This is a genomic window from Rhodococcus sp. USK10 (assembly GCF_019378875.1).
GTDB classification, from domain to species: domain Bacteria; phylum Actinomycetota; class Actinomycetes; order Mycobacteriales; family Mycobacteriaceae; genus Rhodococcus_F; species Rhodococcus_F pseudokoreensis.
Genome location: NZ_CP076047.1, coordinates 510492 through 625834, shown reverse-complemented (window position 1 = coordinate 625834; position 115343 = coordinate 510492). Strand labels below are relative to the sequence as shown.

67 protein-coding genes, 16 pseudogenes and 1 other annotated feature (2 of these 84 cut by a window edge) are annotated in these 115343 nt (G+C 64.0%); of the genes and pseudogenes, 48 read left to right on the top strand and 35 right to left on the bottom strand.

Annotation, left to right across the window (positions count from 1 at the left end):
• The 6 genes from I1A62_RS03405 to I1A62_RS03380 all read left to right on the top strand — a co-directional run.
• Positions 1 to 647: the end of an MFS transporter gene (locus I1A62_RS03405; protein WP_219454112.1), read on the top strand. It extends 718 nt beyond the left edge of the window; only the last 647 of its 1365 coding nucleotides appear in the window; its start codon lies beyond the left edge, outside the window; the stop codon is at positions 645 to 647.
• Positions 648 to 707: 60 nt separating this feature from the next.
• The gene (locus I1A62_RS03400; protein ID WP_219454110.1) at positions 708 to 1238 is read left to right on the top strand and encodes a flavin reductase family protein; all 531 of its coding nucleotides are present in this window, start codon (positions 708 to 710) and stop codon (positions 1236 to 1238) included.
• 77 nt (positions 1239 to 1315) lie between these two features.
• Positions 1316 to 1612: a hypothetical protein gene (locus tag I1A62_RS03395; RefSeq protein ID WP_219454108.1), complete on the top strand. Its 297-nt coding sequence runs from the start codon at positions 1316 to 1318 to the stop codon at positions 1610 to 1612.
• Positions 1613 to 1647: 35 nt separating this feature from the next.
• Positions 1648 to 2892: a cytochrome P450 gene (locus I1A62_RS03390; RefSeq protein ID WP_219454105.1), complete on the top strand. Its 1245-nt coding sequence runs from the start codon at positions 1648 to 1650 to the stop codon at positions 2890 to 2892.
• Positions 2893 to 2939: 47 nt separating this feature from the next.
• Entirely contained in the window at positions 2940 to 4172 is a 1233-nt protein-coding gene (locus tag I1A62_RS03385) for an NAD(P)/FAD-dependent oxidoreductase (RefSeq protein ID WP_219454103.1), read from the top strand.
• A 10-nt stretch (positions 4173 to 4182) separates the two neighbouring features.
• Positions 4183 to 4506 (top strand): 2Fe-2S iron-sulfur cluster-binding protein, encoded by a 324-nt coding sequence (locus tag I1A62_RS03380; protein ID WP_219454101.1) that lies wholly within the window; start codon positions 4183 to 4185, stop codon positions 4504 to 4506.
• A gap of 46 nt (positions 4507 to 4552) precedes the next feature.
• Here I1A62_RS03380 and I1A62_RS03375 read toward each other — a convergent pair whose 3' ends face one another.
• Complete coding sequence (locus I1A62_RS03375; protein ID WP_219454099.1) at positions 4553 to 5203, bottom strand: TetR/AcrR family transcriptional regulator; 651 nt, start codon at positions 5201 to 5203, stop codon at positions 4553 to 4555.
• 1548 nt (positions 5204 to 6751) lie between these two features.
• On the opposite strand from I1A62_RS03375, the gene I1A62_RS03370 reads away from it, so the two are divergent.
• From I1A62_RS03370 to I1A62_RS03360, 3 genes are all read left to right on the top strand, one after another.
• Positions 6752 to 10147: a protein kinase gene (locus I1A62_RS03370; protein WP_219454097.1), complete on the top strand. Its 3396-nt coding sequence runs from the start codon at positions 6752 to 6754 to the stop codon at positions 10145 to 10147.
• A 282-nt stretch (positions 10148 to 10429) separates the two neighbouring features.
• The gene (locus I1A62_RS03365) at positions 10430 to 10864 is read left to right on the top strand and encodes a hypothetical protein (protein ID WP_219454095.1); all 435 of its coding nucleotides are present in this window, start codon (positions 10430 to 10432) and stop codon (positions 10862 to 10864) included.
• A complete protein-coding gene (locus I1A62_RS03360) occupies positions 10864 to 11340 on the top strand; it encodes a hypothetical protein (RefSeq protein ID WP_219454093.1) in 477 nt (158 codons plus the stop codon). The genes I1A62_RS03365 and I1A62_RS03360 overlap by 1 nt, the downstream gene beginning before the upstream one ends.
• Positions 11341 to 11645: 305 nt before the next feature.
• On the opposite strand, the pseudogene I1A62_RS03355 reads toward I1A62_RS03360, so the two are convergent.
• The 11 genes and pseudogenes from I1A62_RS03355 to I1A62_RS03305 form a co-directional block, all read right to left on the bottom strand.
• Positions 11646 to 12634 (bottom strand): annotated as a pseudogene (locus I1A62_RS03355) (tyrosine-type recombinase/integrase).
• Positions 12635 to 12720: 86 nt separating this feature from the next.
• A pseudogene (locus I1A62_RS03350) lies at positions 12721 to 13433 on the bottom strand (IS1380 family transposase); the annotation flags it as partial.
• An 807-nt stretch (positions 13434 to 14240) separates the two neighbouring features.
• The gene (locus I1A62_RS03345; RefSeq protein WP_219454092.1) at positions 14241 to 16136 is read right to left on the bottom strand and encodes an AMP-binding protein; all 1896 of its coding nucleotides are present in this window, start codon (positions 16134 to 16136) and stop codon (positions 14241 to 14243) included.
• Positions 16137 to 16172: 36 nt separating this feature from the next.
• Entirely contained in the window at positions 16173 to 17834 is a 1662-nt protein-coding gene (locus tag I1A62_RS03340) for a class I adenylate-forming enzyme family protein (protein ID WP_219454090.1), read from the bottom strand.
• Positions 17835 to 17855: 21 nt separating this feature from the next.
• Complete coding sequence (locus I1A62_RS03335) at positions 17856 to 19010, bottom strand: acyl-CoA dehydrogenase family protein (RefSeq protein WP_219454089.1); 1155 nt, start codon at positions 19008 to 19010, stop codon at positions 17856 to 17858.
• Positions 19011 to 19047: 37 nt separating this feature from the next.
• On the bottom strand, positions 19048 to 19845 hold the full coding sequence (locus tag I1A62_RS03330) for an enoyl-CoA hydratase/isomerase family protein (protein WP_257890401.1): 798 nt from the start codon (positions 19843 to 19845) through the stop codon (positions 19048 to 19050).
• A gap of 33 nt (positions 19846 to 19878) precedes the next feature.
• Positions 19879 to 21660, bottom strand: a complete 1782-nt coding sequence (locus tag I1A62_RS03325; RefSeq protein WP_219454085.1) for an acyclic terpene utilization AtuA family protein — start codon at positions 21658 to 21660, stop codon at positions 19879 to 19881.
• Entirely contained in the window at positions 21657 to 22466 is an 810-nt protein-coding gene (locus I1A62_RS03320) for a TIGR03084 family metal-binding protein (RefSeq protein ID WP_219454084.1), read from the bottom strand. The genes I1A62_RS03325 and I1A62_RS03320 overlap by 4 nt, the downstream gene beginning before the upstream one ends.
• A complete protein-coding gene (locus I1A62_RS03315; RefSeq protein ID WP_219454082.1) occupies positions 22466 to 23230 on the bottom strand; it encodes an enoyl-CoA hydratase/isomerase family protein in 765 nt (254 codons plus the stop codon). Before I1A62_RS03315 ends, I1A62_RS03320 begins: the two co-directional genes overlap by 1 nt.
• Positions 23227 to 25230, bottom strand: a complete 2004-nt coding sequence (locus I1A62_RS03310; RefSeq protein ID WP_219454080.1) for a biotin carboxylase N-terminal domain-containing protein — start codon at positions 25228 to 25230, stop codon at positions 23227 to 23229. The genes I1A62_RS03315 and I1A62_RS03310 overlap by 4 nt, the downstream gene beginning before the upstream one ends.
• An 8-nt stretch (positions 25231 to 25238) precedes the next feature.
• A complete protein-coding gene (locus tag I1A62_RS03305; protein ID WP_219454078.1) occupies positions 25239 to 26837 on the bottom strand; it encodes an acyl-CoA carboxylase subunit beta in 1599 nt (532 codons plus the stop codon).
• A gap of 645 nt (positions 26838 to 27482) precedes the next feature.
• Between I1A62_RS03305 and I1A62_RS03300 the strand changes: the two genes are divergently transcribed.
• The 7 genes from I1A62_RS03300 (at position 27483) to I1A62_RS45790 (ending at position 31941) form a co-directional block, all read left to right on the top strand.
• Positions 27483 to 28097, top strand: coding sequence for a TetR/AcrR family transcriptional regulator (locus I1A62_RS03300; RefSeq protein WP_257890400.1), 615 nt, complete (start codon positions 27483 to 27485; stop codon positions 28095 to 28097).
• A gap of 634 nt (positions 28098 to 28731) precedes the next feature.
• Positions 28732 to 29679 carry a DUF6431 domain-containing protein gene (locus I1A62_RS45800; protein WP_257890399.1) on the top strand — a complete coding sequence of 316 codons (948 nt, stop codon included), beginning with the start codon at positions 28732 to 28734 and terminating at the stop codon, positions 29677 to 29679.
• Between the two features lie 169 nt (positions 29680 to 29848).
• Positions 29849 to 30067 carry a transposase gene (locus I1A62_RS47020; RefSeq protein WP_219454074.1) on the top strand — a complete coding sequence of 73 codons (219 nt, stop codon included), beginning with the start codon at positions 29849 to 29851 and terminating at the stop codon, positions 30065 to 30067.
• A gap of 91 nt (positions 30068 to 30158) precedes the next feature.
• On the top strand, positions 30159 to 30620 hold the full coding sequence (locus I1A62_RS03285; protein WP_219454072.1) for a transposase: 462 nt from the start codon (positions 30159 to 30161) through the stop codon (positions 30618 to 30620).
• Positions 30574 to 31068, top strand: a complete 495-nt coding sequence (locus I1A62_RS03280) for a hypothetical protein (protein ID WP_257890398.1) — start codon at positions 30574 to 30576, stop codon at positions 31066 to 31068. Before I1A62_RS03285 ends, I1A62_RS03280 begins: the two co-directional genes overlap by 47 nt.
• 220 nt (positions 31069 to 31288) lie before the next feature.
• Positions 31289 to 31666: a hypothetical protein gene (locus I1A62_RS45795; protein WP_257890397.1), complete on the top strand. Its 378-nt coding sequence runs from the start codon at positions 31289 to 31291 to the stop codon at positions 31664 to 31666.
• Entirely contained in the window at positions 31657 to 31941 is a 285-nt protein-coding gene (locus I1A62_RS45790) for a hypothetical protein (protein ID WP_257890396.1), read from the top strand. Before I1A62_RS45795 ends, I1A62_RS45790 begins: the two co-directional genes overlap by 10 nt.
• A gap of 110 nt (positions 31942 to 32051) precedes the next feature.
• On the opposite strand, the pseudogene I1A62_RS03270 reads toward I1A62_RS45790, so the two are convergent.
• Positions 32052 to 32864, bottom strand: a pseudogene (locus tag I1A62_RS03270) (IS1380 family transposase); the annotation flags it as partial.
• Positions 32865 to 33143: 279 nt separating this feature from the next.
• Between I1A62_RS03270 and I1A62_RS03265 the strand changes: the two are divergent.
• Positions 33144 to 33527: a hypothetical protein gene (locus tag I1A62_RS03265; RefSeq protein ID WP_219454070.1), complete on the top strand. Its 384-nt coding sequence runs from the start codon at positions 33144 to 33146 to the stop codon at positions 33525 to 33527.
• Between the two features lie 285 nt (positions 33528 to 33812).
• Here the strand turns inward: I1A62_RS03265 and cofC are convergent.
• Positions 33813 to 34334, bottom strand: a pseudogene (gene cofC, locus I1A62_RS03260) (2-phospho-L-lactate guanylyltransferase); the annotation flags it as partial.
• A 51-nt stretch (positions 34335 to 34385) separates the two neighbouring features.
• On the opposite strand from cofC, the gene I1A62_RS03255 reads away from it, so the two are divergent.
• Complete coding sequence (locus I1A62_RS03255; RefSeq protein WP_219454068.1) at positions 34386 to 35492, top strand: IS630 family transposase; 1107 nt, start codon at positions 34386 to 34388, stop codon at positions 35490 to 35492.
• A 122-nt stretch (positions 35493 to 35614) separates the two neighbouring features.
• On the opposite strand, the pseudogene fgd reads toward I1A62_RS03255, so the two are convergent.
• The 5 genes and pseudogenes from fgd to I1A62_RS03230 all read right to left on the bottom strand — a co-directional run bounded on the left by fgd (position 35615) and on the right by I1A62_RS03230 (position 41540).
• A pseudogene (fgd, locus tag I1A62_RS03250) lies at positions 35615 to 36624 on the bottom strand (glucose-6-phosphate dehydrogenase (coenzyme-F420)).
• Between the two features lie 94 nt (positions 36625 to 36718).
• Entirely contained in the window at positions 36719 to 37771 is a 1053-nt protein-coding gene (locus I1A62_RS03245; protein ID WP_219454066.1) for an LLM class flavin-dependent oxidoreductase, read from the bottom strand.
• Between the two features lie 32 nt (positions 37772 to 37803).
• Complete coding sequence (locus I1A62_RS03240; RefSeq protein ID WP_219454064.1) at positions 37804 to 39453, bottom strand: cytosine permease; 1650 nt, start codon at positions 39451 to 39453, stop codon at positions 37804 to 37806.
• 93 nt (positions 39454 to 39546) lie between these two features.
• On the bottom strand, positions 39547 to 40518 hold the full coding sequence (locus I1A62_RS03235) for a nitrilase-related carbon-nitrogen hydrolase (protein ID WP_219454062.1): 972 nt from the start codon (positions 40516 to 40518) through the stop codon (positions 39547 to 39549).
• Positions 40518 to 41540 carry an SIS domain-containing protein gene (locus tag I1A62_RS03230; protein WP_219454060.1) on the bottom strand — a complete coding sequence of 341 codons (1023 nt, stop codon included), beginning with the start codon at positions 41538 to 41540 and terminating at the stop codon, positions 40518 to 40520. Before I1A62_RS03230 ends, I1A62_RS03235 begins: the two co-directional genes overlap by 1 nt.
• A gap of 63 nt (positions 41541 to 41603) precedes the next feature.
• On the opposite strand from I1A62_RS03230, the gene I1A62_RS03225 reads away from it, so the two are divergent.
• Positions 41604 to 43103, top strand: a complete 1500-nt coding sequence (locus I1A62_RS03225; RefSeq protein WP_219454058.1) for a PLP-dependent aminotransferase family protein — start codon at positions 41604 to 41606, stop codon at positions 43101 to 43103.
• Positions 43104 to 44018: 915 nt separating this feature from the next.
• On the opposite strand, the pseudogene I1A62_RS03220 reads toward I1A62_RS03225, so the two are convergent.
• From I1A62_RS03220 to I1A62_RS03205, 4 genes and pseudogenes are all read right to left on the bottom strand, one after another.
• A pseudogene (locus tag I1A62_RS03220) lies at positions 44019 to 45113 on the bottom strand (IS630 family transposase).
• A gap of 43 nt (positions 45114 to 45156) precedes the next feature.
• Positions 45157 to 47778, bottom strand: coding sequence for a bifunctional FO biosynthesis protein CofGH (locus tag I1A62_RS03215; RefSeq protein ID WP_219454056.1), 2622 nt, complete (start codon positions 47776 to 47778; stop codon positions 45157 to 45159).
• Positions 47779 to 47932: 154 nt separating this feature from the next.
• Positions 47933 to 49927, bottom strand: coding sequence for a hydantoinase B/oxoprolinase family protein (locus I1A62_RS03210; RefSeq protein ID WP_219454054.1), 1995 nt, complete (start codon positions 49925 to 49927; stop codon positions 47933 to 47935).
• Positions 49927 to 51957 (bottom strand): hydantoinase/oxoprolinase family protein, encoded by a 2031-nt coding sequence (locus I1A62_RS03205; protein ID WP_219454052.1) that lies wholly within the window; start codon positions 51955 to 51957, stop codon positions 49927 to 49929. Before I1A62_RS03205 ends, I1A62_RS03210 begins: the two co-directional genes overlap by 1 nt.
• Before the next feature lie 1157 nt (positions 51958 to 53114).
• On the opposite strand from I1A62_RS03205, the gene I1A62_RS03200 reads away from it, so the two are divergent.
• Both I1A62_RS03200 and I1A62_RS03195 read left to right on the top strand, forming a co-directional pair.
• Positions 53115 to 53822, top strand: coding sequence for an IS6 family transposase (locus I1A62_RS03200; RefSeq protein ID WP_374710696.1), 708 nt, complete (start codon positions 53115 to 53117; stop codon positions 53820 to 53822).
• A 252-nt stretch (positions 53823 to 54074) separates the two neighbouring features.
• On the top strand, positions 54075 to 55001 hold the full coding sequence (locus tag I1A62_RS03195; RefSeq protein ID WP_257890395.1) for a ScbA/BarX family gamma-butyrolactone biosynthesis protein: 927 nt from the start codon (positions 54075 to 54077) through the stop codon (positions 54999 to 55001).
• Between the two features lie 6 nt (positions 55002 to 55007).
• Here I1A62_RS03195 and I1A62_RS03190 read toward each other — a convergent pair whose 3' ends face one another.
• On the bottom strand, positions 55008 to 55682 hold the full coding sequence (locus I1A62_RS03190) for a ScbR family autoregulator-binding transcription factor (RefSeq protein WP_219454047.1): 675 nt from the start codon (positions 55680 to 55682) through the stop codon (positions 55008 to 55010).
• A 414-nt stretch (positions 55683 to 56096) separates the two neighbouring features.
• Positions 56097 to 56375: pseudogene (locus I1A62_RS45780) on the bottom strand (TetR family transcriptional regulator); the annotation flags it as partial.
• Between the two features lie 822 nt (positions 56376 to 57197).
• Here I1A62_RS45780 and I1A62_RS03180 point away from each other — a divergent pair.
• On the top strand, positions 57198 to 57683 hold the full coding sequence (locus I1A62_RS03180; protein ID WP_257890394.1) for a hypothetical protein: 486 nt from the start codon (positions 57198 to 57200) through the stop codon (positions 57681 to 57683).
• A 779-nt stretch (positions 57684 to 58462) separates the two neighbouring features.
• Here the strand turns inward: I1A62_RS03180 and I1A62_RS03175 are convergent.
• A pseudogene (locus I1A62_RS03175) lies at positions 58463 to 59136 on the bottom strand (dihydrodipicolinate synthase family protein); the annotation flags it as partial.
• Between the two features lie 147 nt (positions 59137 to 59283).
• On the opposite strand from I1A62_RS03175, the gene I1A62_RS03170 reads away from it, so the two are divergent.
• Positions 59284 to 59490 carry a hypothetical protein gene (locus tag I1A62_RS03170; RefSeq protein WP_219454044.1) on the top strand — a complete coding sequence of 69 codons (207 nt, stop codon included), beginning with the start codon at positions 59284 to 59286 and terminating at the stop codon, positions 59488 to 59490.
• 286 nt (positions 59491 to 59776) lie between these two features.
• On the opposite strand, the pseudogene I1A62_RS03165 reads toward I1A62_RS03170, so the two are convergent.
• From I1A62_RS03165 to I1A62_RS03145, 5 genes and pseudogenes are all read right to left on the bottom strand, one after another.
• Positions 59777 to 61209 (bottom strand): annotated as a pseudogene (locus I1A62_RS03165) (IS1380 family transposase).
• Between the two features lie 278 nt (positions 61210 to 61487).
• Entirely contained in the window at positions 61488 to 62450 is a 963-nt protein-coding gene (locus I1A62_RS03160) for an SDR family NAD(P)-dependent oxidoreductase (protein ID WP_219454042.1), read from the bottom strand.
• A gap of 216 nt (positions 62451 to 62666) precedes the next feature.
• Positions 62667 to 64097: pseudogene (locus I1A62_RS03155) on the bottom strand (glyceraldehyde-3-phosphate dehydrogenase).
• Between the two features lie 64 nt (positions 64098 to 64161).
• Complete coding sequence (locus I1A62_RS03150) at positions 64162 to 65184, bottom strand: NAD(P)-dependent alcohol dehydrogenase (protein ID WP_219454040.1); 1023 nt, start codon at positions 65182 to 65184, stop codon at positions 64162 to 64164.
• 225 nt (positions 65185 to 65409) lie between these two features.
• A complete protein-coding gene (locus I1A62_RS03145) occupies positions 65410 to 66054 on the bottom strand; it encodes a TetR family transcriptional regulator (protein WP_219454038.1) in 645 nt (214 codons plus the stop codon).
• A gap of 466 nt (positions 66055 to 66520) precedes the next feature.
• Between I1A62_RS03145 and I1A62_RS03140 the strand changes: the two genes are divergently transcribed.
• From I1A62_RS03140 to I1A62_RS03090, 11 genes are all read left to right on the top strand, one after another.
• Complete coding sequence (locus tag I1A62_RS03140) at positions 66521 to 67705, top strand: cytochrome P450 (protein WP_219454036.1); 1185 nt, start codon at positions 66521 to 66523, stop codon at positions 67703 to 67705.
• 19 nt (positions 67706 to 67724) lie between these two features.
• Positions 67725 to 67919: a ferredoxin gene (locus I1A62_RS03135; protein ID WP_219454034.1), complete on the top strand. Its 195-nt coding sequence runs from the start codon at positions 67725 to 67727 to the stop codon at positions 67917 to 67919.
• On the top strand, positions 67916 to 69166 hold the full coding sequence (locus I1A62_RS03130; RefSeq protein WP_219454032.1) for an NAD(P)/FAD-dependent oxidoreductase: 1251 nt from the start codon (positions 67916 to 67918) through the stop codon (positions 69164 to 69166). The genes I1A62_RS03135 and I1A62_RS03130 overlap by 4 nt, the downstream gene beginning before the upstream one ends.
• Positions 69167 to 69492: 326 nt before the next feature.
• On the top strand, positions 69493 to 70080 hold the full coding sequence (locus tag I1A62_RS03125) for a flavin reductase family protein (RefSeq protein WP_219454030.1): 588 nt from the start codon (positions 69493 to 69495) through the stop codon (positions 70078 to 70080).
• Positions 70081 to 70097: 17 nt separating this feature from the next.
• Positions 70098 to 71366 carry an LLM class flavin-dependent oxidoreductase gene (locus tag I1A62_RS03120; protein ID WP_219454028.1) on the top strand — a complete coding sequence of 423 codons (1269 nt, stop codon included), beginning with the start codon at positions 70098 to 70100 and terminating at the stop codon, positions 71364 to 71366.
• Positions 71363 to 72175: an alpha/beta fold hydrolase gene (locus tag I1A62_RS03115; RefSeq protein WP_219454026.1), complete on the top strand. Its 813-nt coding sequence runs from the start codon at positions 71363 to 71365 to the stop codon at positions 72173 to 72175. The genes I1A62_RS03120 and I1A62_RS03115 overlap by 4 nt, the downstream gene beginning before the upstream one ends.
• Positions 72176 to 72303: 128 nt before the next feature.
• Positions 72304 to 73932, top strand: coding sequence for an AMP-binding protein (locus I1A62_RS03110; RefSeq protein WP_219454024.1), 1629 nt, complete (start codon positions 72304 to 72306; stop codon positions 73930 to 73932).
• Between the two features lie 17 nt (positions 73933 to 73949).
• Complete coding sequence (locus I1A62_RS03105; protein WP_219454023.1) at positions 73950 to 74978, top strand: helix-turn-helix domain-containing protein; 1029 nt, start codon at positions 73950 to 73952, stop codon at positions 74976 to 74978.
• 61 nt (positions 74979 to 75039) lie between these two features.
• Entirely contained in the window at positions 75040 to 76002 is a 963-nt protein-coding gene (locus I1A62_RS03100) for an AraC family transcriptional regulator (protein WP_219454021.1), read from the top strand.
• A 307-nt stretch (positions 76003 to 76309) separates the two neighbouring features.
• Positions 76310 to 77086: an SDR family NAD(P)-dependent oxidoreductase gene (locus I1A62_RS03095; protein WP_219454019.1), complete on the top strand. Its 777-nt coding sequence runs from the start codon at positions 76310 to 76312 to the stop codon at positions 77084 to 77086.
• 452 nt (positions 77087 to 77538) lie between these two features.
• Positions 77539 to 78933, top strand: coding sequence for an IS1380 family transposase (locus I1A62_RS03090; protein ID WP_219454017.1), 1395 nt, complete (start codon positions 77539 to 77541; stop codon positions 78931 to 78933).
• Positions 78934 to 78961: 28 nt separating this feature from the next.
• Here the strand turns inward: I1A62_RS03090 and I1A62_RS03085 are convergent.
• A pseudogene (locus tag I1A62_RS03085) lies at positions 78962 to 79270 on the bottom strand (integrase core domain-containing protein); the annotation flags it as partial.
• Positions 79271 to 79317: 47 nt separating this feature from the next.
• On the opposite strand from I1A62_RS03085, the gene I1A62_RS03080 reads away from it, so the two are divergent.
• Positions 79318 to 80712 (top strand): IS30 family transposase, encoded by a 1395-nt coding sequence (locus I1A62_RS03080; RefSeq protein ID WP_219454015.1) that lies wholly within the window; start codon positions 79318 to 79320, stop codon positions 80710 to 80712.
• Positions 80713 to 80719: 7 nt separating this feature from the next.
• Here the strand turns inward: I1A62_RS03080 and I1A62_RS03075 are convergent.
• A pseudogene (locus I1A62_RS03075) lies at positions 80720 to 81672 on the bottom strand (IS3 family transposase); the annotation flags it as partial.
• Positions 81260 to 81391 (bottom strand) — a sequence feature (AL1L pseudoknot). Its footprint overlaps the pseudogene before it by 132 nt.
• 83 nt (positions 81673 to 81755) lie before the next feature.
• Between I1A62_RS03075 and I1A62_RS03070 the strand changes: the two are divergent.
• The 13 genes and pseudogenes from I1A62_RS03070 to I1A62_RS03010 all read left to right on the top strand — a co-directional run bounded on the left by I1A62_RS03070 (position 81756) and on the right by I1A62_RS03010 (position 95292).
• Positions 81756 to 82466, top strand: a complete 711-nt coding sequence (locus tag I1A62_RS03070; protein WP_219454013.1) for a hypothetical protein — start codon at positions 81756 to 81758, stop codon at positions 82464 to 82466.
• Between the two features lie 74 nt (positions 82467 to 82540).
• Positions 82541 to 83227 (top strand): annotated as a pseudogene (locus I1A62_RS03065) (transposase); the annotation flags it as partial.
• A 607-nt stretch (positions 83228 to 83834) separates the two neighbouring features.
• Positions 83835 to 85290, top strand: a pseudogene (gene ltrA / locus I1A62_RS03060) (group II intron reverse transcriptase/maturase).
• 115 nt (positions 85291 to 85405) lie between these two features.
• A pseudogene (locus I1A62_RS03055) lies at positions 85406 to 85921 on the top strand (IS30 family transposase); the annotation flags it as partial.
• A 241-nt stretch (positions 85922 to 86162) separates the two neighbouring features.
• Complete coding sequence (locus I1A62_RS03050) at positions 86163 to 86693, top strand: molybdopterin dinucleotide binding domain-containing protein (RefSeq protein ID WP_219454011.1); 531 nt, start codon at positions 86163 to 86165, stop codon at positions 86691 to 86693.
• Positions 86681 to 88405, top strand: a complete 1725-nt coding sequence (locus I1A62_RS03045; protein WP_219454009.1) for an FAD-dependent oxidoreductase — start codon at positions 86681 to 86683, stop codon at positions 88403 to 88405. Before I1A62_RS03050 ends, I1A62_RS03045 begins: the two co-directional genes overlap by 13 nt.
• The gene (locus I1A62_RS03040; RefSeq protein WP_219454007.1) at positions 88402 to 88695 is read left to right on the top strand and encodes a hypothetical protein; all 294 of its coding nucleotides are present in this window, start codon (positions 88402 to 88404) and stop codon (positions 88693 to 88695) included. Before I1A62_RS03045 ends, I1A62_RS03040 begins: the two co-directional genes overlap by 4 nt.
• Before the next feature lie 134 nt (positions 88696 to 88829).
• Positions 88830 to 89552 carry a winged helix-turn-helix domain-containing protein gene (locus I1A62_RS45775; protein ID WP_257890392.1) on the top strand — a complete coding sequence of 241 codons (723 nt, stop codon included), beginning with the start codon at positions 88830 to 88832 and terminating at the stop codon, positions 89550 to 89552.
• Between the two features lie 220 nt (positions 89553 to 89772).
• Positions 89773 to 89913: a hypothetical protein gene (locus tag I1A62_RS45770; protein ID WP_257890391.1), complete on the top strand. Its 141-nt coding sequence runs from the start codon at positions 89773 to 89775 to the stop codon at positions 89911 to 89913.
• Positions 89914 to 90910: 997 nt separating this feature from the next.
• Positions 90911 to 91054 carry a hypothetical protein gene (locus tag I1A62_RS03025; protein ID WP_219454006.1) on the top strand — a complete coding sequence of 48 codons (144 nt, stop codon included), beginning with the start codon at positions 90911 to 90913 and terminating at the stop codon, positions 91052 to 91054.
• A gap of 966 nt (positions 91055 to 92020) precedes the next feature.
• Positions 92021 to 92464 carry a helicase associated domain-containing protein gene (locus tag I1A62_RS03020; protein ID WP_257890515.1) on the top strand — a complete coding sequence of 148 codons (444 nt, stop codon included), beginning with the start codon at positions 92021 to 92023 and terminating at the stop codon, positions 92462 to 92464.
• Positions 92465 to 93161: 697 nt separating this feature from the next.
• Positions 93162 to 94079, top strand: coding sequence for a recombinase family protein (locus tag I1A62_RS03015; protein WP_219454002.1), 918 nt, complete (start codon positions 93162 to 93164; stop codon positions 94077 to 94079).
• A 161-nt stretch (positions 94080 to 94240) separates the two neighbouring features.
• Positions 94241 to 95292: pseudogene (locus I1A62_RS03010) on the top strand (IS30 family transposase).
• Positions 95293 to 95718: 426 nt separating this feature from the next.
• Here I1A62_RS03010 and I1A62_RS03005 read toward each other — a convergent pair.
• A complete protein-coding gene (locus I1A62_RS03005; protein ID WP_219455055.1) occupies positions 95719 to 97419 on the bottom strand; it encodes a polysaccharide biosynthesis tyrosine autokinase in 1701 nt (566 codons plus the stop codon).
• A 122-nt stretch (positions 97420 to 97541) separates the two neighbouring features.
• Positions 97542 to 115343: the 3' portion of a non-ribosomal peptide synthetase gene (locus I1A62_RS03000; RefSeq protein WP_219453998.1), read on the bottom strand. It continues 7155 nt past the right edge of the window; 17802 of the gene's 24957 nt are visible here — the last part of the coding sequence; the start codon falls outside the window, past its right edge; the stop codon is at positions 97542 to 97544.

The window sequence follows — 115343 nt, the reverse complement described above, 5'->3', positions numbered from 1 at the left end:
AGCAACTCGTGGCAATCCCGGCCGTCGAGGTGTTCCGCACCCATTGGCGCACGGTCCTTCGGGTTGTCTTCGCCTCTCTCTTCGCGGCCTCGCAGACAGTGATCAGCGTATTCGGACTCTCGTACGCCACCAGCGCAGAAGTCGGGGTGTCGAAAACCACGATGCTCGTGGCATCGTCGGTCGCGATGGGAATCACCATGGCCACGGTCCCGATGTTCGGGTGGATCTCCGACAGGGTCGGTCGACGACCCATCTGGTTCATCGGAACCCTCGGCAGCGGAGCATCGACGTTCTTGTACTTCTGGGCGCTGGGCACCGGATCCACCGCCGCGGTGCTCGTGGCAAGTCTGATCAACATGTCGATTTTCACCGGAATGATGAACGGTGTCTGGACGGTCTTGTTCGCCGAGATGTTCCCTGCCGCAGTGCGATTCTCTGGATTCGCTATCGGTACCCAATTGGGGTTCTTGATGGCGGGTTTCACCCCGGCGATCGGCTGGTCGATCATCGGCCACGGAGGCACGGCCTGGCTTCCCGTCGCGATCCTCGGCGCAACGTGCGCCGTGGTAGCCGGAATCGCAGGTGCCTCTGGCCGCGAAACCTACCGGGTCCCACTCGAAGAACTCGGATCGCAGCGCACCGGATAGTCAAAAACGATCGGCATTCGAGTGCATCACATCGGAAGACGACGAGAAGGACAGACAGTGATGACAGATCAGTACACCCCACCGACCATGACCAAGGTCGACCCCACGACCCTACGTACGGTCCTCGGCCAGTTCGCATCCGGCGTAGTGGTGGTCACCGCGGCAGGACCCGAGGGCCCGATCGGCTTTACCTGCCAGTCTTTCACCTCACTGTCTTTGGAACCACCGTTGGTCAGCTTCGCCCCTGCCCGTACCTCGAAGACATGGCCACAGATCCGTGAGATCGGCACATTCTGCGTCAACATCCTCGCCGACGACCACGAGCACCACAGCAACCAGTTCGCCAGGTCCGGCGGCGACAAGTTCGCTGGCGTGGAATGGACCCCCGCACCGGATAAGTCACCGATCCTGGCGGGCGTATGCGCGTGGGCCGAGTGCACACTCGAAATGGAGTACCCGGGAGGTGATCACACCATCGTGCTCGGCCGCGTCCGAGACCTCGACGCCAGGCCGCCACGCAATCCACTGATATTCCACCGCGGGTCATACGGACTCCCCGACCGAAAAGGCGGTCCGCCCACCTATCGATAATGTCCTGCAGCCACGTTCCAATGCCAATCTTCCCACGACAGTGCACCACAACCGACGAGGCCGACATGATTATCTCCGTGACGCCCGACCGTACCGCGACGCTGATCGACGCCGAGGAAACCTCGACGTTCTCGGTTCACGCTCTCGACATGCCCCTGGACGACGTGGCCGAAATACTGGCACGCACCGAATCCGGCTATCTCGCCGGTGAATACGCCTGGATTTCGCGCACGTTCGTCGAGGAGCGCGCGCCGTCTTGCGCAGTCTGGCGCCGCCGATACGAGGACATGCTCCAGTATGCGCACAAGCACGGCTACCTCTCCCCCGACAACACTCACATCCGGGCTCATCTCGAATTCCACGGGCACCGCTGAATCCACCTGGACACATTCGACGAAAGGAATTCGACGTGTCTGTCACGAATGACGAACTGCGCAGCGAGGCTCCCTACGCGCACGAGATCGACTGGCCCAACGGACTGGGCGAGTTCTCGATCTTCGACGACGACGGATCGATGGCTGAACCGTTCGAGCACTACAAGTACATGCGAGCGCACGCCCCGGTACTGCGGGTGCGGTACGACGGGGGCGAATTCTGGCATCTTGCCCGCTACGAGGACGTACGCAAGGCCTCACGCACGCCGAAGGTATTCGGCTCTCAGCTCGAGGATCCGGTCCCGGTGACCTTCCTTCCGTTGTTCGATGCACCCGATCACACCCGGCTCCGCGGCGCGGTGGCCGGGGCATTCAACCCGAAGTCCATTGCGCTGGTCGAAGACCGAGTCCGTGACTGCGCCGACAGCCTGCTCGGAACCTATGTCGACGCCGGCGGCGGAGACATCACTGAACAGGTTGCCACACCGCTGACGATGACGACCATCGCGGCGATTCTCGATATCCCGGCCGACAACATCGAGCAGTTACGACACTGGTCGAGCATGCTGCTCAGCGTCCACCGCCGAAGTCGCGGACTGCCCGGTACGGAATCCGATCGAGAGACCACCGCGGTATTCCTCGACTTCATCGAAGCGAATCTCGAACGTCTGTACCGCGACGAGAGCCCCTCGGTCGGGGGACACCTCGCACGGCAGTGGAAGTCGGGCGGACTGGCGACCAAGGAAGCGCGGGAGATGTGCGCCTTCCTGTTCGTCGCCGGCCATGACACGACCACCTTCCTGATCGGAAACGCGGTGCGTCAGTTGACCGAAAGCCCGGAACTGCTCGATCGAATCAATTCCCGACCGGCCGATGCAGAGTTGTTCGTCGAGGAGCTCGCCCGCACCCGAGGCACCGTCCACCGCACCACCCGACAGACCCGGACCGATGTCGAGATGTCCGGGGTGACCATACCGGCAGGATCGATGGTACGGCTACTCATCGCATCAGCAAATCGGGACGAGTCGAAATTCGCCAATCCCGACGTCTTCGACATCGATCGAACCAATGAGGGGCACTTCGGTTTCGGTTTCGGCGTACACAGCTGCATCGGCGCGCCCCTGGCTCGATTGGAGACCAGAATCGCCGTTCAGTGCATGGCGCGAAAGATCGCCCGGATAACGCTCGACCCGGACAACCCGATGGAGATGGCCAGCGGAAGCGGGCTGACCGTGGGGCCGCGGCACCTGTACGGCCTGGTCGAGCGCCGTCATCGGTAGTCGAGGTCTCGGGCAACAGTCACATCGCAGGCAACAAGGAGATCTCAATGGACAACAAGTCGGTGGTGGTGCTCGGTGCCGGTCATGCGGGTGTACACGCCGCGGCGCGACTGGCGGAATCAGGACGGTTCGACCGGATCACACTGGTAGACGCCCAGTCGGGCGTTCCGTACGAACGTCCACCGCTGTCGAAGGAGGCACTCAAGGCGGCCGCAGGCAGCACACGCAAACCGCTGCGCAGGCCGGACTATTTCGCGGCGAAGGGCATCGATCTGGTAACCGGAGCACCTGCGGTGCAGGTGGATCGGAGCCGCACCGCCGTCATCCTTGCCGGCGGTACCCGGATTCCATACGACACGTTGATTCTGGCCACTGGGTGTCGGGCACGGCCGATGGCCGTTCCCGGAGTCCAGCTCCCGGGGGTATTCTCGCTGCGAACAGCCTCCGACTCCGCAGAACTGACACCACACCTGGTCAGGGGCAACCGTCTCGTCATAATCGGCGCGGGCTATATCGGCATGGAGGTCGCGGCCGCAGCCACCGAGCGCGGGGTAGATGTGGTCGTGCTCGAAGCCCAGGACCGAGTAATGAAGCGGGTCACGTCCGAACCTGTGTCGAAGTTCTTCCAGCAGTTGCACGAATCGAAGGGCACCACGTTCCGTCTGGGTACCTCGGTCACCGAATTCACCGGACTCGGCCGTGTGGACGGCGTGCGCACCTCCGATGGACAATGGTTGCCCGCCGACCTCGCCGTGGTTGGAATCGGGGTAGTGCCGAATGATTCGTTGGCGCACGAGGCGGACATCGACTGTTCGGATGGAATCTTGGTGGATCAGCACTGCCGAACTTCGGATCCGAATATCTATGCAATCGGTGACGTCACGCGATTCAGCTTCTCTGAAAGTGAAGTCATCCGCCTGGAATGTGTGCAGAATGCCCTCCACCAAGCAGAGAAGGCCACCCGCCATATCCTCGGCCATAATATGCCCGAATCGGAGGTCCCGTGGTTCTGGACCGTTCAACACGGAGTCCGACTGCAAAGCGCGGGACTGAGACGGGAGTCCGATGAAACCGTCTTTCGCGGAGATCCCCGGTCTGGCCGTCATTCGGTCCTCTACCTCCGGAAGGGAAGACTCGCCGCAATCGATTCGATTGGCTCCCTCGCAGATTTCACCTCGGCCAAGAAACTGATCGGCGCACGCACTGCGCTCGATCCCGCAACGGCCGCCGATCCACACCAAAAACTCTCAGCGGCACAACTTTCGCCCGCCGATCGATAGGAGAAGAGAAATGAATGAAAGCAAAATCACAGTCGTCGACCGGGTCGGCGAACATCACGACATCATCTGGCAATCCGATCAATCCTTGATGGAGGCGATACGTGACAATGACCTTCCGGTCCTTGCCGCTTGCGGTGGATCTGCGTCCTGCGCAACCTGCCATGTGTACCTCGACCCGAAGATTGTGCAACAACTGAACCCGCGCTCCGAAGACGAGCAAGAACTGGTCAGCGAAACCGAATCATTCCGCGAGGATCAGTCACGACTCTCCTGCCAGATAGGTTATGACGAAACCCTGTCCGGGCTGATTCTGACCCTCGCCCCAGAGGAATAGCAGAAACTTGCGCGTCCCCAGGCCCCTACCCTATAGCTCCAGCCAGTCAGTTACCGTCGGATGGTTTCGCGGCCGCGCCCTCAAGATAGATCATTGTATATTGCTCAGCGATGTTCTCCGGAATATGATTTCCCTCCAGGGAATGGGAGAACAAAATCCAGTTGAGGTGATCGAGAAGGGCCATCGAAAGATTGGTGGCTTCTATGTCGTTTCTCAATTCTCCGTTCAATTGGCCCTCTCGCACCACCTCGCCAATTATATTCCTATAGCGCAGACGCGCGTCGAGGATCTTTTCTCGACGGGTTCCGGTCAGGGACCTTGTCTCCATCAAAGTCACGGAAAACATGTCCTTCTTTGCTAGTACAATCCTCAAATGAGTAGCGATGACGGCCCGGACCGCGGCCGACGAATCCACCGTTTCCAAGGTTGCTTGCACAGCTTCAGTAAGTTCGACCAGACTCTGTCGGCAAATTTCGTACAGAAGGTCTTCTTTGCGATCGATATAGTGATACAGCGTAGCTTTTTGAATACCCAATGCCGAAGCAAGGCCGCGTGTCGTGCAAGCAGCATATCCGCGCTCGCGGAATAATGAAGCGGCCGACTCAATTATTCCCGTCGATATTTCGACGCGAGCGATCAATGGGGGCGATGTATCATCGTTTTCAGCAACAGCCCTATCGGGCACCCCGGAATTCATCCAACCTCCAAATCTCCGTACTACAAAATCAGATTATCAGATCAGCGTATCGTTCTCGACTATTCAGCTATGATACTCCCCCACAAATCACCGCTAGACAGCCAGCGCACCGTGAACGAAAATTGCAGAGTTCAGTATTCGCCGGACGAAGTACTCATAAGCTCGAAAGACTCACCTCTCAGGACTCCCTGACCAGCAGCCTAGCTCACTGACGCCGGGCAAGACGAGGTTCCAAATTACGCAGCAGGCAGACGGGGGCGGACGAATCGGCGAGGACCATATCAGCGCCGCGCAGCCTGGTCGGTTATGAATTCCTGCGGGCACGGATCGCGCGCCCGATACCAGGTAGTGGGGCTCTCGTGGGGATGGTGTCTGGTTAAACGTTTGGGCCGTACCGCGTTTGATCCGCCGGGTTGAATATCAAGTGACTGACGGTAGTGGCGGATTTTGCTTTCACAATCTTCGATGGGGTCAGTCATGAGCGACTTGAGTGGCGGAATTGACGATTGTGGAAGAAGTCGAAGATTGCGCTCGCCACCTCGCTGCGTATCGTCTATTTTCCGGTCTAAAGGCTCGACCTGCATTCGGTTCCAGGATAATTCGATTATAGCGTTGCTGTAGCCCATCATCTGACCAGACTGGAACGCCCAGAAGGTGCAATACTCAGGGCCATGAGGTCGTCACGTCACTGCCCAGCGAGAATAGATGATCGTCAAGGGCCACGGCGGGCATCCTTCATTCGAGCGCCTTACTCGGTCGGCGGCCTACAGTCGCGTTCCCCTCACAGTCGAGTTGATGTGCTGATCCGCAACACCATTGTGGCTGCCCCGGCTTTGGTTGACATCCGACCTGTGAGGGATTCGCCCTCCCAGCGGAAGAACGATCGCCATTCCCAAGCCGCACCCGGAAAGGTTCCGACGCGATGTCGTCGCCGAGGCGTACAGACGCGAGTCGCCGATGGATCAACTCGCCCGACGACGCAACCGGCTGCGAAAAGACGTCGAGAACAGGAAGCGCCCCGGGTAAACCAAGGACGCATCGCACGATCTCAGAGAAGCATTCTCTGCGGGTCCGTCTGCGCGGGAGGCAGAGGCGATGCGCCGGGCGGGGCCAATCTGTCGAGGGACATCAACCCAAACTTGCACACCTCCCTACACGGAGCGCTCGGGGAATGTCCCCACTGGTCCTCGACCTTGCCGCGGACGATATCGCCGTCACGGTGACCTCCACGTGCTGAGATTTTCCCGGCAAGCCTTCAACAAGTGGTTATACCGATCCTGTGTCGCACGTCCACAGGCAATCCTCGACGGCGACGGATGCCGGACATTGATCGACGGGCTTGGGCGCGACAGTGTCAACCAGAATGCGGAGCAGTGCGGCACTTCAGCGTCCAACACAGATCCACTCAGGGGCGGCGGAACATCTCGCAATCATCTGGCGCCGTTTCGTATCTGTCCACGGTGGATGGTTGACCATGGGTAGCTGTAAGCTAATTACAAGGTCTGCGCAATCAACGCTGTGGAGACCGCTGCTTAGGATTGAAGAGCGATGCCAGAACGTGATTCGCGTGCGCTACAGCACGACGTGCCCCAGAGGATAGTGGCAGAGCTCTACGCGGCCGGTCTCGAGGATGCATACGAGATCGGGCGAGGCGGATTCGGCATCGTGTTTCGCTGCATGCAGCGTTCCCTTGACCGCACGGTGGCCGTTAAAGTTCTGACCTCTGGACTGAACTCAGAGAACCTCGACCGTTTCGTGCGGGAACAACTCGCAATGGGCAGGCTGTCAGGACATCCGAACATTGCCAATGTGCTTCAGATCGATGTGACCCCGAGTGGCCTCCCCTATATCGTCATGCAGCATCACCCGCGGGGCTCTTTGGATGGAAAAATACGCCGTGACGGGCCGCTCCACTGGGGTGAAGCACTTCGCTTGGGGGTAAAAATGGCGGGCGCATTAGAGACCGCGCATCGCCGCGAAGTCCTCCATCGTGATGTAAAACCGGCGAACATTCTGCTCACCGACTACGGTGAACCCCAACTGGCAGATTTCGGGATCGCGCGTATTGCGGGGGCATTCGAGACTACCTCGGGCGCAGTGACTGGATCGCCAGCCTTCACTGCGCCCGAGGTTCTTTCGGGCGATGCAGCCAGCCCAGCCTCAGACCTTTACGGCCTTGGTGCGACGCTATTCTGCGCCATCACCGGACACGCTCCGTTCGAACGTCATAGCGGCGAACAGGTGATTGCCCAGTTTCTTAGGATCACGACTCAGCCAGTTCCTGATCTAAGCGGAAACAACGTCCCAGATAACGTCCGCGCGGCGATCGAACGCGCCATGGCACGCTGCCCGCGTGATAGACCCTCCTCCGCAGCAGTTTTTGGTGACCAACTCCGAGAGGCAGAGAGCGAACACAACCAGCGTGTGGATGATATGGCGGTGCCATTAGGTCATGACTGTGCACAAGGTCATGACTCTGCACACGGAATCCAGGGTGATCCCTCCGGAAGAGAATCAGATATCCGTTCGACAGAGATTTGGAAATTGCCGCAAACCCTTCCACGAGACGGGACCGCCCTCAAGTCAATTGGGGGGAAGGCAGATCCGAAGTCATCGAGTAGACCGTCGAGGAATGGGAACTTGCCGCTGGTGATGACAGGTTTCATTGGTCGGCGACGAGAGGTTGCCGCGGCGAAGAACCTGCTGGCCTCCGCCCGATTGGTTACGTTGACCGGAATGGGAGGCGTCGGTAAAACGCGGCTAGCGATTCACCTTGCCGAAGCTTCCCGAAGGGCATTCAGCGATGGCGTATGGCTGATCGAGTTTGGTGAACTCCGAGACCCTATGTTGGTGACTGACACAGTATCTCGCGTGTTGATGTTACGCCCAAGGTCAGCGCGATCCCCATTGTCCGTGCTGGCCGAGTACCTCGCTGAAAGAAGATTGCTCTTGGTACTCGACAACTGCGAACACCTGGTAGATGCAGTTGCAGCACTATCCGAACCCTTACTGCAGACCTGTCCAGGATTGAACATTTTGGCGACGAGTCGTGAGCCTTTGGGCATCAGAGGAGAAGCAGCAATGCGAGTACCTCCACTAGACACCCCGTGCGCGGACAATCCCTCGTCGCTGAGAGTGTTGGCACAGTACGAGTCGGTGGCTCTGTTCGTGGACCGAGCAGCCGCCGCCGTACCCGAGTTTGACCTTACGGATCAAAATATGGAGGTGGTGGCTCAGATCTGCCGTCAGTTGGATGGCCTACCTTTGCCAATCGAGTTGGCAGCAGCGCGGTTGCGGGCAATGTCCGTCCAACAGATCCTCGATCGATTGACTGATCGGTATCAGCTGCTGACCGTGGGTAACCGCAATGCACCATCGCGGCAGAAAACGTTGAGACTGTGCATTGATTGGAGTTATGAATTATGTACCCCACGTGAGCAGCAGTTGTGGGCTCGGCTGTCCGTGTTTGCCGGTACCTTCGAGTTAGATGCGGCGGAGGCAATTTGCGCCAATGACACTCACCCAGCCGATCTGCTGGATGTGGTGGCATCATTGGTTGACAAGTCGGTCTTGATCCGCGAGGAACACGGTTCCGTGGTGCGTTTTCGGCTACTCCAGACATTGCGCGACTACGGACGAGAGAAGGCGCTAGGGATCGGTGAGTACGCGGCTTTCCGGCGGCGCCACCGAGACTGGTACGAGCAGTTCGTAATAGAAGCGGAAGGGGACTGGATTAGTCCCCGACAGTTGGAGTGGATCTCGCGACTTGACCGGGAACAACCCAATCTCCGCGACGCTCTGCAATTCTGCCTCGATGAGGGCGAGCTACAGGATGGCCAACGGATAGCAGCTGCCTTGTTCCAGTTCTGGAAGGTACGTGGTCGTCTCGGTGAAGGTAGGCTCTGGCTCGACCGAGTATTGAATTCGGACCGCCAGGAACCGACGGTAGAGAGGTCCAAAGCTCTATACTCCAGCAGTGTGCTGGCTGGGATACAAGGTGAGACTTTGGCCGCAACGGCCTTGTTGAGGAAGGCCGACGAAGTTTCCAACGGAAGCGAGGGCATCGGAACATCTGCAGTCGCTGGTTACGCCGCTGGGTGTCTGGCACTCTTCAGTGCCGATCCGGCACCTGCGCTCATCTGCTACAACGAATCACTTGCGGTGGCCCGGGAAAGGCATGATCTTCTTTACCAGACGGCCAGTCTGTTAGGCCTCGCGCTAGCCTACAGCCTCCAAGGCGAACAGGAGCGGGCGGTCGAGTGCCATGAGCAACTTCTCGCCCTAACAGAACAGCATCACGAGGTGGCATACCGCGGGCAGTCATCCTGGGTTGCAGGGTTGGCATTGTGGAGGAAGGGTGACGTCACTGGAGCGGTAGCCGCGCTGGAGGCGGGTTTGCGCCTGACGCGCTTGGTGGACGACCCAGTGGGATCGGCCAGGTGCTTGCAGGCATTAGGTTGGATCGAAGCTGATCTAGGCCACCACAAGCGTGCCGCCGTATTGATCGGTGCCACCGAAGGCTTGTGGCGTGACATTGGAGGGTCCCCCATCAACTTCCCAGACATGCGCATCTATCACACGGAAGCGGAGCGGCAGATCCGCAGCGCACTTGGTAGCCGAGAAGTCGAGATGCAGTTTCAGCGCGGCATAGCACTAGGGTTCGCAAATGCAGTCGCATACGCGCTAAACGAGCATCCTCCCAAGCCAACCGCACCCAGCGAAACCGCTACGTCGCTGACCCGACGTGAGCAGCAGGTCGCTGAACTCGTTGCAGAAGGACTCACCAACAGGTCGATCGCCCAAAGACTTGTCATTTCACAGCGCACCGCACAGGGCCATGTCGAACATATTCTGGTCAAGCTTGGCTTTTCCTCGCGGACACAAATCGCGGCATGGGTGAGTGGACGAGCACGAGACGACTATTTGCGCGGGCTTGATCGCTGATCGACTTCGGTCCTTGAACAACGATCGAGGCGACGGTGGTTTCCACGGTAGCTGGGCACGGAGCGCTGCGCTCCTCCGTGGGGCGAGAAGTGCTGTGAGGTCGCGTTCGGGTTGTTCCGCGGTGATGGTGGGGGCGCATACTGGCATGTGTGTTTCGGTCGATCGCGGTCGCTCTACGGTGCCGGTGAGCCCGCACAGTAGCTTGCGACGGCCCTGGGGGTGAGTTGAGTCCAGTGGTTCACAGCAAACCCGCCTGCAGGGCGAGATACGGATCAACCCGCGATGACGATTTCCCCCACGGTTCTGGTCGAGGACAATGTCCAGATGGACCCCTGGCACCCACGCGCCGCCGGCCCGCAGCGACGACGCGCCTTCAGCGCCGCCGACAAGCTCGCCCACCTGACTGCCTATGAACAGGCCTGCGAGAGCAACGGCGGAGGCGCGTACCTGCGCCGCGAAGGCCTGTACTCGTCCCTGATCAGCGAGTGGCGCAAACAACGTGATGCCGGCGTCCTCGACGGCAAGAAGCCCGGCGACAAGATCGGCAAACTCACCACCGAGCAGGCCGAGATCGCACGCCTCAAACGCGAGTTGGAGAGAGCGAACAAGCGACTGGCCACCACCGAGACTGCGCTGGAAATCATGGGAAAAGCACATTCGCTCTTGGAGCAACTCTCCGAGAGCGCGGATGTGGACGAGCAGCGCAAGAAACGTTGATGCGCACCCACCACGAACTCACCGATTCCGGTGTAACAACAAGGGATGCAACCAAACTGACGTGGATCATTCGATCCACCGCGGCACGGGACAAGACCCGGCCCGCGGCACCGGATCCGACCGCCGCTGCAGTCACGCGCACCCCGGAGAACAAGCTCACCGACGCCGAACGCCGGACTGTCCTCGACGTTCTCGACAGTGACCGGTTCGTCGACCGAGCCCCGGCCGAGGTCTATGCCCAACTCCTCGACGAGGGCATCTGTCTTTGCTCGGTCTCGACGATGTATCGGATCCTGCGGGAAAACGCGCAGGTTACCGACCGTCGACGGCAGGCCCGCCACCCCGCCCGGGCCTGTCCGGAACTGGTGGCGACCGGACCGCGGGAGGTGTACTCGTGGGACATCACTAAACTTCCAGGCCCAGTCAAGGGCACGTATTTCGACGCGTACGTGATGATCGACATCTTCTCCCGCTAGATCGTCGACGCCCACGTCCAGTCCCACGAGTCGGGGCTACTCGCTGCCGAGATGATGACCGAAACCTTTGCTGTGCACGGAATACCGAACGTCGTGCACGCCGACCGGGGAACCTCGATGACCAGCAAGACCGCCGCCACCCTGCTCGCCGATCTCGAGGTCACCCGCTCGCATTCTCGGCCGCGAGTATCCAACGACAACCCCTATTCGGATTATGCCGGGTCTGTGATTATGCCGAGCACGAACCCGTGTGAGCGGGTTAGCGCTGTCGGAGGACTGCCACGGGCTGAACCGTTCGGGATAATTCAGAGTGTGTCGAGGTAGGCAAGCAGCGAGTCAGAAGGTCGGTAGCGGTTCGGAGTAATTTCTGGAGGTGTGGTCCTGTCCAGTGCGCGTTGTTTGAGGGCGAGGTCGGCGTGCATATAGATCTGCGCTGAGGCGATGCTTTCGTGGCCGAGCCACAGCGCGATTACCGAGATGTCCACTCCTGCTTCGCGTAAGAACATGGCGGCGCTGTGGCGAAGGACGTGAGGGGTGATTCGTTTGGTCGCCAGCGATGGGCAGCGAGATGCCGCGGCGGTGGCGTGTTTGTTCACCAGCCCTTCAACGGCGTCGGTGCTCAGCGGTGTGCCATGTCGGCTCGGGAACAGTGGGGAGCCGGGTTGGGCATCATGCGCTTTCAACCACTCTCGCAGCGTGGTGACGGTGCCGGCGGTCAAAGGCGTGGATCGCCGTTTTCGGCCCTTGCCGCGACAACGAACGTGAGGCCCGGTTGTCAGCACCACATCTTCGCGGCGCAGACCAGTGAGTTCGGCGACACGTAAACCGGTTTGGACTGCAACGGTGAGTAGCGCGTGGTCGCGTCGACCGATCCAGGTGTCTCGGTCGGGAACGGAGAGGATCGCCTCGACCTCTTCCTTGGTGAGGAACGCAACGATCACTCGATCGAACCGCTTGTGTGGGATCGACAGGACACGCGAGATCAGATCGGCGTGTTCGGGGTGCTCGAGCGCGGCAAACCGGAACAGCGAATGGATCGCGGCGAGGCGGGCGTTGCGGGTTCGTATGCTGTTGCCCCGCTCGGCTTCCAGATGGGTGAGGACGCGCCGATCGTCGGGGCATCGAGGTCGGTGAAGTCGAAGCTCGCCGGAGCGAGCTTCTTTCTGTCGGCAATGAACTCGAGGAGCAGCCGGAACGTGTCACGGTAGGCCGCGACGGTGGCCGGGCTGACCTGCCGTTGGGTTAAGAGGCGGTCGGTGAAGAACTTCTGCAAGGTGGGTGCGAGGGGACTCATGGCAGGTCTCCGAGGAACTCTTCGAGACGCCTTCCGATGATGGCGAAGAGTTCGGGTGCGGCTTCGAGATACCAGTTATTCCGACGTCCCCATAACGCCGAATCGACGCGCACCAGCACTTTCGTGTGGGCTCGGCAGCTGATTCGGTGCTGTGCGTGCGGAGTCGGTCGACGGTGGCCAGGGCGTCGGTGACCATCCGGGCGGCGCCCCGCGGCGAGCCGCACGCTCCGCGCCGCAGCCGCTGGCCCACGATCACCGGCGCGCAGGTGTCGGTGGTGACCGTGGCGAGCAGTGCGTTCAGTCCGCGGACCCCAAAGTATCCGTATCCGGAGCCTTGTCTGCTGTGGCCGTGGACCTCGATGATCGTATCGTCGATATCGACCAGCACCCGCCCGGTGTCGATGCCCGCGACCAGCGGTGATCGCTGCGCGAGCGCGCACAGGAACCGCGAGGCGACGGCATCGAGCTGCCGGACGTGCCCGAAGGTGAATTCGCGGAGAAACGATCCCAGCGTCGACGGTGCATAGGGGCGGTCGAAGACGGTCCCCATCGCCCCGTGCCGCAACATCGCCAGGTCGGCGATGCTGTCGGCGCCGGCGACCATCCCACCAACCAGGGACCCGACCTTGCGGCCGGCGTGGGCCCCTTTGTCGGTCGGCACGCTCAGGTGCTGATCGGCGAGGGTGAGCAGGCCGCTGGCCTGCGCCAATGCCATCACTGGGACCAGTCCTGCGATCGACACCAGATTGGGGTCGTCGAACCTGGCCGCCGCGACGGGCCGGGTGTGAGATAGTTGCATCCGCGAGATGCCCTTCTGTGTGGCTGAATCTGACCCTAGAGAATTCTTATTCTTCCACTACGACAGGGCATTTCGCCCTTATGACACTCTCAGGCGCTCCTACCGATCGGTGCTTCCAGGCTTAGTGATGCACCTCTTCGCTCGGCGAAACTCCTGAGATCGAGCATAAGCACCACCCTGCCCGGTCCGCGAGCGGACCTGCACGAACACCCAGACGCCGCTCTCCGCTCAACACTCCCGCCCCGTGCCGCGGCACAGCAACGCCCCCTGGCGCGCACAATCCCCGGGCCGGCCGCAGCCCGGCACCCTTCCATCCCGACCCAAGGCTCACACACCCGCACCGCCCTACACTCCGGAGCAGGCCCGCTCACCGGCTGTACTCATCTCGCCGTTGCGCCGCGAAGTGGCACACGCGCTACCATCGCCCGCCGAGCGCGGCGGCCACCACGACACACCCACTGCTGCGGCAGCAATCCTGGTATCGGCGAGGCACTCCTCGACATGCATCGGGTTTGGTGCAATTTCATGGCGAACATCGAGGCAGCGAGCGGGGCCGCCACAGCCGCCTATCGCTTCCCAAGTCCAGGCGTCGTCGAGCATGTCGCCCTTCCGATCGGTGCACACTGCGTCGCCACATCCAGGACGGCCGCACCCCGCGCCGCCGTGGTCGCGGGGTCGGTTGCGCATATGATCGCGACGCCCAGTGCCCGGAGCCAGGGTAGAAGTCGATCTCCATGGTCAGCGCTTGTGAGAGCTACTCAAGGGCCTTCAGCTTCTCCATCAGTGCCATCGCGTCCTCCTGGTTTGTCACTGTGCGAGATCCGGGCTCAGTCGTTCGTGTAGCCCGACGAGGACGCCGGAATCGTCGATGGTCGAGGGCACCGTGTACTCCTCTCCCGCAGTGATGTGCCGCATGACCTTCCGGAGGATCTTGCCGGACCTCGTCTTCGGCAACGCGTCGACCACGGTGAGGTCGCGGAACGCCGCGACTGCGCCGATTCGGTCCCGGACCAGTTGCACCACTTCTGCTCTCAGTTTTTCCGGGGCGACGGTGGCGTCCGCCTTCAGCACGACGTAACCGCTCGGGCGTTGCCCTTTCAGCTGGTCGGCGATACCGATGACGGCGCACTCGGCCACCGCCGGGTGCGCCGACACGACGGCCTCCATCCTTCCGGTGGAGAGCCTGTGTCCGGCGACGTTGATGACGTCGTCGCTGCGGCCGAGGACGAACAGGTATCCGTCTTCGTCGAGGTACCCGGAGTCACCCGTGGAATACTTCCCGGGGAACGCCGCGAGGTAGGACCTCTGAAATCGGTCCTCTCCGCGCCACAGGCCGGCGAGAGTTCCCGGAGGCAGGGGTAGACCGATCACGATGCTGCCTTCCACACCCGGCCCGACGGGCTCGCCGGATTCGTTCACGACCTGGACGTCGTAGCCGGGCATCGGGACGCTGGAGGATCCCGGTTTGACCGGCATTCCATCCATCCCCCAGGGATTCGCGCTGATCGCCCAGCCGGTCTCGGTCTGCCACCAGTGATCGATCACCGGTAGGCCCAACGCCGTCGTGGTCCACTCGTAGGTGCTCGGGTCGAGCCGTTCGCCTGCGACGAAGACGGCCCGCAATCCAGTCAGGTCGTGGTCGGCGGCCAGTGCAGCGTCCGGGTCCTCTTTGCGGATGGCCCGCAGCGCCGTGGGAGCGGTGAAGAGCGCATTCACGTGGTGGTCGGCGGCTACTCGCCAGAACGCGCCGGCATCCGGGGTTCCGGTGGGCTTGCCCTCGTACAGCAGCGTGGTGGCGCCGACCAGCAGTGGAGCATAGACAATGTAGGAGTGCCCGACGACCCAGCCCACGTCGGATGCTGCCCACATGACCTCGCCGGGGCCGATTCCGTAGATGTTGCGCATCGACCACGTCATCGCCACCGCATGTCCACCGTTGTCGCGCACGACGCCCTTGGGTTTGTCGGTGGTCCCCGAGGTGTACAGGATGTACAGCGGATCGGTGGCGCGTACCGGCACCGGGTCTGCTGGCAGAGCGTCCGCGATCGCGGCATCCCAGTCCAGCCAGCCCTGGTCCGGTGCCGCCGTGAACCCCTCGCGTCGTTTGGCGATCACAGCTTTCGGTGCTCGTTCGGACAGGCGCAGCGCTTCCGACACGATCGGAAGGTACTCGACCCTGCGTGTCGGCTCGAGGCCACCGCTCGCAGTGACAAGGGCGACCGGTTCGGCGTCGTCGATTCGCTTCGCGAGTTCTTCTGCGGCGAAGCCACCGAAGACGACGGAGTGCACCGCCCCGATGCGAGCACAGGCGAGCATCGCGATCACGGTCTCGGGAATCATCGGCATGTAGATGACCACGCGATCACCGGTGACCACATCCTGCCCGGACAGCACTCCCGCGAAACGGGACACCTCGTCGAGCAGTTCCCGGTAGGAGTAGGTCCGTTGGGTTGGGACCATTGCGGAGTCGTAGACCAGGGCCGTCCGGTCGCCGTGACCCGCAGCCACATGGCGGTCCAGCGCGTTGACGCAGGTGTTCAGTGTCCCATCGGGGAACCAGGTACCAGAGGATGTGCCCTCGTGTGACAGCGCTCGACTGGGCTTGACGTACCAGTCGACGGCCTCGGCGGCGGAGAGCCAGAACGACTCCGGGTCTTGGAGGCTCTGCCGGACCGCCTCGGAGTAGGTGTTCGGGTTGGTCATCGTCACGGGCCTTCGGTGAGAGGGAGTGGCATGGGGCTACTGCGCATACAGCGTGGAATATGCCTGGCGAAGTTTGTATTTGAGGATCTTTCCGCCCACGGTGTCGGGAAGCGAGTCGACGAACTCGACCCGCTTCGGGGTCTCGAAACCCGCCAGTCGAGTACGGGCGAAATTGATGATCTCCGTCGCGGTGACGTCCGACTCCTCGGTCACGATTACCATGGCCGTGACTGCCTCACCCCACTGTTCGTGCGGCAATCCGACCACCGCCGCGCGTGCCACAGCGGGGTGTTGCATCAGAACCGCCTCCACCCGGAGTGTCGACACGTTCTCGCCGCCCGTCTTCACGATGTCCTTGTACCGGTCGACCATGATGCGTTGGCCGCTCTCCCCGATCGCGCAACTGTCACCGGAGTGGAACCATCCGCCTGCGAACGCCTCGGCAGTTGCCTGCTCGTTGCGGTAGTAGCCGGAGAACAGCGCGGGCGTTCGGTACACCGCCTCGCCGGGTCCGTCGTCGGGCCCGGCGACCTGCGTACCGAACGGGTCGACCACCTTGGACGCGAGAATGGGGCTGGGGACCCCGACGTAGTTCTCCTGCGGCGCGGTCCGCTCGTAGAGTTCGGACCAACTGTCCGGCCAGAATCGGTGGCATGCAATGGATTCTGTCTGGCCGAAGATCGCGAGGACCTGGAACGAGTCACCGCAGTGTCTCCGCATCGCCGCGAAGGTCCGGGGCGGGAGCGCCGCCCACCCGTACACGGCGACGGTCAGACTCGATGCGTTCAGTTCCGGATGCGCATCGAACGTGTCGGCGACCGCACCGATCATCGCGGGCGATCCTCCCCACAGCGATGTCACCTTCTCGCGGTCGATTGCCCTAGCGATCGCCACGGGATCCGGCCGACGTCCGAGGACCAGGGTGCCGCCGTTGAGCAGAACCGAGATGTTGAACAGGTGGTCGCCGACGTGGTAGATCAGTGGCAGGAAGCTGCACTGCACGATGTCGGACTCGTGCCGGAGCCCCCTCGTCAGCGGGGCATTGAAGTTAAATCCCGCGTAGTAGGTGGTGTGGTGGGAGAGCATGACTCCCTTCGGCGCGGCGGTGGTGCCCGAGGTGAAGAGGATCTGCCAGATGTCGTCACCGTGAATCGTTGTGTCCGGTTCGGTGTCCGGACTGTCGGCGCAGAAGTCGGCGAAGGTGGCGCTGCCGTCGATGGTGCCGCCGCCGATCGCAATGGTGATGCCCGCGCGCACTGCCCGGCTGGCGAACACCTCGGCGTTGGGAGCCCAGTGTTCGGCGTCGACCACGAGGAACTTTGGTTCCACGAGGTCGATCAGTTGCCCGACGATGTCGGGGGCCATCATCGTGTTGACCGGTGCGCACACCAAACCGGCTTTGGCGACGGCGAGCTTGGTGAGCCACGCCTCGACGGAGTTGTCGCACAGCATCATGACGACATCGCCGCGCGTCAAACCCTGTGCGATCAGAGCGTTGGCGAATCGGTTGGCTTTGTCGTTCGCCTGCCGGTAGGTCAGGCGTTCGTTCTCCGGGTGGGCGAACGCCCCTTCCCAGCCCACGATCGCGGTTTTGTCCGGGGTGCTCCAGGTCAGTCGCTCGAGAAGGTCTCCGACCGATGTTCGGTCCCAGCGGTTGTCGGCACGGCGATCGACGAGATCGCTCACATTGATGGCCATCGGGTTCCTTCGTGTTGAGTTCTAGTAGGACCTGGGCAGCGCCAGGCTGTGCTGGGCGACGTAGTTGAGGATCATTTCCCGGCTCACCGGAGCGATGCGTAGCAACCTCGCGACACTCCACTGCGGCAGCAGCCCGTACTCGACGCTGAGACCGTTGCCGCCATGGGTCTGAATCGCAGTCTCCACAGCACCGACCGCAGCTTCGGCGGCGGCGTACTTGGCGACATTCGACGCCTCGGCCGCCGGCTGACCGGTGGCGTGCAGCCACGCTGCCCGCGCCGTCGCCATCGCGGCGAGGTCGACCTCGATCTTCGCCTTGGCGAGGGGATGAGCCACACCCTGGTGCGCTCCGATCGGCGTGCCCCAGACCGACCGCGTGCGCGCGTACGCGGCACCTCTTTCGACGGCGAAGCGTCCAATACCCACACACACGGCCGCGCCGGTGATCCGCTCCGGATTCAAGCCGTCGAACACCTGACGGAAGCCCTCGTCCTGCACACCGAGCAGGCTGTCGGCCGGAATCCGGACGTTGTCGAAGTGCAGTGTGAACTGCTTCTCCGGGAGGCTTGCCGCCACGGGCAGTACGTGCGCGACCAGGCCAGGTGTGTCGGTAGGCACGAGGAACAAGGAGAGCTTCGAGCGCCCGGTCGCCTCGTCACGGCCGGTCCGAGCGACGACCACGATCGCGCCGGCCTCGTCGACCCCGGAAATGTAATACTTGGAGCCATTGAGGACGTAGTCGTCACCGTCGCGGCGTGCGGTGGTCGAGACGTTGTGGGTGTTCGATCCCGCATCGGGTTCGGTGATGGCGAACACCACCTTGGTCTCCCCTGCCGCCATCCGGGGTAGCCATGTCTGCCGCTGCTGGTCGTTTCCGTACTTCGCGATGAGCTCTCCGGAGATCGCGCTCGACACGAGGAGCAGCAACAGAGGGCAGCCATGGGCAGCGGTCTCCTCGCACACCAGTGCCAGTTCGGTCATCCCGGCCCCACCACCTCCGTACTCCTCGGGGAGGTTGATGCCAATGAAGCCGCTGTCGGCCAGGGCCTTCCACAACTCGTCGGTCGGCTGGTGGGCCGCCGCCCGCTCGGCGAAGTAATCCGGTCCGAACTTGTCCGTGATGGCGCCGACCGCACTGCGAATGGCACGGTGTTCTTCTGATTCGGCGAAATTCATTACTACTCCTTGTGAATAGAGCGGCTAGGTCCAGTGACTACTCGTGATCGGCCGGGAGAACGGATGGACGATCCGGTTCCGGAGGGCTCTGGGGAACCCCGAACTCCGCGAAACCCGACGTGGCTCCGCTCCTGCGCAAGGCCGCGGTTTGAAGGGCGGACTCGAGCGCCAGCGCCCCCTGGAGGCTTCCGTCGCTGGAGGTGTTCACAGCCTTCTTCGTCATCGCGATGACGAAGTCGTCGTACTCGGCGATCTCGGCGGCAAGCTCGACCGCGCGGGCCAGGGTGGACTGCGCATCGCCGCTGACCTCGTTGACCAATCCGATCTCCAGTGCCCGTTCGGCTCCCACGACCGGCGCCCGCAGCATGAGATCCTTCGCCCGACGTGCGCCGATCAGGCGAGGGAGCAGATACGCGGCACCAACATCCGGGATGACGCCTCGACGGACGAAGACCTGGCAGAACCGGGCATCCGTCGAGCAGATCACGAGGTCACACGCCATGGCGAGGTTGAAGGCGGCACCGTAGGCGACTCCGGAGACCGCCGCGACCACAGGGAGCCTGCTCGACCATATTTCTGTGAGTACGTCATGGAACGCCGACATCAGCCCGTCTTCGGCGAAACCGTCGGTGTCGGCGATCGTGTCCAGGATGGAGCGGACATCCCCGCCTGCCGAGAAGTTGCCGCCGACCCCGGTCAGCACGACTGCGCCGAGGGCCCGGTCCGATGCCGCGGATCGAAGTGCCCGGGTGAGTGCCACGGCCGTGTCGACGGACATCGCATTCAGCTTTTCCGGGCGGTCGAAGGCCAGGACGCGGACACGACCCTCGTCCATGAAGGTTAGGTGAGTCACGTCGGACACACCACCCTACGGATTCACGAGCGCGTCCGGGACCGGTGTGTACCGGGCCCGCAGGTATTCGCCGAGCCCCTTCGCCTGCGCGTCGGGGCGGGTGGACGATGCGACCCCGTCGCCGAGGAATCCGTCGATCACGAAGTTCAGTGCCCGCAGGTTCGGGAATTCGTGGCGCCGCACCCGCAGACCCGCCGCTTCCGGAACGAGTTCGGCGAACTTCTCGACCGTCAAGTGTCCCCACAACCAGGCCCAGCGATCCTCGGTGTCCGTCCAGACGCCGACATTCGCCTTTCCGCCCTTGTCACCCGAGCGGGCGGCGGCGACGGCCCCGAGCGGGCGGCGGGTGGTCGGACCGGGATTCGAAGCCGGAGGCGAGGACACCGTGGTCGAGTCGGTGGAACGCGCGTCCGGCACCCCGGGCGTGTGCGGAATTGTCTCCCGGGAGCCGTCGTCGTGCACGACGACGTGGTCCACCTCTGTTGCCGGGACCAACGCCGGCCAGTAGACGCCGAACTCGGTCGCGGACGAGGGCGGCGTCGTGGTGTGGAAGCCCGCGTATCCGCCGAGCGCGAGTTCCATCACGGCACCGGAGAACGCCCTGTCCACCTTGTTGCGGTCCCGATCCTTGACCGTGACACGCAGGTGCGCCGTCGACTGTGCCGTCGTTGCCGGGTCGGAGCTGTCGAACCGCAGCAGTTGTATATCGACGTCGTCGAATGCGTCACGGCCACCGAGGATCTCGAACAATTCATCGGTGGCCCAATTCGCCTTCTCCTCGATGTCGAGGCCGGTCAGAACCATCGTCATCGTGTTCCGGAAGCCGCCCACGTAGTTCATCGCCACCTTCAGCGTGGTCGGCGGTGGAGAGCCTTTGACGTTCGAGACCCGCACCCGCGTCGCATCCTCCTGCTCTACGACCGCGGTGTCGAAATGAGCGACGACGTCGGGATTGAGGTACTGCGGATGGTCGACCTCGTACAGCACCTGTGCTGTCACGGTCCCGACCGATACCAACCCGCCGGTGCCGGGGTGCTTGGTGATCACGAAACTGCCGTCGTGCGCTACCTCGGCAATGGGGAACCCGGGATACCGTCGGTCGATGACCTCGTGGATCTGCGAGTAGTTGCCGCCGGTCGCCTGCGGTCCGCATTCGATGATGTGGCCGGCGAGAACAGAGCCGGCGAGCGCGTCGAAGTCGTGCCGCTTCCAGCCGTGCCACCAGGCACTGGCACCGACCACGAGCGACGCGTCGGTCACCCGTGGGCAGATCACGATATCAGCGCCGCCTGCCAGGGCGGCGGCGATGCCCCATCCCCCGAGGTACACGTTTGCCGACACCGGATCCACGTCGACAGCGGCGAGGTCGATTCCCTTATCCAGGTGCCGGAGGCGATGTCCCTGGGCCTGCAGGTCGGCGAGGTGGGGATGAATGTCGTCGCCCTCGACGTGTGCCACCGCGACGTCGACGCCGAGTTCTGCTGCGAGCTTGCGAACCTGTGCGGCGAGTCCGGCGGGGTTCAGGCCGCCGGCGTTAACCACGATCTTGATGTTCTTGTCGACGCAGTCGACGAGGACCTGCTGCATCTGGGTCAGGAATGTCTTGGCGTATCCGGCATCGGGGTCCTTCTTCCGCGCCTTCCACAGGATGAGCATCGTCAGCTCGGCGAGGTAGTCGCCCGTGATGACGTCGACCGGTCCCCCGTCGACCATCTCCCGGAACGCCGCGATCCGGTCGCCGTAGAAACCGGACGCGTTGCCGATGCGCACCGGTCGACGATGTTTCGCGCTGGTCATGAGTGCCTCCCGGTGGTGGTCAGTGGTGCCCGGCCCGGACCCGGCACGTTGGCGAACGCCTGGGCGATCGACATCCAGGACGCGGCGACAGAGCCGGTGACGGTGAGTGCGGTATCGGAGATGTGGCGTCGTTGGGTGACGACGATGACGAAATCCTCGGCGGGACCGGATACGACGTTCGCGGCGTCCTCCGGCCCCCAGGTCCACACCGACTCCCCGTCCGGAGCGCGCAGCTCGACGCGGACCGGTTGGGTGGGCACCTCTCGGTCGTTGAGCCGGTGCACGAAGCTGAAAGTGCTCACACCGAGGTGGGCGATGCTTCGCAGTCCGATGCTGGGCGGGTGCGGCACGGCCAGGGTGTCGTAGACGTCCTGGCCGTGCGCCCACGTCTCCATCAGACGGGCGGTCGCGGACGACGCGGCGCTCATGTCGGGCCCGTACCAGGGTGCGCGGGTGCGCGGCTCGGTCTCGGCAAGCACCGCGAGCAGCTCACCGCGAACGCGTACGAACCAGTCGAACAGCTCACCGGCGGGCATGCTGCGGGACTCTGCCGCGATCCGGTCGGGGAAGTCCGTGCCACCTGCCGTCAGTGCGGCGGCCTCCTCTATGAACCGCTCCGGCTCGCGGATCGCGGCGGTGGCCGTCTCGTCGAAGTACGCGAGATGCGACACCTGGTCCCGGATCGACCACCCGATCGCGGGCGTGCCCCGGTCCCAGTCCTGCTCGGCCAGGTCGCGCAGAACACCGATGATGCCGTCGGATTCGACCTTCAGTTCCTCGAGCAGCGCGGGGTAATCGAGTGTCATCAGTGCGCCTTCCAGACCGGCTTGCGCTTCTCGCGGAATGCGCGCATGCCCTCTTGGGCGTCGTCACTGTGATAGACCGGTTCCCAAATCTGCTCGGCACGATCGAAGGCGTCTGTGAGCGAGTGTTCCGCCGTCAGTCGGATGGTCTTCTTGCCTGCCCCGACCGACAGCGGAGCGTTGGCGGCGATCTGCTCGGCGAACTGCTGTGTGACCGAACGCAGTTCGCCGGGCTCGGCGATCTTGTTCACGAGCCCGACCTCGTATGCGCGCGCCGCCGTCAACGGGGCTCCGGTCAGGACGATCTCCATGGCGATGCGCGGTGGGATCATCCACGACAGTGGCGCGGCCCAAGGCGAGCCGCGTCCGATCTTGACCTCGGAGATGGAGAATGTGGCTGTCGCCGAGGAGATGCAGAGATCACACGTCTGCGCGAGGAGGAAGCCGCCGCCGAACGCGGCCCCGTTGACCGCGGCGATCGTCGGCTTGTCGACCTGAATGTTGCGTCCGAACTGCGGCACGAAGTCGACCGGCGGCACGGTCAGCTGATTGTCGGCCATCTCCTTGAGATCGCCACCGGCGCAGAACGCCTTCTCTCCGGAACCGGTGAGCACCAGCACCTTCGCCTGGTTGTCCTTGTTGAACTTGTGCACCCCGTCAAACAGTCCGTCACGGACCGCCTTGTTGAGACTGTTGCGCGCCTCAGGCCGATTGATCGTCAGCCAGGCGACGCCGTTGTCAACCTCGTACGTCACTTCGTTCGTCATGAGTTCTCGTCGTCCTCACTCTGGATGACGGCCAGCGTGGTGCCGGCGTCGACCTGTTGTCCTACGGTTACCGGGAGCTTGGCGACGATGCCGTCGCCGGGAGCCTTGATGGTGTGTTCCATCTTCATTGCCTCCAGGACGACGATCGCCTGTCCCGTGAACACCCGGTCGCCTTCGGCCACCTCGACACGCACCACCGTTCCCGGCATGGGTGCGATCAGCGACCCGGCCTCCTGGCGGCCTGCTGGGTCGGGGAAGCGTTCGACCTCGACGAGTTCGGTGTCGCCGAGCGAGCTGTGCACGTAGTGGGCACCGTTCACCCGCGAGACCCGGTAGCTGCGCCTGACCCCGTCGATGACCGCGTCGACGGCCTCCGGCGAGCGCGAGATCACGTCGACGTGATCGAACGTGACATCGCCCGCCGACGCGCGCAAGGTGCCGTGTCGGAGGCTGTACCGAACGTCGATCGTGTCCTCTCCGTGACTCAGCAGGAGCGACTGCGGCGCGCTGCGAACAGTGCGGAAGCCGGGTGGTAGGCCTGGGAGAATCGACGTCGTATCGCGGCGCTCGGTCATCGCGGCGAGGGCCGCCACGAGGGCGTGGACTGGTACGACACCGGCATTGGAGTTGGACTCCGTGAGTTCGGCGGCAGGGTGCCGCTCCAGGTACGCCGTATCGGAGACGCCGGCGCGGAACTCGTCCTCGCGCAGAATGGCGATGAGCAGATCTCGGTTGGTCGTGACACCGTGGATGAGTGACTCCTCGAGGGCGCGCGCCACCCGGTCGCAGGCATCGTCCCGATCGCGCCCGTAGCCGATCACTTTCGCCAGCATCGGGTCGTAGAAGGTGCTCACCTCGGAACCCGATTCGAATCCCGCGTCGACCCGCACCCCGGGAAAGTCCGGGATCTCGAACGTCGCCAGGGTTCCGGAGACCGGCATGAATCCAGCCGCGGCGTCCTCCGCGTAGAGACGCACCTCGACCGCGTGCCCGGAGAAGATGGGGTTAAGGATCTCGTCGGGGAGGGGATTGCCGGACGCGACCAGGATTTGGCCGCGCACCAGGTCGGTGCCTGTGACCATCTCGGTGACCGGGTGCTCGACCTGGAGACGGGTGTTGACCTCGAGGAAATAGAAGGCGCCGTCCGGCGCCATCACGAACTCGACCGTGCCCGCGCCCTCGTAGTCCAGTGCCTTGCCCGCCGACACCGCGGCCTGACCGAGAGCAGCCCGGAGCTCGTCGTCGACCGCGGTCGACGGCGATTCCTCGACGATCTTCTGGTACCGCCGCTGGATGGAGCACTCGCGTTCACCGAGGTGTACGACATTCCCGTGTCGATCGCCGAAGATCTGAACTTCGATGTGCCTCGGCGACTCGACGAACTTCTCCAGGAAGACGGTGCCGTTGCCGAAAGCCGATAGCGCCTCGCGGCGGGCGCTGCGCACCGCCTCGACGAGTTCGTCGGCGGTCCCGACGATTCGCATGCCGCGGCCACCGCCGCCGTACGCGGCCTTGACGAGCACCGGCAGACCGATGTCGGTGGCGGCTTTGCCCAGGCGGGCCGGGTCCTCGTCGGCCTCGCTCTCGACGACCATGCCGGGCAGGACGGGCACACCCGCCGCGGCCATGATGTTCTTCGCTTCAATCTTCGAGCCCATCGCGGCGATCGCCTCCGGCGAGGGACCGATGAAGATCACCCCGGCCGACTTACAGGCCCGTGCGAAATCCTCGTTCTCCGAAAGAAACCCATAACCCGGGTGGACGGCGTCGGCGCCAGTCACCCGGGCCGCATCGAGCACCAGGTCGGAGCGCAGATACGTATCGGCGGGGGCGGTGCCCGGTAGGTGGACCGATTCGTCGGCCAGCCGGACGTACGGCGCATCCCGGTCCGCGTCCGAGTACAGAGCCACGGTCGAGATGTCCATCTCCCGCGCGGTCCGGATGACCCGAGCGGCAATCTCGCCGCGGTTGGCAACGAGAATTTTCTTGATCTTCGACATAAGGGGTCTCACATCCTGAAGACGCCGTAGCCACGCTGGCCGGCTACATGATCGGAATGGGCAGCGGACAGCGCGATCCCGAGCACCGAACGGGTGTCCCGGGGGTCGATGACGCCGTCGTCGTAAATTCGGGCCGACACGAAGAACGGATGGGATTCGTCCTCGATCTGCTGCTCGATCGCGGCAGTGCGCTTGGCGTCTTCCTCGACGTCGAAGTCTCGGCCCGCGGATTCCGCCGCGGACTTCCCGACGATCGACATGACACCGGCGAGTTGCTGCGCCCCCATCACGGCGAGCCGCGCGTTCGCCCAGGTGAACATGAATCGGGGGTCGTACGCTCGGCCGGACATGCCGTAGTTGCCTGCACCGAAGGATCCGCCCATGTTGATCGTGATGTGGGGAACCTTGCTGTTGGTGACCGAGTTGATCATCTTCGAGCCGTCCTTGATGATCCCACCCTGCTCATACTGTGTGCCCACCATGTATCCGGTGGTGTTCTGCAGGAAGATCAACGCTGTGTCGGTCTGGTTGGCGAGCTGGATGAACTCACTCGCCTTCTTGGCTTCCTCACTGAACAGCACACCCCGGGCGTTGGAGAGGATTCCCACCGGGAACCCGTGCACGGATGCCCAGCCGGTGACCAGACTGGTTCCGTACCGCGGCTTGTACTCCGAGAATCTGGATCCGTCGACGACACGGGCGATCACCTCGCGCGGATCGAACGGTACCCGCTGGTCCCCCGACGCGATGCCGAGGAGTTCGTCCGGATCGTAGACCGGTTCGTCCGCAGGCACACTGGGGCCGGGTCCGCGTTTGCGCCAGTTGAGGTGGGTGACGATGTCGCGACCGATTCGGATGCAGTCGACCTCGTCGATCGCGAAGTAGTCGGCGACACCCGAGACGCGCGAGTGCATGTCCGCACCGCCCAGCTCCTCGTCGTCCGCGTCCTCACCGGTCGCCATCTTCACCAGCGGCGGACCACCCAGGAACACCTTCGCCTGGTTGTCGACGAGCACCGAGTAGTCGCACATTCCCGGAACGTAGGCGCCACCCGCGGTGGCGTTGCCGAACACGAGCGCGACTGTCGGGATGCCCATCGAGGACAGCTCAGTGAGGTCGTGGAAGATTTTGCCCGCGAAGACAAAGAGTTCCGACTGGGTCGGAAGATCCGCGCCGCCGCTCTCCACGAGGTACAGCACGGGAAGTCGATTGGTTCGAGCAATCTCGAGTGCGCGCAGGTTCTTTCGGAGCGTGTAGGGGTTCATAGCGCCACCCCGGACGGTCGGATCGTGGGCAATGATCATGCATTCGACACCCTCGACGACGCCGACGCCGGTGACGATCGCGGCGCCGACAGTGAACTCTGTGCCCCACGCGGCGAGTGCGGACAACTCCAGGAACGGGGCGTCTCGATCCAGCAGTAGCTCGATTCGCTCCCGGACGAGCAGCCGCCCGCGGTCGTGGTGCCGCGTCGCATAGCGCTCACCACCGCCGGCGACGACTGTCTCCAACTGGCTCTCCAGCGCGGCGACGGCCGCCCGCTGAACCTTGAGGTTGTCCCGGTAAAGCGTCGAGGTCGTGTCGACAGCAGCCTTCAGTACGGGCATTCTCCCGCCTCTCGTCTCTCTGACCACGGATAGCTGCGCCGACAATGTGGCGTGCGCAACACCTAAGTGAATAGCCATAAACTATCTACCCGACAGGCGGATGTCAATGGGCACATTTCGGCTGTTCAGCGCACGTGTGCCGCATTTTTAGTGATTCGAAGTTCTCTTGCCTTCAACACCGACCCCAGCTCCGGACAGGCACGTGCGTCGCAAAGTTCACACCGGTCACCGTCCGCAACACAGGCACGAGTCGCCACCTGAAGGGCTCCCGGGTCTTTGCAATCGGCGCTGCACTGCCGACGTCGGTGGTCGTGCCGTCGGCCAAGGTGGGACGGACGTCGAAACAGGGGCCGACACGGCCGTCCGCTAGTGAATAGGCATCGACTAAGACCTTCGATGACAGAGGCCCGTAATGCGATCCAGATCGAGCAGATGACCGCTGGACTAGTGAAAATCGCAGTTGAGCGGTATGAGACAGGCGGTGTTCGGCACACCTGACTGGACTCGCCTGATCCGAGGTAGTAAATTACCAACAACTAAATGCGCTACTCAAGTGCGTCTACACGCAGCCGTCTCCGTGGTCCGCATGGGAATCGGTGTGGCAAGCTCTGGCGTCACAGCCAGAAGAGTGGGCGAGCGACGAGCATGGGAGTGAGCGTGGGGCAGCCGGTCGCAGGTCAAGTCGGGCGCGTACGCGACCCTGAACGCGGCGCGAAGATCCTCGAGGCAGCCGTCGAACTGTTCGCCACCCGCGGGTTTCACGCTGTCGCCATGTCCGACATCGGCCAGTCGGCAGGGATCGTCGGCTCGGGCATCTATCGGCACTTCGACAGTAAATACGCAGTGCTGGTCGCCCTCCTCGACGATGTCATGTCGCGCCTACTGGCCAGCGCCGAGGGCATCGTCGCCGAGCACATCGACAACACCACCACAATGCGGCAGCTCGTGGAAACGCAGATCGACTTCTGCCTCGACCACCGGCGGCATGTGCAGTTGTACCGGCAGGAATTCGATGCGCTGCAGGCGGACGACCAGCGGCGGCTTCGCAGGATGCAGCGGCGATACAACGAGGAGTGGATCGCGACGCTTCTCGAACTGCGCCCCGACCTGGACGAGACGAGAGCGCGTGCCCTGGTGCACGCAGCCATCGGTGCCATCCAGTCGAGCGTGACCTACGAGAGCGGCCAATCGCGAGATGAGCAGACCCACTGCTTGATGGCAGTCGCCCAGAGCTGTCTCGCCACGAAGTGGCAGGCGTGAGCGGTACGTGTCGGCGGCTCGGAGGGTAGTAGGTGGGCACCACCGAGGTCAGTGTATTCGCGGCATGCTTGCGGCGCTGCAGCCACCAATCGGGGAGGTGTGAGCCGGACGCAGCTCGGGGAGGCGAAGGCGCAGGCGCGGTGACGGTATCCGTTGCGGCTGTTGAACCCATACGCCGGAGAGTTCTTCAGCACCTGCACATCCAGGTCTTCGGTGCCTTCCATAGGGCCTTCACCGTGATTTCGGCGGCTCGGCTCTCTCCACCTCGACCCTCACGGGCAGAGTCCTCTAACGACGCCGCAGACTTCGCTTTATGCTGCGGACCGCATCTTCGCTCCCCCTGTTGAGCGTCTCTCGGTATGACGACCACCCAGCCGCCTACCGTCACCGCTGATGCCGACGGGCATCGGACCGACTGACGATCGTCGGCACCATCAACGTGCCGACCACCGCGATCCCCAGGGTCGGAGCTACCCGATTGGGCGATACGGGATCGCGCACAGACGGCCGCAAGATCGTCGGCATCCGCAATGACCGCGAGACGCGAAACATGCTGGCTCCAACACGAACTGACCCCTGGTGCGATCCGGTGTGGTAGTCAAGACTGAACCAACCATGAGCGGAGCTATCGACTGTGATCGTCGTTCGCCGGCCCGAGGAGGCCGACACCTACCTCGACGCCGGCGCCATGCGGTGCCCGTCCTGCCAGGGTCGGGTGGCCCGGTGGGGGTACGGGCGGGTGCGCACCGTCCGCTCGCTGGGCACGGCCACCGTGACCGTGCGCCCGCAGCGGGTCCGCTGCCGCGACTGCGGCGCCACCCATATCCTGTTGCCCACTGCCCTGCAGGCCCGTCGCGCCGACACCACCGAAGTCATCGGAAATGCGTTGGCCCACAAAGCGAAAGGCATGGGATTCCGGCGTATCGCCGAGCGGATGGACCGCCCGGAGTCGACGGTGCGCCACTGGCTGCGCCGCGCCACCGATGAGCATGTGCAGTGGATGTGCCACCAGGGTAATCGGCGGCTGATTCAGATCCCCAGCGAGGTGATCTCCGCCATCCGGTACGCCGGGAACCTGCTGTTGCACACCCTGTGCATCCTGTCCGCCGCCGCCGTCGAAGATCGTCGCCGTTTCGGGTTCACCGACCCGCCGTGGGATCTGATCGGCATCTACACAGGGGCGTCTGCTGTCCCCGCCGCGCAGCGGCTGACAAGCCCGGCCCGCCGGGCTCTGTCATGCCCGTATCTGTCCGTCATCGCGCCGAGCATCGACACTCACAACGACATGGCCACCGTCAGCATGCCGACGACGCCGTCAAGGTGCCGACGAACGACAACATTTGCGTCTGCATTTTCGGTGACGCCATCGTCTGCAGATTCAGTGACCAGCAACATCCCCCTTGCAGGGCGTCTGACGCTGGGCTTCGACCACATCCGTTTCCAGATGAAGCCGCCAGCCTGCTACCGGGCCACCTGGCAGCTACCCGGACCGGACTTTCACCGGCAAGCGACGACGAGCTTGCGAACAAACCCATCTATAAAGACCTCCTGTTCAACTGGACGCACGAAAGCCCGAGGCTAGTGGAGGCTAGTGGGGGTCGATCAGCGAGCCTTCGACGGGTAACTGCCCGTCCACGGCAGGCTGATCACTGAGCCGCCGGCCGGTGAGCACCGCGAGAACCTGGAGTGAGTAAGTGTTTGGAAAGCTGTGCGATTTCGGCCCGAAGCGAATCGGTGACTCATGATGGGGCGTGGGATCTCGTAAGCAGCATCGCAAGCCGAAGCCGTATCCGTCCGATCTGGCCGATGCACAGTGGGAGTTGATCGCACCGATGGTCCCGGTACCATCGGCTGGTCGCCCGCCCATCCACTCGCGCCGCCGGATCGTGGACGCGATCTTGTATGTCAACCGCACCGGCTGTTCCTGGCGCCAGTTGCCGCATGATTTTCCCAAGTGGGAGACGGTGTAAAGGTACTTCAAGGTGTGGAACGAGTCTGGGGTGACCGACCGGATCCACGACGCACTGCGGGCGCGGACGCGGGCGCGGTGGTCGGGATCCGATGGCCTCGGCGGGGATGGTCGACGCCCAGGCGGTCAAGGGTGCCGACACCGTCGGGACGGACACGTGCGGTTGGGACGGCGCGAAACGAGTCAATGGGCGCAAAAGGCACTTGGTGACCGACACGCTCGGCCTACTCGTGGTGGTGTTGGTGACGGCGGGGAGTGTGCAGGACCGTGACGGCGGACGCCGGGTACTGGCGCGGGCGAAGACGGCGATGCCGTCGATGGTCGTGGTGTGGGCCGACGGCGGCTACGCCGGGAAGCTGGTCGCCTGGGTCGACACGCACTGCCGCATCGCACTGGATATCGTTCGGAAACCCAAAGGGCAGCGTGGGTTTGCTGTCCTACCGCACCGATGGGTGATCGAACGGACGCTGTCGTGGCTGGTGCGCTGTCGCCGCCTCGACCACGACTATGAGCGCCTGCCGCACACTCGGAGGCGTTCATCAAGTGGGCCATGATCGGGCTCATGACACGACGACTCGCACCGACACCGGGACGCCGCCGATGGCAATCGACCCGCGCATCGTGACCATTTCCAAACACTTACTGAGAAAAGCCGAACAGTTCTTTCACCTGGCCGAGATCGGTCGCGACTTCGCCGACGAACCGGACGGTGTCGATGATGCGGTCGTGACGTTGTGGGTGCACGCAGGCATCGCCGCATCGGATGTCATCTGTTGCGCCCGACTGGGTAAGCATGCGCAGGGCGAGGACCACAAGGATGCCGTCACGCTGCTCGGGTCCGTCGACCCGGCCACGGCGAAGCACCTCAGTGTGCTGCTTGGCCTCAAGACGCGGTCCGGTTACACCGATACGCCGACGAGCACCGAATCGAAGCGCGCCGAACGTGCCGCCGAAGCTCTGATCGAGGCGGCCCGTCGCGCGCCCGCTCAGGCCGGAAACTGAACGTAAGACTCGGCACTGGCGGCATCGGAACCAGAGCTGATCCAACGAATGACGCCTCCATCGATCAGTGACCTTCCCCGGCGCACCCCGTCACTTCGCGCTGGAGCGGACCGCTGGGCGTGTCCGGGCCAGGCCTGACGTTTCGTCACCTGCCGCCGCCACGGCGGGCGGACTGGTAGACAGACCAGGTGTGGTGGAACGCTCGGATCAGGAGGCCTCGATGCCGCGACCATCATCCTGGGTGAGCACGACGGCGTCCGCCCTCGGTGAGGAGCTGGCACGCATCGGTCTGACCGTACCCGCCGACCGACTCGAGGCCCTGCTCACCGACCGAGTCGCTGCCGTAGCGGAACAGATGCGCATCACCGAACGCACCGCCCGTCGGTACTTCGACCACGACACCCTGCGCACCCTCGCCCGCGAACTGGCCCTGAGCATCAAGGAAGAGGCACCCGGCGCCGACCTGCTGACCCTGCCCCGCACCATCGCCATGCCCCTGCCCACCCTCGGTGCGACGATCGCCGCCCTCGTCGAGGTCGCCGCCCTCGCCGGCGCCACCACCGGTCCCGACGAGCCGGCAAACCAGCGATGGCTCTGATCTCCACCCTCGGCGTCCTGACCCGAGACCACGACGGTGACCTCCTCACCGTCCGGGTGCCGGAGCCCCTCCTCATGCGAGCGGCGCGGCTCATCGAGAACACCGCCGCCCTCGTACACCACGGCTGCCCACTACCACCAGACGTCGCCGAGGACGTCCGCCCCCACCTGCAGAAAGCACTGCGCGACGACGCCGCCCGGCTCCGGGCACTGATCCCCGACACCGGCCGACGGTCCAGCTCGGGTCTCTGGGCGGTTCCCGACAACCCACTATGACCACCGTGGCCGTCCCGGGGTGCATTCGTGCCGCCAGAAGCGATCGAATCGGTGACGACCTCCGCGAAGGGCTGATCCTGAATGTGGCTCGTCCCGCGCCCCGCAGCGATCTTCTTGGCAGTGGTGTGCGCCAAATATTCGGCGACTTCCGCACGCGAGATCCAGGTATCGGTGTCCTCGTCGTAGATCGCGTCGGTGTACTCGATCGGCGTCCAGGCATCGTCGTCGTCGATCGATTCGATCGCTTGATGGTCGAGGTCAGGCGCACGGTGACCGAGACGTCGGCTCCGGCTGCGATCGCGGCACCGAGGGTGGGATGACCGTAGAAGGCAGAATCGAGTCGCACCAGCACTTTCGGTGTGGACTCGGCAGCTGATTCGGTGCTGTGCGTGCGGAGTCGGTCGACGGTGGCCAGGGCGTCGGCGACGATCCGGGCGGCACCCCGCGGGAGCCGCACGCACCCCGGCGCAGCCGCTGCCCCACGATCACCGGCGCCGCGGTGTCGGTGGTGACCGTCGCGAGCAGCGCGTTCAGCCCGCGGACCCCGGAGTACCCGCATCCGGAGCCCTGCTTGCCGTGACCGTGGTCCTCGATGATCGTATCGTCGATATCGACCAGCACCCGTCCGGTGTCGATCCCCGCCACCACCGGGGTGCGAGCAGCGAGCCCGAGCAGGAATCGGGAGGCGAGGCGTCGAGCTGGCGGACGTGCCCGAAGGTGAACTGACGGAGGAACGATCCCAGCGTCGACGGGGCGTAGGGGCGGTCGAAGATCGTGCCCGTCGCCCCGTGCCGAAGCAACGCCAGGTCGGTGATGCTGTCGGCGCCGGCGACCATCCCGCCGACCAGGGACCCGATCTTGCGGCCGGCGTTGGCGCCTTTGTCGGTCGGCACGCTCAGGTGCTGATCGGCGAGGGTGAGCAGGCCGCTGGCCTATCTGGCGAGCGTGGAACTCGGGTGCGTCGAATCATTCCCGATCGTGGGCCAGCACCTCGGATTCGCCAGGTTCGCTGAGCCGTCCGCCATATAATCGGCCGCCCTCGCCGGCTCAGTGAGTCTTCGCCACCTTCGCTGAGCCAGGACACGCAGCACTGAAGCTCCAGATGTCCGTTTCGTCCGTTGTTTACCGCGGTAGATAACGGACAAAACGGACATGATTGAGGCGAGTCAGATGATCCGCGCTTCATTCCGTAGCTCGTCCGCGTGTCGGACCTGACACGACTGCCCGGTGCCGTACCCAGCCTGGCGATCATCGGCGTCGACGAGATCCAACGGCGCCGCACGGAAACCCGCATCCACCACACGCCCGCATTGACCTATCCGGAGCAGGTCAGAATCGCGCGGATGATCACCCGACGACGGTTTCTGCACGCTGTCACCGATCCCGACGTCGACGGCGTTCACCGACGCGTCCTCGTCACCAATGAGGTCGCGAAGATCGTTCCCGGCTACGGCCAGGGCGAAACCTGGCGAGCCGTAAACCGCGTATGGACCGTCGTGGCACGACTCACCACGCTCCGCAGAAACGCACGCATCTACGACACCCCGATCCGAGACACCCACTACAACATCCTGCGGCTGATCTGAGTGGATGGCGGCCTCATCGTCTGTGCACGTCAACGCCACTCGATGCTCGTAGCGGACCCGCCGAATCGCTACGGAAATGCCAACTACGCTGTCCGTCAACGTCTCGATTCTCGTCAACACAGTTGGCATTCCCGCAGGTCGCGTATGCCAACTCGATTGACAGCGGACATCAATCGACGCTTCGGTGGCCGAGGGCAAGGAGTTGGTCACCCACGATGTCCACCGCAGGGCAGCACCCCTTCTACGAGGGCTGATGTCGTAAGTCAGCCCGGTCTACCAAACCCGTCACGTTGGGCGAGGTAGCTGCAACGCTGCGGTGGTCGCGTTCCCGAGGCCAAGCAGGGATGCCGCGGTCAGGTCGTCGGGGGTGTCGATATCGCAGCGAAGACCGGGCCAGTCACCACTGAGGCGGATGGCACCCGAACGTCGGTGCAGATGAGCCGAATTCGCGCCGAACCGTGGCTCAAGTTCGACACCGAACGCGATCAATGCTGTGGTGCCAGTTCCCTGTTTGTCGGGCACGAAGCTGCGCCGGGCAGATCGTGCGTGCGACAACGCCTCCGCCAGCTCGGTGGGCTTTAGTGCGGGTAGATCTGCTTGCAGCACCGCAATATTGAGTCTGCTTCTGTTACGGTCGCGCGCAATCGCGGCCTCACCGGCTCGCAACGCCACGTTGAGCGAATCGGTGTGCACATGACACGGTGGTTCGGGCAACACCCTGACGCCGAAGTGTTGCCCGGCAGCCGCGACACACTCGTCGGGGGTGATAACGCTGATCGAACGGACGGCTTCGACTCGCGAACAGGCGGTTAGTGTCCTGAGTTATTGATCCGTTGAATATGTTGGTAGCATCGGGTAATGGCATTTTCTGGTCGCCCGAAGGCGGAATTGGTTCTGTCCGATGTCGAGCGTGACACGCTGCTGGGTTGGGCTCGACGCGCGAAGACGTCGCAGGCGTTGGCGCTGCGGGCGAAGATCGTGCTGGCGTGCGCGGAGGGCGTGACGAACAAGGATGTCGCTGCGAGACTGGGGATCTGGCCGCAGACGGTGTCCAAGTGGCGGGCCCGGTTCGTCAAGGATCGACTGGCGGGCCTGGCGGACGAGCCGCGGCCGGGTGCGGCTCGCACGATCACCGACGAGCAGGTCGAGACGGTGATCGTCAAGACCCTGGAGGAGACGCCGGCGAACGGGGACACGCACTGGTCGACCCGGTCGATGGCCCGGGCCACCGGCATGTCCCAGACCGCGATTTCCCGTATCTGGCGCGCTTTCGGCCTCAAGCCGCATCTGGTGGACACCTGGAAGTTGTCCACCGATCCACAGTTCATCGAGAAGGTCCGCGACATCGTCGGCCTCTACCTCGCCCCGCCCGACAAGGCACTGGTGCTGTGCGTGGACGAGAAATCGCAAATGCAGGCGTTGGACCGCACCGCCCCGATGCTGCCGATGATGCCCGGCGTACCGGGCCGCAAGACCCACGACTACATCCGCCACGGCACCACAAGCCTTTTCGCCGCCCTCGACATCGCCACTGGCAAGGTCATCGGCCAGCACCAGCGACGACACCGCCATCAGGAGTTCCTCCGGTTTCTCAAGACCATCGACAAGAACACCCCCGCCGAGCTGGACTTGCACCTGATCTGTGACAACTACGCCACCCACAAGACCCCGGCGATCAAGACCTGGCTGGCCGCCCACCCGCGGTTCCATCTGCATTTCACCCCGACCAGCGGTTCCTGGTTGAACCTCGTCGAACGCTGGTTCGGCGAGCTGACCAGCCGCAAACTCCGCCGATCCACCCACCGCAGCGTGAAAGAACTCGAGACCGACGTCCAAGCCTGGATCGACGCATGGAACGACGATCCAAAACCCTTCGTGTGGACCAAAACCGCGGACGAAATCCTGGACAACCTCGCCAACTACTGCACGCGGATTAATCAACTGAACAACGACTCAGGACATTAGGGTATCGATGAACATCGCCAGCACCGTCGCGTATCGCAACGGACCAGTCAGTGTCGGCTCTAGCCGTGTTTTGGCCAACTGCAGTCGTTTCACCGCAAGCAGGACATCGACGTCAGCATCCACTACCCGAGCTTTCGCAGGCGTGGTGCTAGGTCGCGTTGGAACAGTTCCAGGAAGCGGCGCTGGTCGTGCCCAGGGGCATGAAACACCAGGTGGTTCATACCCCAGTCGACGTAGTCCTTGATCTTCTCGACGGCCTCGTCCGGATCCGAGGCCACAATCCAGCGCTTGGCGACCTGCTCGATGGACAGTTCGTCGGCGGCCTTCTCCATCTCCAGCGGGTCGTGAATGTTGGTCTTCTGATCGGCGGTCAACGACAGCGGTGCCCAGAACCGGGTGTTCTCCAACGCCAAGGCGGGGTCGGTGTCGTAGGAGATCTTGATCTCGATCATCCGGTCGACATCGTCGGGGTTCTTGCCTGCCGCCTCGGCACCTTCGATCGTGGCTGGGATCAGCTTGTCCTTGTAGAGTTCCGCGCCCTTGCCTGAGGTGCAGATGAAGCCGTCACCCGCACGGCCGGCGTACTTCGCCACCTGCGGGCCGCCCGCGGCGATATAGATCGGGATACCACCCTCGGGCACGTCGTAGATCGAGGCGCCCTTGGTCTTGTAGTACTCGCCGTCGAAGTCGACTCGGTCGCCGAGCCACAGCTCGCGCATCAGGCGTACCGATTCGCGTAACCGGGCGTAGCGCTCCTTGAACTCAGGCCACTCTCCAACGTATCCGGTCGCGATCTCGTTGAGGGACTCGCCGGTGCCGATACCGAGGAAGATCCGGTCCGGGTACAGCACCCCATCGTGGCGAACGCCTGGGCGATCACCGCGGGGTTGTACCGGAACGTCGGCGTTAGCACGGATGTGCCCAACACCAGTCGCTTGGTGCGCTCCCCGACCGCCGTCATCCAGGCCAGAGAGAAGGGCGCATGCCCGCCATCATGGCGCCACGGCTGGAAGTGATCGCTGACGGTGGCACTGTCCATCCCGTGCGCTTCCGCCGCGACCGCCAGTTCCACAAGCTCCCGCGGAGCGAACTGCTCCGCCGACGCCTTATAGCCCAATCTCAATGTACTCACGTCTCACCTCCTGCAGAAAAGCTTCGCCGGCGCCGCCGCGAAGCGGCAACGCCGGCGAAGCCGCGAAACGGCGGAGCAGCTGCTCGGCCTCAATTCAGACCAGGTCGTACCACTTGGCGACGGACATCTTCTGGACCGTAGGCACGACCTCCTCACCGACCCTTCTGATCTGCTCGACCTCACCGTTGAGCACACCGGGGGCGATCTCGTTGACACCGAGAGCCGCTAATTCCTCGATACGCGCCAGGCACTTCTCGGCGGTGCCTGCGATAGCGAAGTCGTCGACGACCTCGCCCGGCATCACCATGTGCGCCGCGTCGGACTCGCAATGCCCGCCCCAATAGTCGTACTTGGCACGTGGCGTCTTGACCAAGCGATCCAGCGGTCCAGGTAGCTCGATTCCCTTATGGAACCGCACCAGATCCTCGAGCTGGTTGGCTGCGATATTGGCACTGAACCGGCAAAACTCCCAGGCCTTCTCCTGGTCTTCGCTGACGAACATCGCGGTGAACACCCCGATCTCAATCTCGCTCGGGTCCCGACCGACCGACTCGGCGCCCTCTTTGACGTACTTCAGAGCCCAGCGGACAGCGTCGGGGTGACTGCCGATCTGCAGCTGCACGATATCGGCGAGCGCACCGGCGATCTTCAGGTTCTTCGGCCCAGTTGCCGACATCATCGTGGGGATGACCTCCTGCGCCCAGACTATGCGTGTCTCCGACCCGGTCTTGCCGGACTTGTCGACGATTGACACCGGCTCGCCACGCATCAGCTTTTGGATGTCACGAACTACCTCGCTGAATTGATCAGTGGGGAAAGGATTCAGACCGATCGTGCGCCGGGCACTGTCGCCGCGGCCGATACCCAGCATGACGCGGCCGGGGTAGATCTGCGACAGCGTCGCATGCGAACTGGCGGTAACGGTGAAGTGCCTGGTGAACGGGTTGGTAACGCCGGTACCGAGGGCGATTTTCTTAGTCGCGGCTAGGGCGTGGGACATGTAAACGTAGACATCTTTCCAGATCATCTGCGAATCGAAAACCCACGCACGTTCGTAGCCCGCCTCCTCGGCTGCGACTACCGAGTCGATGAACTTCTCGAACTCACCGTCGCCCGGTTTTGGGAACAAGTAGGCGCTCATCTTCATGATGTGTGAAATCCCTTCTCTGTCAATTATCTTTAGTCAATTCCGCTCAGGGACTGCGAGTGTGCACCCGTTGCGTTGAACTCCTTAGCTTCTGCGTACGCCGCCTTGAGGTAATCGCGGTCATTGCTGGCACATTCTGCGCAAATGGGTGCGTGATCGGCTGCTGCCGGATTGCGGTCCATCTCCTGGGCCAGGTAATGCAAATCACAGGTGGCGCAACGGATCCGGGTCTCCCAGCGATCTTCGACCTCATCGCGCGGATCGTGGGGCCGCTTGAGGACCAAGTGCCGATTCCCGGTGGCGAGCCGGCCGATCGTGTAGACGCCAGCAGCGCTAACAAAAGTGATTGGCGCTGACCAGGTGGAGCCCCACGAACCGCCCACCTGCATCAGCACGATGCCCAGAGCCGACGCGCCGAACCAGGCGATCAGGCCCACGCCGTTGAATGCGGGAATTCGGCCTGGGCGAAACTCGAAGTCCTGCGCGGTGAGCCCCTCACGACGGGCGAAGGCCAGGTAGACAAGGGCAACTGCAACCCAGGCGACCACCAGGACGCCCTGCCACCGCAGTGCCTCGAGCAGGTAGCTGGTCACGTCGGTCAACATCAGCGCGAAAGCCGCCACACCCATCACATAGACCCAGGTCCGCCGGGGAAGGTGTATCCGGAACAATCTTGCGAAAAAGCTCTCAGCATTGATGCTCGCCAGATAGAAGTTCGCCGTGTTGATCCGGGTCTGGCTGACCCATATCAGCGCTACTCCAATGATGCCCGTGAGTCCGACTATCGCCGAGACCGCTGACAGCTCGTTGAGTTGTCCGTCAGCGGCGATGCTGTGTGACAGGAAGATTCCGACCAACGCGTTGACCACCAGAGTCAGTACGTAGAACAGCGGGCCGAAGGTCAGCCAGCGATGGAACTTATCGTCCTTGGGCTTGGCTAGGCGGGCATAATCCCACGTGAACGGCATCATTATCCAGACACCCATGTAGGTGGTGAAGGCAAAGAACCAACCCGGTGCATGCAGGTTCACATCTGGTGACGCCGGTGGCGCGGTCAGCCAGTCGTTGGAATAGCCTTCACTGACGAGGGCCCAGACAACGACGACCGTCAACCCGATGTAGTAGAACGGCAACAGCACACCGTTCAACTTGTCGAGCCACGTGCGTACGCCGCCGATCACCAGCGGAATGCTGTATGCGGCAACAACTGCGTACCACATGTAGATAGATCCGAAGCCTGTGTACTCATGGAACACCACTGCGATGACCGAACCCTCGAATACCCCGTAGTACAACGCAGTGGCGCCGATAATCAGCGGAGCGACGGCCGCGCCAATGTAACCGAACAAGGCGCGGGAGAACATCGCGCTGGAGATACCGGTCCGAGCCGCGTACCGGCTCAGTGTGCCCCCGATGACACTGTAGGCGAGAACCGACACCGCCAGACCAATGATTGTCTCCACCGTTCCAACGACCTGAGCCAGGGTTGCACCCAAGATCAGCCAAAACATCGCACTGGCGAAGGCATACCAGACCATCATCATCGACACCCGGCCGGACCGCCAAGAATATGGTGCCACGTGTAGCGCGTAGTCCTCGGTGGATGCCTTTGCCGCGACCCTGGGGTCGTCGGCGTCGAAGGTCTGCAGCGGAACGTTCTCAGATGAACGCGGCTCTGACATAGAGATCTCCTAGTTGTGATGTGAAATCAGAGACAGCGCCGTCTCAGCTGTAGCCAAAATGTGTGTTTTCGATCAAATACTGAAGTGTTTCAACTACTGATCTGATGTTTCATTGTTCGAGACTGAAACTGGCTGCGAACCGACTTTGCGTACCACTTCATCACGTTCCGTGCGAACCAGCAGAGTGAACAAATCAGGTCGGGAGTAATGGCCAGACACATCGAAGTCAAATGCGCCCCTAGTATTTTGGGCGAAGTCGATATCAGCCGTGAGCATTGCCGGGCCATTTCTCTCCGGCCCGGCCAGAACTGTACCGGTCGGATCAACTATCATGCTCGCGCCGTCGCACAGTACCGTGTCCGGCGGAACGTCGAGGGGATAGTCATCTGGATAGTCACTGCGGCGCGTGAACTGATTAGCACTGACTACATAACAGCGGCCTTCCACCGCGATGTGGCGCATCGCGATCTCCCACGTCTCCCTGCTGTCCGCAGTCGGGGCACACCACAACTGCACACCTTCGTTGTACGCGTAGGCCCGCAACAGTGGCATGTAGTTCTCCCAACAGATGACCGCGCCGACTGCACCCAATCGGGTTTGCACTACCGGAGATTGGGCTAGGTCACCCTGTCCCCAGACGAGGCGCTCGGCACCCGTGGGCATCAATTTCCGACGAGTAGAGATGATCCCGTCCTGCGGATCAACGAAGACCACGGTGCAGTAGAGGGTTCCGCCGGCCCGTTCGATCACGCCGACGACCATGAAAATTTTCAGCTCGGAGGAGATCGCTGCCAGCTCGACTGTAATTGGTCCCGGGATATCAACTGCCCCAGCATGATATCGGCGGTACCAGTCACGACCTTCTGGAGTCCGGATACCCACGGCAGTGCCGAAAGCAATTCCGCGGGGGTAGCCTCCGAGATACGCCTCGGGAAAAACTACGATGTCGCATCCGTCATCAGCCGCCGCCCGGGCGTAGTCGCGCAACGCAGCCAGGCCTGCGGTCGCGTCGAAGGCGACCGCCGGAGCCTGAACGACCGCGACGCGCCGATGTGCCGATGTCATCAGAGCTGGAGCCCTGTCATAACCGTCGCCCAGGGTTCACGGTCGCCGTGCATGGTGTCTGGGTTGGTGCCGCGCAGCGCGGCGAGTTCGGCGGTCAACTGCAGCAATGGGATGATACTGGTGACTGGCCGTAGCAGCGGGCTCGGCGAGGTGAACCGTAGGTCTGCGTCCTCGCGTTCGGCGCAGGACAGTACAGCGAACAAACCCAGGTCGGTCAGTGCCTTGCTGAGGATTTGTGTGCGCCCCCCGTCGACGGTTGTCGAAGTCGGTTCAACGAGCACAGCGGCCATCTCCGGGTGATAGCTGGCGGGAGTGCCGTGTAGCGCGAACTCGGGTGACATGGCCTCGGTCCACATCCAGGCGCCCTCCTTGATCTTGAGAGCAGCCTCCTGCACAGTCGGCAGGTCCGACCCAAAGCCGACTAGCAGCAATGGATCTGCCTGGTTGAGGATCTTCGCTGCCGCGCCTGCCCCAGAGTCATTGATGGTCTGTGCGGCCGCCGCTGGCAGTTCGCCCAGCGACTGAGCGAAACCGGACCTTGCGCCCTGATCGAACTGCGCCGCGATCTTGCCCAGCACGACCAGCGAGGCTATATACGAGACGCTGAAAGTACCTGCGGTTTCGTTGGCACAGGTACGTAAGGTGACATCGGCCGGCTGCTCCGGTGCAGTCTGTCCGACGACGGCGATGGTGCTCGCCCCTGCCTTGGCTGCGCGCTCCAGGGTTGCGGTAGGAAAAATTTTGGTACCGCGGTGGCTGATCACGACGATCTGGTCATCGGCCGTCAGCGGCAGCGTCGTTGCCATGTCGTGGGCATCCACGGCGTGCGGCCGGACTTTTCCATCCGTCAAGTAGGTGACCCAATTCGCAGCGACACGCGCGGCGTGTAGTGACGTACCGATGCCGGTAAAGATGATCGGACGGTTTCCATCGAGAGTTGGTGCAACGGTCGAAGACAGCAGCTCAGCCGTTACCGTGGGGATTGTCGAGATCTGGCTATCTAGGTTGAACCTCAGGGTCATAAGAGCAGATTAGTGTCCAATGTATAGTGCCAACAAGAGGCCAATACGAAAGATTGGGTTGATATGGAATCTCCACGGTTGGAGGCCAGTGGGGCAGAGATTGCCGAGACGCTGGGAGCTTGGATACACAACCCGGGTCCGCTCTATTCGAAGCTCGCTTCGAAGATCGAGGAAGCCATCGACCGTGGTGATCTCACCCCTGGTACCCGTCTACCGCCCGAGCGGTCGCTGGCACTTGCCTTGCAGATCAGCAGGACGACGGTGGTCACCGCTTACGCCGAGCTTCGCGACCGCGGTCGCGTCGAGCGTAAACAAGGCAGCGGGACGTGGATTCGCCACCATGAGCATGGCAAACCGGCCCCGTACGCCAACGACGAGGCGCTGGACAGCATCGCACGGAACCCGATGATGCGATCGGCGACACCTGACGGCTCGCCCTCGACCGTAGATTTCACCGTGTCGCTTCAGGCCAGTGTCGGCCCGTTGATCCGCGAGGCGATGACCGAAGCGGCTAGCAAGGTCGAACCTCTGGCGCTGCAGAGCGGATACCAGCCGCGGGGTTTGGCTATCTTGCGGCAATCGGTGGCCAAATACATTGAGTCAACCACCGGGATGCGGACCTCCGAGGAGGAGATTCTGATCACAACTGGTGCCCAACAAGCTATTTGGCTGTTAGGCCAGGTGTATGCGCCGTTCGGCGAGAATGTGATCCTGGAGAACCCGTCCTATCCAGGAGCGATAGATGCCTTTCGAATGTTGCGGGCTCGGGTACAGCCATTGCCTGCTGATCGCGAGCGGCTACGCGTCGAAGTGCTCGAGGAGTTGATCGAGACCAATCACCCTCGTCTGGTGTTCGTGGCGCCGACCTGTCAGGCGCCCACTGGCACGGTGATGTCCGAGGCTGATCGCGAGACACTTGTCGAATTAGTCGATGCACATCAGGTAACCCTGATCGAGGATCAGACCATGCTTCCACTCCTGATCGACGATGGGCGACCGGCTCCGACCGCGCTCGCTGCGATTTCCGACTCTGCACCGGTGATCACCATCGGGTCCTTCAGCAAGTTGTTCTGGCCCGGCCTACGCGTGGGTTGGATTCGTGCACCCAGAACTCTCACCACACATCTTTCGCAGTTCAAAGCGGTCAACGATATGGGAAGTTCGCTCCTGTCTCAGCTCATCACAGTTCAACTGCTCGAACGCGCCGACCGGATGCGAGACATCCGGTGCACCGAAATCGCCTCTTGCCTAGATCACCTGGAGGCGGCATTCACCGAGTTCCTACCCGGTTGGTCCTGGAACAGACCGGCAGGCGGCCTGTCGTTCTGGGCACGGCTACCCCATGGCAACGCTGAACGGTTCGCGCAATTCGCACTGTTACACGGAGTCAATGTAGTAGCGGGTAACTCGCTCACGGTCGACGGGACCTGCGATGACTACGTTCGGCTGCAATTCGTGCAGAACCGGGAAACATTGGCGCTCGGCGTCCGGCGGCTGGCTCGCGCATGGCGCACATTCGAAGCGCAACTGCCGGACCCCCCGGCGAGGGCGTCCAGTGAGTGAGGTCGCCACCGCGATAAGCAATCCGCGCGGCAACCGATTTCAGTCACCGCGTCGGTTCTGTCTAGTGCGCCGTGGGATAAGTAACTTGACTGACTTGGCTTCGGATACGAGCCATTAGACGATGCTGTTGCTCATATGTCACCCACTCGCAGTGGATTTCGATCAAGCGCCGATATCGCAGACATCCCGTAGACGAACTCACGGGAGGTGGCACCTTTCCGAAGTTGGGACACCTGGAGCCCGACAGCTGCAGCTAGTCGGCGTTCGTACTCGTTGATGTCGATTGCGAATGCGGCAGTGACATCCCTCGGAGTAGGCCCACCAAGCAGTTCCCATAGAAGCGCAAAGTCCAGAATGTCGTTGTCAAAGCCTGTTCCACATTTCGTTCCTATGTGAGGCGCCGCGTGCTCAAGTTTGCGTAACTGCCTGGGATCTGTCGGATCGCCAGCCGCCCGCTCCGTCCACGTGACCCGCCGAGCGACTCACGGAACGAGACGAGGATCGTCCGTTCGCAGGGGGTGCGGGGTATGTGCCCGCTAAACTGCGTATTTCCACTTGAGCGCAGTTGGAATCAGGTATGACCTGCCACAAACGTTCGATGAACCGGAGCCGCGACATCCCGAAGTGAACGAGGATCTCTTCCTCGTCCGGACCGCCGTATGGTGCCCACATACTGGCGAACTCGATGAGGCGCTCCGCCTCGGTGTCGCGATGCTTGCGCGTGCGGTTGACCTCCGCCCATGCGGCGCGTCGCCGCTGCGACCATCTGGGATACTCGCGAGAATTCATCGGATTGAACGATCTACTCAGGGCCTGTGTGGCCTTCGGAATTTGGTCGTCCTCGCCGCGGCAAGGCGTGAAAGCGGAGTGACATCCGTTCAGGGGTAACTGTCAAGTTAATTTCCGCACGCCGCACTAGTATCCCGCGTCAGAAATTCGTGCGATATATTTGGCCAGGGAATCGAGGATCTCCTCGGCGGTCTTGTGCCAGACGAACGGCTTCGGGTCGTCGTTCCAGGTCTTGACCCAGTTGCGAACGTCTTTCTCCAGTGCCGCAACGCTTTTGTGTACACCACGGCGGAGCAGCTGATCGGTCAGGAATGCGAACCATCGCTCGACCTGATTGATCCACGAGGACCCGGTCGGGGTGAAGTGGACGTGAAAACGTGGGTGCTTGGCCAACCAGTCGCCCACTGCCGGCGTCTTGCGGGTGGCCAGGTTGTCGCAGACGAGATGCACGTCCAACTCGTCGGGGACGGCCTTGTCGATCGCGGTGAGGAACTTCTTGAACTCCACGGCCCGGTGACGTCGATGAAGCTCGGAGATCACCGTGCCGTCGGCGATGTTGAACGCCGCGAACAGGCTGGTGACGCCGCTGCGGGCGTAGTCATGACTGCGCCGTTCCGGCATGCCGGGCATCATCGGCAGCACCGGCTGGGAACGGTTCTATGCCTGCATCTGGCTCTTCTCGTCCACGCACAGGACGACGGCACGCTCGGGCGGATTATGGTAGAGACCAACAACATCGACGACCTTGTCCACGAACTGCGGATCCGTGGACAGCTTGAAACCGTCGGTCAGATGCGGTTTGAGTTCGAACTTGCGCCAGATCCGGCCGATCGTCGACGGTGACAGGCCGGTGCGCTTGGCCATCGAGGTACGCGACCAGTGCGTCGCATTGGCCGGGGAGGTTTCCAGTGTCGCGGTAACCACGTCTTCGACCCGGTCCAGCAAGATCGAGGGCGGACGACCCGGTCGAGGTTCATCGACCAAGCCGTCGAGGCGTCGGTCGACGAAGCGCCCGCGCCATTTGTTGACCGTGTTGGCGGATATCCCTAGGTCTGCCGCAACTTGCTTGTTTGTCATCCCCGGCTCCGCGCAGGCCAACACGATCCGCGACCTCAGTGCCAACGACTGTGGGGTTTTCGCTCGCCGCGACCATCGAACGAGTTGTTCGCGTTCGTTATCGGTCAACATCAACTCCGCCTTCGGGCGTCCGGTTCGAGGCATGCCTCAGACTATCAGTTAAAGCACGAATTTATGGCGTACAACACTAGGTGGCGATGGGGGCGTAAGTGGTCGAGCGCTGCCGAGTGGGCCGGTTGATCCCGTCGGCGATCTCGATCAGTTCAGCCACGGTCCTGGCTGAGCCGTGTTCAGAGCCCGCCATCCGGGAGATGGTCTCTTCCATCAGCGTCCCGCCGAGATCGTTGGCACCACCATTGAGCATCACCTGGTTTCGCTCTCTGCCCAATTTCACCCAGCTGGTCTGGATGTTGTCGATCCTGCCGTGCAACATAATCCGGGCTAGCGCGTGCACAGCCCGGTTGTCGCGGTGCGACGGTCCTGGCCTGGCCGCACCGGCCAGATACAGCGGCGAGCTCTGGTGCACGAACGGCAGCGGCACGAATTCGGTGAAACCTCTTGTCCGGTCCTGGATTCCGCGTAGCACGTTCAGATGCTCAACCCAGTGCTTCGGGGTGTCGACGTGGCCATACATCATCGTCGAACTGGACCGCAGCCCAACCTCGTGGGCGGTGGTCACGATCTCGATCCACGCCGACGCGGGCAGCTTGCCCTTGGTCAGCACCCAACGAACCTCGTCGTCGAGGATCTCGGCGGCGGTACCGGGAATGCTGCCCAAGCCAGCCTCGCGCAAGCTGGTAAGCCACTCCCGAGTCGATACGCCACTGCGGGTGACGCCGTTGGAGATCTCCATCGGAGAGAACGCGTGCACGTGCATCTCGGGCACCCGGGCCTTCACCGCCCGCACCAGATCGGCGTAACCGGTAACAGGTAGTTCGGGATCGATTCCTCCCTGCATGCAGACCTCGGTGGCACCTGCGACGTGTGCCTCCCAGGCCCGGTCGGCGACCTCGCCGGTGGACAGTGAGAACGCATCGGCATCACCCTTGCGCTGAGCGAATGCGCAGAACCGGCAGCCCGTATAGCAGATGTTGGTGAAGTTGATATTACGGTTGATGACGAACGTGACATCGTCGCCGACGACCTCTTTCCGCAACGAATTTGCTAAGCCGGTAACGGCTTCCAGCGCCTGACCGTCAGCCGTCGCTAGCGCCAAGTACTCGTCGTTACTGCAGCCGGCAGGATCGCGCTCCGCCGAACGCAAAGCGGCCAGCACATCGGTGTCGCCGCGCTCGGGACCACGGGTAGCCAGCTCGTGCACCTTGTCGCGGATCGAATCCCAGTCGCCGAATGCGCTGTCCAGATCCGACCGGGTATCGGTGAGGCGGCCGCCGGTGTCGATAGCCGTGTGCAGGTCGATCCGGCCGAGTGACTCAGTGGACTCGTCGGGTTCCTGCCAAGGCGCACCCACCGGGTTGATGTTGCGGGCCCAGCCGGTCTCCGGATCGACCAGCGCGTTAACGTGGGCACGCACCCGCGGGTCGATCCACGCCGAACCGGCCTGCACGTAACGCGGCTGCACGGTCAGCCGTTCCACCAGGTCGTAACCGCCCTCGGCGGTGACGGCGGCCAGCTCATCCAGCGCCGTCCACGGCCGCTCGGGGTTGACGTGGTCAGGGGTCAGCGGTGAAACGCCACCCCAGTCGTCGACGCCCGCGCCGACCAGTGCCAGGCATTCCTCGCGGGACACCAGGTTCGGCGGTGCCTGGATGCGCATGGCCGGCCCCAGCACCAGCCGCGACACTGCGATGGTGGCGACGAAGTCGTCGATACCAGCGTCGGGCGTCGCGGCCATCGCGGTGCGATCCTTGGCTCGGAAGTTCTGAACGATGACTTCCTGAATGTGTCCGAATTCTTTGTGTGCTTTACGAATTGCGTGAATTGTCTCCGCGCGTTCGGTGATCGCCTCCCCGATGCCAACCAACAGACCTGTCGTGAACGGAATAGACAACCGACCGGCATCGGTCAGCGTGCGCAAGCGCACGTCAGGATCCTTGTCGGGGCTGCCGTAGTGTGCGAGCCCCTTTGTTTCGAACAGCCGCCGCGACGTCGTCTCAAGCATCATGCCCATTGACGGCGCGACGGGCCTGAGCCGCGACATCTCCGACCAGCTCATCACGCCGGGATTGAGGTGCGGCAGCAGCCCGGTCTCCTCCAATACCCGGATTGCCATGGCCCGTACGTAATCGAGCGTGGAATCGTAGCCACGCTCATCGAGCCACCGCTTGGCCTCGGGCCAGCGCTCCTCCGGCCGGTCCCCCAGCGTGAACAGCGCTTCTTTGCATCCGAGCGCTCCACCTTGACGGGCGATCTCCAAGATCTCGTCGGGCTCCAGATACATGCCCCTACCTGCCGCGCGCAGCCTCCCCGGCACCGTGACGAAGGTGCAGTAGTGGCAGGTATCGCGGCACAGGTGTGTGATCGGGATGAACACCTTGCGTGAATAGCTGATCGGCAACCGGCCTTCGACACCGCGCCGACCGGCGGATTTGAGTCCGGCGTCACGCACTCGGCCAGCGCTATAGCACAGATCAGCCAAGTCGTCACCGCGCGCAGTCAACGCAATGGCAGCCTCGTCCACGTTGAGCACCACTCCGTCCCTAGCCCGCCGTAAAACTCTGCGCAGCGCCGCCGGACTTGGGGCACCAGAGGAGCCCGAAGCGACCTCCGAATCGCTCAAACAGGTTGCATAAGATGCGGCCTCTGGTGATGACGAACAAATCAGATGACGATCGTGGGTGGTCCGCATTTCATATCCTCTTGTTTAATCGATACAACGCAGGTAAGGCATCGTCGAGGTTCCCGAAACGCGCGACCAAGGCGGGTGTGCCGGGCCGCTTTGCGGCGTGGCCCGGCACACCCTTGGTATTCGGACCGAATAGTCCGGTGATCTCTACCTCGAGTCAGCTCTCGTCCTCGGCTGGTATCCAGCCACTGACCGCGCGGGTCGTAATCATCTTGCGGTATTCCGAGGTGGTGTCGGGGAGCAGTTCGCCTGTGCCCCAGTCCACGATGACGCCGAACTGGCGGACCAAATCCAGGGTGTCGAGCTCACCGTCGCGGTATCGTTGTGCCACCGCCTCCGGATCCTCCTGCAGCCACCCGACTCTGGCACCGCGAATGCGTGCACGGGCGGACTCGGTGGCCACCTCGTCGAGCTCGAACTCGTCGACGTCCTTATCGATCTCGATGATGACGACACCATAGTCCTTCAACGCGCGCTCGGTGCTCACGTAATCATCGATGACATCTTCAAGTACCGCTTTCGGATCCCGCTCCAGTGGGTCGCCCAGCCCGCCGCCGCCAGCGGATGGCCGTGTGAACGAATCACCCTGTTCCACCGTGACACCCGAGAAGATGGCGCCCAGGTACTCGGGCTCGCTGTTTGATCGGGTCAGCCAGACACCATGCGGCAGGGATGGCAGCCCGCCCATGATGCCCCAGGTGATGGAGCGGGAGCGATCGCAACAGTACGACATGACGGTGTTCTCCACGCCAGTCAACACACCGCCCTTACGCACGCCCACTCCGCCGCGGAACTGGCCTGGGCCACCGGAATCGACCGCGATCTGGTGCTCGGTGGTGACTACGGGGCAGAGCCGTTCCTGTCCTTCCAAGGGCTGGATGGATTCGCCGCAACCGAACACCGCAGAGGTGGCGCCGGTTCCATCTTTGCCATTCCGACCGCCCCAGCCGTTGACCATCCAGTCGTACCACATGAAGATGCCGCCGCCATCTTCGCGGGCGTCACGTCCGCCGACCAAGAGGTACTCGATGTCGGTGCAGCAGGCCATCGCTCGCTCCGGCTGCACCCGAGACCACAGCTCGAAGACGGCGTTGGTGACCTTGCCGTAGGAACCGGAGCAGAAGCCAGTGACGGCAGTAGGCCAGACGGCGTTGACTACAGTGCCTTCGGGCCCGAGGTCGACATCGATGAGGCGGTAAAATCCGGAGTTCAGCGGGATGTCCGGGAAGAACATCTTGGTGCCGGTGACCAGACCGGAGAATGATGATCCGAATGTTCCGTTGAGAAAGGTTCCCACGGCGTCGCCTGCTCCGGACAGGTCGTAGCTGATCCGGTCCCCCGCGATGGTCATCTTCACCTTGACGGGGACCAGGCCCTCCCCTTTGTCCGGGTCGTAGTCGAGATAATCGGTGGTTTCCCAGGTGCCGTCGGGCAGTTCCAGGACACGCTTGCGGGCTAGCCGCTCGACGTAATCCTGGACATCCTGCATGGCAATGAGAACCGTTTCGCGGCCGTACTTCTCGACGAGGCGCAGTAATTCGACCTCGGCCACTCGCGTGGCTTCCATCTGCGCATGTAGATCACCCTCGGCAGCCTCAGGCGCACGGGTGTTCTGCAGAATGAGCTTCGCGACGTCGTTGCGGTAGACACCGCCGGCAGCGATGCGCACCGGTGGGATACGCAGCCCCTCGCCGAAGTGCTCTTTGGCGGTGACGTCGAAAGAGCCCGGCACCCGGCCGCCGATATCTGCCCAGTGGCCATTGGACTGTGAAAACCCGATCAATTCTTCGTCTGCGAAGATGGGCCGCACGATCCGGACATCGGAGAAGTGGGTACCGCCCCGATAGGGGTCGTTGATCGCGAAAAGGTCACCGGGGTGGATATCGTCACCGAAGTCCTCGATGACGGCCTTTGCGGTGAAGTGCAGAGTTCCGACGTGCACGGCGATGTCGGAGCTGCCCTGCATCACGGTGTTGCCCTCGCGGTCGCACAACGCCGACGAGAAGTCACGGGCGTACATGACGAACGAGTGGCAGGTCCGCAGGATCTGCTCGGCCATCTGGTCGACGATGGAGGTAAACGAGTTCTTAATGACTTCGAGCGTCACCGGGTCGAGCGTGTAGTTGGATTCAGAGGTCAGCGTAGTGGTCATCAGACAGTGATCCTCAAGTTGAGCCAGGCGTCGACCTCTGCAGTGACACCAGGCGGAATGGGTGTTGTGGAGTCAAGCTGTTCGACGATCGCGGGGCCCTCGATCACCGCGCCCGCAGTCAACGTGTCGCGGTCATAAACCGGTGTGTCGACCGCGCCGTTCTGCTCCGCGAACCAGACGGGACGATACGACTGCGGATTTGGCGTCGACGGAACCACTTCGTACTCGGGCAGGTTTGGCTTCGGCACGCTGCCAATCGCCGTGACGTTGAGCCGGTAGACCTCAACGGGTGTGCTGTCCCGCCGGAAGTTGTGTTCGCGAGCATGTTCGAGATGAAACGCTGCGGCGACGTCGTCGAGACTGTCGATCGTCGAGCCGACTGGTACCGCGATGGATCGCCACTGCCCGAGGTAACGCATGTCGATCGTCCGGATCAGCTGCATATCCTCAGCTGCAACGTTCTCGCTGCTGAGCCGCTCGCGCGCCTCCGCCTCGAGGTTCCTGAACTCGGCTTCCACATCCTGCGGCGACACCGTGTCCACCCGGCCGAGGAACATGGTGGACAGATCGTGCTGGATGTCGACCAGCAAGCAACCCAGCGCCGAGGTGATACCCGGATTCGGCGGGACCAGCACGGTCGGGATGGACAACTCGCGGGCCAGATCGACACCGTGCAGCGGTCCGGCACCGCCGAAGACGACGAGGGCGAACTCGCGCGGGTCGTAACCGCGGCGGATCGAGATAAGCCGGACGGCGTCAGCCATATTGGCATTGGCGACACGCAGAATTGATTCCGCTGCCTCCTGCACGCTGACTCCTAGCGGTTCCGCAGCATGTTCTCGGATCGCCTCTTCGGCGGCCTCAGCGTCCAGGGTCATCCCGCCGTTGATGAGCTTGCCTCCAAGCCTGCCCAGCACCAAGTTCGCGTCGGTGTTGGTGGGCTTAGTACCGCCCTTGCCGTACGCTGCCGGGCCCGGTGTCGCACCCGCCGAATGCGGTCCGTTACGCAGTGCTCCAGCCTCATCGAACCACGCGAGCGATCCACCGCCTGCACCGATGGTCAACACCTCGATGCTGGGTAGGCAGATCGGGTATCCGTACTCCACCTGCCACTCTTTGGTGGTGCGCAGCACCCCGTCAACGACGAGCGAGATGTCGGTGCTGGTGCCGCCCATGTCCAGTCCGATGGCGTTGGGATGTCCGCTGAGCGTGGCAATGTGACGATTGGCGATGGCACCGGCGGCGATTCCCGACGCAGCGAGCCGTACCCCCAGCTTCTCCACCGTCTTCGGCGTCATGACACCACCACCGGAATGCAGGATCAGCAAATCAGCCTCGTAGCCACCCACTTTCAGGTCGCTTCCGAGGCGGTTGACATACCCGCTGACCAGGGGCGCCAGCACGGCATTGGCGACGGTGGTCGAGAACCGCTCATGTTCGAAGATCTCCGGCAGCACATCGCTGGAGGTAGTGACCCGCACGTCCGGCAGTTCTTCGGCCAGAATCTCAGCCATACGCCGTTCATTGGCCGGGTTCGCGTAGGCGTTGATGAAGCAGACCGCGACCGTCGTAACACCCTTACGCCGCACGACGTCCACGACGCGCCTCGCCGCGTCCTCGTCTAGCGGCTCGAGCACCTGTCCGGCGTAGTCGACACGCTCATCCACTTCGAGACGGTCCCGACGCCGGATATACGGCGGCGCAACGTCTTTGTACGCGTCCCAGAGATCTTCCTTGTTACCGCGACGGATCTCGATGATGTCGCGGAAGCCTTTCGTTGTGATCATCACCGCACGCGGCAGCCGCCGCGTGATCAGCGCGTTCGTAGCGACAGTGGTGCCGTGGCTGAACAAGGCCACATCGTGAAGATCTACCCCCGCTTTAGCCACCCCGGCGAGCACCGCCTCGATAGGATCCACCGACGACGGAACCTTCTCGACTTGCTTGTGACCGGTTTCATCGTCGAACACGCAGATGTCGGTAAACGTCCCCCCGACATCAACGGCTACCCGAACTCGCCTCGCACTCATGTGCAGGTACTTCCCTTCTACAGATGCGACGGAACCAAGAGGACGTGTGAATGGGGGCAGAAGCAGCACTAAGCGACTGCGCGGTCCACTTTCACGTCTAGCCTGCGCTCCGCGGGTCCCGTTGGGACCCGCGGAGCGCTTCCTTAGCTCACATCGTCGTGGACCAGTCGGTTAGGGACTGCGGCGAACCGCTTCGGATTTCTCCGTTTGGCCCCGGACAGACCTGATTGGTATGCCCAGCTAATCCCAGTTGGCGCCGAAGTTCAACGGTCCATTGCCGATAATTGGGCTTACTTTGCGACCAGTGCACAGCATTGGCCGGTATTTACATGGTATTTACATGTTATATACATGTCAGTATCAGCTCGGGGTCCAGTGTTTCTCCGTATGTATGTGCTGGTCATAGTGGTGCTGAGTAGCGTTCGCTGCTTGTCGAGGGAGGTAGGCTTTAGCCTCCTCCCTAGAATTCCTAGAACGGGTCATCTCCGCGCCAATATTGATTGGCTGTCCATGGCCAACACCGAATGTCACGGAAAGTGGCTACCCCTGTTGAGGTTGAGTTCGGCCGGACGAGCGGAAGCGACGGACCCCGGAGCGCACTCCAACGCGCCACCCTGGAAGGCCAGACTGTGGGTCCCGATTCGCGGAAGACCACTCAACGCGGCTTCGACCCCGCGATGTCGAACAGACCGGTGCCCGCAACGATGAACTGGCCACACTCGGGCGCCCAGCATTTCGTCTAGTGCGTCCCGTCGCCGCCAGCAGCGTAGATGTCCACCGCGACTGCAATCTCTCAGTCGGACAACAGCGACGAAACAGGCAAGGTCACGGCCGGACCACCTCGTCGACCGGGTATACGCAACCTTCGGGACACCGGACCTGATTGATGGCGAAGGTGTGGACGTAGGTCCAGGCGGCACGGATCTCACCGGGCATCGGAAGGACCGACAGACTGCACCGCACCGCACGCACGTGCGGGCTGACGATCCCCGCCCTGCACCCCTGGCGCGACGGCTGGCTCTGCCGGACCGGGCATCCTCAACCTCGCCCTGGATACTCCCTGACGCCCGTTCGGCCTGATCGGACCCCGGTGGGTGGAGACGGCATCCAGAGGGCATTGTCACGTTAACGAGCTGTCGAGAGTGGCTGGCAGGATGGTGGTCGTGAGCACCGCCGCGCCGTCGTACAAGCGACACCGCTACCCGAGCGACCACTGCGTTTGGCTGTACTTCCGGTTCACCTTGAGCTTTCGCGACGTCGAGGAAGTGATGCTGCGACGCGGCGTGGTCGTGACCTACGAGACGATCCGCCGCTGGTGCGCCAAGTTCGGCCAGGACTACGCCAACCGGCTACGTCGCCGCCGTGCCCGCCCCGGCGACAAGTGGTACCTCGACGAGGTGTTCGTGAAGATCAACGGCAAGCGGCACTACTTGTGGCGGGCGGTCGATCAGGACGGCACCGTCTTGGGTGTCCTGGTCCAGTCGCGCCGAAACACCAAGGCGGCCAAGCGGTTCTTCCGCAAACTGCTCAAGGGACTCGGGTATGTACCGCGGGCGCTGGTCACCGACAAGCTCGGCAGCTACCAGATCGCGCATCGCGAGATGATGCCGTCCGTGGAGCATCGCCGATCGAGGTATTTGAACAACCGGGCCGAGCTGTCCCATCAGCCGACCCGGCAGCGGGAGCGGGCGATGCGCGGGTTCAAGTCACCGGCCCACGCCCAACCGTTCCTGTCCGCCTTCGGGGTGATCTGCTCACACTTTCGACCGAGACGGCACCGGCTTCCCGCTGGCGAGTACCGACAGGTGATGGCCGACCGGTTCGCGGTCTGGCGCGAATCCACCGGCAGCGCCACAGCTGCCTGAAACGTCAACCACGAGGCCGCCGCTGCCTCAATTAAGCCGGAACACCTTGTGCCACCGAACACTCAAGTTAATGTGACAATGCCTCGGCGACGGGTGACGATTCGGCCGTCATTCCCTCCCGAACCCTGCCCCACTCCGCAGTTTTTTCGTGGGCTCGCCGCGGGATGTCACCCGGCTGGTCACTTGTCCGACTCCAGTTCTATAGTTCGACATTCCGGCGCAAAGGACCGGTCGGTTTCTGTGGAGGGGTTCGTGACGCGAGCATGCCAACCGCTGCGTGAGGCAATTCCCGCCCTGTCTTTCGAGCGACCGGTGACCCGCCGTTACGTGCACCGCCAGGCGGTCGCCGAGGTCTTCCTCACCGATTGCGTCGAGCTTCCTGAGCCGAACGGGTTCGCCGTCGCAGCGCAGTGGCCACGACTGCACGGCTTCTACCGCGTACGGGACGGCCTGTACGACCCGATGCTGCTGGGAGAAACACTGCGCCAGGCGGCGATCTACCTCGCCCACTCGCGATACCGGGTGCCGCTGAACCGGCGATTCATCATGCACGACCTGCACGTCCGCGCGCACCTCGACGCCTTGAAGGTCGGGGCGGCGGCCGCCGACGTGACGGCGACCGCCACACTGTCCGATCTGGTGTACGGCGGTGAGGCGTTATCGAGTTTCCGTGTGGACCTGCGGTTTTGGCTGGCGGGCCGGGAGATCGGATCGGCGGCCGGTGTCGCCGCGGCACTCCCGCCGTCCACCTACACGAGGGCACGGTGGGGCACCGCCGGCCCACGTACCCCCGGCCCGGCGAGGTGCGGCGCCGCCACACCGCCCGCCGCGGTGGGGCACGTCGACGACCAGCACGTGGTCCTCGGCCGGCAGGCCGCACCGGGCGAGTGGGAGTTGCGGGTCGACGTGACCCACCCGGTGCTGTTCGACCACCCACTCGATCATCTGCCCGGAATGCTGCTCCTGGAGGCGCTACGCCAGAGCGCGTTCGCGGCCCTCCAGGTTCCGGACGCGCACCTGGAGTCGATCGACGCGGTGTTTCACCGCTTCGCCGAACTCGACCAGCGCGCCACCGTCCGTGTCCGCGCGCTCGATGCGGATCCGCTGTCGGTGCGGGCGGTGATCCGGCAGGCCGGTGTCGACGTCACCTCGGGATGCGTACGGCTTGGCCGCCGCTGAACCCGCTCAGCGCCGTGCCGCCACCTGCCCGGCATCGACGATGGGTGCGCCGGCGGCGCGGGCCTTGCGGATCCGGTCGATGCCCGGATGCCGGTCCGCGGGCATGATCCCGGGCAGCAGGAACATCCACATGTCGTCGACCCGCTGTTCGAGGTCGGTGCGGTGCGTGAGGACTTGCGAGACCGTTTGGACACCGGTGAAGGCACCGATCACGAACCGGGCGAACCGCGGCGTATCGAGGTCAGAGGTGAGGTCGCCCTGAGCGGTGGCGCGCCGCGCCAACTGCTCGCAGGCGTTGATCCAGTCCAGGTAGGGGTCGGTGGGGCCCTGCTCGTCGGCGCTGAGTTCGAGGGTGATCCGGATGCCGGCGCGGACGATCGGGTCGTGCACGATCTGCCGGGCCATCTCATGGCAGAGCATCACAATCTGCTCGATCGCCGAAGCATCTTCGCGGCCGATTGCCTCGACCGAGGCGATGGAGGTGGCGTGCTGCTCGGCGACGATGTACCGTGCCAACTCTTCCTTCGACCTGAAATGGAAGTACAGAGCACCCTTCGTGAGTCCAGCGTTCTCGATGATGGTTCCGACGCTGGCTCCGACGTAGCCTTGCTTCTCGAACGTCTCGGCGGCTCCGAGCACGATTTGCGCTCTCGTCGCCACAGCCCTGGCCTGTTGAGGCACTGAAAACACCTTCCCTGCCCCCGTGAGCGAGAAAACGCTAACGAATGGACCCACCCCGATTAGCTGGACGAACGCTACCAGTGCTCAGCGAGAGTCGCGGATCGGACGACGCTGCCCTCGGATGCGGCAGTGTGTGCGGCGGGCGCCTTGCACTACGTCGAGCGTGACAAGCACGGGAGGCGCAGGCCGGAGTCTCTACGGGTCCTCGACGATATGGGCCACCTGCGGCGTCGGGGAATCGAACTGGCCCGCTGGACCGTCGGACTCATGCGCACGAATGGCTGGCAGGGCGCCACCAGGACGCAGAATGTCCGCACCACCGTGCCGGACGTATGGGCGCCGCGACCGCCGGGTCTGGGCGACCAGAACTTTTCGAGTCGATCGGCCCGACGCCTCTATGTCGGCGACTTCACCTATCTCGAGGGTGATCCGGATGCCGGCCCGCACGACCGGGTCGTGCACGATCTGCCGGGCCGTCACATGGCAGAGCATCACGATCTGCTCGAGCGCCTACGCCTCCTTTTCGGCGATCGCCTCGACCGCGGAGATGGAGATCCCGTGTTGCTCGGCGATGATGTGACGGGCCAAACTTCGCCTTGGAACGGAAATGGAAATACAAAACGGCTTCGTCATTCCGGACGCTTCGGTGATCTCACCGAGGCTCGCACCCTCAAACCCCGACTTGTCGAACATCTCCGCCGCCCCACGCACGATCTGCGCCTTGGTCGCCACCGCCCGCGCCTGCTGAACTCATCACCACACCACAAACAAACCATTTAGCTGGTTTTCTGGGTAGGATTCGGGCGGTCATGGTGGTCACATGACGACGCGAACAACTCGGGCACCCGGGCCGATTCGCGCGAGGGGTGGGTTGCAGGTGCCGTCCGAGCGCAGGTTGGCCGGCACCTGCAAACCACAACCACCATCGCCGGTAGCAAGTCCCTCCGCCAGAACATGCGCCGGACGTCACGCCGATCTCACCTACTCGCAACAGGCGCGATGCGCCGGCCTCGTACGCTCGAAGTTCATCCACTCCATAGCAACCGATGGGTGACCCCTCATGGGCGCCGACAAGACACCCCGGACACCACAGCCCGCGCGACATCCGCGCACACATTCGGCCGAACAACTCTCCCCCAATGATCTCGCCGGTGTCGTCGAAGCACTCACCGGTCAACGCGTACTCCCCCGCCAAGAACCAAACGCACCCCGTGACACATGACGGGCGGACATGCCATCCGCACTGGTAGCCGCCCCGTTTCACGGGCACACAACCCCGGGGGCGGAATCCACCGACCGGTAGCACTCGATTGAACCCACGCGGGACTGGTGCGACATGTGGACATATCTGCGCCACATGGTCGTTGCCGCCTCGCGGCCTGGCCATCAGGTACGAGCAGACCGCACCCGCGCAACACACAGCACTTCTTCGACCCCACACCACCAATCGGACGCTGTGGACCACCCGGCGCCGATCTCCCAAGCCGGATCGCCCTCGGCACCTATGGTGGGCCCATGGGAATGTGCCGACTGGTCCTCGACCTGCCCACCGCATGCCCACCCCGCGAGCTACTCGACATCGCGGCCACCGAGCTCACCGAACGCGGCACCCGCGGCTGGACGAACCTCGAACTACGAACCACCGGGCCGACCGGAACCGCACTGATCCGGCACGTCACCTTCACCTACTGGATTCAATCCATCACCACAGTCCATCCCCAGCAGATCAGCTACCACAGCCTCTGGGCACATCTCGAGGACACCGACCGCACCGCCCTGCTCAAGCTCACCGACCACGGGACCGTCAGCCTCTCCGTCACACGCCTGCTCACACACAAGGCCGGCCGGAGTTTCTTCGTCCGCGATGCGGCCGGAGACCACCGGCTACCCACCAGCTTCCGCATCTTTCTCCGCACGATGGCCAGCGTTGATCTGGTTCGGCCCAACAGTCTCTGCGATCTCTCATCGCGACTGAGTACTCTTCGTTCTCGCCAGGTGTGACGCATTCGTGCCTCCGACCCCGACGAAACCCTTGTGGAGCCACCGCGTGCATGGTGATCTGTTCTCGCCTCCCCGGCCGGCGGTGTCGCAATCGGTGACTGACAGGGGACGCTCCCTGGCACCGGGGAGCACGGCTCCGCCAGTCTGATCACGATTCGCGTCGCCGTCTGGGCGAGGCTTTGCACTCTCACGGCACTCTAGGGTTTGTTTCGCTCCTCACTGAGTGAGCATTCGAAGGACGGATGAACGATGGCGTTCAGGGATCGGACGGCGAGTCTCGCATGCGGCCTGCTGGTTTTCTCCTCCTTCGGAGTCTTCTCCTGCGTGACCGAGGATTCTCTTGATGGAGCGGTGTTCTACGCTGTCACGCTCATTCCGTCAGTCGACCTCTTGATACGGCGGCTGCGCGAAATGCACCACATTCGGAGGCAGGTGCCAAATGCGGATCATCGGCCCACACCGGAGAAGCTCCCGCAATGCACACAGACGCAGCACCGATCCGAAACTAACTGGTACGCCCGCCTAGAACTGCTCCCGCGCCGGATGGTTGCGGCAAGCCTCGACGACCCCGCGCACGGAAACACCACTTCGACCTGCACATCGCCTGCACGTCCTCGAGCTGCTCGAGCAGCCACGACAGCCGCCGACCCGAGGTTCTCTCGTTCGATGCGTCCACGGTGGTGCGACAGCACCCCGTCGACCAGGTGCCCCTGTGGTCCCGCCGCGTAGTAGCAGCACGTGTGGCGCGAAGGTCGGCGTCGACAGCACTGAGTGCATGCTCAGCCCCGCCAGTGCAGCAACCCCGAAGCAAACAGCCCCGTCCGCAGCGCCTCGTACTCGCCGTCGTCGAGGGAAAGTAGCGGGTACCTCACGATTCTGTTCTGCAGGATCACCGAACAAACTGCAGCGCCCCCTTGACCGTCGTCGCGCCGTAATTGGGGACGCCCATGACCGCACGCAACGCCGGCTGCAGGCGGGCATTGATCTCCCGTGCGGTTTCGACGTCCCCCGACACGAAGGCATCGATCATCGTGCGGATCTCGTCACCTGCCACGTGCCCGAGAACAGAGACAACCCCGCACGCCCCATACGCCAGGAACCCCAGAAGGAGGCCGTCGTCTCCCGAGTAGACCGCATAGCCCAATTCGCGCAACATGATCGCCCGAGTGGGGTCTCCAGCTGCATCCTTCACCGCGACCACGGACGGCCAGTCCGCCATCACCTCGAACGTCGACGGCGCCAGCTTGGTACCGGCCCGGCCGGGAATGTCATAGAGCATGACAGGCGCATCGACTGCATCCACGACGTACCGAAAGTGCTGCAGTACACCGCCCTGGCTCGGCTTGTTGTAATACGGCGTCACCAGCAGCAGCCCGTCAGCACCGTGCAGGACAGCCTGCCTCGCCAACTCCAGCATGTGCCGTGTGTCGTTCCTTCCCACCCCGGCAATGATCAACCAGGACTGCGATGCCCAGTAGGCACACGACCATCACATGTTGGGGCACTCACCGATTTCTGATCTACCCAGTTGCGGCGGTGGTGTCCTTCACCGCGAGCGATATCCACCACGCCGACGATCCATACCGACGAGGACATTTGCATGAGTGAGGATCAGCACGACAACGCTGGTCGATGCACTGCGACGACCAATACCACTGCGCGTGACGAGTTCGGGGCGATCGTCAGATATGTAAGCCGGCGATGCGTGCTCGAAGCACATGCCCACGGCAACCACCAGGTCGAGTTAGTCGATGGACGCCAGACCAAGGTACCGAGGCCGAAGAAAACGCCCAAACCATTTCTGTGACAACTCTCGTCGACTCATTCGGTATCATCGATAGCCACACCCATTCCCCCTCTCACACCGGAGTAAAGATATCAAACGTTGCGGCGCTGATGATTACAGCGTCGACACGTTCGGTGGCGTCCGCAGTCCTATGCCTAAGCCCGAATGCACCGATTCGCTGGTCTGATCGCTGCGAGTTTCGTTGGGTGGCATGGGACGGTGTGTGGGCATGGTTGAGCATCCGACCTCTCGTTTCGGGTTGTTCCACTGGGGCTTTCGCGTTGAGGGTGGGCGGATGTCCTGGACGTTAGGCGACGATCGGGTGTGCGCGACCGAAGGTGTTGTCGAACAAGTTGTGCCACGCTGTTTCCCACGGCCAGTTCTGCGGGAGGTGCAGCGTCAACCGTCTCGCCGAGGAGGCGACGCGGGCGGGGACCGAGACAATGGTGCGGCGGAGGGTGCCGGTCGTCGCTTTCGTCAGTTTGGGATCGCTGGTGAGGGTACCGGCGGCGCGGGTGAGGTTGAACGCCATCACCGCGCAGACGAGCCAGGCGGCGTTCGCCGGAAACGAGTTCGACGGTAGATGGGCGAGTGCGGAGTTCTTCAGGTCCGCGTGCACCTGCTCGATGATGGCGTGCTGGCGGTGAGTCTTGTCGGCGGCGACGGTATCGAGGTCGTCGGGGTCGGTGGTGGTAAAGAACGCGTGGAACCGCCAGATGTCGAACAACGTGCCCTGACCTTGGTCTTTCTTCGGTCGCAGGTCGGGGATACGCCGCACGACCAACCGTCCCGCAACGTGGTGGGCCTTCTTCTGGGAGGCGAACGCAGTGAACGGGATCTCGGCGACCTCCGCCCGCGAGATCCAGGTGTCGGTGCCCTCGTCGTAGAGGGCGTTGGTGTACTGGATCGGCGTCCACGAGGACTCGTCGTCGCCGATGGAGGCTATCGCACGTTTGATGGTGGAGGTCAGGCGCACGGTCACCGAGACATCGGCGCCGGCGCGGAGCGCGGCCCCGATGGTGGGATAGCCGTAGAAGCGGAGTCGCCTCGGACCAGGGGCTTCGACGCGCCGTGGCCGTCCGCCCCGCCGGCCTGGGAACGCAGCCGGTCGACGGTGGCCAACGCATCGGAGACCATCCGGGCGGCCCCGCGTGCGGAGCCGCACGCTCCTCGGCGCAGGCGTTGGCCGACGATCACCGGCGCAGCGGTCTCGGTGGTGACGGTGGCGATGAGGGCGTTGAGTCCGCGCACGCCGGAGTAGCCGTAGCCGGAGCCTTGTTTGCCGTGGCCGTGGACCTCGATGATCGAATCGTCGATATCGACCAGGACTCGCCCGGTGTCGATGCCGGGGACCAGTGGGGTCTTCTCGGCGAGGTTGCCCAGGAACCGCGAGGCGACGGCGTCGAGTTGCCGGACGTGTCCGAAGCTGAACTGGCGAAGAAACGATCCCAGGGTCGACGGTGCATAGGGGCGGTCGAAGACGGTCCCCATCGCCCCGTGCCGCAACAGTGCCAGGTCGGAAATGCTGTCGGCGCCGGCGACCATCCCACCGATCAGGGACCCGACCTTGTAGCCGGCGTGGGCACCTTTGTCGGTCGGCACGCTCAGGTGCTGATCGGCCAGGGTGAGCAGGCCGCTGGCCTGCGCCAACGCCATCACCGGAACCAGCCCCGCGGTCGACATCAGATTCGGGTCGTCGAACCTCGCCGCGGCGACGGGCCGGGTGTGAGATAGTTGCATCTGCGAGATGCCCTCCGGTGTGGTGTGAACTGATCCCTAGACAAGATCGATTCTTCCACTACGGCAGGGCATTTCGTCGTTACGACCCGCTCGCCACCCCAACCGAATCGGTGTATCCGGGCTTAGTCCCCTGGCCTCCGATGACAAAGCGATCTTGCCTTCGAGCAGGTCACCGGCCCGTGTAACCACCACCATCCAGGCCCAAAAGTTACTACCCGACTCAGTCGGGAAACTGTCGTCCGCAGTCAGCAGAAGCGCGCGTGCGGACGCCACGTTACCTATTTTGGTTCTATCGCCCCGCCTGCTCTGGCGATCTCGGCATCCATTGATGGGTCGAACGAGACGATCTCGGCGCGGAACGACTCAATCCCATTGCGTATCGGTGTAAGTTCTCCGTCCCGCAGTAAGGACTCTGCGTTGTGCGCCCAATCTTCGGGGGTAGCGCTCTCAACTCGGACGCGGGGCCTCACGCTGAACACGGTTCGGACGGCTGAAACCCCAGCAGATTGGAAAGTCTCTCCATGCACTGTAGTGTCCTGATGCGCGAGCCATGTCACAAAGGCGGCTACGGCGTTCGCCGGAAGCCGCTCCTGCAGAAATTTCGCGACCGCCGGATTGTCGAACGAGTTCGCGGTCATTGGAGTCCACGCCGATGGCATCACAGTGTTGACCTGCACTCCGGCAGCGCCGGCCTCGTCGGCCAAGCTGTTGCTGAACCCCCAAATCGCTGCCTTAGCAGCGCTGTACGCCGAACCGTGTGGGGTGCCGAGCATGCCGTGCGACGACGTATTGATTAGTCGACCACTACCCGAAGTGATGAGATGTGGCATCGCGTGGCGTGATACCTCGACAGTACCTCTGACGTGAGTGTCGAAAATATTCCACCAATGCCCTTCATCCATCTCCCAGAAACAACCGAATCCCGCGATACCGGCGTTGTTGATAACGATGTCCAGGCGGCTGTAATTGTCAATGGCGGATCTAACGAGTTCCGAAGCGTTAGTGACGACATTATTATTGTCAGCCACTGCCGTCCCACCGGCATCGGTAATCGCTCGCACGGTATCAGCGGCTGCTCTTGTCGCTATGTCATTAACAACGACCTTGGCACCTCGGGATGCCAACATCACAGCGTGCTCACGCCCCATTCCGGATCCTGCCCCGGTTACGAGCGCGACGCGTCCGTCGAAATTGAGCCTCTCAGCGTCTATCATATTCATCTCCTGTACAACGTCGTTCACGGTCTCGGTCCTTGCGCCCTAGCTTCTGTCTCCGGAGAGGCTGTCGTTACAAGCCAGTCCAACCCGTCCCCGCTTCCAAGCGAACTGACGACTCGCCCAAGTAAAGGTAAATGGCGAAGTTGCAAACGGCAGTTGACGAAACGCGTCCGAAACGGGCTAAGGCGAGGTCCGCCTCGGGCAAGGCGCGGCGCATAACGTCACGCCGAGTGCTGGGCCTTAGCCCTGGGGATATGTACGCTGCTCGACTCCGGCTATGAACTGCACGGTGCGAGTTACCTGGCACGAATAGCCGAATTCGTTGTCGTACCAGACATACAGAATTGCGTTGTCATCGTGCACGACGGTCGCGTTTGCATCGACGATCGCAGCCGCAAGTGATCCGATGAAGTCGCTCGACACAACATCGGCGGCGGCCGTGTAGTCAACACAGCGACTCAGCGGACCTATCAGAGACGCCTGCCGCAGGTGCTCAAGGAGTTCTCCTCTGCATACCCTCTTCGCAACTGAAGGTTCAGAATCGCAATCGACACATTCGGTGTGGGCACCCGGATCGAGTTTCCGGTGATCCTCGCTCGGAGATCAGGAAGGGCCTTGGCGATGGCAGACGCGGCTCCGGTCTCGGTGAGCACCAGATTGAACGGCGCTGCCCGTCCGCGGCGGTCTGCCTGGTGGTAATTGTCCAATAGGTTCTGATCGTTGGTGAACGAGTGAACCGTCTCGACGTGGCCCCTCACAACCCCATACTCGCCCTCCAAAGCCTTCAGTGGTGGAACAATGGCGTTGGTCGTGCACGATGCGCACGAGATGATGCGCTCGGATTGATTGAGAGCGCGATGGTTCACGCCATAGACGACATTCGGTATATCGCCCTTACCCGGCGCCGTGAGTACAACTTTCGACACTCCCGGACCCAGATGCCGAGACAATTGCTCACGTGTTCGCCATATCCCCGTGCTGTCGATGAGAATGGCATTGCTGATCCCGTATCGGGTGTAATCGTTACCCTCAAGGGAATCACTGTAGATGAACTTGATCACGTTTCCGTTGGCTATCACCACATTGTTGGACGCCTCGACCTGAATCGTTCCGTTGAACTGACCGTGCACAGAGTCTCGCCGTAGCAGCGACGCCCTTTTCACCAGATCATTGTCACTGCCGCGTCGCACAACGACGGCCCGAAGGTTGAGCCCCTTGCCCGCGCCGGCCTTTTCGATGAGTAGTCGCGCGACCAGACGACCGATTCGACCGAACCCGTAAAGGACGACATCGCGAGGCTTATGATCGGTAGGTGAGTTTCAGCCGATCGCGCCAGCAAGAGAGTCTGCGACGAAGTCGTCTATCGACTCTTCGCCGTGGTGCTCTCGGAGCATGGCAGCCAGCACGCCGAGGTCAATGTGCGCGGGTTTGAGCGAGAGTCGCGCAATTGCTTCGAGCAGCGGGAATGTGTCATGCACGGACAACTCGCTACCGTCTAGCTGCCGGCTAAAGCGATGCGTTCGAAGGATCGTGATCGCCGATTTGTTCACGAGAGCGACCGTGGATCACAACCGTGACTCCGTGATCTCGGTCGAGTCGACCGACGACGGGAATCATCGCCTCGGCGAGCGTCTCACTCGCGTTCCAGTTCGCCAATGTGTTGCTTGTCATAGTCTCTTCTACTTGTGTGAAGCCCCCGGTTCATCTGGTCTTTAGATGTCGCCAGCGTCGGTGGTCAGGGGACGAGTACAGCTCGCCCGGTGATGCGACCGCGACCCAACCGGTCGAATACCTCGTTGATGTCCGACAACGGAAACCGCTCGATCGTGGAGACCAGCTTCCCGGTACGCGCAATCGCCAGCACCTCCGCCAGCTCGTTGCGCGACCCCCAGTTGCTCGACATCAGCATCGCTTCCGGGGCGAGCCCCAAGAACGAGAACGGCACCGACCCGCCCGCCAAGCCGACAAGCACGAAAAGGCCGCCGCGACTGAGGACAGCCGCGCCGAGCGCCATGCTCGAGTCGACTCCGACGAAGTCGAGTACGGCGGCTGCACCGTTCGCGCCGACCGCGTCCTCAATCGCTGCCAGTGCGTTCGCGTCCTGCGGGTCGATGACCACGTCGGCACCCAATGTCTGCGCCAGGGCCCGCTTGTCAGGATCGGGCTCGACCACGACCACCTTGGCGGGTGAGAGAAGTTTGAGGAATTGCACCCCGTACTGGCCGAGCCCGCCGGCTCCGATCAATACCGCACTTGCGCCCGCGGCAAGGTGCGGCAACGTTTTCTTGACTGCCGAGTAGGGCGTAAGCGCAGCATCAGTCAGCGGTGCGGCCAGGACAGGGTCGAGTCCGTCGGCCGGCAAGAGGTGCCGAATTGAGGGAACCAGGAGGTACTCGGCATAGCCGCCTTCTGGCCCCATCCCGCCCCACCGGAACGTGTCGCACATCTGCTCGTTGCCGCCGAGACAAAAACTGCAGTTTCCGCAGCCCCAACCTCCGAAGACCACGACCGCATCCCCGACTTTTAGGCCATGCCCCTCAGCGCCGTCGCCGAAAGACTCAACCCAACCCGCATTCTCGTGCCCCAGGGTGTGCGGTAGAACGATGCCCGGCGTTTCGCCCGACGCAATGTGCAGATCGGAATGACAGGCGCCCGCGCCGGCGATCCGGATCAGTACTTGTCCGGGCCCAGGAGTCGGCGTGGACACCTCCTCGAGGATGAATCCGTCGCCAAAGGTGTGCAGTCGTGCGGCTTTCATGATGAGCCTTTCCAGCGGTATCGATATCAACGCCGCAACAAGAGCCGATGTGTCGGCTACATCATTCGGTGCGGGATCGTGGCCAAGTAAAGGACCTCGAGCCGAGACCGTGGTCGTCGTCTGCGATTACGTCCGAAACGACCACTGCAATGTCCATCTCGGACATGACTGCGCACGGTCCTGGCAGATCGCAACGTTTAAGGCGCTATTTCCTGGACAGTTTGTCTAGCCATCCGCGCTCAGATAGGCGCACAGGGCCGACGCCGTTTCCTCGATGAGCGCAGTCCACGGCGCCGGGCGTCTGGACTCGACGTTCTCCCCGAAGAGCGCCCGAAATGCGCACACGGAGTAGAGCATGCGATAGGCATAATCGATGGCCTCCTCCGGTTGCGGGTGCGTAATCTTGTCTGCGACGCCCAGCAGCAACTCGCGGAACATGGTGCCGCATTCGATCGCCCCACGAGAACCCACGTCCAACACTCCGGGGTTCTCCGTCGAGACCAGCATGAGCTCCCGCAAGAGACGCTGGCGAGCTTCGAAAGTTTCGGCAAATCCACGAACCGCCACGCGCACCGCTTGACGCAACGGGGCATCGCGCTCCACGTGCTCCGCATTGAGCCTGCTCGCCATCTCTGTCTTGAACTCCTCGACGAACTCATGCTGGATGACGGTGAGCAACTGCTCCTTGGAGCCGAACCGCCGGTACACGCTGCCCGTTGAGACCCCTGCTGCGGCGGCAACGTTGGCGATCGTCAACGCGCTGGGACCTTGCTTCTCGAGGACTTCGATACCGGCGAGGTATATCCGTTTGTGCGTTCGCTTGCTGCGCTCCTGCACCGCACGAGGTACATCAGGAACAGAAGGCGTCATCGAACGAGTCTAGCGAGGCTGTTACGTGCAGGTGCTCTGCACTCAACAGCGGCGACGACGAACAGCTAGGTTCCCTGGCCTTCACAGGGTATGAGCATCCCTAATTCTCGTTCAGCGCTGGCGCCCACCCTCTATACAGACACGGCCACGTCCCGCCGCCGTGCGGGACAAGGATCGTATACAGACACGGCCACGTCCCGCCGCCGTGCGGGACAAGGATCGCCCAGCCCCTGCGCCAGCTCTCTGAAATGTGACCCTTGACACCTTCGACCGAGAATGCGAATGTAATCACGCATGCACATTCGGCCGTGCCTCATTTTTTCAGCCACCGCGGTTCGCGTACGCCTCCGAAGACCGGTGCATATGCCCGTCGGCCAGACGAACGCCCAAGCTTGCCAACTGCACCTGCACCTAAGAACCGCCAGCTCCGACACTCCACTCCCCTTACGTACCGAAAGAGCGTCAGATGACTACGAGCTTGAGTTTGCCAAACAGTGATATCGATCCCTTCTCCGACGAGGCACTCGCGGATCCGTACCCGTACTTTCAACAGCTCCGGGACCTTGGCCCGTTAGTCGAGTTGACTCAACACAATGTTGTCGCGCTATCCCGACATGCACAGGTGGTGGATGCCCTCACTGACTCGCATACGTTTTCTTCGGCGGACGGCGTGGGGCTGAACGATGTGTCGAACAGCTCGTTTGAAGGCACCCTTATCGCAACGGACCCCCCGGAGCACGCTCGATACCGTGCTGTCCTGGCCGAGCGCCTGGCGCCCCGATCGCTTCGCGAGATGAAAGCCGACATCGAGGACAGGGTGGACCGACACGTCGAAGATTTGGTGTCACGGGGCTCATTTGACGCGATAACGGATTTGGCCCGCGCGGTGCCGGTCGCAGTTGTCTTGGACCTGTTGGGGTTCCCACCGGAAGGACGCGATCAACTGTTGGGTTGGGCTGAGCGTTTCGGTGATATCAACGGTCCTGCCAATGAACGGATGCAAGCAGCCCTGCCGGCGGTGGACGAACTCTTCGGTTGGTTGGCAACCACCTGCACGCGTGACCGGATGATCCCTGGAGGCTTTGCCACTACCATTCACGAGGCCGCCGAGCGCGGGGATATTCCTGAAGAAGCGGTAGTCCCGCTCATGTCTAGCTACGCACTTCCGGCAATGGACACCACCATCAGCGCCCTCGGTAGTGCAATCCAGCTGTTTGTTGACAACCCGGACCAGTGGGAAGCACTACGCGAGAACCCGGCACTGATTCCCGGCGCGTTCAACGAGGTTATCCGCCTCGAATCCCCGATTCAGGCGTTCTCCCGGGTCACTCGACGAACTTACACAACAGAGGGTTTTTCGATACCTGAGAACGCCCGGGTTGTCATCTTCTATGGAGCCGCAAACCGGGATGAGCGGAAATACGCTGATCCGGATCGGTTCGATGTCCGGCGCCAGAATGTCGACCATGTCGCGTTCGGGCTAGGAACCCACGCGTGCCCAGGTCAGGGACTTGCAAGGATGGAAGCTCACGCCGTCCTGCACGCACTAACCCGACACGTGAGGGCTTGGGAATCCGCAGGAGAACCGCGACGGCGATTCACAAACATCACACGTTCGTTGGACCGGCTACCGGTCGTGGCCCACCGGTAAATCTCAGAGGGGATCGAAAATGACTCAGATACATGCAGACAGAGCCCGGTGCGAAGGCTACGGAAACTGTGTGATGGCGGCCCCAGAACTCGTCGACCTGGATGACGACGGGGTGGTCATACTGATCAGAGACCGCGTCGACGAGGCCGAGGTCAGCAAAGCCGAGAGTGCCGTACGTGCCTGCCCGGTGAATGCGCTACGGGTGGACAAATGAGCGGCACCGCACTGATCGTTGGTTCCTCCGTAGCGGGCATTCGCACAGCACAGTCCCTCCGCACGGAGGGCTGGCTCGGGCGCGTCGTTGTCGTAGGCGCGGAACCCCACCTGCCCTACGATCGGCCACCACTGTCGAAACACATGTTAACGGATCGTGCTGGAATGTCGCCCACGCCACTGCTGACCGAGCACGAAGCGAGATCAAACCACATCGAACTCTTGCTCGGTACACCAGCAGTCGGTCTAGACGTGACTGCGAAACGAGTCGCTTTGGCTGATCATCGAGAGGTCCCCTACGACCACCTGGTCATCGCCACCGGGGCTTCAGCGCGTCCCTCACCCTGGGGGCAAATGCCTAGGCTTCATGTGTTGCGCGGGCTCGACGACTGCCTAGGCCTACGAGAGGCGCTTCACAGCGAGGCCTCGGCCGGCTCCGGTCATGTGGTTGTCATCGGATCAGGTTTCATCGGTTCCGAGGTGGCGGCGGCGGCACGGACGCTCAATCTCCGAGTGTCGATCGTGGCACCGTCGACCGCACCGCTGGTTCACGATCTGGGTCCTATCGTGGGCGAGGAATTGGCCAAACTGCACCGGCAGCACTCCGTGGAAACACACTTTGGGTGCAGGGTGTCGACACTGACTTCGCACCCGAACGGAATCCACGTATTGCTCGACAACGGTAGGCATTTGTCGGCTACTTTGGTCGTGGTAGGAATCGGCACAACGCCGAATCTGCAGTGGCTCAACGACTCTGGCCTGACAATCGGCGATGGAGTGCTGTGCGACGAACAAGGCCGCGCAAGCGGCAGATCAGATATCTCTGCTATCGGCGACGTTGCGTGCTGGACGGGTCCACACGCGCCTACCGCGCGACGGGGCCAGCACTGGACTCGTGCGGTGGAGCAGGCCAATTTGGTGGGACGCCGGCTCTGTGGTGTTCCACCTCAAGACGACGATCAAAAAATAGATTATGTCTGGAGCGAAATCTACGGCTGGAAGATACAGATCGTCGGCCAGCCCCGACACGGCTATCCAAGCGCGACCCTCGGAACGTTCAACGGAGCACACACGAGGACGGCGGTTCTGTACTCCGACGAAAAGCAGGGCCTTGTCGGCAGCTTCATCGTCAATTGGCCGCGAGCCACACTGCTCTTACGGAAAGCAGCAGAACAACGTTCGAGTGTGCGCGCAGCACGCGCGCTGATCGAGGATCAGTTGTCGCGCAACTCTACGTCCACCCTCTGACGCCGGAAATCGTTCAAACCGTTCATTTTTCGAGACCAGTCCACGGCTCCTACCGGCTGGATTCGACGTTATCCCCGAAAAAGCGCCTGCAAGGCGCACCCCGCTCCATGCATGCCGTAGGCGTAGTCAAGGCCTGTCCCAGAGATCGCACCATGCTGCATGGCGGACACGAGGCGTCCTCGAATAGGACCCGCCAGCTCGCATGTGACCGTTGACACAACGCCGACAATATGAGAATGTAACTAAGCATTCACATTCGGCCTTAGAGTGAAACGAATCACCCCTCAAGGGAACTCACCGGTCGGGCCCAGTTAGGAGTCAGTGCCATGTCTTCCAAATCAGCATCTCGACCCAACCATCTCGACCTCCGCAGATGTTTTGGCTCTTTCCCTACCGGGGTTGCGGTGATCACCTACGACGCCCCGGACGGACCTCGCGGGGTCACCGTCAACTCGTTCGTCTCGGTCTCTCTGGACCCAGCTTTGGTCCTCGTCTCGATCGCTTCGAGCGCCCGCGCCCGAAGCGGTCTACAGGACGCCCGGTTCGCGGTCAATGTTCTGGGAGCTCATCAACACGACGTCGCTATGCACTTCGCGGGCCGACCCAGCGAGAGCCTTCGCGTCCCCTGGCACCGCGATACCGACGTCCCCCGCCTGCGGGAGTGCGCCGCCTGGCTGCAATGCGCGCCGTGGCGCAGCATCGAGGCCGGTGACCACATCTTGTTCATCGGAGAAGTCGTCGCGTACGGCCACGATGCCGTGGACCCCCTGATCTTCCACGCTGGCACCTTCCGCACCGAAAAGCCTGCAAGCCGACATTCTTGGCTGCCTTCACCGGTAGACCGGCTCGACCGCGGCCGCGATCTCGAGCTGTGGAGCGACGCCGGCTCCAGCAACCATGTTGTCCCCGCCTGACCGAGCAAAGGAATGAAATGAAACTCACATACGTCCAGCAAATCCCCTACCGGCACCTGCCGGACGACTTCGCGGCACGTCACAGCGAGTCGGTGGTGACCAACCCTTTTGACGAGCTCGTCGACCGGGATCTCATGCACACCGACCTGCGCGCCGCGCTCGACGAGTCGATGCATGCTGCCCGTGCCGGGTTCGACGCTGTCGCGCTGCAAGAACACGGAAGCAGCTCCTACGACATCAATCCCAATCCTGACCTCGGTGCTGCGGCCTTGGCGTATGCGACAGAGGCTGAGGGTCTGAGGGTCGGCATTTACACGCTCGGACGGTCGTTGGGCAAAAGCCGCGAGCCGGTCCGGGTCGCCGAGGAACTGGCGTGGATCGACTCCATCAGCGGTGGCCGGCTGCTGTCCGGATTCCCCGTGGGCCTCGCATACGACGCCAACGTCAATGCAGGCGTCCCCCCCATCGAGACTCGCGGGCGCTATGACGAGAACCTCGAGCTGATCCTGCGAGCGTGGACCGAGCGCGAGCCCTTCGCCTGGAACGGTCGTTACTCCCAGTCGATGAGCGTGAACATCTGGCCTCGGCCCTACCAGGATCCGCATCCGCCGATCAGCATCACTGGTATCGGGAATCCAGCGACGACCCGCTTTGCACTCGAGCGAGACCTGGGATTCAATCTCGTCACGCTAGGGAGCGACCCGAAGATCGGCGCCGCACCGATCTTCGACAGCATGTGGTCGATGGCCTCGGACATGGGGATGGATACCAACCCCTATCGGGCCTCGATAGCAGTGACGGTGCTGGTCGGCGAGACCGACCAGGACGCCGAGAATCTCTACAGCAAGCACGTGGAGTACCACCTGTCTCGCGGGCTCGGACACATCCCCATGCACCGCCTTGCGCTACCCGGGGGAATCAGCCCTCAGGGCCTGAAAGTTCTGTTGGCACAGCCAGCGCCGCCCGCCAACCTCCCGGCCCCGTCTTACGCCGACGCGGTGCGCTCAGGTCTGATCGTCGCCGGAAGCGCGGCCACAGTCCGAGAAAAGCTCGCAGATTACGCCCGCAGTTTTCGGATCGGCCAGCTTCAAATCTTTCTCCAGGTTGGCTCGATGCCGATCGAACTCACCAAGCGCAACATCGACCTGTTCACGAGCGATGTGGCGCCGCATCTGCAACCTCTCTGGTCGGAATATGACGACGACAATCGCTGGTGGCCCGTCGCTCTCGGGGGTCAGCCGGCATCCAGCAGGCAAGCGGACACGGCAGGAGCACGACTCAAATGACATCTCAAATCACCGTCGAGACCCAGACCGTCAGCGTCTGGGGAGACCAAATCAACCTGCAATTCAAGGTATTCGGTACCGGACCCGCTCTTGTCTACCTGCACCCACTCGGCGGATTCGTGCGCGACGACTTTCTCGACGAAATTGCCCGTACCCACACGATCTACGCACCAGAATTGCCCGGAACCAGTGAGGACGACCCCTTCGCCATCCACAAGGTCACCGACATCCCCGAGCTGGTGTTGATTTACGAACAGGCTCTGGGCAAGCTCGGCATCCGAGGGGCGCCGGTCATCGGACAGTCCTTCGGCGGCATGTTGGCGGCCGAACTCGCATCCTTCTTCCCGGATCTGTTCGAAAAGGTGGCTTTGCTGGGCCCGGCGGGACTGTGGTTCGAGGACAAGCCCTGGACGCTCGACATCCTGACGTCGCCGCCATCGGAAGCGCCAGGTCTGCTGTTTAGCGATCCCTCGGCAGAGCGGCCTCGTGCCATGTTGGCCCTTCCCGACGATCCTAAAGCGGCCGTGGACGCGTTGGCGCACCTCGTGTGGATCCAGGGATGCGGTGCCAAGTTCCTATGGCCCGTTCCCGACCGCGGCCTTTCGCGACGTCTACACAGGATCACTGCTCCGGTCCTCGTCGTGTGGGGTGAGGACGACCGAATCATTCCGTCGTCTTACGCAGCCGAGTACGGCGCACGAATACCGGGTAGCGCAGTGCACGTGCTGCCCAAGTCTGGTCACATTCCGCAGGTCGAGCAGATGGAAGAGACGCTGGCGTTGGTGTCCGAGTTCCTTTCGAACCCATGACGATGCTCCTCAAGCCCTTCTGGGCGTGACCAGTGCCCCAGGGTCGCCAGTTCCTTCGGAAAGACCTGGCGGCCCAGGGCACGAGCAGGACCACGTCCTGTTGAAAGCTGACATCGGAGGTGTAGTAAATGCTGTCTTTCGACTCGGGGAAAACACACCCGGCGCTCTTGGAAGAAACGATCGGTGCGAACCTCGAACGCACCGTGGCCGCGCGGCCCGACCGCGAAGCGCTGGTCGAAATCGCGACCGGACGACGCTGGACCTGGGCAGAGTTTGACGCCGACGTCAACCGGGTCGCCCGCGGATTGATCGCCTCAGGCGTCGCCAAGGGCGACCGAGTGGGTATTTGGTCACCGAACTGCGCGGAATGGACTCTCACCCAGTACGCCACCGCCAAAATTGGTGCGATCCTAGTCAATCTCAATCCGGCTTATCGAACGCATGAGTTCAGTTTCGCCATCAATCACAGCTCAGTGACGCTGCTCGTCGCTGCCACCAGCTTCAAAACATCGAACTACCGCGACATGGTCGAGCAGACCCATCAAGATTGCCCCTCGTTGAAGCACGTCATTTACCTCGACACCGAGGACTGGGCCGAGCTCATCGCTCAGGGAGAACGCCTGCCGTCACAGACCCTGCCAGAGACGATGGCTGCCCTCGACCCCTCGGATCCCATCAATATTCAGTACACCTCGGGCACAACCGGGAGCCCCAAAGGCGCCACCCTCACCCACCACAACATCTTGAACAACGGGTTCATGACCACCGAGTTGATCAACTTGACCGAGGACGACCGACTCTGCATACCGGTACCCTTCTACCATTGCTTCGGCATGGTGATGGCCAACCTGGGCTGCACCTCCCACGGCACCACGATGATCATCCCGGCGCCAGGCTTCGACCCCGCCGTCACCCTGCGCACCATCGAGGCCGAACGGTGCACCGGCGTGTACGGCGTGCCGACGATGTTCATCGCCATGCAGAACCACGCAGACTTTTCGACATTCGACCTGACCTCGCTGCGGACCGGAATCATGGCCGGGTCACCGTGCCCGGTCGAAGTGATGAAGCGATGCGTCGTCGACATGCACATGACTGAGGTGTCGATCGCGTACGGCATGACCGAAACGTCGCCTGTCTCGTGTCAAACCTGCGCCGACGATGACCTGGATCGGCGTACGGCCACCATCGGGCGCGTCCATCCCCACCTGGAGATCAAGATCGTCGACCCGATTACCGGTGAGACCGTTGAGCGCGGCCAGCCTGGAGAGTTCTGCACCCGAGGCTATTCGGTGATGCAGGGATACTGGGAGGACTCGGAGAAGACCGCCGAAGCGATCGACGACGAGGGCTGGATGCACACCGGTGACCTCGCCGAGATGCGAGAAGACGGTTACTGCACAATCGTCGGGCGGATCAAAGACATGGTCATTCGCGGAGGGGAAAACATCTACCCCCGAGAGATCGAAGAATTTCTCTACACCCACCCTGACATCGAGGACGTCCAAGTAGTCGGAGTCCCGGACAAGAAGTTCGGCGAGGAGCTGTGCGCGTGGATCAAAATACACGCAGGTGCGGCTCCCCTCACCGCTGACGCTGTCCGTGAGTTCGCGAGCGGCAAACTGGCCCACTACAAGATCCCCCGTTACGTCATGGTCGTCGATGATTTCCCGATGACCGTCACCGGCAAGATCCGCAAGGTCGAGATGCGAGATGAATCGACTCGCGCACTCGGATTGAGCGAGCAGATACCGTGAGCAGGTAAGGCCCGACGATGAGCCACCCCGAGATCGACTCCGAGCTCGAAAACGCGCTCCGCCGCGATAAGAACGGCACCGAGATCATCAGCACGGTCGACGTACGGCCGAGCCTCCGTAATGCGGTGTGGGAAGCCCGCAACCGGAGTCACCTGATAGGCCTCAGGGCGGGGTCGCCCACGCCGTCGGGGTTGCTCGGCACGATGCGTAGCGCCGTTGTCAACGGAATGTCGATTGCCGACATCACCGGCAACGCCCACACCGTGGAGCGCACCCCCACGATGGCCGATCAGCTGCCGATCGATTCGGTGATGTTCACCTTCGTCATCGCCGGTGAGTCGTTTCATTTCAACGGGACATCGCCCCCAGTCCTGGTGAAGCAGGGGGAGCTTGCCATCTACGACTCCGATAGCCCCTTCATGCTCGGTTTCTCCGAGGCGATGCACGCAGTTGTTGCGAGTCTGCCCCGCCACCACCTCGCGGACATCGGGATGCAGGATTGCTTCCGTCAACTCAAGGTGATGCGTCACGCCGGTCAAGGAGTGGAGACGCAGACGGCACGTGAAATGCTCGGCTTACTGCGGAGCGTTTTCGAGCGTCCAGCCGGCGGCGACGTCCTCGAGTTCGGTGAATCCCTTCTCGCGAATACTCTCCGGACATTCCGGCGATTGTCTGTACAGCCAGCGCAGACCAGCGACCGCTACTTCTCGGCGGCCACGGCCTTCATCGAGCGACACCTCGATGACCCAGGGCTTTCGATCGCGGACATCGCGCACGAACTAAGTCTGAGTCAGCGTCATCTGGGCCGTATATTCGCCGCGCGCGGGATCACCGTCGCCCGCCACGTCCAGCAACTGCGTCTTGAACATGCCCGTCGGCTGTTGTCCTCTCCCGAGAACCGCTACATGAGTGTGGGTGAGGTGGGGCGTCGAAGCGGCTTCAGCTCGGCGTCGCACTTCTCCCGGGTCTTTCATGCTCACTTCGATGTCAGCCCGACCGATTCACGTCATGCCGAGCCGACGGCGGTGGGGGTGCATTTTGTCTGAGCGATTTCAGTTTAATGAGCTGCGGTGGTCTCGCCGGATCGGGACGGAGGCGCTGCCGCTCATGGATCCTGAACAGGCCGAGGCGGCCATCTCCGAGGCGTACTCGCCGGCTACCTTAAACATTCGCGGTCCGTTGGACGACTTCGTGCTGCGAATGCGGTTGACGGAGTTGCCGGGGCTGAGCCTCGGGCACATCGAGTTCGGTGTCGATGTGGCGGTGGCGGCGCCGCCGCCGTCGATCTACGTGGTGTGTTTTGCTCGCCAGGGCACGATCGACGTGCGTTCGGGTAGCAATCATCAAGTGGTTTCCGGTGCCCACGGGGCCGTGGTCGATCCGCAGCGTGTCACCTACTTCGAGAATTGGCGTCCGGGCTCGGAGTTGGTGTCCTTGCGGATCGAGCGAGAGGCACTCGAGGACCGGCTCACTGTGATGACCGGCCGTGCGCCCACCGAACCGATCCAGTTCCGGCTGGGTCTGGATACGACCGATCCTCAGGCTACGTCGTTGGTGCGTTCGCTGCGACTACTTGAGGCCGAATCAGTATGTCCCGGAGGGCTTTCCGCCGATCCGGTAGCCGCGAGTGTGTTGACCGACATGGTGGCGACGTCACTGCTGATGTGTCAACCGAACAACTACTCCGAGTCGCTGCGGGCACGCGGCAAACCAGTGCCACCGCACATCATCCGGCAAGCCATCGAGTTGGTCGAAGTAAACCCGATGGCCGTGAACACCGTCGTGGAGTGGGCAACGACCGTGCACATCAGTGTGCGGTCTCTCGAAGAGGGTTTTCAACGCTACCTCGACACCACCCCGATGGCCCATCTCCGACAAGTCCGGCTCGACCGGGCACACGCCGAGTTGGTCACCTCCGACGCCCGCGAACGCACGGTGTCCGGAATCGCTCGCCGCTGGGGATTCAACCACCTTGGCCGCTTCTCCTCAGCCCATCGAACCCGCTACGGGGTACTGCCGAGCGAGACTCTGCACCGCCCGGCAGGATCACCACTTATCAAGACCGACTAAAACGAACAGAAAATTGCCGGAAACGGCCATTGTGATTGTCCAGAGCGGACATGTTCTCGACCATTGGCGGCAATCTGACCGCCTGCGCCTGTACTTGTTAGCGGTGATTGTGTTGCGTGTGTCGACGCAAGCAGTCGGTCCACCGTGGTAGGAGCTAGGTCACGTGCACCACGCGTCTTGGCCTGTGTTCGCACGCAATCGAGTCGATGCACGGACGTACCAGAACCGCTTGTGAGGGGTACCCGGCTCATTCGTCGAGAACACATTCAATCACTAACGAGTTGTCAACACGCGCAAAGGGTTCAACATGAACAAGAATGACCTATTTGATCTCACTGGCTCTGCCGCGCTTGTCACCGGGGCGGGTCGGGGCCTGGGTGCGCAGTTTGCGCACGCGTTCGCAGAGGCGGGCGCAGATGTGGCTTGCATCGATATCGATCTCAACGCGGCGCAAGACACGGCAGATTCGTTGCGGGCATACGGCCGCAAGACGTTTGCATTCGCGTGCGACGTCGCTGCCGAGAGCGTGGTGCAGGACACGGTGCGAGCAGTGCATGAGGCGCTGGGGCGTGTCGACATACTCGTCAATAACGCGGGCATCGCCGATCCGGTCCCATCGCGTGTTGGCAACTACTCTTCAAAGAACTGGCACAGAGTGATGGATGTCGACCTGCATGGAGTGTTTTACTTCTGCAACGAGGTTCTGCCTATTATGGCAGAGCAGGGAAATGGGAAAATTATCAATGTCGCATCCATGTGGGGCCTGGTTGGCAGTTCAAGTGTTTTCCCGATACCTGCTTACAACGCGGCGAAAGGCGCGGTCATCAACCTAACTCGAGAAATGGGCCTCGAGTACGCTGCGGCGAACGTTCAGATCAACGCTCTATGCCCGGGGTTCTACAGGACCGGACTTGGTCCGTCTGACGACGTCGATGTGACGTCTGCGCTCACTGCGCTGACTCCAATGGGCCGTATCGCTGATGCCGAGGAAATTCAAGGACCAGCACTATTCCTCGCCTCCGCGGCATCCAATTTCATGACCGGGCAGACCCTGGTCACCGACGGTGGAGTGCTGGCGCAGTAGCGTTTCTTTCATGGTCGACGTGGTGATGTAGGGCCTTGCCGCGCGCGGTCAGTGGGCGCACGTCATCCCTGCATGGGAGGGTCATGCTTACATGTAACGGCTCGACATGGCACGACGCTTTGCACGCCTCAGTGACGGCGAAGGGCTACAAGCACCGCATGCCACTTCTGATGGAGTCTTTTTTTCGTCGCTTTTCGTTGATCGAACGATTTGCGCAAGTGCTGAACCGCAGTTGGAAATCATCTGATGCAAGTAGCCAGGCGATCGGCGTTGGCCTTGGCTCGGGTCGCCCGCTCAGAGCGGGCCGTTTCCGGCAATTTTCTGTTCGTTTTAGCCTGGATCCGTGGAGACGACGCCGGCCGGAGCGGCGTGTGAATGACGAAAGCGCCTCCCGTAGTGAGACAATCAAGATTCTCACGTCACAATTGTCCACATACGGAAGGGCACTTTCAGTGCAATCATCGCACACGTTCACGGCTGAGTCCGCTGTCTTCGATGAGATGAATCTCGTGTCGGCGGCAGGGTTGGTCCCGGTCCTCGAACTCGCCGAACAGGCCGGCCTGTCGGAGCTGATCGACGCCCATGTCGACCTCACCTCCACGCGGGTGGCCTCGGGCGCGGCGAACCCGGTCGGGAAACTGACCTCGATCATCGCCGGGATGTGCACCGGAGCGGACGTCATCGACGACATGAACCTGCTCCGGGCCGGCGGGATGCCCGCCCTGTTCGATCAGGTCTACGCGCCCTCGACCCTGGGGATCTTCCTGCGCGAGTTCACCTACGGCCACAGCCTGCAGCTCGGGGCGGTACTGCGCCGGCACCTGATCGGCCTCGCCGCCCGAACACCGCTGCTGCCGGGCATCGAGGAGCGGGCGTTCCTCGACATCGACTCGCTGCTGCGTCCGGTCTACGGGCACCAGAAACAAGGAGCGTCCTACGGGCACGCGAAGATCGCCGGTCGCGCCCTACTCCGCAAGGGACTGTCGCCGCTGGTCACGACGCTGTCCACCGCGCAGGCGGCGCCGGTGGTCGCGGAGATGCGGCTGCGGGCCGGCAAGAGCGGATCCGGGCGCGGCGCCGCCTCCCAGCTGCGGTCGGCGATCACCACCGCTCGTGCCTGCGGCGCGACGGGCAAGATCATGGCCCGCGGCGACTCGGCGTTCGGCAACAAGGCCGTCATCGGGGCCGCGGTCGCCGCGGGTATCGAGTTCTCCCTGGTGATGACCCGGAATCCGCGGATCACCCGGGCCATGGAGAGCATCGACGAGCAGGAGTGGACGCCGGTGCACTACCCCGGTGCGGTCACCGACCCCGACACCGGGGAGCTGATCTCCGACGCCGAGGTCGCCGAAACCTCATACACCGCGTTCTCCGGACGCCACACGGTCACCGCCCGCCTGGTCGTGCGCCGGGTCAAGGACGCGAACCACCCGGATGCGTTGTTCCCGATATGGCGCTATCACCCGTTCTTCACCAATTCCGACCTGCCGACCGTCGACGCCGACATCACGCACCGCAAACACGCGATCGTGGAAACGGTGTTCGCGGACCTGATCGACGGACCACTCGCTCACATCCCGTCGGGGCGTTTCGGCGCGAACAGCGCCTGGGTGCTCTGCGCGGCGATCGCTTACAACCTGCTGCGAGCTGCCGGCACCCTCGCCGGCGGCCGCCACGCCGCCGCCCGCGGGGCCACCCTGCGCCGGCACTTGGTCAACGTCCCTGCCCGATTCGCCCGGCCGGCGCGCAAACCCGTGCTCCACCTACCCGCGCACTGGCCCCGACAAGCGGACTGGACAACCCTCTGGGACAACGTCATCGACTACGAACCGCCGCAAGCTGCCTGAACCGTGCTGGACGAAGTAGAGACCTCGTTCAGGCCACCTCGGGGATCGAGGCGGCGATGGGGCGCTGTTTACGGTAGCGCGTCTCATGCTCGATCGGTGAGAAGTAGTCGATCGACGAATGCAATCGGTCCGCGTTGAACCAGCGGACCCACTCGGCTGTCTCTCGCTCCACCTCTGCCCGTCCGGTCCATGCCCACTCCCGGTCGATGAGTTCGGTCTTGTAGAGCCCTATGGTCGATTCCATCAGCGCGTTGTCGAGGGCGTCCCCGACACTTCCGATGGATCCGGCGATCCCGGATTCGACCAATGCCTCAGTGAAGGCCAGAGACGTGTATTGACCAGGCTCAACCGGTGGAAGCAACACCTCGATAACGGAGGTGTGGGATGGGACGACCACCCGGGTGGGCGGCAGCGTTGACGGGGCGTGCGGTGATGCGGTCACCGGGACGTCCTCCGATACGCCGAGATCTAGAGCGGGCATTCTGGACGCGGATCGCCGAGGGTCTCACGAGCGACGACGCAGCGACCGCATGCGGCGTGTCGGGGCCGGTGGGGACACGGTGGTTCCGCCAGGCTGGTGGGATGCCACCGATCGAGTTGGCCCCGGTCTCGGGGAGGTACCTGTCGTTCACCGAGCGTGAGGATATCGCGCTGCTGCGAGCCAAGGGTATGAGTATGCGCGACATCGCTGACCGGATCGGACGGTCACCGTCGACGATCTCGCGAGAGTTGCGGCGGAACGCCGCCACCCGCAATGGCAAGCTCGAGTATCGCGCGTCGACCGCGCAGTGGAAGGCCGATCTCGCCGCGAGGCGCCCGAAGCCGGCGAAGCTCGCCGAACACGATCGGTTACGAGAATATGTGCAGGACAAACTGTCCGGTGTGATTCGTGCCGACGATGGAACCGTGGTGTCCGGTCCGGATGCGGCTTGGATTGGCCGCAACAAGCCTCGGCGCGGTGATCGTCGGTGGGCGACGGCGTGGAGTCCGGAGCAGATCTCGAATCGCCTGCCGATCGACTATCCGGATGACCCCACGATGCGCATTTCACCTGAGGCGATCTACCAATCGCTCTACATCGAGGGTCGCGGCGGCCTGGAGCGGGAGCTCGTCGCCTGCTTGCGCACCGGCCGGGCGCTACGAAAGCCTCGTGCGCGAGCGCGCAAACAGCGCACCGGATTCATCACCGAGGAGGTGACCATCAGCGCCCGTCCTGACGAGGTCGAGAGCCGGAAGACCCCGGGGCACTGGGAGGGCGACCTCATCATCGGTCTGACCCGGTCCGCGATCGGCACGCTCGTCGAGCGCACCAGCAGATACACGACACTACTACACCTGCCGCGACTGAAAGGCTATGGAACAGCGGCGATGGTGAAGAACGGGCCGGCGCTGTCCGGATATGGCTCGGAGTCCGTTCGTGATGCTCTGGCCGCGACGCTGTCACCGCTGCCCGAGCATCTACGCAGATCCGTGACGTGGGATCGCGGAAAGGAACTCGCGCGTCATGCCGAACTGACCGCCTCAACCGGTATCCGTGTCTACTTCTGTGATCCGTACAGTCCATGGCAGCGCGGAACGAATGAGAACACCAATGGGCTGCTGCGACAATATTTTCCGAAGGGAACTGATCTGTCCCGATACAAGTTCCGTGAGCTTCAGGCGGTCGCCGATGCGCTCAACAACCGCCCCCGAAAAGTCCACGGTTGGAGAACTCCAGCGGAAGTGTTTGCCGAACACGTACACTCGTCCTCACGGCACGGTGTTGCGACGACCGGTTGAATCCGCCTTGGCTGCCCGCGTCCGAGTGATGCACTAAACCTGTTGAGGTGAAGTGAAAGTCGGTTCTCCGCCGGGTGAACAGTGCTTGTTCGAGAACGCCTGCGACCAACGGCGTGGCCTTGGTGGTCATCACCCGCCAGCCCAGGATCCGACGGGAGAAGACGTCGACACAGAACGCGGTATAGACGAATCCGGCCAGCGTCCACACGTACGTGAAGTCCGCGACCCACCACTGGTCCGGACGCTGCGGCGCGTCCCAATTCCGTTCGATCAGATCGGGGTGTCGCGGTGCCCGATCATCGCGCTTCGTGGTGATCATGCGGTGTTTGCCGCGGACAGCTCCGGCGATCCCGCAGATTCGCATCAGACGGGCCACCTGATCGCGGCCCATGTCGTGACCAGCACGTTTCATCGCGTGCCACATCTTGCGGACACCGTAGACCCGCTTATTGGCCACGAACACCGCGTGCACGGCGTTCGCCGCGTACGCGTCGGCCAACTCGGTGTGCGAGACGCGTCCGCGCTGCTTGGCCTTGTAATAGGTGGACGGGGCGATACTGACGCCGTGCGCGGTGAGCACGGCACAGATCGGGTCGACCCCGAACGTGGAACGGTAGGCGTCGATGTAGTCGACAATTATCGCAGTCGGCGGTCGACCTCCGCCGCCGCGAAAAACGCACTCGCGGTCTTCAATATCTCATTGGCCCTGCGTAATTCGGACACTTCTCGGCGAAGTCGGGCGAGTTCCTCCGACGTGTCCGGTTCTGGAGACGCAGCCCCGGGCGAGGCGGCTTCGTCCCGCTCGATCCAGTTCCGCAGCGTCGCCGGCGCGATGCCGAGCAGCTCGCCGACGTGGCGGCGGGCGGCGACCTTCGAGCCGCCGCGCTCGTCGAGCCGGTCCCGATACATCCGGACGGCCCGTTCCTGGGTCTCGGCGTCGTATTTCTTCGGTGCAGGCATGACCAACATTCTCCTTGTTAGATCAACAGCCTCCACTCGATCCAGGACGGTTCAGCTACGCCATGGCGGGAACCGGGCCGAACATGGCTGGCGAGGGCACACTGGTCGAGTACCTGGTGCTGGTTCTCGAGACCTTGTGCGGACGCTGGCTGCGCGCGGGCGAGACCGTTGCAGCCTCACCCACTTTGCTCCCGTCCTACGTTCCTGTTGCCCAAGCCAAATCTCCGGACGCGGACTGGGCGTTGCCAGGCGAGGTGCGTGTCCGCGGTTTGCGTAAAACCAAGGCGGGGATGCCGACGGCAACACTGCCGGAAGAGATTCTCACCCCGGGAGAGGGGCAGGTGCGTGCGCTGATCAGCTGGGGCGGTAATCCCGCCGTCGCGTTCCCAGATCAGCGGCGGACGATCGAGGCGCTCGAGTCCCTGGAACTCTTCGTCCAGATCGACCCGTGGTATTCCGCTTCGGCACGTTTGGCAGACTACGTGATCGCACCGACGATGCCATTGGAGGCACCGTCGACGACCGTGTTCCTCGACGCGCTCGCCGCTCGGGGAACGGGCTACGGAATCGGACAAGCCTACGCACAGGGCGGGCTCAACCGGTCGATGCAACACCTCGATCACGGAGGTGTGCGATGGGATGGGGCAACAAGCAGATGTCTCGGGCGCCGGTGGGTGCCAGGCGGCAGTGGGCGGCGGACAGGGCATTGCGACCTCCGATGCGTTCACCGGGCCGGCCGGAGCCCTCTCGTGCGGTGCAGCGGGACTTCTGGCGGCGGATCGCATCGGGAGTGACGACGGTCGAGGCCGCGGAGGCCGTCGGCGTGTCGTGGCCGGTCGGGTGCCGTTGGTTCCGCCACGCTGGCGGCATGCCGCCGATCAGCCTGGACGAGCCCACAGGCCGCTACCTGTCGTTCGCCGAGCGTGAGGAGATCGCACTGCTGCGCGCCCAGGATGTCGGCGTGCGCGACATCGCTCGTCGGATCGGACGTGACCCGGGAACGATCTCACGCGAACTGCGCCGCAACGCAGCGACCCGGGGCGGCAAGCCGGTCTACCGGGCACTGGTGGCGCAGTGGAAAGCGCAACAGGCCGCGAAGCGCCCGAAGACGGCGAAGCTCGTGGACAACGACAGGTTGCGAAAGTACGTGCAGGAGCGGCTCTCCGGCAGCGTCCGCCGACCCGACGGCACGATCGTCCGTGGGCCTGAGACGCCCGCGTGGAAGGGGCTGAACAAGCCGCATCGGCAGGACAGGCCATGGGCGACGGTGTGGAGCCCGGAACAGATCTCGCACCGGCTCAGGATCGACTTCCCCGATGATGAGTCCATGCGCATCAGCCATGAGGCGATCTACCAATCGTTGTTCATCGAGGGCCGTGGCGCGCTCAAACGGGAGCTGGTCGCGTGCCTGCGCACCGGGCGGGCGCTGCGGGTCCCCCGAGCGCGGTCGCAGAACAAACCGCAAGGGCATGTCACCGAGGACGTCGTGATCAGCGAACGCCCCGCCGAAGCCGCCAATCGCGCCGTCCCGGGGCACTGGGAGGGGGACCTGGTGCGCCACGAGGCGCTGTGTGACCGAGCGGAGGTGAAAGACCTGCGCCGTTGTGCTGTCGCAGCGGCATAACGAAGCTGGGGCAGCCTGATCCGGGAGACGCCGGTGAGGGTGGCAAGCAGCCCCGACAACGACGGGACAGGCCAGCACTACCGGATGGTCTGGGTCCGGCAAGCATGAGGAGAAGGTGTACGCGAGGAACCAGTGTTCTAACGCCTCTCAAGTCTCCCGCCAGCTCTAACCCGGTGGATTCGGGCTGGTCTGCGATGCGCACCAACACCCTCATTACGGTGTTGGGAACTCCAGGGTCGGTTTAGGTCGTCGGCTCCGGAGGCCACGGTGAATGCCTGCGGCGTAGCCGTGGCGATATCGCCGGGGCATAGGTGGGCACCTCACTCCTCGAGCGGTTCGCAGTGAACGTGGGAACCACCGCGAGGCTCCCGAGCATCGGCCTCTTCCAGGGGTCGGCTGGTCGGGTTGACGCGTCGTCTGACGATGGCCACGCGGTGGGGCGGAGGGGCCGTAGTAGTCCGAGCGGGGAAAGCCTCGCACATGGCGAAGGGCCCCAGCGGAATTTGATGCAGCGAGTACGACACGAACGGAGGCGCTGGTGAATACCGGTGAGCTGTCATGGCCCGATCCCGATCGGGCGGCATGGCGGGTACGACAGATGCAACGCAAGCTGCACCACTGGGCGGTCGACGATCCCGACCGCCTCTTCGATGATGTGTTCAACCTCGTCCACCACCGAAGATTTTCTCACCGTCGCGTGGGAGCGGGTGCGGGGCAACAAGGGCGCACGTTCGGCCGGTGTCGACCGTCTGGCACCTGTATCCATCACCGGGGACGCCGAGACGGTCGCATTCCTGGGGCAGGTTCGAGACCAATTGAAGTCTCGGACCTTTGTTCCTCTTCCGGTTCGGGAAAGAATGATTCCGAAGCCGGGGAGCAGCAAACTCAGGCGGCTCGGTATTCCCACGGCGATGGATCGCATGGTTCAAGCGTCGTTGTTGTTGGTGTTGGAGCCGATCTTCGAGGCGGATTTCAAGCCGGTCAGTTACGGTTTCCGCCCGAGGCGTCGCGCTCAGGACGCGATCGCCGAGATACATGCTTTGGGGACCCGGAACTATCACTGGGTGTTCGAGGCTGATATCGCGGCGTGTTTCGACGAACTGGCTCACTCCGCGATCATGGAGCGGGTACGTGCTCGGATCGTCGACAAACGCGTCCTGGCCTTGATCAAGGCGTTTCTGAAGGCGGGCATCATGTCCGGCGACGGAACGGTCAGGGAATCCGAGGCCGGCACGCCCCAGGGCGGCATACTTTCGCCGCTGCTTGCCAACATCGCTCTGACGGTGTTGGACGCACATTTCTGTGCGAAATGGGATGCCCATCTGACATCCCAGCGGCGCGATGCACACCGCAAGCGTGGCGGGGCCACCTATCGGATCGTCCGTTACGCGGACGATTTCGTGATTATGGTGGCCGGAACCAAAGCGCATGCGGACGCATTGTGGGACGAAGTCGCGGGCGTGATAGCCCCTCTGGGGCTGCGGTTGTCCGCCGAAAAGTCCCGGGTATGTCATCTGGACGAGGGGTTCGACTTTCTCGGGTTCCGCATCCAGCGGCGCCGCAGGAAGGGCACGAACAAGATGAGCGTCTACACCTATCCGTCGAAGAAAGCATTGCTTTCGATCATGGCGAAGGTGCGGGCCCTCACGAAGAGGGCACGTCATCATGGTCTTGCTGATCTGCTCGGACGCCTCAATCCGGTGCTCCGAGGATGGTGTGCGTATTTCCGTCACGGTGTGTCGAAAGCAACGTTCGGCTACCTCGATGCCTTCGCCTGGCATCGGGTCACCCGATGGCTGCTCGAACGGCACAAACGGATCACGTGGGCGGATCTCTACCGGCGGTTCCTGACCGGCAGGCCCGGCAATCGTCCGCAAGAGAACGGGATCATCATGTTCGACACCACCACCGTCCCGATTACTCGGTATCGGTGGCGGGCGAGCAACATCCCCACACCGTGGACCAGCAGAGCAGAGACTTTGGTCCCTGCTTGACAGTGGCAGTCCGTGGAGCGCCGGATGCGATGAGAGTCGCACGTCCGGTGCGGAGGGCGGGCCGGGGAAACGGACCGGGAGCAATCCCGGCACCGCGCCCCGGTCCGACCCCTACATCATCGGAACCGGCCGGTCCGCAATCGGCACGCTCGTCGAGCGCTGCAGCCGATCGACGATTCTCGTGCACCTGCCTCGGCTGGAGGGCTGGGGCGAGAAGCCACCCGTGAAGAACGGTCCTTCCCTCGGCGGCTACGGCGCCGTCGCGATGAACGCCGCGCTGACGACATCGATGACCACCCTCCCCGAGCAGCTCCGCAAGACCCTCACCTGGGACCGCGGGAAGGAACTCTCCGGTCATGCCCAGTTCGCCCTCGATACCGGCACGAAAGTGTTCTTCGCCGACCCGCACTCGCCCTGGCAACGACCGACGAACGAGAACACGAACGGCTTGCTGCGCCAGTACTTCCCGAAGGGCACCGATCTGTCCAGGTGGTCCGCCGAGGACCTCGAAGCCGTCACCCTGGCGATCAACAACCGGCCCCGCAAGATCCACGACTGGCGAACCCCGGCCGAGGTCTTCGCCGAGCAGTTACGCTCACTGCAACAGCCAGGTGTTGCGACGACCGATTGAATCCGCCCAGTATTCGCCGGCCATTGTGGAACGCCCCGAAGGCTCCGATCTGATCGAAGAGTGGCGATTCTTCTACGGGCTCATGAAACGACTCGGGTATCCGGTCGAGGTATCACCCTTCGGATGCCCGTCTACGCCACGTCGCCTGATCGAAGGCGTCCTGACAACCGACGAACTCATCGCCCTCCTGTCAGAAGATTCCGCAATCCCCCTGTCGGAGGTGAAATCTCATCCTGACGGGATGATCCGGACGACCCGCCTCCTTGAGGTACAACCAGGCGACCCCGACGTGCTCGACCGCCTCGACATAGGCAACGGCTTGATGCTGACACAGTTGGCAGGACATGCCGGCGTCGTTGAGGTTCCCCGGTCGGACCGGCCATACCGACTCCTGTGCCGGCGGCACCTGCACGTCTACAACTCGTCCTGCAATGTCACCCGGACCCACCGCGGTGTCCCCTACAATCCGGCGTACCTGCACCCCGACGATATGACCGAGTTGGGTCTGTCTGACGGCACACTCGTCCGTATCAGCTCGGATCTGTCGTCCATCACCGCTGTCGCAATGGAAGATCCAGCGCTACGAACCGGAATGGTTTCGATGGCGTTCGGTTACGGACCCACCGATCACGACGAAGAAGTACGAACGGTCGGGAGCAGCCCCAGCCGCCTGGTGTCCATCTCCGAGAAGTTCGACCGGTTCACCGGGCAGCCGAGGATGACCAACATCCCCGTCTCGATCGAAAGGATCGACCCTCAATGCCGCACGTGATCACCCAACAGTGCTGCAACGATGCGACCTGTGTGAGCGTGTGCCCGGTCAACTGCATCCACCCCACCCCGGACGAACCCGGATATGCCCGCGCAGAAATGCTCCACATTGACCCCGCTACCTGCATCGACTGCGGGGCATGCACGGACGTCGACGTCTGCCCCGTCGATGCGATCGTCGCGGACTTTGCCCTCACCCCCGCGACCGCCCGGTACGCGGAACTCAACGCCCACTTCTTCAGCGACTCGGCACACACTCAGTACGAGCACGACCGAGTCGTGCGCACACGGCCCGACCACAACGGACGATCAGTCGGACCGCTGCGGGTAGCGATCGTGGGGTCCGGGCCGAGCGCCTGCTACGCGGCCGACGAGCTGACCACCACACCGGGGCTCGACGTCGAGGTCCACATCTTCGACCGGCTGCCCACGCCCTGGGGGCTGGTGCGCTATGGGGTTGCGCCGGACCATCAGCACACCAAGTCTGCGACGCGAACGTTCGAGCGAATGGCAGATCGCCCGGGGGTGTTCTTCCACCTCGGAGTCGAGATCGGCAGGCACCTCACCCACGACGAACTCCGTGCCCACCATCATGCGGTGATCTATGCGGTAGGTGCCCCCACCGACAAGCGACTGGGCATTCCCGGGGAAGACCTACCGGGCAGCGTGTCGGGAACCGACCTGGTCGGGTGGTACAACGGCCATCCCGATCACGCCGACCACGTCTTCGACCTGTCCGCCGAGCGGGCCGTGATACTGGGCAACGGGAATGTGGCGCTTGATATCGCACGGATCCTCACACGCGATGTCAAGGAGTTGGCACGAACGGATATCGCCGACCACGCCTTGTCCGCGCTGGCCCGCAGCGGCATCCGAGAAGTCGTCGTGGTCGGCCGCCGTGACCCGGCGCACGCCGCATACACGACACCCGAGCTGCTCGGGCTGGCCAGTTTGACAACCGAGGTTGAGCTAGCCGTCGATTGGCCCAGCGCGATGGAAGTGAAGCATCCGCAGAATGAGATCGCTCAGAGAGCTCTCTCACCGACAACCCCGAAAGCGCAAATTGCGGACGAGCTCGCTCTACAGCCCGCAAGCGGTGCGATGCGGCGAATAGTGCTGCGGTATCAATCCTCCCCAGCGGAGATCCTCGGTGACGATCGCGTTCAAGGCATTCGGCTACGGCGCAACGAGATGGTCGTCGACGATAACGGTCATTCCGGCATCCGGTCGACGAAGATCACCGACGTGCTCGAATGCGGACTGGTGGTCCGATCGGTCGGCTACCGCGGCCGCCCGGTTCCCGGCCTTCCCTTCGACATCGAGCGCGGAATCATCCCGAACCGCAACGGACAGGTTGTCGAGCCCGGAACAGGGGAAGATCGGCCGGGTGTGTACGTGACCGGATGGATCAAACGAGGCCCCTCTGGGGTAATCGGAACGAACAAGCAGTGCTCGATCGAGACGGTCACATGCCTCCTCGACGACCACGCCAACGGACGTCTCACACCGCCAGCAGCCGATAGCCGATCGCTGCTCGATCTCGTGCGGAAACGAAGTCCCGAAGCGATCGACTACGAAGGCTGGCAGAGAATCGACAAGCTCGAACAGACAATGGGGAAGCCCGCGGGACGCCCCAGGGTCAAAATCGTGGATGTCAACGGCATGGTAGAAGCGGCATCCCCCACCTCCTCCTACGGAAATCAGTATCTATGAACGAGATCCGCCGTCCGCCGGCAGGTGATACGTCCCTACGGCTGGGCCGTGATCTTGCCGCGTTCGCAGCTCGGTGGCAACCGTTCGGCGGCCCTCCCGACGAGGAAGTCCTTCCCACCTTCGGGATGACGACGCTGCAGTACCTATTGCGCTTGGGGCACCTCCTCGACTTCTACGACAGTGACATGCTGCAGATTTCGCCGCAATTGCATGAGCTCATCCGTAGCGAGTGCTGGGATGTGATTGCAACGTCCGAACACGGAGCAAAGTTGCGCGGAACACTCGCGTAGCCCTGTCAGTTTCAGAAGTCGACTGCACAGCTACCTGGGAGTTTCGCAATGAGCGCAGGGGACTTCTAAAGATGTTTCGGTAATAGGGTGTGTCGTTGCGCGTGATTCGCACCGTGCTGCTTGATCATTGATGAATGGCAGGGAAGGAAACCGGTTCCGGCGAGGAGTCCGAAGCCCGAAAAGTCAAGCAGCGCGGCGGTCACCGTGATCTCGACGCGGTGCGTGACCGGCGGATGCAGGCCGCGGAGATGTTTGCCGCAGGACGACGTCAGATCGATGTCGCGGTCGAGTTGGAGGTCTCCCAGCAGACCGCCTCACGCTGGCATCGACAGTGGATCGAAGGAGGAAACGAGGCATTGGAAGGTGCCGGTCGCGCTGGACGCCGGCCCCGGCTCGATGACGCCCAGATCGCCGTGATCCGAGAGGAACTGCTCAAAGGACCCCAGGCTCACGGCTTCGCGACCGGAGTGTGGACCCTGGGCCGGGTCGCGATCGTGATCGAGCGGCTCACCGGCGTGACCTACGGACCCACCCAGACCTGGACGATCCTGCGGACCAGGCTGGGCTGGAGCCGGCAATGTCCCGCACGGCGGGCACTCGAACGCGACGAGGACGCCATCGTCGCCTGGCGCAAGAACGAGTGGCCGCGGATAAAAAATAGCGCGGCGCCAAGGTGCATGGATCTGCTTCCAGGACGAAAGCGGTGTGTCGCTGCTCCCAGTGGTCCGAGCAACCTGGGCGCCCAAAGGCCTCACACCTGTGCTGCATCACCGATTCTCCTTTCAAACGCATGTCCATGGCCGGAGTCCTGGCCTATCGACACGACCGCAGTCGCAGCGTATTCGTGTTCTCCATGACCGGACGGCGCCTACAACACCGACAAGCTCATCGAGTTCCTCACCGAACTACGCAACCACTTCGCCGGCGAGAAGCTCATCCTGATCTGGGACGGGCTCATGGCCCACCGGTCCCGCGCGATGACCGCGTGGCCGGGCAACGCAACGCGACTGGCTCAACGTCGAACGCATCCCTGCCTGTGCGCCCGAGCTCAATCCCATCGAACAGGTCTGGGGCAACATGAAATCCACCGAACTGGCCAACCTGTGCCCCGATACCCTCGACGAGGTCCGTGTGGCGACCGAGTCCGGGCTGACTCGGATCGGCTCGAGCTACGACCTGTGTCACAGCTTCCTCGACCACACCGGACTTTCCTTATGATTTGTTCTCACTCAATTACCGGAACATCTTTAATATCCCACTTGCCAGAAGTGCTGCGCACCGATATTCGTCGCCATTCGCCGCACTCCGGCGAGAGCCCGACGGACACTGTTGTTGCCGGAAACGCTCACGGCGAGTGAGGCTTTGCCACGGATTGCTCACAGTGGTGCCCGGGCGGGATCCCGGTTACCGGGTGAGCGATCTCGCTCGACGGCCGGGCCGATTCGGCTCAGTTGGCCGTCCGGGGTGCGAACCTGAATCTCGAGGACAGGACCGGCGATTGGCCGCGCGCCCGCCACTGGCGACGCCGAGGAAGCGCGGAAGGCGTTTTCTGGTCAAGCGGGTGCCGTGGTCCGTCGGGCGCTGAGAAATGACACTGCGACATTCGGTGGAACGCAATGGTTTGACATCGGTGGCGCGTCAACCGGGCTCGGTTTATTGTTTCTTGCGCTACCCAACCCTGGGCGGCGCCGACCCTGCCGACACCTCCAGTGCCGTCGGCAGGGTTTTTCTCTGCCCGAACCCGCGGCGTTCTCATCGATTTCGGACGTGTGGCGGGCATAGCGAGCAAGGCGACCGGAACCGGTTCACACCCTGTGTCATTTACGCGATATACACAGGCTTTAACTGGCGGGACGACAGTTTGTTCGCTTACGATCAGCTCGCGCCGAGCAGGAGCCCACCCCTGATCACCGGCGCCGGAACCCCCGCCTTCCCCCGACGTTGGGCGGGGTTTCGTCATTCTGTTGATAGGGGATCCAGACGAGCGTGACGCAATCGCGGCCAGCAATTTTGCACAGCCTCTTGTGGTACGTCCGTACCATATGATGTAGTTGCTGCGCCTCTCCAGCTCGGGGTGTCTCCGTCGATGACGGGTGGAGGATTCTTCCTGGTACCGGGAGGCAGGGCCCGCCAGCCCTCACGTCCCAGTAGGGGCGGGCGGGTTTCCGGATCGACGAACGCCACGGACCATACGTGCTGAACGCCAAGGGGACCCATGATCCGCACTCACGAAGCACTGCCCTGGATCGCGCCCGTCGCCATCGCCGGCCTCGGCACCCTCGTCGCCGTCTACGCCAGACGATCAGACGAATGGCACATGAACGAGAGATTCTGGGCTGGGCTTCTGTCGTTTGCGTGAACGATCTTCGGCGGCCAAGAGAGGCAGACGCCTGGCCGTGAACCGCTGCCACGGCATGCCTCAGCCAGCCGAAATTCCCTTGTGTTTACTGCGTCACAATATCTAGAACAACCTGCCATGCACCATAGAATTTGCCGCGCACCTACTCGCTGCCCATTTCGGCGCGGGCTGGTGCACCGACCCCGGCAGCCAAACCCCCCATGGCTGCCGGGGTCTTCCATGCTTCGGCGGTCTGACTGACCCGACTCGGGACCGTCGATTGGGGACCCGCCGTCCGTGCCGACGGATGGCGGGCTTCCGCCGCCTCGTGCTGAGACTTTGTTCAACCTGACCAGGAACGTCTACACTCTGAGTCATTCGCTGGCAGCTCTTTTCGTCCGGCATCGATCGTTTCAGTCGTGGTGTTTAGTCGGGACATATTAACGCGCAGTCGATTTCGTGTTTGCGTTGGAAAGTGTTCGATAGGTTGAATTGCGGTGGGTTATGCAGAGACTCCCCTTCCGAGTCGCCCTCGGTGGGGTGTGGAACCGCCGGCCGGTGGGCATCATGGCGGCCCGGTCGGCGGCCTCACCGATGGCAGGAATTCGCCTTTGGTGGGCACGCTGAGCGAAGGCTGTTTGACGACGAGGCAATAGCGATCGAGAAATTCGGTTGACCAGGGTGTCGGTGGTCCGAACCTCTCGTCACTGACCTTGCCGACATCCTTCGAATGGCGGATAGCGAGCCTGTCACGGCGCCTTCGTAAGTTGCTTCTCAACCCGACTGCGTCTGCCTCGGCTCATCGCTCCATCCCGTCCAAATTCTTCGGAGTGCGACATGACTCCGAGGCGGGGATCGAAGACTCCCGACTACGAACTGCGATACTTGAATGAACGACGAGTGGACTACTGGACCCTCGTATTTGACGGGAAAGGATCGATTTCGGTGCGACCAGCGCAAGCCCGGGCATCACTGTCGCCACTGCGGATGTACGCAGCGTTCCGTCGTACGTACCCGCACTCTCCGGTCCCGGACGACTACGTCACCGACAACGGATACCGTCTCGGGCGGTGGCAGACCCGTCAGCGTGTCGCCCGGATGCTCGGAACACTGCCGGCCAGCCGGATCAGCGAACTCGATGCGATTGGTTTCGTGTGGAACGAGAACGGGCAGCCCCTCCCGGCGGTCGCGAGGACGGATTCGAAGCGTCGGCGCATGTTGACGGCGATCGCCGCATACCGCGAAGAGCACGGTGACACTCTGGTACCCGCCAACTACGTCACCGATGACGGCGAGCAGTTGGGGCAGTGGCTGTATCGGGCTGTGAAGAAGTGGCGGGCGCACAACCTGCCGGACGAAGAGCGTGCACCGCTAGCATTGCTAGGTGTGTCACCGGCGTCCCGTCCGCGGGGTCCCCGCACGGCGGCATAGCTTCTCGCGCGGCGCCGGGGTCCGATGCCGATGACAGTCGTCGCCACCACCCGAACTCCAAGCAGGCGGCAGGCCGACGCGTCGGCCATTGAGTCGAGAAACATGACGATGAGGTGCACGTTTCCATCGGGCAGCGCGGGAACAACAGGCCCCGTGTCGCAAATCCCGGCACATAGATCGTAAGACCCTCCGTGATCGTCCGGCCAGAGTCGAGGCCGACTGCAGCCTCTTCTGTCGTCTTCTGTCGTCCGATTTCCTCCGCCTGGGTTCCGCCACGACATGGAGCTACCGGCGTGACGGGACTGCTGACATGACACAAGTCATGCCGTGGTGCGCGACATCGACATAAAGGAGGGCGACGGTCACGCCGTCGGACTGAACCGTATAATCGCCGTGAAAGCAGGGGTTGGTGCGGTGAGCTGTGTACAAAGGGCGATCCGTGCGCGCGGATGTCGGCGGTTCATCCGAGCGAGGGGCTCGGCGTGCCGCACCAGAAGACCGGCTGCCGCCAGTCGGCAGCGTCACTGGGCTACGGAGTCACTCGGGTCTGCGTCCGCAACGACTCGACCGCTGTGAAGGACACCCGACGAATACTGAACGACGTCAAGACGGGCATGAGATTGAAAGCGCGCAGGAGCGGATGACCGGGGCGAGTGAGCAGGCTGCATTGGACGGGGAGTGGCGCACCCGAATACCGATGTTCGGGTACACCGCACACGGTGAGGCGGTCGTGGAGTCGGAGGCAGCGGCGATACGGGAGGGTGCGCGATCGTTGTTGTCCGGTGTGTCTACCGGGGAAATCTCACGCAGGTGGAACACGGGCGGGCTTACGACCCGCGAGGGGAATCCGTTCACCAGCAAAAAGGTGGTTGCCGTGCTGCGGAACCCGACGTATGCCGCGCTATCCACATATAAGGGTCAGATTGTCGGTGCCGGCCAGTGGCCCGCCATTATCGATGAGCACACGCACCGGGCGGTAGTCGAAATCCTCGATGGTCGGCGTACGGTGGCGCGGGATCGGCGCTGGCAGGGTTCGGGTGTCTACCTCTGCGGGAAATGTGGGAGCACAACACACGTCACGACGAGCCGGGACACGAACTTCTATGTCTGCAAGGAATCAGCCCATCTGTGGAGGCGGCAGGACACTCTCGATGCTTACATCGACACGCTGGTGGTCGATCGACTCACCGCGGAGGACGCCCACTTTGTCCTCGACAAGTTCGACGACGGGGTCGATGTCCCAGCCCTCCAGGGCAAGCAGGAAGGGCTGCAGAGGCGGCTCGAAGCGTTGGCGCAGGTTTTCGCGACTCGTGAGGTCGACGGGGACCGAGTGACAGCGCATCCTGCACAGATCAGGTACGACCTCGCTCGGGTCGACACCGCTCGCACTGTCCAGTCGCAGTGGGACCGGCTGGCCAAGTCGATCGGTGCCGACGATCTTCGGGCACGCTGGGAGAAGGTCGGTGCCGACGATCTTCGCGCACGCTGGGAGAAGATGAGCGCGGATCGGCGCGGCACGGTAATCGCACTGCTGATGACGGTGACCATACTTCCGTCGCCCCGCGGTCGAAAGGCTTTCGATCCGGAGTTTGTCCGGATCGATTGGAAGCGTTAAAGCTTCCTTGGGTTCGTGCCGTGATCGCAACACCACTGATCAAAGGGTGTTGCACATGGCGAAATATTCTCATCGGATGGTTCCGGAGATCTTTCAGACGTTCTGGTCGGGGATGGCGGCGGGTGAGTTCATCACGGGCGCGGCCGAGGCGGCCGGCTCGTATCGCAAACAGGGTGCTCGGTGGCTTGCTGCCTGTGGTGGGGTGCGTCCCCGGCGTGGCCGCAACCTCAAGGGCCGGTGTTTGACGTTCGCGGAGCGGGAAGAGATCGCCATCGGCATCGCCGCAGGTCACACGCTTCGTGAGATCGCGAAAGCCTTGAACCGGAGTCCGTCGACGATCTCACGCGAGATCGCCCGCAATTGTGAGCCGTCCGGGCGGTACCGAGCCAGATCGGCTCACGCAGCCGCCTACCATCGGGCCTCGCGGCCCAAGCCGTCCAAGCTCGCCATCAATCCGTCGCTGCGCGAGACGGTCGAGAAATCCCTGACCGAGCGCCACTCACCCGAGCAGATCGCGGGCCGCCTCCGACTCGATTTCCCCGACGATCCACAGATGCGGGTGAGCACCGAGACCATCTACCAATCGCTCTACCAACCCTCCCGCGGCGGACTCGAACACACCCTCACTCGATCGTTGCGGACCGGACGTGGGCTGCGCCGACCCAGTCGGAAGGCCGGCCAGCGCAAGAATCGGATCCCCGATATGGCCAACATCGCGGACCGCCCCAAAGACGTGAAAGACCGTGCAGTACCGGGATATTGGGAGGGTGATCTCATTGTCGGCAAACGGAATCTGAGCGCGATCGGCACACTCGTCGAACGTTCGACCGGCACCGTCATGTTCGTTCATCTGCCCGACGGATACAAGCCCGAGCAGACCGCGCCCGCGTTGACCGAACAGCTCGAGACGCTGCCCACGAGCCTGCGCCGGACCCTGACGTGGGACCAGGGTTCGGAGATGCGGGACTGGAAGAGCGTCAGCGCGGCCACCGGGATCGACATCTACTTCTGTGATCCACACGCACCCTGGCAGCGCGGGACCAACGAGAATACGAACGGCATTCTCCGTCAGTACTTCCCCAAAGGTTCGGACCTGAGTGTGCACTCGAAAGCAGACCTGGAGTGGGTCTCACGGCAACTCAATGAGCGCCCCCGGAAACGGCTAGAATTTCGCACACCCATCGAAGAGATGGAACGACTGCTGTTGCGATGACCGCCAGAATCCGCCCTTCCTTAATCGGTCCCAGGCATCGAATTTTCCCGCCCAGTTGGGATCCGATGATTACCAACAATGCTCAGCGAGATCCGCCTGTCGGAGAGCGGCTTCCACCGTCACCAACCCCGCCGGGTGGCGATCGGCGATACCCGGCGTGGATGATCCACACCGGCAGCCAACCCCGGGCGATCAGGGCGCGGAGGTAATGCACATTTGCACGGGGCCCCGTTGTGGGTTGCTCAGTTAGTGCCTCCGCGCAGGAGGCGACGCGACGGTGCAGACTCCTCTGGCGCCTGCACCGTCGCAGACCTCGCCGCCGTGCCTTCCGAGGCACCGGCCTCGGACGGTCCTGAGGAAATCGCGGACCCAACCGAGAGGAACGAGCAGACCTGCAGTGCCCTCAGGTGGTCCGAGATCGCCGATCTACTGGGTGTGGTCGCGCGGAGCGTCCGCCTCGGACCAGGCTTCCTGATCGTCGCGGTAGCGGCGGGTGCGTTTTGGTGCGGGAGGCACTGGTGCGCCCGCCTGCTGCTCGTTGCCGTAATGGCCGGGCGCTCCGTTCCACTGCTGACCCTGGTCGCCCTGGTAGGCCGGGGCGCCCTGATAGGCGGGCACTTCCTGCAGATCTCCCCCGCTCGGACCGTACTGCTGCGACGGGTACTCGTCGCGAACGTACGGGGCCGGCTGCGGCTGCTGAGGTGCCTGGTGCTGAGGGGGCTGCTGCTGCACGGCAGGCTGCGCGGGGGCGGCCGGCTGCATCTGCGGCAGAGACTTGTCGGTCTCGTAGTAGTACTTGTACTCGTAGACGCCCCGTCCGCGGCTCGGCGTCATCGTGATGATCGTTCCGAGGATGGTTGCCCCCACGCTGTGCAGGTTGCCCACCGCCCGCGACAGCTGATCCCGCTTGGTTTCGGCGTGCCGCGCGATGACCAGCGCGCCATCGGACATCGCGGTCAGCACGGTCGCGTCGGTGACCGGCAGCAGCGGTGACGCGTCGACGATCACGTAGTCGAAACGCCCCCGCAGATCGGCCAGCACCTGGCGGGCCGTCTCCGTTCCGAGGAGCTCACTCGGGTTCGGCGGGATCGGTCCGGACGCCAACACCGTCAGACCCGAGTACTGCGTCGGCTGAAGCACGGCCTCGAGACTGGCCTTGCCGGCGAGGACGCTGCTGAGACCGACGGAACCGACGACACCGAGGTACTTCGACACCCGCGGCTTACGGAGGTCGCCCTCGACCAGGCACACGTTCTGGCCGCCCTCCGCCAGCACGAGCGCGATGTTGATGGCGGTGGTCGTCTTACCCTCGGTGGGCAGCGAACTGGTGACGACGATGACACGCGGCGGGTTGTCGACCTCGAGGAACTGCAGGTTGGTCCGCAGCTCGCGGTAGGACTCGGCGCTCGACGAGTGGCCCTCGGCGAAGTTGATGGCCTGCTGCGTCTGCCGGTCCTTGTCGAACGGGATAGTGCCGATCAGTGCCGACCCGGCGAGTTCCTCGACGGTGCGCCGGTCCTTGACCGTGTTGTCGAGGCGATCACGCAGGACTGCCAGCGCAATGCCGAGGAGCAATCCCACCGCTGCACCCAGCGCCAGGTTGCGCATGGTCTTCGGGGAGACCGCCACCGTCGGCGTCTGTGCCTGCTGCTCGACGACGACCCGGGCGGCGGGGGCGCCGCCACGCTCGGGCGTTTCCAATTCTCGTGCCATGACGACGAACTCGTCGGACAGGGCGTTGGCGATGTCGCGGGCGCGTTCCGGCGACGGATCCTGCACCTTGACGTCGATCAGCACGGTGTCCGGCGCGGAGCTGGCCTTCACCTGTGAGGCGAGTGCGGGCGCCGTCATGTCGAGGCCGAGCTTGTCGATGGTTCGCTGCGCGAGATTTTCACCGGTGAGCAGCTTGGTGTAGGACGTCACTCGCTGCTGCGAGAACAGGTTTCCCTGGTATATCTCGTTGACTGATGCCCCGGACGAGGTGGAGACGAACATGCGGGTCGACGCCTCGTATATCGGCGTGGTGAGCAGTGATGCTCCCAGCGCGCCGAGAATAGCGACCACGGTGGTGATCGCGATGATCTTCCATCGTGACTGCAGAATTCGCAGGTAGTCCTGAATTTCCATTATCGAGTCTCCCATCGACTTCACGCGGGGGCTTTGCGTGATCGTGCTGTCATCTACTTCGTTTCGACCCGACTGAACCTCTGCATCGTAGTGATGGCCGCGGTCAGGGGCGGCGGGGTGCTTCACGGTCCGGAGTGGCCTCCCGATCCCCGTAGTCTTCGTCCGATCACGGCCACCGGTCCACGCCCGACCATGTCCGCGTGCACAGCATCGATGCGGTGTTCGGTGACGTCACCGCCGAAGTGTCGCCGCCAGTCCGGGACTAGTTCCGGATGGTGGTCGAGATCATGTGCAGCGGTGAAGAACACGGCGTCGCCGTCGAAGTATCGGGGCTGATGTGTCGATGCGATCTGTTCGAGACGGATGAGTAGCTCGCCGAGCGACTGCACCCGATCGGCCGACACCGCCGCTCCGAGCTCTGGGGGTAGGCCCAGCTGGGGCGGGTTGTCGCCGGGGTTCACGAGCGCGGCACGGTGTTCGGGCAGCAGGGTGTCGAGCATGGCGAGGGTCGCAACTTCCTGGCCCGCTTCGCGTAGTTGCACGGCCATCTCCTGCGCCACGGTGCCGCCCAGCGACCAGCCGAGCAGGTGGTACGGACCGGTCGGCTGGACCGTGCGGATGGCGTCGATGTGGCGGCTGGCCAGCTCGGTAATGGACGAGGGCAAGTCCGTGTCACCGGTTGCCTGCACTCCGTACAACACACGTCCGGAGAGATGTTCCGCGAGTCCGGTGTAGCACCATGCGATTCCCGCCGCGGGGTGGATGCAGAACAGTGGTGGACCGTCGCCGTCTCCGCCGAGGCGCACCAGCGCGGCGAACGGATCTTCGGACGAATCGCTGCCGGATTCGATGCGCTTGGCGAGTCGCGCGGCGGTGGGGTCGGTGAAGAGCCATTGCAGGGGCACGTCCCGGTCCAGCCTGGTGCGCAGTTCGTCGGCGACGGCCACCGCGCCCATGGAGGTGCCGCCTTGGGCGAAGAAATCTTGATCCGCGCCGATGGAGTCCGTTCTGATGGCGTTGGCCATTACCTCGGCAACCACGGTCTCCAGGTATCCGGACGGCGGTGTCACTGGCGTGTCCGGATCGAATTCCGGCTCGGGAAGCGCGGATCGGTCGACTTTGCCCGACGGCAGTACTGGCAGGCTGTCGAGCAGGATGACGGCGGACGGCACCAGATGGCGGGGCAGGACCGTCCGGGCGAAGTCGCGCACTGTGTGGGGGGTGAGCGCGGAGTCCGGTTCGGCCACCAGGTAGGAGACGAGGACGGGCTGTCCACCGGGAGCCGTCACCGGTGTGGTGATCGCGAACCGAACGTCGGGATGGCGGGCCAGGGCGGCGTCCACCTCGGCGGGTTCGACGCGGATGCCGTGCAGCTGTACCTGTGCGTCATTGCGTCCCAGGTAGTCCAGGGCGCCGTGCGCATTGCGGCGCAGGAGGTCTCCGGTGCGGTACATCCGGTCGCCGGGCTTCCCGTACGGGTTCGGGACGAATTGCGTGGCGGTGAGACCACGTCGTCCGAGGTAGCCACGGGCGACGCTGGTTCCGGACAGGTAGAGCTCACCTGTCACGCCGTCGGGTACCGGGTGCAGCCTCGGGTCGAGCACGAGGGCGGCGGCGGCGTCGATCACGTCTCCGATGTCGACGCCGTCATCGATGTCGGCTGGTGTGAGAGGTCCTGCGACCGACGCCAGGATTGTGAATTCGGTGGGACCGTAGGCGTTGAAGAGCCGGTGATGCGATGCCCAGGTCGCCGCCAACGCGGACGGTAGGCGTTCGCCGACCGACACCACGGTCCGTGGTCCTTCGTCGCCGAGGCTGTCGGCGTCGAGGGTGGCGAGGACGGTGGGTGTCGCGACGAAGTGGGTGATGCGCTCCTGGCGCACCACGTCGGCTAGCTGATCGCCGGCGTAGCTGAAGTCGGGTGCGATCACGAGGGTGCCGCCGGACGAGAGCGCGTAGAGCATTTCGAAGAGTGAGGCGTCGAAGGTGGGGGACGCCAGCTGGAGCACCCGCACGTCACCGTCGACGTCGAGCACGGGTGCTTGTGCGGCAACTACATTCACCAGGCCGCGATGCGGCACCACGACGCCCTTGGGTTTTCCGGTGGTACCGGATGTGTAGATCATGTACGCGGCACCCTCCGCCCGTGGGTACTTGTTCACCGGGGGCGATGGAGAGGTACTCACGGGTGGGAGCCACGGGATTGTGGCTGGGAGCTCGGCGACGCGTTCGGGCACGGTCAGCCCGACCACGGCACCGGAGTCTGCGAGCATCCATTCCAGACGCTCGGTGGGATGCGACGGGTCCAGCGACAGCCAGACGGCGCCCGCTTTCGCCACCGCCCACACGGCGGCCACCCAGTGCCGGCCACGACCCGTGGCGACCGCGACCACGTCCTCGGGTCCGACGCCCCGGCCGGAGAGCGCCCGGGCCCACCGCTGCGCCACGTCGTCCAGTTCTTCGTATGTCCACTGCACACCGCCGTCCTCGACGGCGACGGCGTGCGGGGTGTCCCGGACCTGCGTCTCGAAGATCTCGGCGAGAGTTTTCGGCTGATAGTTCCGGGCAGGGCCACTGACGAGGGCCGCACGTTCGCTCGCCTCGAGGATGTCGATGTCACCGACCACCTCGGACGGATCGGTCAGGGCTGCGTCGAGGATGCGATCGAAGCGCTGTGCCAGCGCCCGGGCGGTGGAGTCGTCGAACAGGTCCGTGGCGTACAACAGCCGCAGCGTCAGCTCCCCCACCGATTCCGTGAAGTCCCAGACCAGGTCGAATTCAGCCGTGGCACTGGTCGCTCCGACCGCATCGACCTCGGCTCCGGGCAGACCGCCCGGCCGCGGCGCTGCGTGCTGGTAGGTGAGCATTACCTGGAACAGCGGGTTGTACGAGGTGGAGCGGTGGGGGGCCACGTGGGCGACCACGTCGTCGAACGGCACGTCGGCGTGGGCGAACGCGTCGAGGTCCACCGCCCGCACCTGCTCGAGGAGCGCGGCAAAGGTTGCGGCGGAGTTCACGTCGGTACGCAAGGCGACGGTGCCGACGAACATCCCCACCAGCGCGTCGAGGGCGGGGTCGGGTCGTCCAGCAACGGCGGTGCCGATCACGACGTCCGGGTGCCCCCCTTCGCGGGACAGCAGGACGGCGAGCGCGGCGTGCAGCACCATGAACACCGTGACGCCCTGACTGCGGGCAACGTCGGACAATCGTTGACGCACGTCGGGGTCCAGTGTCCACTCGACGGTGGCGCCTGCGTGGCTCGGTTGGCCGGGTCGCGGACGGTCGGTGGGCAACGCGATCGGGGCGTCGACGCCGTCGAGGGTCCGGGTCCAGTAGTCGAGCTGAGTATGGGCGACGCTGTCGGGGTCGGCGGGGTCGCCGAGCATCTCGCGCAGCCACACGCTGTAGTCCGCGTACTCGATGGGAAGCGGCGCCCACTGTGGTTCGCGTCCTTCGCTGCGCGCGGTGTAGGCGGCCTCGAGGTCGGTGGCCAACCGGCCCATGGATCCGCCGTCCAGCGCGATGTGGTGGACGACGGCGGCGAGCACGTGGCCACCGCCGGTGTCGGACCACAGTTGCACGCGGAGCGGGGTTTCCGACTCCAGGTGGAAGGGTCGCCGCACGAATTCCGCGACCTCGGCCGGCACATCGGCGGCTGTGACGGGATGCAGGTCGATGTCCACCGGAACGATCACCTGGTGCGGGCCGCTGTCATCGATGGGAAAGACTGTGCGTAGCACGGCATGCCGCTGCACCACGTCGGCGAGTGCGCATCGCAGTGCGTCCAGGTCGGTGTCGTCGCCGAGCCGTTGCACGAACATGAGGTGGTGCATCGAGGCACTGGGATCGATGCGGTGAAGCAGCCACATCCGTTGCTGCGGCGGGGACAACGGAATCCGGCTGTCCGGGTTCCGCCGCACCAACGGAATGCGTGTCGCGGCCGCGTGCCGCTGGTCGAGCCACACGGCCATGCCGGCGGCGGTGGGATGATCGAACAGCGCCCTGACGGGGACGTCCACGCCGAACGCCGCCGACAGTCGCCCCGTCACCGCGGTGGCAGACAGGGAGTCGCCGCCGATGTCGAAGAAGTTGCTGTGGCCACCGACGCTCGCGCCTCCGAGCACTTCGGCGAACACCCCTGCTACCAGTTCCCCGGTCACGGTCCGCGGTGGGGCCGGGGAGTCGGTATCGACGTCGCTCGCCTCGAGGGCCTGGGTGTCGAGTTTGCCGTTGGCGGTGAGCGGCAGGCTGTCGCGAACCATGATGCGCTGCGGTACGAAGTGCGACGGAAGTTGCCGGGCCAACGCCGCGCGGAGCGATTCGGCCGCCACGCCCGCACCTGTGACGAAGGCGACCAGCCGACGGCGGTGCAACAGCACCACTGCCTGGGTGACATCGGGCAGCGCCAGCAGTGCGGCCTCCACCTCGGCGGGCTCGATGCGCATGCCGCGCACCTTCATCTGACGGTCTGCGCGGCCAATGTAGGACAGGGTGCCGTCGACGCGGCGGTGCACCACGTCGCCAGTGCGGTAACGGCGGATTCCGCCCTGTCCGGCAATGAAGTTCGCGGCCGTCAGCACTGGATCCGCCACGTAACCGAGGGCCAGTCCCAGCCCGTCCAGGTACAGTTCGCCGACGCCCCCGAGTGGTACCGGACGCAGCCGGTCGTCCAGGACCATCGCTGTCGTGCCGGGGACGGGGGTGCCGATGGTGACGTCTGCGTCCACCTCGGCCAGGGTGGCCACCACTGTGGACTCGGTGGGCCCGTAGGCGTTGAGCATCAGCCGCCCGTCGCTCCAGGCTGCGGCCTGCTCCGGGCTCAAGGCCTCGCCGCCCACAGCGACCACCTGCAGGGTGTCCAGTTTCCGCGGCTCGAGGGTGGCGAGGACGGAAGGTGTGGAGAGGTAGTGCGTCACGTTCTGCTCGGTGAGTAGGTGCTGCAGTTCGGCGCCGCCGTAGACATCGGGGGGTGCCACAACGAGGCAGGCGCCCGACCGGAAGGCCAGCAGCATCTCGAGCAGCGCCGCGTCGAAGGTGGGGTTGTAGCCGTGCAGTACCCGCGCCTGCGGGTGTACTCGGTACCGGCGGACGGCTTCGTCGGCGAGGGCGCCCAGTCCGCGGTGGGTGACGGCCACGCCCTTCGGGGCGCCGGACGATCCGGACGTGTAGATGATGTACGCGACCGACGGTTGGGCCGACGTCTGCGCCTGCGCCACCATTGCGTTCCGGCGTTCGGCGGGGTGGGTGGGGTCGAGCGGCAGGAAGGTGGCCCCGGTCCGGGTGACGGCCCAGAGTTCGACCACGAAGTCGATCGAGCGCGGCAGGCAGATCTCCACGACCGTTCCGGGACCGGCGCCCTCGTCGCGAAGCTGACCGGCCCGCTGCTGCGATGCTTCGGCCAGTTCGCGGTAGGACAGTGTCCGGGTACCGTCGGTGAGAGCCGGACGGTCGGGGTGCGCGGCGGCGGTGGACAGGAAGATGTCGGTGAGGGTGCGGGTGTCGTCAGCGGGTCCACCGGTGAGCGGCGGTGCCGGCGTCAGCGCGATCTCCCCCACCGTCACCTGCGGATCGAGTGCGACGGCCGCGAGCACCTGTCCCAGCTGGGCTGCCAGCGAGGCTGCGGTGGCGGGATCGAACAGGTCGGCGGAGTAGGCGACGGCGCCGTCCATCCCGGCGGGCTCCTCGCCGTCCCATCGCTCGCGAACTGTGACATGGAGATCGAATTTTGCTGTGCGGGTATCGACTTCCCGAACTTCGACGCGAAGGCCGACGACGTCGACGGCCGGTAGGTCGAGGTTCTCCACTGCCAGCGCGACTTGTGGTGTGCGGCCCCCGAGCAGGTCGGCGATCGATTCGAAGGGCACGTCGGCGTGCTCGAACGCATCGACGTCGAAGTCGCGCACCTGGGCCAGTAGTCCGTTGAACGGCATGTCCGGCTGGACCTGCGCCCGCAGCGCGAGGGTGTTGACGAACATGCCGACCAGCGGGTCGAGGATGCGGTCGCCGCGGCCGGCGACCGCGGTGGCAACGGTGACGTCGCGCGTCGCGCCGAGCCGCGAGAGGAGCACCGACAGGGCCGCGTGCAGCACCATGAACGGGGTGCCGCGGTAGTCGCGGGCCAACCGGTGGACGGCTCGCTGGACGTCGGCGGGGATCTGGAAGGTCACCGTCCCGGCGGTGGCGGTCGTGGTGTCGGTGGCCTGTTGCCGGTCCGGGACGAGTGCGGCACCCGACTCGGCGCCGTCGAGGGCGCGCCGCCAGTGCTCGATTCTGCGCGTCGCGTACCCGCTGCGCAGCAGTTCCTGCTCCCAGAGCGCGTAGTCGGCGAAGTGTAGGGGCAGCGGCGCCCAGTCGGGTGTGTGTCCGGCGCGACGCGCTTGGTAGGCGGTGAGCACGTCGGTCACCAGGGGGGTGAGGGACCAGCCGTCGGCGGCGATGTGGTGGAGCACCACTGCCAGCACGTGTGAGTCGGGGCCGATCTGCAGCAACTGGACACGCAGGGGCGTTTCGCGGGTGAGGTCGAACCCTTCGGCCGCGAATGCGGCGACCACGTGGCCCAGAGTCTCCGGGTGTGTGTATTGGGGTGTGAGGTCCAGTTCGGGGGCTGGGAGGATCTGCTGGTGGGGCAACTCTCCGGCTGCGGCGGGGTACTGGGTGCGCAGTACTTCGTGCCGGGTAACGACGTCCGTGAGGGCCGCCGACAGTGCAGGCACGTCGAGTGGCCCGTCCAGGCGCAGTGTTGCGGGCTGGTTGTAGGCCGCGGACGACGGGTCGCGGCGGTTGAGCACCCACATCCGGTACTGGCTGCGCGACAGGGGAATTTGATCCGGACGCGGTCGTCGGACGAGCGTGGGGCGCAGATCCGGTTCGGGGACGACATCGTCGAGGGCGGTGGCCAGTTCCGCGACCGTGGGGTGGGCGAAGAGGCTGCGCAACGACACCGGGTGGCCCACGGCCTCGGAGAGCCGCGCGGTCAGCTGGGTTGCCAGCAGCGAGTTGCCGCCGGCATCGAAGAAGTGTGCCCCACGGCCGGCCTCGGGCAGTTCGAGGACTTCGGCGAAGACGGCGGCCACCGCGCGTTCGGTGTCGGTGATGGGCGGTTCGTACTCGCCCGCACCGAGTTCGGGTGTGGGCAGGGAACGCAGATCGAGCTTGCCGTTGACCGTCTGCGGCGGCGAATGGAGCACCACGACGGCCGTCGGCACGAGGTACGACGGCAGCAGTTCGGCCAGGCGACGCCGTAGTCCGTCCGCGTCGAAGTGTGGGTGGTGCGGCAGCACATAGGAGACGAGTGAGTCGGAACCGGTCGGTGTGGGCTGCACGATGGTGGCCGCGAAGTCGATGTCGGCGATGCGGGCGATGGCGGCGTCGATCTCACCCGGTTCGACGCGGACGCCGCGGATCTTGACCTGGCTGTCGTTGCGGCCCAGGTACTCCAGTTCGTAGCCGTTCCGCCACCGCACCAGGTCCCCGGTGCGGTAGTAGCGTGCGCCGTCGGGGCCGGCGACGAAGCGTTCCGCTGTCAGCGCGGGTTGTCCGGCGTAGCCGCGGGCCAGGGCGCCGCCTGACAGGTACAGCTCACCGGGCACGCCGACGGGGATCGGGCGTAGCCGGTCGTCGAGGACGAGGGCGGTGACACCTGGGATGGGTGTGCCGATGGTCACCGGCGTTCCGGGCGACAGTGGAGGGGTCGCGATGGTGTACATCGTCGTCTCGGCGGGGCCGTAGCCGTTGACCAGCCGGCGGCCCGGTGCCCAGCGGTCGACCAGCTCGGGTCCGAGTCGTTCTCCGCCCACCATCAGTACTTCCAGGTCGGGCAGTGCGGTGTCTGCGAGTGTCGCGAGGACGGTGGGTGTGAGGCAGGCGTGGGTGATCCGTTCGCGGCGAAGGAGTTCGCCCAGTGCCGGGCCGGCGAATTCGGTGTCGGACGCGATCACGAGTGTGGCCCCGGATGCCCCTGCGATCAGGATCTCGAGCAGGGTCATGTCGAATCCGGCGGCGGCGCGGTGCAGTACCCGTGAGCCCGGTGCGGCGCCGAATCTCGACGTCGCGTCGGCGTCCAGCGCGGCGAGGCCGGAGTCGGTGACCACCACAGCTTTGGGGGTGCCGGTGGTTCCGGACGTGAACACTACGTACGCCGTGCCCGTCGCCCGCGGCAGGCTGTCGGTGACGCCCCGCATCGCGGCCACCCGGGCTTCGGGCAGCGCCGGGTCTATCAGGACGGGTGCTGCGCCTGCTTTCGCGATCGCCCACAACCTGACCACGGATTCGGTCGAACGAGGCGCCGACCAGACGACGGCCTCGCCCGGCCGCACACCTGATTCGGCGAGTTCGCGGGCGATGGCGTCGGATCGGGCGTCGAGTTCCCGGTATGTCAGCTGGGTGTGGGAGTCGCGGACCGCCACGGCGTCCGGCGCCATGTGGGCGCCGCGCGTGATCATGGCCCGCAACGTCAGCGCGCCCGGTGCGCGGGGCCCGGTTGCCGGGACCAGGGCGGACCGCTCGGCCGCGCTCAGCAGGTCCACATCGCCCACCGAGATATCGGGGTTCGCGGTGACCGCCTCGAGGAGGCGCACCAGCTGCGCAGCGAATTCGGCCACGGTGGCGTGGTCGTAGAGCTCTGGGTTGTAGCCGAAGTGGAGTGTCATCGGCTCGCCGGGGCCGGGCTCGGCGACGGTGAGCTGCAGATCGAAGTTGGCGTATTCGATGTCCGGGATCACCGGGGTCACCGTGAGCCCGGGCAGGGTGAGGGGGGCGGGGCGGTGTCGCTGCATGGACAGTGCCACCTGGAACAGCGGGTGGTGCGACGCGGATCGTGGCGGGTTGAGCAATTCCACCAGCGACTCGAACGGCATGTCGGCGTGGGTGTAGGCCGCGATGTCACGTTCGTGCACCTGGGCGAGCAGTTCGGTGAAGCTGGCGCTCGGCTCGACGGTGGCCCGCAATACCAGGGTGCCCGCGAACATGCCGACGACGTCGTCGAGTTTCGGGTCGGTGCGGCCGGCGACGGCGGTGCCGATGGGAACGTCAGGGCTGCCGCTGTACCGGGAGAGCAGCGCGGCGAGTGCGGCGTGCAACACCATGAACGTCGTGGCCCGGCCGGTGCGGGCCAGTGCGGCCAGGGACTTGTGCAACGCTGCGTCCACCACCACCGAATGCGAGGCTCCCTCCCCCGACGGGATGGCGGGGCGGGGGCGGTCGGGTGGGAGTGTCACCAGTTCGGGTAGCCCGGCCAGGGCACCCAGCCAGTAATTCGACAGTGCGCTGTCGCTGTTCTTGCTGTCCTCGGCCAGCATGCGACGCTGCCAGATGCTGTAGTCGCTGTATTGCACCGGCAGCACGGGCCATTCGGGACTGTTGCCGGCGAGCCGGGCCTGATACGCCACCAGGGTGTCCCGGATCAGTGGGGTCAGCGACCATGCGTCGGCGGCGATGTGGTGGACCACCAGGGCGAGGACGTGGGTTGTTGCGGCGGTCCGGTAGAGGCGCACCCGCAGCGGCGGCTCTGCGGCCACGTCGAAACCGTCGCCGGTGAGGGCGCGGACGTGGGCGGCGACGGCGTCGGCGGGAATGGCGATGGCAGTGAGGTCCAGTGGGATCTCGTCGGCCTCGAGCACCAGCTGCTGCACACCGTCAGTGGTTCGCGGGTACACGGTGCGCAGGGTGCGGTGGCGGTGCACGACGTCGCGTGCGGCTGCGGCCAGTGCCTCCACGTCGAGGTCGCCGTCGAGTCGGACGATGAGCGGGATGTTGTATCCGGCCGCGCCGGTGTCGAATTGATTGAGAATCCACATGCGTTCCTGCGCGGGCGAGAGCGGAAGCTGTTCACCCGCGGCGACCGGCACCAGGGGCGGTCGGCGGCGACCGTCCCCGGCCCGCTCCTGCACCCGCGCCGCCAGTTCCGCGACGGTGGGTGCCTCGAAGAGGTCGCGGACCGTCACGTCCGTGTCGAAGACGGCGCTGAGCCGGGCGGCGACCCGGGTGGCGATCAACGAGTTGCCGCCAAGGTCGAAGAAGCTCTGCCGGGCGCCTACCTCGATGCCACCGAGAAGCTCGGTGAACACACCGGCCACCACCTCCTCGATGGGCCCGTGGGGTGCGTGGGAGTCGGCGGCATGGAGGGTCGGTTCCGGCAGAGCCTGATGGTCCAATTTCCCGTGGGGGGTCAGCGGGAAGCCCGGGACGGGCACCACTGCACCCGGCACGAGATATTCGGGCAACACCGACCGCAGGTAACCGAGGAGGGTGCGCGAGTCGGAGGTGGTCACCACGTAGGCCACCAGTTGGTCGCCGACGGCGCTGCCCCGCACCATCACTGCGGCGTGCTCGACGTCGGGACGACGCAGAAGTGCCGCCTCGATCTCTCCGGGCTCGATGCGGTAGCCGCGCACCGCCACCTGGGTGTCGGCACGGCCGATGTGTTCGAGTCCACCACCGGTGTGGAAGCGGACGAGATCGCCCGTCCGGTACATGCGGGTGCCGGGCACGAAGGGGTCGGCGACGAACCGTTCCGCGGTGAGCGTGGGCCGACCGAGGTAACCCCGCGCCACCTGTGCGCCGGAGACGTACAGTTCGCCGACCGTCCCCGGGGGCACGGGATGCAGCGACCCGTCCAGAACATACGTCCGCAGTCCCGGAAGCGCTGTACCCACGGACCGTCGGCCGTCGCCCGACTTCAGGTCGTAGCGGGTGACGTGCACCGTGGTTTCGGTGATGCCGAACATGTTGACCGCACGCACGTTCGGGTGATGGCCGAGCCATAGCACGACCACGGCGGGCTCGAGGGCCTCACCGCCAAAGATCAGCAGCCGCAGCGAGGAGCTGTCGAGGTGCTCGACGAGTTGCCCGAACGCGGACGGCGTCTGGTTGAGGACGGTGACACCCTCGCGTACCAGAATTTCGGCGAATTCACGGGGTGAGCGGGCCAGGTAGCGGTCGACCAGCACGAGGCGTCCGCCGGTGGTGAGAGCGCCCCACATCTCCCAGACCGAGAAGTCGAAGGCGTGGGAGTGGAACATCGTCCACACGTCGCCCGGGCCGAAGCCGAATTCCTCGCGGGTGTTGGCGAGCAGCGACAGTACGTTGGCGTGGGTGACCGTCACGCCCTTCGGCTGCCCGGTGGAGCCCGACGTGTAGATCACGTACGCCGCTCCCCCAGGTACGCCGCGGCGAGGCGCGTCAGAGGGCACAGTGTGACTCGCCTGCGGCATCTCGGAGATCACCACCGCCGGCGCAGCGTCGTCGAGCAGGTATCGGATGCGGTCGGCGGGGTAGTCGACGTCGATGGGCAGGTATGCGGCGCCGGCCCGGACCACGGCGAGCATCGCCACGAGCAGATCGACCGAACGGGGCAGAACGAGGGCCACCAGGTCTTCGGCTCCCACGCCGGACGCCCGCAGGTTCTCGGCCATCTCCGCGGAGCGGTAATCCAGTTCACCGTAGGTCAGTGCGCTGTCACCGAACGTGATGGCCACCGCGTCGGGATTCTCGGCGGCGCGCCGCTCGAACAGTTCCGCCAATGACGATGCTTCCGGGGCAATCCCGGCCACACCCGACACAGTTGCGGCGCGTTCGGACTCGCTCAGTACGTCGATCGATCCCACACGCACCTGCACATCGGTGGTCACCGACCGCAGCACCCTCAGCAGGCGTTCCGCCCACCGCTCGACCATCTCGGAATCGAACAGCTCTGCCGGGTACACGAATACGCCGTCGAGACCGACGGGTTCACCATTGTCGCCGCGCTGTTCGCGAACGGACACCTCGAGGTCGAAGCGACTGGTGCCGGTGCCGAGTTCACGGCCGCGAACCTCCAGCCCCGGCAACGCGACGTCCGGGACGGACGCGAAGTTGTCGAATGCCAGCATCACCTGGAACAGCGGGTGATGCGTGGTGGAGCGGGAAGGCGCGACCGCATCCACCACCAGTTCGAACGGCACCTCGGAATGGGCGAACGCGGCCAGGTCCGCTTCCCGAATGGCGGCAAGGAGGGCGTCGAAGCCGCCGCGTGGGTCGATGCGGCTGCGCAGGGCCACGGTGCCGACGAACATGCCAACCACGTCGTCGAGCGCCGGGTGGGTGCGCCCCGACGTGGGGGTACCGACGGCGAGGTCGTGGGCACCGGTCAGCTTGGACAGCAGGACGGCGAGCGCGGCGTGCAGCACCATGAACGGCGTCGCGTTCTGCTCCCGGGCCACTGTTTCCAGTCGCCGGTGCAACTCGGCGGGCACCGAGAACGCGACCTGTCGGGCGGTCAGCCTGTCGGTGCCCGGTCGTGGCCGGTCGGTGGGCAGCGGCAGCAGGGTGGGCAGGCCGTCGAGGGCGGAGGTCCAGTAGTCGAGTTCGCGCCGCATCCGGCTGTCGGGGTCGGCGATGTCTCCGAGGACGCGGCGCTGCCACCGCGCGTAGTCGGTGTAGGCGACGGGAAGCGGTGCCCAGTCGGGGACACGGCCGGACGTCCTCGCGTGATACGCGCTGACCACGTCCCGGATCAGCGGACCGAACGACAATCCGTCGACGGCGATGTGGTGCAGCACCACGACGAGGGTGTGGCGCCGGGGCGCAACCGCGAACAGGGCGGCGCGCAGTGGTGGCGCGGTGGTGAGGTCGAACCCGCGGACGGCGAAGGTGGCCTCGTCCTCGGTGGGCGTGAGGTCGACGGCGGCGGGGACGACCTTCTGGACGGGTCCTGTTTCGGTGTCGGGGAAGACGGTGCGCAGCACGGTGTGCCGGTCCACCACGTCGTGCAGGGCGGCGGACAGTGCGGCGCGGTCGAGGTCACCGTCGAGGTCGACGGCGAACGGCACGTTGTAGGCGGGCGACTGGGGGTCGACCCGGTTGAGCAACCACAGCCGTTGCTGCGCGTAGGCGAGCGGCGCCGGCTGGTCCGTGGTTTCGGCGACGAGCGGTGGACGCTGGTCACCGCCCTCCTCGATCAGGGCGGCGAGCGCGGCGACGGTGGGCCGGTCGAACAGGTCGCGCACCCCGATGTGCAGTCCGGACACTACTGCCAGTCGCGACGCCACCTGGGTGGCCGAGAGCGAATTTCCTCCCAGGGCGAAGAAATCCGCGTCTGCGCCGATGTCGGGGAGGCCGAGGACGGCTGCCACCGCGTCCGCCACCGTCTGCTCGACGGGGGTCTGCGGGGGCCGGGCCGATGTCGGCAGTTCGGGTGCGGGCAGGGCGTCGCGGTTCACCTTGCCGTTGACCGTGAGCGGCACGGCGTCGAGCACGGTCACCGTGGTGGGCACCATGTAGTGCGGCAGTCGCTCGGACAGGTACGCGCGCAACGCTGCGGGGTCGAGGTCGCCGTGGCCGTGGACGTAGGCGGCGAGGATGTTGTCGTGCAGCACGGTGACGGCGGTGTCGACGCCGGGCGCCGACCACAGTGCCGCGTCGATCTCGCCGAGTTCCACGCGGAATCCGCGGATCTTGAGTTGGCTGTCGGCGCGGCCGACGAACTCGAGGGTGTGGTCGGCGGTCCAGCGCACCAGGTCGCCGGATCGATACATGCGACCGGATCCGTGGGGGTTCGCGACGAATCGTTCCGCGGTGAGGGCGGGTGCACCGAGGTAGCCGCGGGCCAGCGCCGGACCCGACAGGTACAGCTCACCGGTTACACCGACCGGCACCGGCCGAAGACGGGCGTCGAGGACCACTGCGGACGCACCGCGGATCGGACGGCCGATGGTGATCGGGTCGCCGGGCTGCAATGCGCTGCTTCCGGTGGCCCACACGGTGTGTTCGGTGGGTCCGTACAGATCCACGACGGTCCGGTGCCGGGAGGCCCAGCGCTCGGGCACTTCCGGTGGGCACGCCTCCCCCACCACGGCCAGGAACTCGAGTGAGTCCAGGCCTTCCGGGTCCATCAGCGCGGGCACCGAGGGGGTGGTGGTCCAGTGGGTGACGCGTTCGCGGAGGAGCAGGTCCTTCAACTCGTCGCCGCCGACCACGCCGGGTGGGGCGATCACGAGGGTGGCGCCGCCGATGGCGGCTACGAGAATTTCGTGGAAGGCGCCGTCGAAGCTGGGGGCCGCGAAGTGCAGGACGCGGGAGTCCGGTTCCACGCGGTATCGGGCACGGACCTCGGCGGCGTGGTTCGCGAAGCCGCGGTGGGTCACCACGACACCCTTGGGTTCGCCGGTCGACCCGGAGGTGAAGACCACATACGCGGGGTGATCCGCCGAGAGCGGCCGGACGCGCTCGGCGTCGCCGATCGGTGCCGAATCCCCCTGCCTCTCGCGCGGATCGATCCACACGATGCCGTCGGGAACGAGGTCGGCGTCGTGCGCGATCGCGACGCGCACTCCGGCGGCGGTGAGGATGCGGGCGGTGCGTTCGGCCGGATGATCCAGGTCGATCGGCAGCGACGCGGCACCGGCACGGGCAACGGCCCACACCGCGGTCACCGAGTCGATCGAGCGGGGCAGCAGCAGCGCTACCGCGTCCTCGGGTCCGATGCCCAGCCGGATCAGCTTGCGCGCCAGCCGGTTCGCTCGCTCGTCCAGCTGACGGTAGGTCAGTTCGTCGTCTCCGCACCGCACCGCACTGTGTGTGGAGTTGCCGCGGAGAAGCTCGGGAAGCGTGATCGGCGAGAGTGCTGTCGGCCCGTGGGCGGGGACCAGGTCAGCAGCCTCGGACGGCTCGAGCAGGTCGAGATCGCCGACGGCCACCGACGGGTCCGCCACGGCCGATTGCAGCAATCGCTGCAGCAGTCTCGACCACCGGGCGATGGTGGCACGGTCGAACAGTTCTGTCGGGTAAGCGATCACGCCGTCGAGTCCGGCGGCCGCGCCGTCCTCGGCGCGGCGTTCCCGAATCTCGATCTCCAGGTCGTAGCGGCTGACGCTGCTCGGGGTGTCGCGACTGCGGACGGTGACGTCGTCGAATCGAATCTCGGGTTCGGTGAAGTTCTGGTAGGCGAGCATCACCTGGAACAGCGGGTGATGCGTGGTGGAGCGGGTCGGCGCTACGGCGTCGACGACCCGGTCGAACGGTTGCTCGCTGTGCGCGAATGCCGCCAGATCCGCGACGCGGGTGGCGGAGACGAGATCGGCGAACGGGAGGCTCGGATCCACTCGGGTGCGCAGGACGACGGTGCCGACGAACATGCCCACCAGATCGTCCAGGACCGGATCGGGGCGACCGGACACCGGCGTGCCGACGGCGATGTCGTCGGCTCCGGTGAGGACGGCCAGGGCGGCCGCCAGGGCACTGTGCACCACCATGAACGGGGTGGCGCTGCATCGTCTGGCCAGTTCCTCCACGGCGCGGTGGGTACTCGCGTCCACCGTGAAGGGGACGCGATCCGGGGTGGTTGCCGTCGCCGGACGCGGTCGATCGGTGGGTAGCGGCAGCCGTTCCGGCAGTCCGTCGAGGGTGGTCTTCCAGAACGCGAGGTCGCCGTTGGCGTTTTCCTCCACTATCCGGCGGTGCCAGCGGGCGTAGTCGCCGTACCGGACGGGTAGGGCGTCCCAGCCGGGAGCGTGGCCGTCCCGGCGTGCGCGGTAGGCGGCCATCAGGTCGCGGGCGAGTGGGGCGGCCGATAGTCCGTCGAAGACGATGTGGTGGGCGGCGACGGCCACGGTGTAGCCGTGGGTTCCGCGGTCGAAGAGCCGGACGCGAACCGGCGTATCCCGGGTGAGGTCGAATCCCTCGGTTGTCAGTGCGGTGATCGCCTCGTCGAGTTGGTGTTCGTCGACCGCGACCGGGGTGAGATCGAGTGCCGCCTCGGAGACCAGTTGCACCGCTCCGGTCTCGGTGTCCCGGAACACTGTGCGCAGAGGCTCGTGGCGGTCCACCACATCCCGGACGGCGGCGGCCAGTGCGTCGATGTCGACGGCGCCGCTGAGGTCCATCGCGAACGGCACGACGTAGTCGGCGCCGCCAGGGGTAATCCGGTCGAGCAGCCACAGCCGGTCCTGCGCCGGCGCGAGAGGCGCTTCGCGCCCGTGCGTGGTCGACGACGAGGGCAGAGACTCCTCGCGCACGGACGGGCTGCGGAGCAGCCTGGATGTCAGCGCCGCCACCGTGGGAGCCTCGAAGACGTCGCGCACACTCACTGGCCGGTCGAGGGCATGCCCGACTCGCGAGGCCAGGGTGGTGGCGGTCAGGGAACTGGCGCCGACCGAGAAGAAGTCCGTCTCGGCGTCGATCGACGGCAGGCCGAGCACGTCGGCGATCACCCGGGCCACGACTTCTTCGGTGGCGCCGCGCGGCTTCCGTGACCGCACCACGGACGCCCCGGGTTCGGGTAGAGCGGCCCGATCCACCTTGCCGTTGGTGGTCAGCGGCATCGTGTCGAGCACCGTGACCGAACCGGGCACCATGTAGTGGGGCAGCTTGTCGGCCGTGAATTCTTGCACTGCAGCCGGTTCCACGGATCCGGTGACGAACGACGCCAAGGTGGTGCCGTGCACCAGCGTCACGGCGCTCTCGACGCCGGGTGCCGCTCGCAGTGCGGCGTCCACCTCGCCGAGTTCCACCCGGAATCCGCGGACCTTCACCTGGTTGTCGGCGCGCCCGACGATCACCAGTTCGTGTGCGGGTGTCCACCGGGCCAGGTCGCCGGAACGGTACATCCGTGTGCCGTTGCCGGACGGGTAGGCGATGAACCGCTCGGCCGTCAGGCCCGGTCTGCCGTGGTAGCCCCGGCCGAGGCTCTCCCCTGCCAGGTATACCTCGCCGGTGACACCGACCGGGACCGGACGCAGCCGCGTATCCAGCACCAGCACTTCGGTTCCCTCGATGGGGCCGCCGATGGTCAGCGGACCGCCCGGTGTGAGGGGGTCGCTCATGAAGTTGACGATGGTGGTTTCGGTCGGCCCGTACCCGTTGACGACGATGCGTGCGGGCGCCCATCGCTGAGCGAGTTCCCACGGCAGTTCTTCGCCGGCCAGGTCGATCACCCGTAGGTCCGGTACCGACGACGGCTCCAGTGACGCCAGCACACTCGGTGTCACCATCACGTGGGTGACGCGTTCGCGGCGCAGCACGTCGGCGAGTTCGTCTCCGGCGAGGACCCCGGGCGGCACGATCACCAGGGTCGCGCCCGCGGTGAAGGCGAGCAGCATCTCGTTGATGGAGAGGTCGAACGACGGCGACGCGACGTGCGCCACGCGCGCGTCCGAATCGAGCAGTCCGAGCGTGGCGTTGGCGTTGGCCAGCGGCGCCAGCCCCCGGTGAGTAACCACGACGCCCTTGGGTCTTCCGGTGGAGCCGGAGGTGTAGAGCACGTACGCCGGATGGTCGACCCGCAGCGGACGGACACGATCTGCGTCGGTCACCGCGGCGGCGTCACCCGGGCCGTCGGCGATGTCGATCCATACGACACCGTCGGGCGCGTGCGCCGCGTCGGCGGCCAGGGCCACCGTGGCACCGGAGTCGTGGAGCATGAATTCGATCCGCTCCGGCGGATATCCCGGGTCCACCGGGAGGAACGCGGCGCCGCTGCGCGTGACGGCCCACACGGCGACGATCGACTCGACGGACCGCGGCAGCATCAGGGCCACCAGATCCTCGGGTCCGATCCCGCGCGCGATCAGCCGCCGGGCCAACCTATTGGCCCGGGCGTCCAGCTCGCGGTAGGTGACCTCGTCGCCGGCGCACCGCACCGCCACCCCGTCGTGGCTGCCGTCGAGGAGTTCGGGCAGAGTCGCGGCCGGTACGGCGACCGGCCCGACGCGCGGGACCAGTGCGGCATGTTCGTCCGGCTCGAGCAGGTCCAGATTCCCGACCGTCACCGACGGATCCGATGTTGCGGCGAGGAGTATTCGCTGCAGCATCGCCATCCACCGGTCGATCGTTTCGGTGTCGAAGAGTTCACGCGGGAAGTTCACGTCGGCGTGCAGCCCGTCCGGGGTGCGGTCGTCCGAGCGTCGCTCGCGGACGGTCAGGTCCAGGTCGAACGGTCGGGCGTGGGTCTG

What these genes read in the sequence shown, in the direction of transcription:
- I1A62_RS03400 (WP_219454110.1), top strand. Translation starts at nt 708, where the DNA reads ATGACAGATCAGTACACCCCACCGACCATGACCAAGGTCGACCCCACG.
- I1A62_RS03385 (WP_219454103.1), top strand. Translation starts at nt 2,940, where the DNA reads ATGGACAACAAGTCGGTGGTGGTGCTCGGTGCCGGTCATGCGGGTGTA.
- I1A62_RS03380 (WP_219454101.1), top strand. Translation starts at nt 4,183, where the DNA reads ATGAATGAAAGCAAAATCACAGTCGTCGACCGGGTCGGCGAACATCAC.
- I1A62_RS03375 (WP_219454099.1), bottom strand. Translation starts at nt 5,203, where the DNA reads ATGAATTCCGGGGTGCCCGATAGGGCTGTTGCTGAAAACGATGATACA.
- I1A62_RS03370 (WP_219454097.1), top strand. Translation starts at nt 6,752, where the DNA reads ATGCCAGAACGTGATTCGCGTGCGCTACAGCACGACGTGCCCCAGAGG.
- I1A62_RS03365 (WP_219454095.1), top strand. Translation starts at nt 10,430, where the DNA reads ATGACGATTTCCCCCACGGTTCTGGTCGAGGACAATGTCCAGATGGAC.
- I1A62_RS03360 (WP_219454093.1), top strand. Translation starts at nt 10,864, where the DNA reads ATGCGCACCCACCACGAACTCACCGATTCCGGTGTAACAACAAGGGAT.
- I1A62_RS03345 (WP_219454092.1), bottom strand. Translation starts at nt 16,136, where the DNA reads ATGACCAACCCGAACACCTACTCCGAGGCGGTCCGGCAGAGCCTCCAA.
- I1A62_RS03340 (WP_219454090.1), bottom strand. Translation starts at nt 17,834, where the DNA reads ATGGCCATCAATGTGAGCGATCTCGTCGATCGCCGTGCCGACAACCGC.
- I1A62_RS03335 (WP_219454089.1), bottom strand. Translation starts at nt 19,010, where the DNA reads ATGAATTTCGCCGAATCAGAAGAACACCGTGCCATTCGCAGTGCGGTC.
- I1A62_RS03330 (WP_257890401.1), bottom strand. Translation starts at nt 19,845, where the DNA reads ATGGACGAGGGTCGTGTCCGCGTCCTGGCCTTCGACCGCCCGGAAAAG.
- I1A62_RS03325 (WP_219454085.1), bottom strand. Translation starts at nt 21,660, where the DNA reads ATGACCAGCGCGAAACATCGTCGACCGGTGCGCATCGGCAACGCGTCC.
- I1A62_RS03320 (WP_219454084.1), bottom strand. Translation starts at nt 22,466, where the DNA reads ATGACACTCGATTACCCCGCGCTGCTCGAGGAACTGAAGGTCGAATCC.
- I1A62_RS03315 (WP_219454082.1), bottom strand. Translation starts at nt 23,230, where the DNA reads ATGACGAACGAAGTGACGTACGAGGTTGACAACGGCGTCGCCTGGCTG.
- I1A62_RS03310 (WP_219454080.1), bottom strand. Translation starts at nt 25,230, where the DNA reads ATGTCGAAGATCAAGAAAATTCTCGTTGCCAACCGCGGCGAGATTGCC.
- I1A62_RS03305 (WP_219454078.1), bottom strand. Translation starts at nt 26,837, where the DNA reads ATGCCCGTACTGAAGGCTGCTGTCGACACGACCTCGACGCTTTACCGG.
- I1A62_RS03300 (WP_257890400.1), top strand. Translation starts at nt 27,483, where the DNA reads ATGGGAGTGAGCGTGGGGCAGCCGGTCGCAGGTCAAGTCGGGCGCGTA.
- I1A62_RS03285 (WP_219454072.1), top strand. Translation starts at nt 30,159, where the DNA reads ATGGCCTCGGCGGGGATGGTCGACGCCCAGGCGGTCAAGGGTGCCGAC.
- I1A62_RS03280 (WP_257890398.1), top strand. Translation starts at nt 30,574, where the DNA reads ATGAGCGCCTGCCGCACACTCGGAGGCGTTCATCAAGTGGGCCATGAT.
- I1A62_RS45795 (WP_257890397.1), top strand. Translation starts at nt 31,289, where the DNA reads ATGCCGCGACCATCATCCTGGGTGAGCACGACGGCGTCCGCCCTCGGT.
- I1A62_RS45790 (WP_257890396.1), top strand. Translation starts at nt 31,657, where the DNA reads ATGGCTCTGATCTCCACCCTCGGCGTCCTGACCCGAGACCACGACGGT.
- I1A62_RS03255 (WP_219454068.1), top strand. Translation starts at nt 34,386, where the DNA reads ATGGCATTTTCTGGTCGCCCGAAGGCGGAATTGGTTCTGTCCGATGTC.
- I1A62_RS03245 (WP_219454066.1), bottom strand. Translation starts at nt 37,771, where the DNA reads ATGAAGATGAGCGCCTACTTGTTCCCAAAACCGGGCGACGGTGAGTTC.
- I1A62_RS03240 (WP_219454064.1), bottom strand. Translation starts at nt 39,453, where the DNA reads ATGTCAGAGCCGCGTTCATCTGAGAACGTTCCGCTGCAGACCTTCGAC.
- I1A62_RS03235 (WP_219454062.1), bottom strand. Translation starts at nt 40,518, where the DNA reads ATGACATCGGCACATCGGCGCGTCGCGGTCGTTCAGGCTCCGGCGGTC.
- I1A62_RS03230 (WP_219454060.1), bottom strand. Translation starts at nt 41,540, where the DNA reads ATGACCCTGAGGTTCAACCTAGATAGCCAGATCTCGACAATCCCCACG.
- I1A62_RS03225 (WP_219454058.1), top strand. Translation starts at nt 41,604, where the DNA reads ATGGAATCTCCACGGTTGGAGGCCAGTGGGGCAGAGATTGCCGAGACG.
- I1A62_RS03215 (WP_219454056.1), bottom strand. Translation starts at nt 47,778, where the DNA reads ATGCGGACCACCCACGATCGTCATCTGATTTGTTCGTCATCACCAGAG.
- I1A62_RS03210 (WP_219454054.1), bottom strand. Translation starts at nt 49,927, where the DNA reads ATGACCACTACGCTGACCTCTGAATCCAACTACACGCTCGACCCGGTG.
- I1A62_RS03205 (WP_219454052.1), bottom strand. Translation starts at nt 51,957, where the DNA reads ATGAGTGCGAGGCGAGTTCGGGTAGCCGTTGATGTCGGGGGGACGTTT.
- I1A62_RS03180 (WP_257890394.1), top strand. Translation starts at nt 57,198, where the DNA reads ATGGGAATGTGCCGACTGGTCCTCGACCTGCCCACCGCATGCCCACCC.
- I1A62_RS03170 (WP_219454044.1), top strand. Translation starts at nt 59,284, where the DNA reads ATGAGTGAGGATCAGCACGACAACGCTGGTCGATGCACTGCGACGACC.
- I1A62_RS03150 (WP_219454040.1), bottom strand. Translation starts at nt 65,184, where the DNA reads ATGAAAGCCGCACGACTGCACACCTTTGGCGACGGATTCATCCTCGAG.
- I1A62_RS03145 (WP_219454038.1), bottom strand. Translation starts at nt 66,054, where the DNA reads ATGACGCCTTCTGTTCCTGATGTACCTCGTGCGGTGCAGGAGCGCAGC.
- I1A62_RS03140 (WP_219454036.1), top strand. Translation starts at nt 66,521, where the DNA reads ATGACTACGAGCTTGAGTTTGCCAAACAGTGATATCGATCCCTTCTCC.
- I1A62_RS03135 (WP_219454034.1), top strand. Translation starts at nt 67,725, where the DNA reads ATGACTCAGATACATGCAGACAGAGCCCGGTGCGAAGGCTACGGAAAC.
- I1A62_RS03130 (WP_219454032.1), top strand. Translation starts at nt 67,916, where the DNA reads ATGAGCGGCACCGCACTGATCGTTGGTTCCTCCGTAGCGGGCATTCGC.
- I1A62_RS03125 (WP_219454030.1), top strand. Translation starts at nt 69,493, where the DNA reads ATGTCTTCCAAATCAGCATCTCGACCCAACCATCTCGACCTCCGCAGA.
- I1A62_RS03120 (WP_219454028.1), top strand. Translation starts at nt 70,098, where the DNA reads ATGAAACTCACATACGTCCAGCAAATCCCCTACCGGCACCTGCCGGAC.
- I1A62_RS03115 (WP_219454026.1), top strand. Translation starts at nt 71,363, where the DNA reads ATGACATCTCAAATCACCGTCGAGACCCAGACCGTCAGCGTCTGGGGA.
- I1A62_RS03110 (WP_219454024.1), top strand. Translation starts at nt 72,304, where the DNA reads ATGCTGTCTTTCGACTCGGGGAAAACACACCCGGCGCTCTTGGAAGAA.
- I1A62_RS03105 (WP_219454023.1), top strand. Translation starts at nt 73,950, where the DNA reads ATGAGCCACCCCGAGATCGACTCCGAGCTCGAAAACGCGCTCCGCCGC.
- I1A62_RS03100 (WP_219454021.1), top strand. Translation starts at nt 75,040, where the DNA reads ATGGATCCTGAACAGGCCGAGGCGGCCATCTCCGAGGCGTACTCGCCG.
- I1A62_RS03095 (WP_219454019.1), top strand. Translation starts at nt 76,310, where the DNA reads ATGAACAAGAATGACCTATTTGATCTCACTGGCTCTGCCGCGCTTGTC.
- I1A62_RS03080 (WP_219454015.1), top strand. Translation starts at nt 79,318, where the DNA reads ATGGGACGACCACCCGGGTGGGCGGCAGCGTTGACGGGGCGTGCGGTG.
- I1A62_RS03070 (WP_219454013.1), top strand. Translation starts at nt 81,756, where the DNA reads ATGGCTGGCGAGGGCACACTGGTCGAGTACCTGGTGCTGGTTCTCGAG.
- I1A62_RS03050 (WP_219454011.1), top strand. Translation starts at nt 86,163, where the DNA reads ATGATCCGGACGACCCGCCTCCTTGAGGTACAACCAGGCGACCCCGAC.
- I1A62_RS03045 (WP_219454009.1), top strand. Translation starts at nt 86,681, where the DNA reads ATGCCGCACGTGATCACCCAACAGTGCTGCAACGATGCGACCTGTGTG.
- I1A62_RS03040 (WP_219454007.1), top strand. Translation starts at nt 88,402, where the DNA reads ATGAACGAGATCCGCCGTCCGCCGGCAGGTGATACGTCCCTACGGCTG.
- I1A62_RS45775 (WP_257890392.1), top strand. Translation starts at nt 88,830, where the DNA reads ATGGCAGGGAAGGAAACCGGTTCCGGCGAGGAGTCCGAAGCCCGAAAA.
- I1A62_RS45770 (WP_257890391.1), top strand. Translation starts at nt 89,773, where the DNA reads ATGAAATCCACCGAACTGGCCAACCTGTGCCCCGATACCCTCGACGAG.
- I1A62_RS03025 (WP_219454006.1), top strand. Translation starts at nt 90,911, where the DNA reads ATGATCCGCACTCACGAAGCACTGCCCTGGATCGCGCCCGTCGCCATC.
- I1A62_RS03020 (WP_257890515.1), top strand. Translation starts at nt 92,021, where the DNA reads ATGTACGCAGCGTTCCGTCGTACGTACCCGCACTCTCCGGTCCCGGAC.
- I1A62_RS03015 (WP_219454002.1), top strand. Translation starts at nt 93,162, where the DNA reads ATGTTCGGGTACACCGCACACGGTGAGGCGGTCGTGGAGTCGGAGGCA.
- I1A62_RS03005 (WP_219455055.1), bottom strand. Translation starts at nt 97,419, where the DNA reads ATGGAAATTCAGGACTACCTGCGAATTCTGCAGTCACGATGGAAGATC.